The organism is Streptomyces sp. NBC_01142 (genome assembly GCF_026341125.1).
Taxonomy (GTDB): domain Bacteria; phylum Actinomycetota; class Actinomycetes; order Streptomycetales; family Streptomycetaceae; genus Streptomyces.
The window spans coordinates 2,575,278-2,688,727 of sequence record NZ_JAPEOR010000001.1; the positions used below are offsets into that span (position 1 = coordinate 2,575,278).

Annotated in this window: 101 protein-coding genes, 3 tRNA genes and 2 pseudogenes (2 of these 106 cut by a window edge); 56 read left to right on the forward strand and 50 right to left on the reverse strand. The window is 69.4% G+C overall.

Translation table 11 applies throughout. The features are described from left to right. The 3 genes from OG883_RS11750 to OG883_RS11760 form a co-directional block, all read right to left on the reverse strand. On the reverse strand, window positions 1-79 hold the 5' end (the start) of the coding sequence (locus OG883_RS11750; RefSeq protein ID WP_266538759.1) for a nucleotide disphospho-sugar-binding domain-containing protein. Its footprint begins 1,109 nt before the window's first position; the window shows 79 of its 1,188 coding nt (coding positions 1-79); the start codon lies at window positions 77-79; its stop codon lies off the left edge, out of view. A 152-nt stretch (window positions 80-231) separates the two neighbouring features. Then, window positions 232-1,842: a multicopper oxidase family protein gene (locus tag OG883_RS11755; RefSeq protein WP_266538762.1), complete on the reverse strand. Its 1,611-nt coding sequence runs from the start codon at window positions 1,840-1,842 to the stop codon at window positions 232-234. Continuing rightward, window positions 1,839-2,324 carry a hypothetical protein gene (locus tag OG883_RS11760; RefSeq protein ID WP_266538765.1) on the reverse strand — a complete coding sequence of 162 codons (486 nt, stop codon included), beginning with the start codon at window positions 2,322-2,324 and terminating at the stop codon, window positions 1,839-1,841. Before OG883_RS11760 ends, OG883_RS11755 begins: the two co-directional genes overlap by 4 nt. Window positions 2,325-2,480: 156 nt before the next feature. Here OG883_RS11760 and OG883_RS11765 point away from each other — a divergent pair, with 156 nt between their 5' ends. The 7 genes from OG883_RS11765 (at window position 2,481) to ahcY (ending at window position 12,656) form a co-directional block, all read left to right on the forward strand. Beyond that, complete coding sequence (locus OG883_RS11765) at window positions 2,481-3,953, forward strand: NAD(P)-binding domain-containing protein (RefSeq protein WP_266538768.1); 1,473 nt, start codon at window positions 2,481-2,483, stop codon at window positions 3,951-3,953. Further along, a complete protein-coding gene (locus OG883_RS11770) occupies window positions 3,950-4,393 on the forward strand; it encodes an SCP2 sterol-binding domain-containing protein (protein ID WP_266538771.1) in 444 nt (147 codons plus the stop codon). The genes OG883_RS11765 and OG883_RS11770 overlap by 4 nt, the downstream gene beginning before the upstream one ends. A 203-nt stretch (window positions 4,394-4,596) precedes the next feature. Further along, on the forward strand, window positions 4,597-5,823 hold the full coding sequence (gene metK, locus OG883_RS11775; protein WP_266538774.1) for a methionine adenosyltransferase: 1,227 nt from the start codon (window positions 4,597-4,599) through the stop codon (window positions 5,821-5,823). A gap of 48 nt (window positions 5,824-5,871) precedes the next feature. Next, the gene (locus OG883_RS11780) at window positions 5,872-6,855 is read left to right on the forward strand and encodes a carbohydrate kinase family protein (RefSeq protein ID WP_266538777.1); all 984 of its coding nucleotides are present in this window, start codon (window positions 5,872-5,874) and stop codon (window positions 6,853-6,855) included. Beyond that, window positions 6,852-10,364 (forward strand): methionine synthase, encoded by a 3,513-nt coding sequence (gene metH / locus OG883_RS11785; protein WP_266538780.1) that lies wholly within the window; start codon window positions 6,852-6,854, stop codon window positions 10,362-10,364. The genes OG883_RS11780 and metH overlap by 4 nt, the downstream gene beginning before the upstream one ends. Continuing rightward, window positions 10,361-11,263: a methylenetetrahydrofolate reductase [NAD(P)H] gene (gene metF / locus OG883_RS11790; protein WP_266538783.1), complete on the forward strand. Its 903-nt coding sequence runs from the start codon at window positions 10,361-10,363 to the stop codon at window positions 11,261-11,263. Before metH ends, metF begins: the two co-directional genes overlap by 4 nt. Then, complete coding sequence (gene ahcY, locus OG883_RS11795; protein WP_266538786.1) at window positions 11,241-12,656, forward strand: adenosylhomocysteinase; 1,416 nt, start codon at window positions 11,241-11,243, stop codon at window positions 12,654-12,656. Before metF ends, ahcY begins: the two co-directional genes overlap by 23 nt. A gap of 100 nt (window positions 12,657-12,756) precedes the next feature. Here the strand turns inward: ahcY and OG883_RS11800 are convergent, their stop codons facing one another. From OG883_RS11800 to OG883_RS11810, 3 genes are read right to left on the reverse strand one after another with little or no spacing between them, the layout of a single operon-like run. After that, entirely contained in the window at window positions 12,757-13,050 is a 294-nt protein-coding gene (locus OG883_RS11800) for a hypothetical protein (RefSeq protein ID WP_266538789.1), read from the reverse strand. Between the two features lie 58 nt (window positions 13,051-13,108). Beyond that, entirely contained in the window at window positions 13,109-13,474 is a 366-nt protein-coding gene (locus OG883_RS11805; protein ID WP_266541443.1) for a hypothetical protein, read from the reverse strand. A 47-nt stretch (window positions 13,475-13,521) separates the two neighbouring features. Continuing rightward, window positions 13,522-13,977, reverse strand: coding sequence for an ATP-binding protein (locus OG883_RS11810; protein WP_266538792.1), 456 nt, complete (start codon window positions 13,975-13,977; stop codon window positions 13,522-13,524). A gap of 124 nt (window positions 13,978-14,101) precedes the next feature. Here OG883_RS11810 and OG883_RS11815 point away from each other — a divergent pair, with 124 nt between their 5' ends. Further along, a complete protein-coding gene (locus OG883_RS11815) occupies window positions 14,102-14,962 on the forward strand; it encodes a helix-turn-helix transcriptional regulator (protein WP_266538795.1) in 861 nt (286 codons plus the stop codon). Then, on the forward strand, window positions 14,963-15,214 hold the full coding sequence (locus tag OG883_RS11820; RefSeq protein WP_266538798.1) for a DUF397 domain-containing protein: 252 nt from the start codon (window positions 14,963-14,965) through the stop codon (window positions 15,212-15,214). A 219-nt stretch (window positions 15,215-15,433) separates the two neighbouring features. Here OG883_RS11820 and OG883_RS11825 read toward each other — a convergent pair whose 3' ends face one another. From OG883_RS11825 to OG883_RS11845, 5 genes are all read right to left on the reverse strand, one after another. Next, a complete protein-coding gene (locus tag OG883_RS11825; RefSeq protein ID WP_266538800.1) occupies window positions 15,434-17,350 on the reverse strand; it encodes a M64 family metallopeptidase in 1,917 nt (638 codons plus the stop codon). Beyond that, window positions 17,347-18,543 carry an anhydro-N-acetylmuramic acid kinase gene (locus OG883_RS11830; protein ID WP_266541446.1) on the reverse strand — a complete coding sequence of 399 codons (1,197 nt, stop codon included), beginning with the start codon at window positions 18,541-18,543 and terminating at the stop codon, window positions 17,347-17,349. Before OG883_RS11830 ends, OG883_RS11825 begins: the two co-directional genes overlap by 4 nt. Before the next feature lie 83 nt (window positions 18,544-18,626). Next, window positions 18,627-19,919 (reverse strand): MFS transporter, encoded by a 1,293-nt coding sequence (locus OG883_RS11835; RefSeq protein ID WP_266538803.1) that lies wholly within the window; start codon window positions 19,917-19,919, stop codon window positions 18,627-18,629. Window positions 19,920-20,177: 258 nt separating this feature from the next. Beyond that, complete coding sequence (locus tag OG883_RS11840) at window positions 20,178-21,524, reverse strand: 6-phospho-beta-glucosidase (protein ID WP_266538807.1); 1,347 nt, start codon at window positions 21,522-21,524, stop codon at window positions 20,178-20,180. 172 nt (window positions 21,525-21,696) lie between these two features. Beyond that, window positions 21,697-23,481, reverse strand: a complete 1,785-nt coding sequence (locus tag OG883_RS11845) for an FAD-dependent oxidoreductase (protein ID WP_266538810.1) — start codon at window positions 23,479-23,481, stop codon at window positions 21,697-21,699. Between the two features lie 115 nt (window positions 23,482-23,596). Between OG883_RS11845 and OG883_RS11850 the strand changes: the two genes are divergently transcribed. After that, a complete protein-coding gene (locus OG883_RS11850; RefSeq protein WP_266538813.1) occupies window positions 23,597-24,031 on the forward strand; it encodes a YchJ family protein in 435 nt (144 codons plus the stop codon). Between the two features lie 202 nt (window positions 24,032-24,233). Here OG883_RS11850 and OG883_RS11855 read toward each other — a convergent pair whose 3' ends face one another. From OG883_RS11855 to OG883_RS11870, 4 genes are all read right to left on the reverse strand, one after another. Beyond that, entirely contained in the window at window positions 24,234-25,202 is a 969-nt protein-coding gene (locus tag OG883_RS11855) for a hypothetical protein (protein ID WP_266538815.1), read from the reverse strand. Between the two features lie 163 nt (window positions 25,203-25,365). After that, on the reverse strand, window positions 25,366-25,626 hold the full coding sequence (locus OG883_RS11860; protein WP_266538818.1) for a hypothetical protein: 261 nt from the start codon (window positions 25,624-25,626) through the stop codon (window positions 25,366-25,368). 532 nt (window positions 25,627-26,158) lie between these two features. Then, complete coding sequence (locus OG883_RS11865; protein ID WP_266538820.1) at window positions 26,159-26,926, reverse strand: MBL fold metallo-hydrolase; 768 nt, start codon at window positions 26,924-26,926, stop codon at window positions 26,159-26,161. 121 nt (window positions 26,927-27,047) lie between these two features. Beyond that, window positions 27,048-28,262: a helix-turn-helix domain-containing protein gene (locus tag OG883_RS11870; protein ID WP_266538824.1), complete on the reverse strand. Its 1,215-nt coding sequence runs from the start codon at window positions 28,260-28,262 to the stop codon at window positions 27,048-27,050. A 499-nt stretch (window positions 28,263-28,761) separates the two neighbouring features. Between OG883_RS11870 and OG883_RS11875 the strand changes: the two genes are divergently transcribed. The 16 genes from OG883_RS11875 to OG883_RS11950 all read left to right on the forward strand — a co-directional run bounded on the left by OG883_RS11875 (window position 28,762) and on the right by OG883_RS11950 (window position 44,525). Continuing rightward, complete coding sequence (locus OG883_RS11875; RefSeq protein WP_266538827.1) at window positions 28,762-29,334, forward strand: hypothetical protein; 573 nt, start codon at window positions 28,762-28,764, stop codon at window positions 29,332-29,334. Between the two features lie 139 nt (window positions 29,335-29,473). Next, a complete protein-coding gene (locus tag OG883_RS11880) occupies window positions 29,474-30,973 on the forward strand; it encodes a DUF6801 domain-containing protein (RefSeq protein ID WP_266538830.1) in 1,500 nt (499 codons plus the stop codon). 248 nt (window positions 30,974-31,221) lie between these two features. Next, a complete protein-coding gene (locus OG883_RS11885; RefSeq protein ID WP_266538833.1) occupies window positions 31,222-32,214 on the forward strand; it encodes an ABC transporter ATP-binding protein in 993 nt (330 codons plus the stop codon). After that, window positions 32,211-33,047 (forward strand): ABC transporter permease, encoded by an 837-nt coding sequence (locus tag OG883_RS11890; RefSeq protein ID WP_266538837.1) that lies wholly within the window; start codon window positions 32,211-32,213, stop codon window positions 33,045-33,047. Before OG883_RS11885 ends, OG883_RS11890 begins: the two co-directional genes overlap by 4 nt. A gap of 3 nt (window positions 33,048-33,050) precedes the next feature. Further along, window positions 33,051-33,854, forward strand: a complete 804-nt coding sequence (locus tag OG883_RS11895) for an ABC transporter permease (RefSeq protein ID WP_266538841.1) — start codon at window positions 33,051-33,053, stop codon at window positions 33,852-33,854. Next, the gene (locus OG883_RS11900) at window positions 33,851-35,089 is read left to right on the forward strand and encodes an MCE family protein (protein ID WP_266538844.1); all 1,239 of its coding nucleotides are present in this window, start codon (window positions 33,851-33,853) and stop codon (window positions 35,087-35,089) included. Before OG883_RS11895 ends, OG883_RS11900 begins: the two co-directional genes overlap by 4 nt. Then, on the forward strand, window positions 35,086-36,117 hold the full coding sequence (locus OG883_RS11905) for an MCE family protein (RefSeq protein ID WP_266538847.1): 1,032 nt from the start codon (window positions 35,086-35,088) through the stop codon (window positions 36,115-36,117). The genes OG883_RS11900 and OG883_RS11905 overlap by 4 nt, the downstream gene beginning before the upstream one ends. Further along, on the forward strand, window positions 36,114-37,184 hold the full coding sequence (locus OG883_RS11910) for an MCE family protein (protein WP_266538850.1): 1,071 nt from the start codon (window positions 36,114-36,116) through the stop codon (window positions 37,182-37,184). The genes OG883_RS11905 and OG883_RS11910 overlap by 4 nt, the downstream gene beginning before the upstream one ends. Continuing rightward, window positions 37,181-38,290 (forward strand): MCE family protein, encoded by a 1,110-nt coding sequence (locus OG883_RS11915; protein ID WP_266538853.1) that lies wholly within the window; start codon window positions 37,181-37,183, stop codon window positions 38,288-38,290. Before OG883_RS11910 ends, OG883_RS11915 begins: the two co-directional genes overlap by 4 nt. Window positions 38,291-38,370: 80 nt before the next feature. Beyond that, the gene (locus tag OG883_RS11920) at window positions 38,371-39,498 is read left to right on the forward strand and encodes an MCE family protein (protein ID WP_266538856.1); all 1,128 of its coding nucleotides are present in this window, start codon (window positions 38,371-38,373) and stop codon (window positions 39,496-39,498) included. Then, entirely contained in the window at window positions 39,498-40,754 is a 1,257-nt protein-coding gene (locus OG883_RS11925; RefSeq protein ID WP_266538859.1) for an MCE family protein, read from the forward strand. Before OG883_RS11920 ends, OG883_RS11925 begins: the two co-directional genes overlap by 1 nt. Then, a complete protein-coding gene (locus OG883_RS11930; RefSeq protein ID WP_266538862.1) occupies window positions 40,747-41,262 on the forward strand; it encodes a hypothetical protein in 516 nt (171 codons plus the stop codon). Before OG883_RS11925 ends, OG883_RS11930 begins: the two co-directional genes overlap by 8 nt. A gap of 22 nt (window positions 41,263-41,284) precedes the next feature. After that, a complete protein-coding gene (locus tag OG883_RS11935; RefSeq protein ID WP_266538865.1) occupies window positions 41,285-41,884 on the forward strand; it encodes a hypothetical protein in 600 nt (199 codons plus the stop codon). A gap of 17 nt (window positions 41,885-41,901) precedes the next feature. Next, entirely contained in the window at window positions 41,902-42,447 is a 546-nt protein-coding gene (locus tag OG883_RS11940; RefSeq protein WP_266538868.1) for a hypothetical protein, read from the forward strand. Window positions 42,448-42,468: 21 nt separating this feature from the next. Beyond that, window positions 42,469-43,314, forward strand: a complete 846-nt coding sequence (locus OG883_RS11945; protein ID WP_266538871.1) for a hypothetical protein — start codon at window positions 42,469-42,471, stop codon at window positions 43,312-43,314. Then, a complete protein-coding gene (locus OG883_RS11950) occupies window positions 43,311-44,525 on the forward strand; it encodes a lytic transglycosylase domain-containing protein (RefSeq protein ID WP_266538874.1) in 1,215 nt (404 codons plus the stop codon). Before OG883_RS11945 ends, OG883_RS11950 begins: the two co-directional genes overlap by 4 nt. On the opposite strand, the gene OG883_RS11955 is transcribed toward OG883_RS11950, so the two are convergent. Continuing rightward, entirely contained in the window at window positions 44,508-45,578 is a 1,071-nt protein-coding gene (locus OG883_RS11955) for an ATP-dependent DNA ligase (protein WP_266538878.1), read from the reverse strand. The two genes, OG883_RS11950 and OG883_RS11955, sit on opposite strands and share 18 nt — an antisense overlap. Window positions 45,579-45,632: 54 nt before the next feature. Here OG883_RS11955 and ligD point away from each other — a divergent pair, with 54 nt between their 5' ends. Then, window positions 45,633-46,661 carry a non-homologous end-joining DNA ligase gene (ligD, locus tag OG883_RS11960; protein WP_266538881.1) on the forward strand — a complete coding sequence of 343 codons (1,029 nt, stop codon included), beginning with the start codon at window positions 45,633-45,635 and terminating at the stop codon, window positions 46,659-46,661. 93 nt (window positions 46,662-46,754) lie between these two features. Here the strand turns inward: ligD and OG883_RS11965 are convergent, their stop codons facing one another. After that, window positions 46,755-48,899: a family 16 glycoside hydrolase gene (locus tag OG883_RS11965; protein ID WP_266541449.1), complete on the reverse strand. Its 2,145-nt coding sequence runs from the start codon at window positions 48,897-48,899 to the stop codon at window positions 46,755-46,757. Between the two features lie 65 nt (window positions 48,900-48,964). Next, a complete protein-coding gene (locus OG883_RS11970; protein WP_266538884.1) occupies window positions 48,965-51,448 on the reverse strand; it encodes a ThuA domain-containing protein in 2,484 nt (827 codons plus the stop codon). A 196-nt stretch (window positions 51,449-51,644) separates the two neighbouring features. Here OG883_RS11970 and OG883_RS11975 point away from each other — a divergent pair, with 196 nt between their 5' ends. After that, window positions 51,645-52,715 (forward strand): multicopper oxidase domain-containing protein, encoded by a 1,071-nt coding sequence (locus OG883_RS11975; protein WP_266538887.1) that lies wholly within the window; start codon window positions 51,645-51,647, stop codon window positions 52,713-52,715. A 289-nt stretch (window positions 52,716-53,004) separates the two neighbouring features. Here the strand turns inward: OG883_RS11975 and OG883_RS11980 are convergent, their stop codons facing one another. Further along, entirely contained in the window at window positions 53,005-53,706 is a 702-nt protein-coding gene (locus OG883_RS11980; RefSeq protein ID WP_266538890.1) for a TetR/AcrR family transcriptional regulator, read from the reverse strand. 101 nt (window positions 53,707-53,807) lie between these two features. Between OG883_RS11980 and OG883_RS11985 the strand changes: the two genes are divergently transcribed. Further along, a complete protein-coding gene (locus OG883_RS11985) occupies window positions 53,808-54,323 on the forward strand; it encodes a hypothetical protein (protein ID WP_266538893.1) in 516 nt (171 codons plus the stop codon). A gap of 383 nt (window positions 54,324-54,706) precedes the next feature. On the opposite strand, the gene OG883_RS11990 is transcribed toward OG883_RS11985, so the two are convergent. Next, a complete protein-coding gene (locus OG883_RS11990) occupies window positions 54,707-55,291 on the reverse strand; it encodes an Imm21 family immunity protein (protein WP_266538895.1) in 585 nt (194 codons plus the stop codon). A 319-nt stretch (window positions 55,292-55,610) separates the two neighbouring features. Between OG883_RS11990 and OG883_RS11995 the strand changes: the two genes are divergently transcribed. Both OG883_RS11995 and OG883_RS12000 read left to right on the forward strand, forming a co-directional pair. Beyond that, on the forward strand, window positions 55,611-56,408 hold the full coding sequence (locus OG883_RS11995; RefSeq protein ID WP_266538898.1) for a VOC family protein: 798 nt from the start codon (window positions 55,611-55,613) through the stop codon (window positions 56,406-56,408). Window positions 56,409-56,522: 114 nt separating this feature from the next. Beyond that, window positions 56,523-56,768: a WhiB family transcriptional regulator gene (locus tag OG883_RS12000; protein WP_266538901.1), complete on the forward strand. Its 246-nt coding sequence runs from the start codon at window positions 56,523-56,525 to the stop codon at window positions 56,766-56,768. A 32-nt stretch (window positions 56,769-56,800) separates the two neighbouring features. On the opposite strand, the pseudogene OG883_RS12005 reads toward OG883_RS12000, so the two are convergent. Then, window positions 56,801-56,902 (reverse strand): annotated as a pseudogene (locus OG883_RS12005) (serine hydrolase); the annotation flags it as partial. 130 nt (window positions 56,903-57,032) lie between these two features. Between OG883_RS12005 and OG883_RS12010 the strand changes: the two are divergent. Further along, entirely contained in the window at window positions 57,033-58,622 is a 1,590-nt protein-coding gene (locus OG883_RS12010; RefSeq protein ID WP_266538904.1) for a GMC family oxidoreductase, read from the forward strand. 12 nt (window positions 58,623-58,634) lie between these two features. Here OG883_RS12010 and OG883_RS12015 read toward each other — a convergent pair whose 3' ends face one another. Genes OG883_RS12015 through OG883_RS12030 form a run of 4 tightly spaced genes read right to left on the reverse strand, consistent with a single transcriptional unit; the run spans window position 58,635 to window position 61,473 of the window. Next, window positions 58,635-59,237 carry a hypothetical protein gene (locus tag OG883_RS12015; RefSeq protein WP_266538907.1) on the reverse strand — a complete coding sequence of 201 codons (603 nt, stop codon included), beginning with the start codon at window positions 59,235-59,237 and terminating at the stop codon, window positions 58,635-58,637. Then, window positions 59,234-59,920, reverse strand: a complete 687-nt coding sequence (locus tag OG883_RS12020) for a hypothetical protein (protein ID WP_266538910.1) — start codon at window positions 59,918-59,920, stop codon at window positions 59,234-59,236. The genes OG883_RS12015 and OG883_RS12020 overlap by 4 nt, the downstream gene beginning before the upstream one ends. A 22-nt stretch (window positions 59,921-59,942) precedes the next feature. Further along, the gene (locus OG883_RS12025; protein ID WP_266538914.1) at window positions 59,943-61,178 is read right to left on the reverse strand and encodes a putative T7SS-secreted protein; all 1,236 of its coding nucleotides are present in this window, start codon (window positions 61,176-61,178) and stop codon (window positions 59,943-59,945) included. Further along, window positions 61,171-61,473 carry a hypothetical protein gene (locus OG883_RS12030; RefSeq protein WP_266538917.1) on the reverse strand — a complete coding sequence of 101 codons (303 nt, stop codon included), beginning with the start codon at window positions 61,471-61,473 and terminating at the stop codon, window positions 61,171-61,173. The genes OG883_RS12025 and OG883_RS12030 overlap by 8 nt, the downstream gene beginning before the upstream one ends. Window positions 61,474-61,593: 120 nt before the next feature. Between OG883_RS12030 and OG883_RS12035 the strand changes: the two genes are divergently transcribed. From OG883_RS12035 to OG883_RS12050, 4 genes are all read left to right on the forward strand, one after another. Beyond that, window positions 61,594-61,665 (forward strand) — tRNA-Gly (locus OG883_RS12035). A gap of 13 nt (window positions 61,666-61,678) precedes the next feature. Further along, a tRNA-OTHER gene (locus tag OG883_RS12040) sits at window positions 61,679-61,751 on the forward strand. A gap of 29 nt (window positions 61,752-61,780) precedes the next feature. Continuing rightward, a complete protein-coding gene (locus OG883_RS12045) occupies window positions 61,781-63,148 on the forward strand; it encodes an SDR family NAD(P)-dependent oxidoreductase (protein ID WP_266538922.1) in 1,368 nt (455 codons plus the stop codon). Continuing rightward, window positions 63,148-64,341 carry a ribonuclease inhibitor gene (locus tag OG883_RS12050; protein WP_266538925.1) on the forward strand — a complete coding sequence of 398 codons (1,194 nt, stop codon included), beginning with the start codon at window positions 63,148-63,150 and terminating at the stop codon, window positions 64,339-64,341. The genes OG883_RS12045 and OG883_RS12050 overlap by 1 nt, the downstream gene beginning before the upstream one ends. Window positions 64,342-64,350: 9 nt before the next feature. Here the strand turns inward: OG883_RS12050 and OG883_RS12055 are convergent, their stop codons facing one another. After that, window positions 64,351-66,090, reverse strand: coding sequence for an AAA family ATPase (locus OG883_RS12055; RefSeq protein ID WP_266541451.1), 1,740 nt, complete (start codon window positions 66,088-66,090; stop codon window positions 64,351-64,353). A 176-nt stretch (window positions 66,091-66,266) separates the two neighbouring features. Then, window positions 66,267-67,670 (reverse strand): hypothetical protein, encoded by a 1,404-nt coding sequence (locus OG883_RS12060; RefSeq protein ID WP_266538928.1) that lies wholly within the window; start codon window positions 67,668-67,670, stop codon window positions 66,267-66,269. A gap of 160 nt (window positions 67,671-67,830) precedes the next feature. On the opposite strand from OG883_RS12060, the gene OG883_RS12065 reads away from it, so the two are divergent. Continuing rightward, window positions 67,831-67,906 (forward strand) — tRNA-Trp (locus OG883_RS12065). Between the two features lie 21 nt (window positions 67,907-67,927). On the opposite strand, the gene OG883_RS12070 is transcribed toward OG883_RS12065, so the two are convergent. From OG883_RS12070 to OG883_RS12090, 5 genes are all read right to left on the reverse strand, one after another. After that, window positions 67,928-68,764 carry a hypothetical protein gene (locus OG883_RS12070; RefSeq protein ID WP_266538931.1) on the reverse strand — a complete coding sequence of 279 codons (837 nt, stop codon included), beginning with the start codon at window positions 68,762-68,764 and terminating at the stop codon, window positions 67,928-67,930. Window positions 68,765-69,107: 343 nt separating this feature from the next. Continuing rightward, window positions 69,108-70,082, reverse strand: coding sequence for an acyl-ACP desaturase (locus tag OG883_RS12075; protein WP_266538934.1), 975 nt, complete (start codon window positions 70,080-70,082; stop codon window positions 69,108-69,110). Window positions 70,083-70,197: 115 nt separating this feature from the next. Then, window positions 70,198-70,974 carry a dimethylargininase gene (gene ddaH / locus OG883_RS12080; protein ID WP_266538937.1) on the reverse strand — a complete coding sequence of 259 codons (777 nt, stop codon included), beginning with the start codon at window positions 70,972-70,974 and terminating at the stop codon, window positions 70,198-70,200. 161 nt (window positions 70,975-71,135) lie between these two features. Further along, window positions 71,136-73,397 carry an excinuclease ABC subunit UvrA gene (locus tag OG883_RS12085; RefSeq protein WP_266538939.1) on the reverse strand — a complete coding sequence of 754 codons (2,262 nt, stop codon included), beginning with the start codon at window positions 73,395-73,397 and terminating at the stop codon, window positions 71,136-71,138. A gap of 72 nt (window positions 73,398-73,469) precedes the next feature. Next, a complete protein-coding gene (locus OG883_RS12090) occupies window positions 73,470-75,113 on the reverse strand; it encodes an ABC-F family ATP-binding cassette domain-containing protein (protein ID WP_266538941.1) in 1,644 nt (547 codons plus the stop codon). Between the two features lie 341 nt (window positions 75,114-75,454). Between OG883_RS12090 and OG883_RS12095 the strand changes: the two genes are divergently transcribed. Beyond that, entirely contained in the window at window positions 75,455-76,273 is an 819-nt protein-coding gene (locus OG883_RS12095; RefSeq protein ID WP_266538944.1) for an isocitrate lyase/phosphoenolpyruvate mutase family protein, read from the forward strand. Here the strand turns inward: OG883_RS12095 and OG883_RS12100 are convergent. Both OG883_RS12100 and OG883_RS12105 read right to left on the reverse strand, forming a co-directional pair. Continuing rightward, complete coding sequence (locus tag OG883_RS12100; RefSeq protein WP_266538947.1) at window positions 76,267-76,683, reverse strand: SsgA family sporulation/cell division regulator; 417 nt, start codon at window positions 76,681-76,683, stop codon at window positions 76,267-76,269. The two genes, OG883_RS12095 and OG883_RS12100, sit on opposite strands and share 7 nt — an antisense overlap. Before the next feature lie 168 nt (window positions 76,684-76,851). Continuing rightward, a complete protein-coding gene (locus OG883_RS12105; RefSeq protein ID WP_266538950.1) occupies window positions 76,852-77,256 on the reverse strand; it encodes a (4Fe-4S)-binding protein in 405 nt (134 codons plus the stop codon). Between the two features lie 74 nt (window positions 77,257-77,330). Here OG883_RS12105 and OG883_RS12110 point away from each other — a divergent pair, with 74 nt between their 5' ends. Beyond that, window positions 77,331-78,428, forward strand: a complete 1,098-nt coding sequence (locus OG883_RS12110) for an oxidoreductase (protein WP_266538953.1) — start codon at window positions 77,331-77,333, stop codon at window positions 78,426-78,428. A 70-nt stretch (window positions 78,429-78,498) separates the two neighbouring features. Here OG883_RS12110 and OG883_RS12115 read toward each other — a convergent pair whose 3' ends face one another. Continuing rightward, window positions 78,499-78,798 (reverse strand): YciI family protein, encoded by a 300-nt coding sequence (locus tag OG883_RS12115; protein WP_266538956.1) that lies wholly within the window; start codon window positions 78,796-78,798, stop codon window positions 78,499-78,501. A gap of 226 nt (window positions 78,799-79,024) precedes the next feature. On the opposite strand from OG883_RS12115, the gene OG883_RS12120 reads away from it, so the two are divergent. The 3 genes from OG883_RS12120 (at window position 79,025) to OG883_RS12130 (ending at window position 81,410) form a co-directional block, all read left to right on the forward strand. Further along, window positions 79,025-79,738: an endonuclease V gene (locus OG883_RS12120; RefSeq protein ID WP_266538959.1), complete on the forward strand. Its 714-nt coding sequence runs from the start codon at window positions 79,025-79,027 to the stop codon at window positions 79,736-79,738. Between the two features lie 342 nt (window positions 79,739-80,080). Then, complete coding sequence (locus tag OG883_RS12125) at window positions 80,081-80,548, forward strand: tyrosinase cofactor (RefSeq protein ID WP_266538968.1); 468 nt, start codon at window positions 80,081-80,083, stop codon at window positions 80,546-80,548. Between the two features lie 34 nt (window positions 80,549-80,582). Beyond that, window positions 80,583-81,410 carry a tyrosinase family protein gene (locus OG883_RS12130; RefSeq protein WP_266538971.1) on the forward strand — a complete coding sequence of 276 codons (828 nt, stop codon included), beginning with the start codon at window positions 80,583-80,585 and terminating at the stop codon, window positions 81,408-81,410. 102 nt (window positions 81,411-81,512) lie between these two features. Here the strand turns inward: OG883_RS12130 and OG883_RS12135 are convergent, their stop codons facing one another. Continuing rightward, window positions 81,513-82,703, reverse strand: a complete 1,191-nt coding sequence (locus OG883_RS12135) for a trans-acting enoyl reductase family protein (RefSeq protein ID WP_266538974.1) — start codon at window positions 82,701-82,703, stop codon at window positions 81,513-81,515. A gap of 87 nt (window positions 82,704-82,790) precedes the next feature. Between OG883_RS12135 and OG883_RS12140 the strand changes: the two genes are divergently transcribed. From OG883_RS12140 to OG883_RS12165, 6 genes and pseudogenes are all read left to right on the forward strand, one after another. Continuing rightward, window positions 82,791-83,174 carry an MmcQ/YjbR family DNA-binding protein gene (locus tag OG883_RS12140; protein WP_266538977.1) on the forward strand — a complete coding sequence of 128 codons (384 nt, stop codon included), beginning with the start codon at window positions 82,791-82,793 and terminating at the stop codon, window positions 83,172-83,174. A gap of 156 nt (window positions 83,175-83,330) precedes the next feature. Next, the gene (locus OG883_RS12145; protein WP_266538980.1) at window positions 83,331-84,488 is read left to right on the forward strand and encodes a CaiB/BaiF CoA-transferase family protein; all 1,158 of its coding nucleotides are present in this window, start codon (window positions 83,331-83,333) and stop codon (window positions 84,486-84,488) included. A 51-nt stretch (window positions 84,489-84,539) separates the two neighbouring features. Beyond that, a pseudogene (locus tag OG883_RS12150) lies at window positions 84,540-84,653 on the forward strand (LLM class F420-dependent oxidoreductase); the annotation flags it as partial. Window positions 84,654-84,681: 28 nt separating this feature from the next. Further along, entirely contained in the window at window positions 84,682-85,824 is a 1,143-nt protein-coding gene (locus OG883_RS12155) for an acyl-CoA dehydrogenase family protein (protein ID WP_266538983.1), read from the forward strand. Window positions 85,825-85,898: 74 nt separating this feature from the next. After that, entirely contained in the window at window positions 85,899-87,113 is a 1,215-nt protein-coding gene (locus OG883_RS12160; RefSeq protein ID WP_266538986.1) for an acetyl-CoA C-acetyltransferase, read from the forward strand. Between the two features lie 197 nt (window positions 87,114-87,310). Further along, window positions 87,311-89,488 carry a 3-hydroxyacyl-CoA dehydrogenase NAD-binding domain-containing protein gene (locus OG883_RS12165; protein ID WP_266538989.1) on the forward strand — a complete coding sequence of 726 codons (2,178 nt, stop codon included), beginning with the start codon at window positions 87,311-87,313 and terminating at the stop codon, window positions 89,486-89,488. A gap of 36 nt (window positions 89,489-89,524) precedes the next feature. Here the strand turns inward: OG883_RS12165 and OG883_RS12170 are convergent, their stop codons facing one another. Genes OG883_RS12170 through OG883_RS12185 form a run of 4 tightly spaced genes read right to left on the reverse strand, consistent with a single transcriptional unit; the run spans window position 89,525 to window position 91,923 of the window. After that, window positions 89,525-90,250: a MerR family transcriptional regulator gene (locus tag OG883_RS12170; protein ID WP_266538998.1), complete on the reverse strand. Its 726-nt coding sequence runs from the start codon at window positions 90,248-90,250 to the stop codon at window positions 89,525-89,527. Window positions 90,251-90,283: 33 nt separating this feature from the next. Further along, complete coding sequence (locus OG883_RS12175) at window positions 90,284-90,490, reverse strand: hypothetical protein (protein WP_266539001.1); 207 nt, start codon at window positions 90,488-90,490, stop codon at window positions 90,284-90,286. A gap of 40 nt (window positions 90,491-90,530) precedes the next feature. Continuing rightward, window positions 90,531-91,160 (reverse strand): HAD family phosphatase, encoded by a 630-nt coding sequence (locus OG883_RS12180; RefSeq protein ID WP_266539003.1) that lies wholly within the window; start codon window positions 91,158-91,160, stop codon window positions 90,531-90,533. A 4-nt stretch (window positions 91,161-91,164) separates the two neighbouring features. Next, window positions 91,165-91,923, reverse strand: coding sequence for a DeoR/GlpR family DNA-binding transcription regulator (locus OG883_RS12185; protein WP_266539006.1), 759 nt, complete (start codon window positions 91,921-91,923; stop codon window positions 91,165-91,167). Between the two features lie 72 nt (window positions 91,924-91,995). On the opposite strand from OG883_RS12185, the gene OG883_RS12190 reads away from it, so the two are divergent. The 3 genes from OG883_RS12190 to OG883_RS12200 all read left to right on the forward strand — a co-directional run bounded on the left by OG883_RS12190 (window position 91,996) and on the right by OG883_RS12200 (window position 95,610). Further along, window positions 91,996-93,183 (forward strand): MFS transporter, encoded by a 1,188-nt coding sequence (locus OG883_RS12190; RefSeq protein WP_266539009.1) that lies wholly within the window; start codon window positions 91,996-91,998, stop codon window positions 93,181-93,183. A 95-nt stretch (window positions 93,184-93,278) separates the two neighbouring features. Continuing rightward, window positions 93,279-93,974: an alpha/beta hydrolase gene (locus OG883_RS12195; RefSeq protein ID WP_266539012.1), complete on the forward strand. Its 696-nt coding sequence runs from the start codon at window positions 93,279-93,281 to the stop codon at window positions 93,972-93,974. Window positions 93,975-94,413: 439 nt separating this feature from the next. Continuing rightward, window positions 94,414-95,610, forward strand: coding sequence for an IS110 family transposase (locus OG883_RS12200; protein ID WP_266539015.1), 1,197 nt, complete (start codon window positions 94,414-94,416; stop codon window positions 95,608-95,610). Between the two features lie 8 nt (window positions 95,611-95,618). Here OG883_RS12200 and OG883_RS12205 read toward each other — a convergent pair whose 3' ends face one another. Beyond that, on the reverse strand, window positions 95,619-96,863 hold the full coding sequence (locus OG883_RS12205; protein ID WP_266539018.1) for an IS110 family transposase: 1,245 nt from the start codon (window positions 96,861-96,863) through the stop codon (window positions 95,619-95,621). Window positions 96,864-97,267: 404 nt separating this feature from the next. Further along, window positions 97,268-98,086: a TioE family transcriptional regulator gene (locus tag OG883_RS12210; RefSeq protein ID WP_266539021.1), complete on the reverse strand. Its 819-nt coding sequence runs from the start codon at window positions 98,084-98,086 to the stop codon at window positions 97,268-97,270. 58 nt (window positions 98,087-98,144) lie between these two features. On the opposite strand from OG883_RS12210, the gene OG883_RS12215 reads away from it, so the two are divergent. Then, a complete protein-coding gene (locus OG883_RS12215; RefSeq protein ID WP_266539024.1) occupies window positions 98,145-99,347 on the forward strand; it encodes an erythromycin esterase family protein in 1,203 nt (400 codons plus the stop codon). Between the two features lie 120 nt (window positions 99,348-99,467). Further along, entirely contained in the window at window positions 99,468-99,947 is a 480-nt protein-coding gene (locus OG883_RS12220; protein WP_266539027.1) for a macro domain-containing protein, read from the forward strand. A gap of 218 nt (window positions 99,948-100,165) precedes the next feature. On the opposite strand, the gene OG883_RS12225 is transcribed toward OG883_RS12220, so the two are convergent. The 3 genes from OG883_RS12225 to sph form a co-directional block, all read right to left on the reverse strand. Continuing rightward, complete coding sequence (locus OG883_RS12225; protein WP_266539030.1) at window positions 100,166-101,251, reverse strand: S1 family peptidase; 1,086 nt, start codon at window positions 101,249-101,251, stop codon at window positions 100,166-100,168. Window positions 101,252-101,444: 193 nt separating this feature from the next. Continuing rightward, entirely contained in the window at window positions 101,445-102,365 is a 921-nt protein-coding gene (locus OG883_RS12230; protein WP_266539033.1) for a cation diffusion facilitator family transporter, read from the reverse strand. Between the two features lie 78 nt (window positions 102,366-102,443). Then, complete coding sequence (gene sph, locus OG883_RS12235; RefSeq protein ID WP_266539042.1) at window positions 102,444-103,460, reverse strand: sphingomyelin phosphodiesterase; 1,017 nt, start codon at window positions 103,458-103,460, stop codon at window positions 102,444-102,446. 171 nt (window positions 103,461-103,631) lie between these two features. Between sph and OG883_RS12240 the strand changes: the two genes are divergently transcribed. Continuing rightward, entirely contained in the window at window positions 103,632-104,126 is a 495-nt protein-coding gene (locus OG883_RS12240) for a hypothetical protein (RefSeq protein ID WP_266539044.1), read from the forward strand. A 250-nt stretch (window positions 104,127-104,376) separates the two neighbouring features. Next, the gene (locus tag OG883_RS12245; RefSeq protein ID WP_266539047.1) at window positions 104,377-105,252 is read left to right on the forward strand and encodes an oxygenase MpaB family protein; all 876 of its coding nucleotides are present in this window, start codon (window positions 104,377-104,379) and stop codon (window positions 105,250-105,252) included. Here OG883_RS12245 and OG883_RS12250 read toward each other — a convergent pair. From OG883_RS12250 to OG883_RS12265, 4 genes are all read right to left on the reverse strand, one after another. Beyond that, window positions 105,224-106,624: a GH1 family beta-glucosidase gene (locus OG883_RS12250; RefSeq protein ID WP_266539050.1), complete on the reverse strand. Its 1,401-nt coding sequence runs from the start codon at window positions 106,622-106,624 to the stop codon at window positions 105,224-105,226. The two genes, OG883_RS12245 and OG883_RS12250, sit on opposite strands and share 29 nt — an antisense overlap. Window positions 106,625-106,670: 46 nt before the next feature. Beyond that, on the reverse strand, window positions 106,671-107,576 hold the full coding sequence (locus OG883_RS12255) for a carbohydrate ABC transporter permease (protein WP_266539053.1): 906 nt from the start codon (window positions 107,574-107,576) through the stop codon (window positions 106,671-106,673). After that, window positions 107,573-108,517 carry a carbohydrate ABC transporter permease gene (locus OG883_RS12260; RefSeq protein WP_266539056.1) on the reverse strand — a complete coding sequence of 315 codons (945 nt, stop codon included), beginning with the start codon at window positions 108,515-108,517 and terminating at the stop codon, window positions 107,573-107,575. Before OG883_RS12260 ends, OG883_RS12255 begins: the two co-directional genes overlap by 4 nt. A 231-nt stretch (window positions 108,518-108,748) precedes the next feature. Further along, complete coding sequence (locus tag OG883_RS12265) at window positions 108,749-110,053, reverse strand: extracellular solute-binding protein (RefSeq protein ID WP_266539059.1); 1,305 nt, start codon at window positions 110,051-110,053, stop codon at window positions 108,749-108,751. A gap of 241 nt (window positions 110,054-110,294) precedes the next feature. Here OG883_RS12265 and OG883_RS12270 point away from each other — a divergent pair, with 241 nt between their 5' ends. After that, entirely contained in the window at window positions 110,295-113,078 is a 2,784-nt protein-coding gene (locus tag OG883_RS12270; protein WP_266539062.1) for a glycosyl hydrolase, read from the forward strand. 39 nt (window positions 113,079-113,117) lie between these two features. Here the strand turns inward: OG883_RS12270 and OG883_RS12275 are convergent, their stop codons facing one another. After that, window positions 113,118-113,450: the final stretch of a LacI family DNA-binding transcriptional regulator gene (locus tag OG883_RS12275; protein WP_266539065.1), read on the reverse strand. The gene runs 708 nt beyond the window's last position; the window shows 333 of its 1,041 coding nt (coding positions 709-1,041); the start codon falls outside the window, past its right edge — the gene reads right to left on this strand; the stop codon is at window positions 113,118-113,120.

Consider the following 113,450-nt stretch of genomic DNA (forward strand, 5'->3'; position numbering starts at 1 on the left):
CGGCCCGGAAAGCCCATGCCAACGGCACCATCGCATACAGATGCGAAGGCCAGGCCCAGGTCGTGAACAGTACGCGCATGGCTCGCCCCAACCCCTCTCAGTGCCGGCTGCGGCTCCGCCCCTGGCTGACTCGTGGGGCGAGGTCCGCGATGCGCAGACGGTGACGCAGCGTGCTATCGGTCCGGTCGCAGCCCGCTCGAAGCGAGCCGGACCGAGAGACCCCCGAATTCCTCACACCACCTGGAAGTTGGCCATCATCGCCATGTCCTCGTGCTCGAGGTTGTGGCAGTGGAACATGTACCGGCCGCGGTGGCCCGAGAAGCGGGCCAGCACATCGACCACCTCGTAGGGCCGCACATCGACGGTGTCCTTCCAGCCGGCGTCCGTCTCCAGCGGCGCCTTGCCACTGCGGGCCACCACCTGGAAGTGCGCCAGGTGCAGATGCACCGGGTGGTGGAAGTCGCTGGTGAAGCGCCACCGTTCCACCGTGCCGAGCCGCGGCCGGGCAGCGAACTCCGCGGAACGGAAAGGCTTTCCGTTGACCGTCCATATCGTTGTGCCGTCCGAGGCACTCGTCTGGCGGAAGTCGAACTGCCGCTCGGCCACGGCCGCGGCCGCGCGCAGCGGCTCGACATCGGCGAGCCCGGCAGGAACCCTGCTGTCGTCCTTCGCACGCCGGGCGACCTTGAACCGCATCACCCGCCGGGTGCCACCCTCGCCGAGCGTGTTGACCAGAGTGACCGTGGATCCCACCGGATACTGCGAGAAGTCGACCACCACGTCGAACCGTTCGGCGGGCGCGATCGGCAGCTTCTTGTGCGAGCGCGGAGCGGCCAGCAGCCCGGCGTCGCTGCCGATCTGTGTGAAGGTGCCTCCGGGCTCCAGTTCCAGCCGGTAGCGGCGGGCGTTGGAGGCGTTGAGCAGACGGAAACGGTAGCGCGCGGCTTCCACCTCGAGCTCGGGCCACGGCGCGCCGTTGACCAGCACCACATCGCCCATGACGCCCTCCATATAGGCGTCCTTGACGCCGGGGACACCGGTCAGCGAGGAGTCGAGGGACGGATAGCGCAGCGCGCCGTCCTCCTCGAACGCACGGTCGCAGATCATCAGAGGGATGTCCCGCTCGCCCGCGGGGAGGTTCAGCGCCTCTTCCTCGTCGTCGCGGACGAGGAACATCCCGGCGAGCCCCCGCCAGACCTGCGGGGCGCTGAAGTCCATCCGGTGGTCGTGGTACCAGAGCGTCGCGGCGGGCTGATCCAGCGGATACGTATAGTCCTTGACCCCCTGCGACAGCTTCCAGTCGGCCGGGGCGACGTGCATCGCCCCGCCGTGGCCGGCCCCATGACCGCCCTTGCCCTGTGCCGCGGGGTCGTGCCGGTAGCCCTTCGGCACCACGAGATCCGTCGGATAGCCGTCCGACTCGGGAGCCTGGATCCCGCCGTGCAGATGCGTCGAGGTCGGCACGGGCAGCTCATTGCGCACCCGCACGACGATCTGACGCCCCGACCGGCCCACCAGGGTGGTGCCGGGGAAGCTCCCGTCGTACCCCCACACCTGAGTCCTGAGACCGGGCAGGATCTCCACATCGGCGACGCGCTGCACCAGTTCGTAGTGGTCGACACCGCGCGTCGTACGCACCGGCACGGCCGTCCTCGGCACCGGCAGCGGCACCCGGTACGGCTCCGGCGGCCGGCCGGCGCTGGAGAGCAGCTCGCCGGAGACCTCCCGGGTCAGGCTGCCGCAGCCGGCGACTCCGGCCGCGGCGGCCACGCCCGCGGCACCGGCCACCCCGAGCAGTCTTCGGCGGGACAGCGGTACGGACCGGCTGCGCCCCGCGCTCATCGGCGGCCGCCGCGGTACGCGAAGGCCCAGTAGGTGAGGGCGGTCGCACCGGCGACCAGCGCGACCCCGAGCGGGATGTGCAGGCCCAGTGACCTGCTGAATCCGGACCCGCTCTGTATCTGTACGAGGAAGGAGACCAGCACGGCGAGGGCGATCGGCCACGCCGGTCCGCGGCCCGGCCGCCACAGCAGCACGGTGTTGAGGACCAGCAGCCAGCTCAGGAAGCTGATGGTGTGCGCGTTGATCTCGTGCAGGTCCAGCAGATCCACATCGCCCGTGATGAACATCCCGGCCAGCACCGGCTGTACCAGGGTCAGCAGCAGAAACGCGGTGATCACGCAGCGCAGCAGAATCAGCGGCCACCGCCGGACCTTGCGCACCGCGGGCGGCCCGCCCGTCCGCCGCCGCCGCGGGGACGAACGCGCCGCCGCGTCGGCAGGCTCCAGGGCGTCCGTCCGGTGGACGTCCGGTGTCTGGCTCATGGGGAACCCCTCCAGGTCGTCGACACCCTCGACGGTGACAGGGACGACTCGAGTGGGACTTGAGCGGGACGAGGGCCGGACCGGTCCTCGATTCGCCATCGAGCGGTGGCGGAGAACGTAATGCAGCGTCCCTACGCCTGCCTTGGAGGATGACCGATGGCCGAGACTCCCCGCTTCCGCGTGATTCTGCGGATGGAAATCCAGTCCGGAACACAGGACGAGTTCGAAAGGACGTGGTGGGAGGTGGGATCGGCGATCGCCCGGCAGCCCGCCAACCTCGGCCAGACGCTGACGCGGGCGACCGAGGGCGATTCCCCTGTGTACTACGTGATCACCGACTGGACCGACGAGAGAGCGTTCCGCGCCTTCGAGGTCAGTGAGGCACATGCCGGGCACCGGCGCCGACTGGGGAAGTACCGCACGAGCGGCGAGATGATCACGACACAGACCGTGTACGACATCCCCCCGGCGCACCGGCCCGACGCCGTTGCGCGACGCGAGGCCGCTACCCGGTCCGAGGCTCCTCCCCGGCCGGGGGCCGCCCCCGGGCCGAAGTCTGTTCCCGGGCCCGGGCCCGGGCCCGCGTCTCGGTCCGGGAACGGTGCGTCGCCCGAGGCCGCTTCCCGGTCTGTGTCGGCTCCCGGGGCCAACGCCGCTCCCCGGCCCGAGGCTGCCGGCAGGTCCGGGGCCGTTCCTCGGCCCAGGGCCGTACCCGGGGCGCCGTCCGTCGCCGCCCCTGGCCGGACTCCGCTGGCCTTCATCGGGCTCGGCAACATGGGCGGCGGCATGGCCCACGCCCTCCTCGACTCCGGCCGCACCCTGACCGTGTACAACCGCACGGCCGCCAAGGCCCGTTCCCTGGTGGACGCCGGCGCCGCCACGGCCGGCAGCCCCGCGGACGCCGCCGCCGGACACTCCGTCGTCGTGCTCAGCCTGAGCGACGAAGCCGTCGTGGACGATGTGCTCTTCACCCAGATCGTGCCGGTGCTCGCACCGGGCAGCATCGTCATCGACACCTCCACCGTCTCCCCGGCGTACGCACGCAAGGCCGCGGCACGCCTTGCCGACGCCGGACTGCGCCGGGTCGAGGCCTGTGTGGTGGGCAATCCCTTCCAGGCACGCGAGGGCAAGCTGCGCGTCTACACCAGCGGCGCGGAGCAGGACGTCGCCGAGGTCGCCGACGTCCTCGACACGATCGGATCCGAGGTCCTCCACCTCGGCGCCCCCGGTACGGCCGCCACCCTCAAGCTCATCTTCAATCTGCTCCTCGGCGCCCAGGTCGCCTCGCTCTCCGAGGCGGTGGCGTACGGCGTACGGACCGGGCTCGACCGCGACCGGCTGCTCTCCGCCATCGCCGAGAGCGGATTCAGCTCCCTCGTCATGCGCTTCCGCGCCGAGCTGATGCGCAAGGGGAGTTACGAGCCGGCCTTCTTCCGCTCGGCACTCATGGAGAAGGACCTGCGCCTCGCCATCGAGGATGCCACCGGCGCCGGAGTCGAACTCGCCGTTCTGGACACGGTCAGGGCCGGCTTCGCCGCCGTGGTCGCCGCGGGCGACGGCGACAAGGACGCCTCCGTGCTGATCGAGCACACGGGTGCGGCCGCCTCCTCCCGGGGAGCCGTGTCATGACGCCTCCGCCCGACGCGCGCCACCTCCGGCTCAAGCATCTCGTCGAGGCGGGTGCGGCGGCCCGCGGCAGCCTGTCGCCGGACGACGACATCGACCGTCTCCTCGAGCTGGTCTTCGAATGGTTCCGTTCGTGCTTCAGCCCCGCACGGGCACACGGCTACTCCGGCACCTTCCAGTACGCGGTCAACACGCCGCTGGGCGTACGCCACCACTACATCGTCGTCGAGAGCGGCAGCTGCACCGCCGCCACCACAGTCGACCGCCCGGCGGACGCCACCATCGGCGTGGACATCGACGATCTCGTCGCCCTCGCCGTGGGCGAACTCAAAGGCACGGACGCCTTCGTCAACGGCCGTCTGAAGATCTCCGGCGATGTCTTCTTCGCCATGAACTGGATCGAGTGGTTCGGCTCCCGCAGCACACCGCCCACCCGCGACTGAAGGTGCTGAGGGGGTGTCGTGGTGATCTTGCCGGGCTCGCGTGCCGTGGCACGGCACCTCGCTGCGTTGTCGTCGGTCGCCGACGCTCCGCGTGGACTCCCAAGGACACCCCCCTAGCTGCCTTTGAGCCCTCCTGCAGCCGCGGCGCGCAGTCTGCCGGGAACGACCGTCCCGCAGCTGCGCGCCGCACTCTTGGAGGTTCCGTGTCCCTTCGTCTGTTCACCTCGGAGTCCGTGACCGAGGGCCATCCCGACAAGATCGCCGACCAGATCAGCGACGCGATCCTCGACGCGCTGCTGACCCAGGACCCGAGGTCGAGGGTCGCCGTCGAGACGCTGATCACCACCGGCCAGGTCCATGTGGCCGGCGAGGTCACCACCCAGGGCTACGCCGAGATCCAGAGCCTGGTCCGGGAGACCGTCCTCAAGATCGGCTACGACTCCTCGGCGAAGGGCTTCGACGGCGCTTCCTGCGGTGTCTCGGTGTCCATCGGCGCCCAGTCGCCCGACATCGCCCAGGGCGTGGACACCGCGTACGAGCAGCGCGTCGAGGGTGCCGCCACAGGTGAAGGGGAGGACGAGCTCGACCAACAGGGCGCGGGCGACCAGGGCCTGATGTTCGGTTACGCCTGCGACGAGACGCCCGAGCTGATGCCGCTCCCCATCACCCTCGCGCACCGGCTCGCCGCACGCCTCACCGAGGTTCGCAAGAACGGGACCGTTCCCTATCTGCGCCCGGACGGCAAGACCCAGGTCACCATCGCGTACGACGGCGACCAGGCCGTACGTCTCGACACCGTCGTCGTCTCCTCGCAGCACGCCCCCGGCATCGACCTGGACGCGCTGCTCATCCCCGACATCCGCGACTGCGTCGTTCAGCCGGTGCTGCACCAGCTTGCGGAGGACGGCGTACAACTGCGCACCGAGGGCTACCGGCTGCTGGTCAACCCGACCGGGCGGTTCGAGATCGGCGGCCCGATGGGTGACGCCGGCCTGACCGGCCGGAAGATCATTATTGACACGTACGGGGGCATGGCCCGCCACGGTGGCGGCGCGTTCTCCGGCAAGGACCCCTCCAAGGTGGACCGCAGCGCGGCATACGCGATGCGCTGGGTCGCCAAGAACGTCGTCGCGGCGGGACTCGCGGCGCGTTGCGAGGTCCAGGTCGCGTACGCCATCGGCAAGGCCGAGCCGGTCGGACTCTTCGTCGAGACCTTCGGCACCGAGACCGTCCCCGTGCCGCGCATCCAGGCCGCCATCGACCAGGTCTTCGACCTGCGCCCGGCCGCGATCATCCGCGACCTCGACCTGCTGCGGCCCATCTACGCACAGACCGCCGCGTACGGGCACTTCGGCCGGGACCTCCCCGACTTCACCTGGGAGTCCACCGACCGTGCCGAGAAGCTGCGCCAGGCAGCCATCGCCGACTGACCGGCCCCGGCAGCCGAAGGTACATCCACCGCAGAAGGAGCAGTGACCGTGCGCATAGCCGTAACTGGTTCGATCGCAACGGACCACCTCATGGTCTTCCCCGGCCGGTTCACCGAGCAGCTCATCGCCGGCAGCCTCGACAAGGTCTCACTCTCCTTCCTCGTCGAGGAACTCGAGATCCGGCGCGGCGGCGTCGCGGCGAACATCGCCTTCGGCCTCGGCCGGCTGGGTCTCGGCCCCTACCTCGTCGGAGCGGTGGGCACGGATTTCGCCGACTACCAGGTCTGGCTCAAGGAGAACGGCGTCGACACCGACTCGGTGCACGTCAGTGAATCGCTGCACACCGCGCGCTTCGTGTGCACCACCGACGCCGACCACAACCAGATCGGCTCCTTCTACGCCGGAGCCATGAGAGAAGCACGCACCATCGACCTGCTTCCGGTGCACAAACGGTCCGGGGGACTGGATCTCGTGGTGATCTCGCCCAACGACCCCGAGGCCATGATCCGCCACACCCGTGAATGCACGGCCCTCGGCCTGCGGTTCGCCGCCGACCCCTCGCAGCAGCTCGCGGTCATGGGACGCGAGGAGGTCCGGGCACTGCTCGACCGCCCCGCCTATCTGTTCACCAATGAGTACGAGAGTGTGCTCATCCAGGAGCGGACGGGCTGGACCGAGCAGCAGATCCTCGGGCGGGTCGGCACCTGGGTGACCACCCGGGGCGCGGACGGGGTCCATCTGGAACGAGCCGGACTGCGCCCCCTCGACATCCCGTCCGTCCCGCCGGCCGGCCGAATCGAACCGACCGGCGCGGGGGACGCCTTCCGGGCGGGCTTTCTGGCCGCGACCGCGTGGGGCCTCGGCCTGCAACGCGCGGCGCAGTTGGGCAGCACGCTGGCGACCACCGTCCTGGAGACCACCGGCACCCAGCCGGAGGAACTGAAGGGCGCCGAGCTGACGGCACGCGCAGGCGGTACGTACGGAGCCGAGGCGGCGGCCGGACTCGCGCCCTATCTGGCGGCAGCGGGATGAGCGCGGCCCGTATCGACGCTCTTCGTGAGGCGCTTGCCACTCGTGTGGTGGTGGCTGATGGTGCGATGGGCACGATGCTTCAGGCGCAGGATCCGTCGTTGGAGGATTTCGAGAATCTTGAGGGTTGTAACGAGATTCTGAATGTGACGCGTCCGGACATTGTGCGGTCGGTGCATGCGGCGTATTTCGCTGTGGGTGTGGACTGTGTGGAGACGAACACGTTCGGTACGAACTTTGCGGCGTTGGCGGAGTACGACATTCCTGAGCGGGTGTTCGAGCTGTCGGAGTCGGGGGCGCGGATTGCGCGTGAGGTGGCGGATGAGTTCACCCTTTCGTCGGGGCGGCAGCGGTGGGTGCTGGGTTCGATGGGGCCGGGGACGAAGCTGCCGACGTTGGGGCATGCGCCGTATGTGACGTTGCGGGATGCGTATCAGCAGAATGCTGAGGGCATGATCGTTGGTGGTGCGGATGCGTTGCTGGTGGAGACGACGCAGGATCTGTTGCAGACGAAGGCGGCGGTGCTGGGTGCCCGCCGGGCGTTGGATGTGATGGGTGTGAGTCTGCCGTTGATCTGTTCGGTGACGGTGGAGACGACGGGGACGATGCTGCTTGGTTCGGAGATCGGTGCGGCGTTGACGGCGTTGGAGCCGTTGGGGATCGACATGATCGGTCTGAACTGTGCGACGGGTCCGGCGGAGATGAGTGAGCATCTGCGGTATCTGGCGCGGCATTCGCGTGTGCCGTTGTCGTGTATGCCCAATGCGGGGCTGCCGGTGCTGGGTCGTGATGGTGCGCATTATCCGTTGTCGGCGGGTGAGCTGGCGGATGCGCAGGAGACGTTTGTGCGGGAGTACGGGCTGTCGTTGGTGGGGGGGTGCTGCGGTACGACGCCGGAGCATTTGCGGCAGGTGGTGGAGCGGGTGCGTGGTGTGGTGCCCACGGTGCGGGATCCGCGTCCGGAGCCGGGTGCTGCGTCGTTGTATCAGAGTGTGCCGTTCCGTCAGGACACGGCGTATATGGCGATCGGTGAGCGGACCAACGCCAATGGCAGCAGGAAGTTCCGGGAGGCGATGCTTGAGGGCCGCTGGGACGATTGTGTGGAGATGGCGCGGGATCAGATCCGTGAGGGTGCGCACATGCTGGATCTGTGTGTGGACTATGTCGGCCGTGATGGTGTGGCGGACATGGAGGAGCTGGCGGGCCGGTTCGCGACTGCTTCGACGTTGCCGGTTGTGCTGGATTCGACGGAACTGCCGGTGTTGCGGGCGGGGTTGGAGAAGCTGGGTGGGCGTGCGGTCATCAACTCGGTCAATTATGAGGACGGGGACGGGCCGGAGTCGCGGTTTGCGAGGGTGACGGCTCTGGCGCGGGAGCATGGTGCGGCGCTGATCGCGCTGACCATTGATGAGGAGGGCCAGGCCCGCACGGTCGAGCACAAGGTTGCTGTCGCGGAGCGGCTGATTGAGGATCTGACGGGTAACTGGGGTGTGCATGAGTCGGACATTCTGATCGACTGTCTGACGTTCACGATCTGCACGGGTCAGGAGGAGTCCCGTAAGGACGGTATCGCCACGATCGAGGCGATCGGTGAGCTGAAGCGGCGTCATCCTGATGTGCAGACCACGCTGGGTCTGTCGAATATTTCCTTCGGTCTCAATCCGGCTGCGCGTGTGGTGCTGAACTCGGTGTTCCTGGATGAGTGTGTGAAGGCCGGTCTGGATTCCGCGATCGTGCATGCGTCCAAGATTTTGCCGATTGCGCGGCTGGAGGAGGAGCAGGTCAAGGTCGCCTCCGATCTGATCTACGACCGCCGTGCGGAGGGTTATGACCCCTTGCAGAAGCTCATGGAGCTTTTCGAGGGCGTCAACATGAAGTCGATGAAGGCGGGCAAGGCCGAGGAGCTGATGGCGCTGCCGCTGGAGGAGCGTCTCAAGCGGCGGATCATCGATGGTGAGAAGAACGGTCTGGAGGCGGATCTGGAGGAGGCCCTGCAGTCGAGGCCGGCGCTGGCCATCGTGAACGACACCCTGCTGGAGGGGATGAAGGTTGTCGGTGAGCTGTTCGGCTCCGGTCAGATGCAGCTGCCGTTCGTCCTTCAGTCGGCGGAGGTGATGAAGAACGCGGTGGCTTTCCTGGAGCCGCACATGGAGAAGTCCGACGCGGAGGGCAAGGGCACGATCGTGCTGGCCACGGTCCGCGGGGATGTCCATGACATCGGGAAGAACCTCGTCGACATCATTCTGTCCAACAACGGCTACAACGTCGTCAACCTCGGTATCAAGCAGCCGGTCTCCGCGATCTTGGAGGCGGCCGAGGAACACCGTGCGGATGTGATCGGCATGTCCGGTCTGCTGGTGAAGTCCACCGTCATCATGAAGGAGAACCTTCAGGAGCTGAACCAGCGCAAGATGGCCGCCGACTACCCCGTCATCCTGGGCGGCGCGGCACTGACCCGCGCCTATGTCGAACAGGACCTCCACGAAATCTACGAGGGCGAAGTCCGCTACGCCCGTGACGCGTTCGAGGGTCTGCGGCTGATGGATGCCCTGATCGCGGTCAAACGCGGTGTCCCGGGGGCTGTGCTGCCCGAACTGAAGCAGCGCCGGGTGGCCAGGCGTGATGCGCCGCTGCTTCAGGTCAGTGAGCCCGACGGTGGTGGCCGCTCGGATGTGGCGGTCGACAATCCGGTGCCCCTCCCGCCGTTCTGGGGAACGCGGGTGATCAAGGGTATCCAGCTGAAGGAGTATGCGTCCTGGCTGGATGAGGGCGCACTGTTCAAGGGCCAGTGGGGTCTCAAGCAGGCCCGTGCGGGCGGGCCGAGCTATGAAGACCTCGTCGAGAGCGAGGGCCGGCCGCGGCTGCGTGGCTTGCTGGACCAGCTCCACACCGGCAACATGCTGGAAGCAGCGGTCGTCTACGGCTACTTCCCCTGTGTGTCCAAGGGTGAGGATCTGATCCTGCTCAACGACGACGGCTCCGAGCGGACCCGTTTCTCCTTCCCGCGTCAGCGGCGCGGGCGCCGGCTCTGCCTGGCGGACTACTTCCGTCCCGAGGAATCAGGCGAGAGGGACGTGGTGGGCCTGCAGGTCGCCACCGTCGGCTCGAAGATCGGAGAAGCCACCGCCGAGCTCTTCGAGGCCGACGCCTACCGCGACTACCTCGAACTGCACGGCCTGTCCGTGCAGCTTGCCGAAGCCCTGGCCGAGTACTGGCACGCCCGGGTCCGCTCCGAGCTCGGCTTCGCCGGCGAGGACCCCGCCGACGTGGAGGCTGTGACTTTTTTGAACGATGTGTTCGCCCTGAAGTACCGGGGCGCCCGTTTCTCCCTCGGATACGGAGCGTGTCCGGACCTGGAGGACCGCGCGAAGATCGCCGACCTGCTCCAGCCCGAACGGATCGGGGTCCAGCTCTCCGAGGAATTCCAGCTCCACCCCGAACAGTCCACCGACGCCATCGTCATCCACCACCCCGAAGCCACGTACTTCAACACGGGAAGGGCACGAGCGTGAGGACAGTGCGCGATGTTCTGGCGGCGGGGGAGCGGTCGTACTCCTTCGAGTTCTTCCCGCCCAGGACCGACGTCGGCGAGGAGCGACTCTGGGACGCCATCCGCAGGATCGAGGCCCTCTCGCCGGCCTTCGTCTCGGTGACGTACGGCGCGGGCGGGTCGTCCCGGGACCGTACCGTCGCCGTAACGAAGAAGATCGCCTCGCAGACCACGCTGCGCCCGGTGGCCCATCTCACCGCCGTGGGCCACTCGGTGGCCGAACTGCGGCACATCATCGGCCAGTACGCCGACGCAGGCATCCGGGACGTCCTTGCCCTGCGCGGCGACCCGCCCGGCGACCCGAAGGGCGCCTGGACCCCCCATCCGCAGGGATTGGCATACGCGGCCGAACTGGTCGAGCTGGTAAAAGAGTTGGGGGACTTCAGTGTCGGTGTCGCGGCCTTCCCCGAGTGTCATCCGCGCTCCCCGGACTGGGACAGCGACATCCGGCACTTCGCGGCCAAGTGCCGCGCGGGCGCGGACTACGCCATCACCCAGATGTTCTTCGACGTCGAGTACTACCTGAGGCTGCGCGACCGGGCCGCGGCGGCGGGCTGCGACACCCCCATCATCCCCGAGATCATGCCGGCGACCGACTACCGGCAGATCCGCCGCTTCGCCGAACTCAGCGACGCGGCCTTCCCCGACGACCTGGCCGGGCGACTTCACACGGCCAGGGACAACCCGGACGCATCTCATCGGATCGGTGTCGACCATGCGATCGCGATGGCGGAGCGGCTTCTCGACGAGGGCGCTCCGGGCCTGCACTACATCACCCTGAACCGATCGCCTGCGACGGTGGAGATACACCGGGGCGTCAGGAAGACGAGGAGTACCCATGCCCTCTCAGTCCGCCACTGACTTCAAGGTGGCCGACCTTTCCCTCGCCGCCTTCGGCCGCAAGGAGATCACTCTCGCCGAGCACGAGATGCCCGGTCTGATGTCGATCCGTAAGGAGTACGCGGCTTCGCAGCCGCTGGCCGGTGCCCGGATCACCGGTTCACTGCACATGACGGTGCAGACTGCCGTCCTGATCGAGACCCTGGTCGCACTGGGCGCCGAGGTCCGCTGGGCGTCCTGCAACATCTTCTCCACCCAGGACCACGCGGCCGCCGCCATCGCCGCGGCGGGTATTCCTGTCTTCGCCTGGAAGGGCGAGACGCTGGAGGAGTACTGGTGGTGCACGGAGCAGGCGCTGACCTGGCCGAACACCCCCACCGGTGGCCCGAACATGATCCTGGACGACGGTGGTGACGCCACCCTCCTGGTCCACAAGGGTGTGGAGTTCGAGAAGGCCGGCGCGGCCCCGGACCCCTCGACGGCGGACAACGACGAGTTCCGCTGCGTACTCGAGTTGTTGAACCGCTCCACCCTCGACTGGACCGGACTCGCCTCCGAGATCCGTGGTGTCACGGAGGAGACGACGACGGGTGTGCATCGTCTGTACGAGATGCACCGGGACGGGAGTCTGCTGTTCCCGGCGATCAATGTGAACGACGCGGTGACGAAGTCGAAGTTCGACAACAAGTACGGCTGCCGGCATTCGCTGATCGACGGGATCAACCGTGCTACCGATGTGCTGATCGGTGGCAAGGTCGCGGTCGTGTTCGGTTACGGCGATGTGGGCAAGGGCTGTGCGGAGTCGCTGCGTGGTCAGGGTGCCCGGGTGATCATCACTGAGATCGACCCGATCTGTGCGCTGCAGGCGGCGATGGACGGCTACCAGGTGGCCACGCTGGACGACGTGGTGGGTGTCGCGGACATTTTCGTGACCACGACGGGCAACAAGGACATCATCATGGCCGCGGACATGGCCAGGATGAAGCACCAGGCGATCGTCGGGAACATCGGTCACTTCGACAACGAGATCGACATGGCCGGTCTGGCTCGGACTCCGGGGATCGTCAAGGACGAGGTCAAGCCGCAGGTGCACACCTGGACGTTCCCGGACGGCAAGGTGCTGATCGTGCTGTCCGAGGGCCGTCTGCTGAACCTGGGCAATGCGACCGGTCACCCCTCCTTCGTGATGTCGAACAGCTTCGCGGACCAGACGCTGGCCCAGATCGAGCTGTTCACCAAGCCGCAGGAGTACCCGACCGACGTGTATGTGCTGCCCAAGCACCTGGACGAGAAGGTCGCCCGTCTGCACCTGGACGCGCTCGGCGTGAAGCTGACCACGCTCCGTCCCGAGCAGGCCGCCTACATCGGCGTCGAGGTCGACGGCCCGTACAAGCCCGACCACTACCGCTACTGATCAGTCACGGACCGGCCCCCAGGAGCGGGCCGCCCAAGAACCAGGCCCCCGCCCATCCCCCGGCGGGGGCCTGCCCCGTCGCCCCCTCACCGGCCCTCGGTCAGCGCATCGACGCGACGGCCCACTCCGCGACCACGGCCACGGCGACGCCGACTCCGAGTACCGCCGTGGCCACCCGGGTGCGCCCCACCCGGCTGAGGACGAGTGCGCTGCCCGAGAGGATCAGCGCGATGCCGTAGAAGCCCATGGTGAGTACCGAGTGGGTGCTGCCGAGCCGCAGTACCAGAGTGACGGCCACGGCGATCATGATGACCGCCGAGAGGGCTGTCCGTACACGGCGTGCCTGGCGTGGTGTGAGCCCCTGCCGTTCCGGGCTCGAATTGGCTTCTGACATGCACGGAAGACTATCCGTCACCTCCCGGCCCAACCTGACTGGGCCGGGAGGTGCCCGCTCATGCCCCCCTGGCGCTGCCGACTCCGGCCGCCCATAGTGGAGCGGTTCCGGTGAGCTGGCAGGCCATCAAATAGAGCGGGATAGGAGGGGTATATGGGCTGTTGTCGTCGGGTGGCCGGATCAGACGGAGGCTCGTCGCCGGTACGTACGCCCCGCGGGCGTAGTGCGAGGGCAGCGGCCAGGTCAGCTCCGCGTCCGAGCCGGCCGGGACGATCCACCACCACCAGTCGGTGTCGGCGAAGACGCAGCCGCTGCGCGGCATTCGGCTCAGGAGCCGGAATCCGTACCGCACGGGAACGCCCACGGCATCGCAGCCGAGCGAGGGCTCCAGCGGGGGCGGCAGGACGAGACGGGTCATCCGCATCTCTGCGTCACGGCGGCCGCTCCGGACGAGGAGGGTCGCCCGGTTCTTCAGCACGGCATCTCCGCGACGTAGGGCAGTTCAGCCCATACGACGCGTCCCGGGCCGGACTTCGACGCATGCGTGCCCCAGGCGCTGCTCACTGTCTCCACCAGCAGCAGCCCTCGTCCGCGTTCTTCCTCGGCGACACGGCACACTCGCGGGCCGGTGGGTGCGGACCCCTGGTCCTGCACGGTTATGCGCAAGCGCTGGGCGCCGTTGAGGAGTTCGCAGGCGACCAGATGGCCGTCGGTGTGTACGACCGCATTGGTGACCAGCTCGGAGACGACCAGCATCGCCGTGTCGTGAACATCGCCGCCAACGCCCCAGCGGTTGAGCACCGCTTGGGCCATTTTTCTGGCTCTGGCAACGAATTCGACGCGCGCCGGCAGCTCGAAGCCGTACCGGTTGTGGTCGGCCCCCGAGCACGGGTCCAAAAGCTGGGTAGTGAGCGCGTCACGGTTCACGTGACCACTGTCCCGCCGCAACACACACCTTGGCAAGGCCCACTCTGAAATTTTCAGAGTGGGCATATTCATCGTTGCGGGGTCGTGGCACACTGCTCGCAACAGCACGTGGGGAGGTCTCGAAGTGAGTGAACCGCGATCCGCCCCCACTGTGGGCCAGGTCGTCCTCGGCAGGCGGCTGCAGGACCTGCGGGAACGTGCCGGTCTCAAGCGCGAGGAAGCGGCCAAGGTGCTTCGCGTTGCCCCGGGCACGATCCGCAGGATGGAGACGGCCGAAGTAGCACTGAAAATCCCCTATGTGCAGTTGCTGCTCGGTGCGTACGGGATCCCCGACGATGAGGCCCGCGGCTTCGTCGAGCTGGCCGAGGAGGCCAACAAACCGGGCTGGTGGCAGCGCTTCCACGACGTACTGCCCCACTGGTTCAGCATGTACGTCAGCCTGGAGGGCGCGGCCAGCCTCATCCGTGCGTATGAACCGCACTTCGTGCCCGGTCTGTTGCAGACGCAGGATTACGCCCGCGCCATCATGCTCGGCGGCGCCGTCGGCCAGACCGACCCGGCCGACATCGAGCGGCATGTGGCTCTGCGGATGGAACGTCAGTCCCTGCTCGCCCGGCCGGACGCCCCCAAGCTGTGGGTGATCATGGACGAGACGGTGCTCCGCCGGCCCGTCGGAGGTCCCGGGGTGATGAGAGCGCAGATCGACCGGCTGCTGGAGGGCGCCCAGCTGCCCCATGTGACCCTGCAGATCGCGGAGTTCGCGACCGGACACCATCCCGGCACCTATGGGCCCTTCGTCCTCTTCCGGTTCGCCGTCCCGGAGCTCCCGGACATGGTCTACAGCGAGTACCTGACCGGCGCGGTCTATCTGGACGCGCGCCCCGAGGTTGCCTCGCACCTCGAGGTCATGGACCGCATGGCGGCCCAGGCCGCGACTGCACAACGCACGAAGGAGATCCTCATGGATCTCCGCAAGGAGCTGTGAATGGACCGCATATACAACGGCATGCCCGCCGCCGACCTGCCGGCCGAAGGCTGGCACAAGCCGTGGAGCGGCGGCAACGGCGGCAACTGCATCGAGGCCATGAAGCTGGCCGACGGCAGAGTCGCTGTGCGCCAGTCCGCCGACCCCGACGGCCCCGCCCTGATCTACACCTCCGGCGAGATCGCCGCGTTCATCCAGGGAGCGAAGTCCGGCAAGGCCGACTTCCTGCTCACCGACGCCTGCACTTCGTAGGCGACGAGCGCGGCCCGTACGACCGGTGAACCGCCTGGACCAGGTCGCAACGTGGCAGCCCGCGAGCGCGGAGCACCCTCTCGCTCACCCCGGCACCAGCCTGGGGAGTTCGCCGCGGCATGGGTCGGCACCGAGCTGCTGACGTCCTGTGTGGCCCTGACGGAGCGACACCTGCCCACGGAAGCGGCGACGAGAGCACCGCAGACGTGAGCGGCCTGCTCACCCGCCGACAGGGGCGGCCGGGGCAAGCAGCGTCGTGAGGAACCTCTGCGGCGCGGAGACGTTCCCGGCCGAGTCGACGGTCCGGTACTCGATCGTGTGGGTGCCGTAGTCGGGCGTCGCGTCGTCCCACGGAACGGCGCGCGTCCTGCCGAGCTTGCCGTGGACGAGATCGTCGATGACCGTGCCGCTCGGGGTGAAACGGTAGGGCGCGTCGGCATCCGTCGGCCAGCCGTAGTACGTCTGCCAGCCGTCGCCGTCGACCCTGAACTGCGTGACCACATACCCGTCCTGGGCGTCGCGCGACGTCAGCTTCATCGTGAACGGGCCGTCATAGACGTACTCCACCGGCCTGCCGGGCCGGTGCACCGTGCGCAGCGGCTTCGAGAGTGCGTACGTGGCCTGCGCCGGGGCCGCGTCGACCGTCCAGCTGAGCGTGGAGTGCGTGCCGCCGATCCTGGCCGTGAGGGTGTGGGTACCCGGCCGCAGCCGCAGCGCGCCCAGATCGAGGTCGCGGTCGTTGCCCGGGTTGGTGACCGGGCGGCCGTCGAGCGTCCAGCGGACCGCCAGGGTCCGGTCGGCGGGGTGCGTGGTGTCGGCGTGCACGACCGTCGCGGAGCCCACCGGGACCTTGGTGTCGGTGTGGCCGGTGAAGGCGGCGGGCACAGGCTCCGGCCGGGTGGTGAGTGCCGTGTCCACGGTCCAGGAGACAGTGCGTGTCAGCGCGGAGGAGGACCGGATCGCCGGGTCACGGACGTACGGCGTCGGATCGGTGACCGTGGCCGTCAGCGTATGTGTGCCGCGGGGGAGTTGCAGCCGGCGCAGATCGAGGGTGCGCGCATCGCCGGCGGAGTGCAGCGGACGTCCGTCGAGCCGCCATGCGACATCCAGTTCCCCGCCGGCCGGATGCAGGGTGTCCACCCACACCGTCCGGTCGTCGCCGATCGCCGCGGTGTTCGGGGTGTGGCCCTGTACGAGATTCACCTTGGCGGAGATCTTCTGCACCATCACCTCGCGCTCGACCTGGTCGAAGGCGTACCCGAGGGTCTTCATGATCGAGTGCTTGCTGGGCCGCCAGACGCCCTTGGTGCTGTACAGACCGCCCTCGTACCGGCCGATCACGCCGCCGGACTCGCTCTTCTCACCCAGCCAGCGCCACCACTTGGCACGCTGCTGCTTCATCTGCTCCTCGGTGAGCAGCGTGTGGTGGGCGGAGGAGGGCTCGCCCTCGCTGTACGTACCGCCCGCGACTCCGCGCGCGTAGTAGTCGTACTCGTCCTGGAGCTTGCCCAGCGAATGGCCGATCTCGTGCGGGGTGATCAGCGAGGAGAGCGCATTGCCGCCGGAGGCCGTGGCGTAGGTCCCGCCCGCGCCGCCGTAGGTGTCGCTGTTGGCGAGGGCCACGATCTGCCGGTTCGCGCTCACGGAGCCGGGGACGAGGTCGGCGAGCGCCGTCGCCGGCCCGCTGTCGACGGTGAGCAGGCGCTGCACGCTGCTCGCGTTGCAGCCGCCCCAGAAACCCATGTTCAGAGGCGTGTCGCGGCGCGGTGAGTCCAGAGCCGGGTCGCAGTCGACACCGGACTCGGCCGAGGGGACCTCCACCGCCCAGACGTTGATGTACGGGCGGTACGAGGCGAAGGGCTCGGTGGACCAGAGCACATTGAGGTGCTTGTCGACATCGGCGCGGAAGGCCGGCAGTTCGGCGGCCGTATAGCCGTCGCCGAGCAGGACGAGATTGAAACGCTTGTCCGCGGGCCCTGTGGTCTGCACGGGGACGACGGTGGCGGCTTCGGTCACCGGCGCGGGCGACTCCTGGGCGGTGGCCGAGGGAGAGGCGCCCAGCAGGCAGGCGGCGAGGAGCGCGCCCGCGGTGGCGAGCAGCGGCATTCTTCGGGGTCGTATGCCGGGTGAGGTCATGAGGCCGGAGCGTACGACTCCGTCCAAGGGGGCGTAAAGACAAGGGAGTTGACCAAGTGGCCGGGGAGATGCGGCAGCCGCAGGGTGCGGCGCCCAGGAGTGATCGAGCCGAGGACGCGGGGTGCGCGGGCGCCGGTGCAGGCGGGCTCGTTGCCCGGCAGCCCGTGGAGGGTCAGAAAGCCCAGGACGGCGAAGGCGTACGCCTCCTTGGCGGCGGATGGCAGCCCCAGCTCGTCCGAGGTGCGCAGTGGTGTCCCGCCGAGCTCGTGGCCGAGCATCTCCATCAGGACCGGATTGCGGGTGCCGCCGCCGGACGCGATCACCTCGGTCGCCCGCAACGGCCGCACCGCATCCGCGACCGTCCGCGCGGTCAGCCGGGTGAGCGTGGCGATGACGTCCACCGCCGGAAGTCGGCCGAAATTCTCCAACGCGGCGCGCAGATAGGACAGATGGAAGAGTTCCTTCCCCGTCGTCTTGGGGGCGGGCAGCCGGTAGTACGGCTCCTCGAGCAGCCGCCGGAGCAGCGGCTCATGGACCGTGCCGGCGGCGGCGAGTGCCCCGTCGGTGTCGTACGCTGGCCCGCCGCCGGTCAGCTCCTGCACCGCCGCGTCGAGCAGCGCATTGGCCGGGCCGGTGTCGAAGGCGACCGGGTCGCCCGTCGTGGGCAGGGCGGTGAGGTTGGCGATACCGCCGAGGTTCAGGGCGACCGGCGCACCGGGCCGGCCACGCAGCCACAGCACGTCGACCAGGCTCACCAGCGGAGCGCCCTGACCGCCGACGGCGATGTCGCGGGGCCGGAAGTCGGAGACGACGGGGCAGCCGGAGGCTTCGGCGATCCAGGCGGGCTGCCCGAGCTGGAGGGTGCCGTGCGCCTGGCCGTCCGCCACCCAGTGGTAGACGGTCTGACCGTGCGAGGCGACGAGGTCGGCCCGGCCCTCGCACAGTTCACGGTCGGCGCGCACGGCGAGCGCAAAGGCCTGCCCGATGAGGGTGTCCAGATGGCAGACCTCCGCCATGGTGGTCGTGGCGGGCGGCAGCGCGCCGGCCAGCGCCGTCCGCAGCTCCTCGTCGTATTCCTCGCTGATCATCCCGAGCGGGGTCACCGTCAGGGTGTCCTTGCCGAGGGCGATATCGGCGGCCGCGGCGTCGATCGCGTCGTACGACGTCCCCGACATCAGCCCGACGACTCTCATCGCACGACCCCGCTCAGCGCACCGACGCCACTCACGCATGAACCCGCTCAGCGCACCGACGCCACTCATCGGACCGGTCTCCTTCATCGCAGCGGCTTGCGATGGTCGTCGCCGCGCAGGGTCAGCAGGGCGAGCACGCTGACCGCGCAGGCTCCGGCCGCGTAGTAGGCAGGGATGTCGACATCACCCGTCCTCTTGATCAGCTCGGTGATGATGAGCCCGGCGCAGCCCGAGAAGACGGCGTTGGCCAGGGCGTAGGCGAGGCCGAGCCCGGTGCAGCGGACGGTCGTCGGGAACATCTCGGCGAGCATCGCGGGGCCCGGGCCCGCCATCAGTCCGACGACCGCACCGGCGGCGAAGACCGCGAGTCCTTTGGCGATGGTCGAAGTGCTCTGATGCTGCAGCAGATTGATGAGCGGGAGAGCCAGCGCGGTGACCAGGACCGCGCCGGTCAGCATCACCGTGCGCCGGCCGATCCGGTCACTGAGCCGCCCCGCCGGGATGATCGACGCGGCGAAGCCGAGGTTGGCGAGGACGGTGGCGATCAGTGCCTCCTGGAAGGACGCGTTCAGCGTGGACTGCAGATAGGAGGGCAGGACGACCAGGAAGGTGTAGCCCGCCGCGGCCCACCCCATGATCCGCCCGGCGCCCAGCACAATCGCCTTCACCACGTCGGCGGTGCGCGGCGGAGGCACCGGTTCGGCCTCCACCCGCCGGAAACTGGGCGTCTCCTCCAGACGGAGCCGCAGCCAGAGGGCGACCAGGCCGAGCGGCAGTGTCAGCAGGAACGGCACGCGCCAGCCCCAGCCGTTCAGCGCTTCCTCGGACAGCACGGTGGCGAGCAGCGCCGCGACGCCCGCGCCGCCGAGCAGGCCGAGAGCGACCGTGAAGGACTGCCACGATCCGTACAGACCGCGTCGGCCGGGAGGCGCGAACTCGGTCATGAGCGATACGGCGCCGCCGAACTCGCCGCCCGCGGAGAGGCCCTGGAGGATACGGAGGAAGGTGAGCAGCCACGGGGCGGCCGCACCGATCGAGGCATAGGTGGGCAGCACCCCGATCAGTGTGGTGGCGACCGTCATCAGTCCGATGACCAGGATCAGGGTGGGGCGCCGGCCGATACGGTCGCCCACCCGGCCGAAGAGCGCGGCCCCGATCGGCCGGAAGAAGAACGCCAGTGCGAAGGACGCGTAGGTCTTGACGAGGCCTTCGGCATCGCTTGCGCCCTCGGGCGTGAAGAAGTTCGCGGCGATGATCGTCGCGAAGTAGCCGTAGACGCCGAACTCGTACCACTCGACGAAATTGCCGACCGAACCCGCCAGCAGCGCGCGGCGCGAGCGGGTGGGCGGGGTGGTCGTCCCGGCGGAGGTCGTCATTCCTGCTACTTGCCCTCAGGACCACGGCGGGATGCTCACCGCTGCGCAGTCGGCCCGCCTCACTGAAATCGCCTCACCTTGCTTGTTCGGCGCCCCCGTCGCGTGCAGCCCGCCTTTGTGGCTCGGCGCGGGTGCCCGCAGGGAAGCCGGTCACCGGCTCGTCCGGCGACGGTCCGCCGGAGCCGGAGCCGGAGCCGGATGCCGCCTCGCCGACCGACCCGCGCCGGTGACCAGCAGCGACCCGTAAGGACTCCGCCGCTACGTACGCGTCAGATAGGCGAGTCCCGGATGTTCGGCCCGGTAGCCGTCGACGAGCCGCCGGGCGACCGTCACCGAGTCGACGAGCGGGTGCAGTGCGAACGCCTTCACCGCATGTGCGCGCGAGCCGCCCTCCGCCGCCTCCAGAACCTCGCGCTCCACGGCCTTTACCGAGGTCACGAGACCGACGGCGTGGTACGGGAGCGGGGCGACCGCGACCGGATGGGCGCCGTTCGCATCCACGAAGCAGGGCACCTCGATGACCGCCTCCGCATCGAGCACGGAGAGGGTGCCGCGATTGCGGACATTGAGGATCAGCGTGGTGCGCTCGTCGCGGGCAACGGCACGCATCAGGGCGAGGGCGACCTTCTCGTACCCGCCGGACTCCAGGTCGTCCTCATCGCGCTCGCCGACGCCCGCCGCCTCGCGGTTGGCCGCCATATAGGTCGCCTCGCGCTCGGCGAGCGTGCGGTGCCAGGCCGCCAGGGCAGGGGCGCCGGGCTTCTTCATCGCCTCGTAGAAACCGGCCTGTTGCTCCTTGAGGAACGCACCCCTGGTCTGCTTCGCCTCCTGGTAGGCGCGCACGGTCTCGCGGTTGAAGTAGTAGTAGTGCAGATATTCGTTGGGGATCGCGCCGAGCGACCGGAGCCAGTCGGGGCCGAAGAGCCTGCCCTCCTCGAAGGAGCCCAGTGCCTCGGTGTCGGCGAGCAGCCGCGGCAGCTCGTCGCGCCCGGCGACCCGCAGCCCGCGCAGCCAGCCGAGGTGGTTGAGGCCGACGTAGTCGATCCACGCGGTGCCGGGGTCGGCGCCGAGCACGCGGGCGACCCGGCGGCCGAGCCCCACCGGTGAGTCGCAGATGCCGATGACCCGGTCGCCGAGGATCCGGGACATGGCCTCGGTGACGAGGCCCGCCGGGTTGGTGAAGTTGATGACCCAGGCGTCGGGGGCGAGCGCCGCCACCCGGCGGGCGATATGGACGGCCACCGGAACCGTGCGCAGTCCGTACGCGATACCGCCCGCGCCGACCGTCTCCTGGCCGAGCACTCCCTCGGCCAGCGCGATCCGCTCGTCGGCCGCCCGGCCCGCGAGGCCGCCGACGCGGATCGCGGAGAAGACGAAGTCGGCGTCCCGGACGGCCTCGTCCAGGTCGGTGGTCACCGTGACCAGGGGCGCGTCCGGCTGCGCCGCGGCCTGCTCGGCAAGGACCCTGGCCACGGCCCCGAGGCGGTCCGCGTCCACATCGTGCAGCGTGACCCGGGTGACGCGGCCCTCGGCGTGATCGCCGAGCAGCGCCCCGTACACCAGAGGCACCCGGAATCCACCGCCGCCGAGAATCGTGAGCTTCATGCCCGTACGCTACTCGGCAGCTCCCGGTGGTTTCTCAGCCATGCGTCCCCGCCGCTCGTGCCGTCCGCCGCAGGTCGTGCGCCGCCCGCCGCCCGCGTCGTTTCTGTCGTGCGTGCCGAGGGAGAGCGTCCTGATGGTTGCCTCGAAGCGTGCAGAGAGGGTGAAGCCCGGCTCACCCCAGATCGAACGCGTTGCGCAGCCCCAGCCGGTAGCGGGTGCGGTCGTGGCGCTTGAGCAGTTCGATCTCGGGCGCGCGGAAGAGTGCCTTCACCGTGCAGCGCGCCGCCGTCGAACCGGTCCTGTCCAGCAGGGCGTTGACGGCAGCGCGGGCCGAGGCATTGGCGCCCTCCATCGTCGCCAGGTCGATGTCGACGGCGACGTAGTCGCCCGCCAGGAAGAAGTTGGGGATCCTGGTGGCGGCCTGCGGACGGTTGTGGAAGGTGCCGACCGGGTGGACCAGGAGCTCGTCCTGGTTGGTCGGGTTGGGGGTGCCGAGGCCGTCCACGCCCGGGTCGAGGAACCAGGAGTGCAGCGCACTGTCCTTGAGGACCGTGCGGCCCGTGTCGTTGACGGCGGCCTTCAGCTGCGCCCACACCTCCCTGGCCACCTCCGTACGGGTGCACTGCTTGGCGGTCTTCCCGTACAGGATGCCGGGCTTGTCCCACTCGGAGATGTCCACGGACAGGCAGTCCACCGCGACGCCGTCGCCGTAGTCGGCGGGGAAGTCCCGGGACGGCCAGTGCCCGGCCTGCTGAATCGCCGTCAGGGACCACGGCGAGTCGATGCAGTTGAGGTGTCCGTCCAGCAGCGGCGCCCGCTCGGTCAGATAGAACTGGATGCCTGTCATCCAGTCCGTCTCCAGCTTGTCGCACCGCGGCAGCTGCGGGTCGGCCGCGCGTAACTCGGCCCCCCAGGTCCGGCGCGCATGCTCCACCGGCATCGCGGAGAGATAGTGGTCGGCGGTCACCGACCGGCGTACGCCCTGCGGGTCCTCGATCACCGCCGACGTGACTCGCTCGCCACCGTACTTCACCTCCCGTACCGTCCAGCCGATACGGAACTCCACGCCCAACCCTTCCAGATGGGTCACCCAGGGGTCGATCCAGGCCTCGTTGGTGGGGGCGTTGAGGATCCGGTCGAGCGGCCCGTCCGCGCCCCGGCCCAGCGCATTGAAGACGAAGGCCTCCAGGAGGGTGGCGACCGTGCGGGTGCTGGCCTCCTCGGCTTTGGTCGCCACGATGTTCCGCGTCAGTCCGACGGCCAGAATGCGCTGGTAGTCGTAACTCATCCGCTCGGCCCGGATGAACTCCCACCAGGGCGTGCGCTCCCACCTCTCGTCGCGCCGCTCCGCGCAGCTGGTGAGAAAGACCAGGCCACGGTTCACGAAGTAGGCCGCCTCATGCACCGGGATGCCTTTGAGGGTGTCCAGCGCGGCGGTGAGCGCGCGGCGGATCTCGTCGAGTGTGAGCTCGGGCGGCTTGTGTCCGGGCCAGGGCAGGGGGATCCGCAGATCCTCGCGCCCGGTGCGAGCGAACGACATCTCGGACGGCGCGACCAGATTGTCCCAGACACCGTTGGCGTTTCCGGGGAACGGGATGCGCCGCATCGTGTCCGGCAGATTGTGGTAGATGCCGGGGATGAAGCGGAAGCCGTGCTCGGCGGGCAGCGGGCGGCGGCCGCCCCTCGCACTGTCCGGGACGTCCATGCTGCGCGCCTTGCCGCCCAGGGCCCTGCGCTCGTAGACCGTGACCCGGAAGCCGCGTTCTGCCAGCTCGTGCGCGGCGGTGAGTCCGGCGACGCCGCCGCCGAGCACGGCGACCGACTGCGCGGCCCGTGTGCCGTCCGGGGACCTCTGTTCGGCCGCTGCGGCTGTACGTGCCGTGGCCAGCGCTGCTGTGCCGCCGGCCGCGGCAGCCCCCGCCATGAAGGTGCGTCGTGTGCTGCCCACCCGATCCATCCCCATCCCCCTTACCGACGGTAACTGTCGCGTCCGGCGCAGGAGCTTACGGAGATCCCTCATGACCCGGAAGCCACGTGCGGGCCCATTCGCGCATTGGCTGGAAAATAGAGGCATGTCCCGACGCAGCTCACGCTCCAAGCACACCCCGGCACCGGCCCTCACCGGCGCCTCCCCCTGCCCCTGCGGGCTGCCCGCGTCCTACGGCGAGTGCTGCGGCCGGTTCCACAGCGGAGCGGAAGCCGCCCCCACCGCCGAGCTGCTGATGCGCTCCCGCTACAGCGCCTTCGTGGCCCAGGACGTGGCGTATCTGGTGCGTACATGGCACCCCGCGACCAGACCGCGGCACCTGGAGCTCGACCCCGGGACGCAGTGGACGAGTCTGGAGATCATGCAGACGACGGGCGGCAGCGCGTTCCACACCACGGGGACCGTCACCTTCCGGGCCCGCTACCGGCACCATGGGCAGCGGGGCGCCCTCCACGAGCGCAGCACCTTCGAACGGCGAAACGGCGCGTGGGTGTACGTGGAAGGCACCTTCGTGGAGTGACTCTTTCGTGGAGTGACTCCTCAGGCCGAGGACCCCCGCGGCCCTCCCGCGACCTTCGCCCGCATCGCGGCCATGCCCCGTCCAGCCCCGTGTGGTGGGTAGTGGCTCGGCGGCCCTGGATGAGCCATCGCGAGAAGCGCTGAAGGCCTACAGGTCTGAAGGCTCACAGGTGAGAAGGTCTACGAGTCTGAAAGCCCACGGCTCAGGAGGCCGGCGGGCCGTCGGCCAGCCGCACCGTGCTGAGGATCTTCCGCACCGTCGCGTCCGGCACTTCCTCCTGCACGCCCTTCGCGCCGAGGAAGGTCCACGACACGAAGTCGCCCTTGGGGTCCTTGAACGCGAACGCGGTGGCCTTGCCGTCAGTGTCGCACTTGCCCTTCTTCTCGACGCCGACGGACACTGCCGTGACCACGCTGCCCTTGATGCCCGATGTGGTGGTGTACGGCTCCGCCGCACCGGTCCTGACCTTCTTCTTGTCCGGCTGGGCGTACGCGCCGTAGATCCACAGGGACACGTTGGTGCGGGCCGCGTCCTCGGCGCTCCTGGCGCCGTTCTCACGCCGGGAGCCGGCGGAGGCGAGCGCCGAGTCCTCTTTGGTGCCGTCCATGTTGTCGTCCGACTGGCACCACTTCTCCTTGAGCATCGCCGGGGCCGCGAAGCCGACGAGGGGCTTCTCCTCCGGATCCCGGTCGTCGGAGACGTAGGTGGCCCAGTCCTGCGACTTGCGATCCCATTCCGCGGGCACGTCGAAGGCGATACCGCGCTTGGCGTTCACCACGACCTTCCAGCCTGGAACGACCGGTTCCGGTTGGTTGCCGCCACGGGCCGCGTCGTCGCCGCCCGAACGGGTCGGCCCCGTCCCCGGGGACGACGAGGACTCGGACCGCTTCGGGTCGGCGGAGTCGTCCTTGTCACCGCCCAGGACCAGGAAGCCGGTTGCGGCGGCCGTGATGACCACGGCGGCGGCCGCGGCGACGGCGATGACCGTGGTCTTTCTGCCGCCGCCCCGCGGAGGCGGAGGCGGGGGCGTACCCACCGGGACCGTGGGGGCGGCCCACGGCACCTGTCCCGGCTGCTGGGGCTGCTGGTACGGGTTGGGCTGCTGGTACGGATTCACGTGCCGGTCCTGCGAGTTCTGCTCGCCCCCCGACGGCTGCTGTCCTGGCCACATGGGAAGCAACCATAGAGGGGGCGCCGGGGCGAGGGCCGGGCGGGCCACACCCGGCCCCCGCGACCTCAGCGGACCGCCGGCCCGGGATCGCCCGGGCGATGGCGCCTGCGAGGCCGGAGGGTGGTCGCTGCAAGGGTGGACATGACGAGGCCGGGCGCCGGTGTCAGTGTGCGGCGCGGCCGGGCTTGATGATCAGCCTGGGGTTGTACGCGGCCAGCACCTTGTTGGCCCGGGCCAGAGTGGACAGCGCGTGCTCCCGGTCCGCCCGGTCCTCGGCGCACAGTGGGCCGTGGAACCGGTACACCTCACGTACGGCGCACTCGGCGTCGATCTCCGCCTGCAGTATGTGGAGCGGCATGCAGGACCCGATCAACGCGGCCACGCCATCGGGGATCGGCACGGGGATGAGGGGTGACGCGGTCACGTGTTGTCCTTCTCTGCTTCTTCTGTCGGGCGGCCGCCGGCGGTCGGCGGCCTGCTCCCTCCATACGTACCGGACGTGCTTCCGGGTTTGTCGGCGGGGATGTCTCGGGGTGGCAACCGTTTACGCAGGGATCTGGAAGAGCCGAAGTACGCAGTGATCCCGTCGGCCGCGCCCCGGTCGAACTGGTCGGGAAGGACAGGGTCGTACGAGAAATGCGCGCCTGCGGGACTCGCCCGGCGGCCCGCCTCCGGCTGCACCGCCGACATACCCTACGCGAACGCCGACCGTCCCCCGAATCGGTGGTCCCGCGACACACGGACCAGGACGGACAGTGGCGGCCCCGTCACCGCCCACGCCCGCGCGCGTGAAGTGACCGCCATGGCAAAGAGGTTGATCGATGCCGGTCGCGGACCCGCCGGTCGCGGACTCCGAGGGCACACCACCTCCGGACTCGGACCCCGAGGGCACGCCACCTCCGGCGCCGGCCAGATCGAGGGACCCTGCGCGACTCCGGCGCCCGCCAGCTCCTCGCCTAGATCGAGAAGCTGCTGCCGGGGGCCGCGTAGTCGATCCGGCCCTCGAACCGCGTGCCGGCGCGCACCAGCGCTTTCTCCGGGGTGAGGAAACGGCCGACGTGCGTGACGATCAACCGGCCCGCCCTCGCCGAGCGGGCCGTCTCTCCGGCGTCCTCAGGCGTGTGGTGAACAGGTTCGCCGCGCGTCGGGGCGCTCGCACTCTCGGCCTCGCACAGCAGGGCGTCGCAGCCGTCGGCCAAGCTGGTCAGGTTCGCGCAGGGCGCGGTGTCCCCGGAGTAGACCAGCGCCCGGCCCCCGGCCTCGACGCGGAGAGCGAAGGCCGGCATGCCGTGCGCGACTGCCCGGCTGGTCAAGGTGAGTGGGCCGACCTCGGCCCGGTGACCGTCGTACAACTCGTGCACCGCGAAAGCGGACTCGACCGGACTGCGGACGGAGGTGTTGGTGAGGAAATGGGCGAGCCGATCGGCGATTCCTGGCGGGCCGAACAGAGGAATCGGTGCCGTGAGCCGTACGTCGGCGAAAAGAGCGCCGTAGTAGGCCGTGAGCAGGTCCGCGCTGTGGTCGGCGTGGAGGTGCGAGATCCAGATCGCGTCCAGCTCGTCCAGCCGGACGTGTCGTTGGAGCTGGGCCAGCGTCCCGGTGCCTGCGTCCATCCACAACCGCACGTCACCGCCGGTCACCAGGTAGCCGGAGCACGGATTGTCCACGCTCGGATACGGCGTCGCGCTGCCGAGAACGGTCAGATGGAGAGAATCACTGATCATTTGCGGAGTCTAGAGAGCCTGCCATCCACAGATCCTGACGGGAGGAGGTCTTTCCGCAGTCGCCGCCTCGTCGGGGCCGCCCCGAGTGCGCGCCTGACGGGAAAGTGACCCGGCACGGTCGTCACGGCCCGGAGCCGTCGGTGCGCTCGCGCAGATGCAGCGCGCGCAGTACACCCTCCGTCGCGAACCTGCCCTCGGGGTCGGTGAGCTGAGTCCCGAAGATGGACTCGAGATTGCGTAGCCGGTAGCGGACGGTCTGCGGATGCACATCGAGGAGCTCGCCCATCTGGGCGGCCGTTCCACGGGTGTCGAGCCAGATCCGGAGCGTCTCGACGAGCCGGTCGCGGCGGGTGGGGGTGAGGCCGGCCAGTGGCGCGAGCTCCCGTTCGGTGAGCTGGTCCAGCAGCGCCGGGTCGGCCAGCAGCCAGAGGGTGAGCATATGGTCCGCGCAGCAGACCAGAGGGGAGTCGTCGATGGCGCCTGCGTCGATGAAGTCGAAGAGGCGGCGCGCCCAGCGGATCGAGTCCGCGGCGGTCGCGGTCGGCACGGTCAGTCCCACGGAAGCCCGGGTGCCGCTCAGCGCCTGTTCCAGCATGTGTCTTCGCTGGGCGTCGAACGGTCCCGGGATCAGTAAGTGCGGTTGGGGGTTGCCCAAGTCGACCAGGACACCGTTGTCGAGATCCGATCCGGACAACTCTGCCGGAGAGCGCAGGGCGACGAGGGTGACCCGTTCGGGCAGCGGCCAGCCGGTCTGTTCGCAGAGCTCGGCGATGGCCGTGCGGGGCACGGGCGGCCCGGCGAGGACCAGGTGGAGCAGTCGGCGGCGCAGCGTCTCCGCCCGCGCGACGGAGGGTGACAGGACCTCCAAGTAGCCCTCCCGGGTGAGGGCTTCGAGCTCGTCGACGTACGCGAAGAGGGCGTCGGCGAAGCTGAGCATCAGGGTGGGGGAGAGGTTGTAGCGCCGTCCCACCCGTTTCGCGCGCCGCAGGGCCACCCTGGCACCCAGCCGGTACGCGCCCTGCAGGGTCTCCAGGCTGCGTCCCTCGTACGCCTCGAACCTGCCGAAGCGGCGGCACATCTCGTCGCGGAGGGGGGAGGGGGCGGAGGGCGAGGCGACCTGATCGACGAAGACGGAGATGTTCTGCTCGACGCCGACCTGGATGGCCTGGCCGTAGGGGCCGTTGAGGAGCCGCCCGTACTCGGGGTACGCGCGGATGACCTCAATGCCGATCTCCTTGATCAGGCTGGGCAGTTCGGGCCGGAATATCGCGGCGAACTCCTGGGGGAGGGGGCCCAGAGGCTCTCCCGCGTCGGACGGCTGCGTACTTCTCGACATGTTTCTCCCCTCGATCTCCGGGCGTCCGGTGGGGGATGGAACTGCGGGGGAAGCGCTCCCACGGACCGACGGGCGTGACGACTTCGTGGAGTGCTGAACATAGACCAGACCAGGGCGCCTGCACAGCAGTTGGGACAGGGCGGGATGGCGCGGACGGTGGCCGGGGGCGGGCCGCGCGCGGCGGACGGGGGGGCGGACGGATGGGGCGGGGGTGCTCACTTCCGGATAAGAATTCATGGCGATCTGTTGGCGGGGCGATAAGAAAATACCCGCTGGTAGGCAGGTTGCAGGAAACTCTGGAACCAGTATTGCGTGGCCGGTTACCCGCTCGTAACGTCACTTCCGCAAGGTGCTCGACCGGGTGGCCGAAATAATTCGACCGCGTTCCATGAAGTGAGCCGCTATCGCTTTTCAGCCTGTTCGGGTGGAGAGCGGTCAATCAGGTACGCCAACTCCCCCCTGAAAGGAACTACCCGTGCGAAGAATTGCCAGAAGTGCCATGATCGCCACTGCCGCGTTCGCCGCGGCGGTCGGACTCACTGTGACCTCGGCCTCGGCCACGACACTGGCCACCTGGACGGTATCGCCCGGCGGGAACTTCGCGGCCGTCGCGGCCAATCCCACCCTGAGCGTTCCCAGCGCCACGCTCGAGTGCGCGTCGTCGGACGCAGCCGGCACGCTCAAGAGCGGAAGCGGTCTGGACGGCAACGGTATTGGCGACATCAACAACCTCGGCTTCACCGACTGTTCCGTGGCCGGTATTTCCTTCGAGGTCACCACTTCGAGCACGCCGTGGAAGCTGAATGTCTCCGATGTGAATCCCGGCAATCCGGACTGGGTCGACGGATCGATCAGCGGTGTCCGGGCGCACATCAGTGGCTTCGGATGTGACGCGGACTTCAGCGGCGACGTGACCGGCCACTGGGAGAACAGCACGGACAAGCTGGTCATCGACGGCGGTTCCCTGGTTGCCTCGAACGCGAGTTGCCTCGGCATCATCAATGACGGCGACGAGGCCCTGTTCGAGGCCTCCTACGACGTCTCGCCGGGCCAGACCATCACCAAGGACTGAGGCGGACCGGCGGGCAGAGCCGTCGTCGACCCCGTGACCTCCTCCGGAGTGGGGCACGGGGTCCCTCGGACCAGAGGCAGCGGAAAAGGAGCCGGAACGTGCAGACCCTCGGAGAAGAGCTCATCAGGGACGATGTGCGATGAGGGAGTCGAGGGGGCCTCGACGCGCCGCCCGCGTGGCTGTGCTGGGTGTGGGCGGGCTGCTCGCCGGGGTACTCGCCGGACCCGGCTCCACCACGGCGCAGGCGCGCGACGCCGGCGTCACGGTGACGTACCAGTGCCGGTTCCCCTCCGGGGTCCAGGACGTCCGTGTCGGCTTCGCCGGGGTCTTTCCGGACGCCGGCGCCGTCGGCCGGCCCATCCAGCCCGGTGAGACCACGCTGCGGGCGGCCATTCCCCTCTCCGTACTCGACGGCGCGCTGCCGGCCGGTACGACGGCGATCGCCGGCACGGCAGACCTGACCACCCGGGTGGCACAGAACGGCAATACGGTGGAAGCCGGCTGGCCGGACCTGGTCGCACCGCTGACCCCCTTACCGGAATCCGGCGATCTGGAACTGCTCCACAAGGGGCCTGTGCCCTCGGTCACGGTGACCGCCCCGGGCGAAGTGACCTTCACAGCAAGCGACTTCACGCTCGCACTGCGCCCGCAGACAGGCCAGGAGGAGGGGCAGGGGCAGCCCGACGGCCTGCCGCTCCCGGCCATCTCCTGCCAGCCCGCCGCCGGACAGGACGCCCGGCTGGCGAGCGTTGCGGTGCCGGCGGAATCCGGTCCGCCCTCGTCGCCGTCCCCCACGCCGGGTGGTCAGGGTGGACCGGAAGAGCCGGGGAAGGGGCAGAGCGGCCCCATCGCGGTCGAGCCGTCACCGCCGCCGGTGAACGACGTCTGTCCCGCGGAGCGGCCGACGGGAGAGCTGGACGACTCCCTCGTGTACCCGCCCCCGCCCGGCGCGCCGCCGAAAGTCACCAACTCGCCCGGTGTGCACGGCTGTGCCTACGCCGTCGGACTCGCCAATGTCCACAAGTTGCACGGCGCGATGATCATCAATGATCCGGGGAAGAACCCGGAACTGATCAATGTGCTGGCGAACAAGCGTGTGCTGAGCCGGAAGAAGACGGAGGAAGGCGGCGCGTTCGTACGAATCGACTCCCTCGGGGAGCTGGACCTTCCCGATGCCGAATCCACCTTCCTGACCTTCGGGTTTCAACCGGTCACGGCGAAAGTGGAGTTCACGAACGGTCCGCTGGTCATCTCCACGGGAAGTTACGGAAGCCCCCCGAACAAGGTCGACTTCGCTGTCGCCGGCTTCTATCAGTCACTGCGTCTGTACGACGTGAGCGTCAATGGCACCCCCCTGGACGTCGGAGCCGACTGCCGGACGGCACGGCCCTTCAAGGTGAAACTCAACGGCCGTTTCCCCGCGTACCCCAACGTGTTCCTGGGAGGACCGCTCAGTGGCCCTGTCACCATTCCAGAGTTCTCCGGATGCGGCACCGGGGGTGAGGACCTCGACCAGCTGTTCAGCGCCTCGATCTCTGGTCCGGGAAATCACATCGAGATGAACCAGGGCACCGTCTGCGTGCCGAGCCAGACCAACACCCCCTGCCCGCCGACCATGCCCGAACTTCCTGGCAGCTGACCCCCGAACCGGACCGGCCCACGGATGCACACGCACACGCGCAAGCACGCACGCGCACGCCGCTTACGCATTCGCGGACAAGGTTTCCCGGCCTAATTGTCATGGAGTGACAAGCGGTTCAGTTCGTCCTGAATCCGCTGTTCACATGCTTGCCCCGGCGGTGTGCGCGAACGTAGCGTGCGTGCGGCCCCCGGTGCACTTCTGCCACTTTCTGAACACGTGTGTAGTCATCTGGACTGGGAGGTGAGATGGGAATCGAGGTAGTGGTCGACGGGCTCACGAAATCCTTCGGCAAGCAGAACATCTGGCAGGACGTCACGCTCACCCTCCCGGCCGGAGAAGTCAGCGTCATGCTCGGCCCCTCGGGCACGGGAAAGACCGTGTTCCTCAAGTCGATCATCGGGCTCCTCAAACCCGAGAACGGCCGCGTCCTCATCAATGGCGTCGACATGGTGAACAGCTCCGAGCGCGACATCTACGAAACGCGCAAGCTCTTCGGCCTGATGTTCCAGGACGGCGCGCTCTTCGGGTCGATGACGCTCTTCGACAACATCGCCTTCCCGCTGCGCGAGCACACCCGCAAGAAGGAGTCCGAGATCCGCCGCACCGTCATGGAGCGGATGGACATGGTCGGACTCCTCGGCGCCGAAGGGAAACTGCCCGGCGAGATATCCGGCGGAATGCGCAAACGCGCGGGCCTCGCCCGCGCCCTCGTCCTGGACCCGCAGATCATCCTCTGCGACGAGCCGGACTCCGGACTCGACCCGGTCCGCACCGCGTATCTCTCCCAGCTCCTCATCGACCTGAACGCACAGATCGACGCGACGATGCTGATCGTCACCCACAATCTCGACATCGCCGCCACCGTCCCCGACAACATGGGGATGCTCTTCCGCCGCAACCTCGTCACCTTCGGGCCGCGTGAAGTGCTGCTCACCAGCGAGGAACCGGTGGTCGCGCAGTTCCTCAGCGGACGCCGCGAAGGCCCCATCGGGATGTCGGAGGAGAAGGACGCCGCGACGCTCGCACTGGAGCAGCGCAGTGCCGGCGGCTCACGGGCGAGCGGCCCCGACCTCAAACGCTTGGCCCCACAGCTCGAACCCTCCCCGGGCATGCCGGTGCGCCAGGCCGTACAGCGCCGGCGGCAGAGGGTGCTCGGCATGATGGCTCAGCTTCCGGAGGCCGCCCGTACAGCGATCATGCAGAGCTATGCCCCGGCCGGGGGCGGTGTGGCGACATGACCGCGCAGCTGCCGGTGCGACCCACCGCGCCGCCCGACCGTCCCCCGCCCGTGCCCCGGCCTCCCCTCAAAGCTCTCGCGCCGCTGCGCGAGACCGGGAAGCTCTTCGCGCTGGCTGCCGCCGTGACCCGGGCGGTCTTCCGCAGGCCCTTCCAAGTGCGGGAGTTCATCGAGCAGTTCTGGTTCATCGCCAGCGTCACCATCCTGCCCGCCGCCCTTGTCTCGATCCCGTTCGGTGCGGTGATCGCCCTCCAGGTCGGCTCACTCACCCAGCAGCTCGGCGCCCAGTCCTTCACCGGCGGCGCCAGCGTCCTCGCGGTCATCCAGCAGGCCAGCCCGCTCATCGTCGCCCTGCTGATCGCCGGCGCCGGCGGCTCCGCGATCTGCGCCGACCTCGGCTCCCGCACGATCCGCGAGGAGCTCGACGCCATGGAGGTCATGGGTGTCTCGCCCATTCAACGCCTGGTCGTCCCAAGGGTGCTGGCCACCATGTTCGTCGCCGTACTCCTCAACGGCATGGTCTCCGTCGTCGGCACTCTCGGCGGCTACTTCTTCAATGTGATCATGCAGGGCGGCACCCCCGGCGCGTACCTCGCGAGCTTCTCCGCCCTCGCGCAGCTGCCCGACCTCTACATCAGCGAACTCAAAGCGCTGATCTTCGGCTTCATCGCGGGCATCGTGGCCGCCTACCGCGGCCTCAACCCGCGCGGTGGCCCCAAGGGCGTGGGCGATGCGGTCAACCAGTCCGTCGTCATCACCTTCATGCTGCTGTTCTTCGTGAACATGGTCCTCACGGCGATCTATCTGCAGATCGTCCCCGCGAAGGGGGGCTGAGAGATGCCGATGCTCGGCTGGCTCGATCGCTCCGGCGACCAGCTCACCTTCTACGTACGGGCCCTGATCTGGATCCCGAAGACCCTGCGCCGCTATCTCAAAGAGGTGCAGCGGCTGCTCGCGGAGGTCGCCTTCGGCAGCGGCGGCCTCGGCGTCATCGGCGGCACGATCGGCGTGATGATCGCCATGACCCTGTTCACCGGCACGGTCGTCGGACTCCAGGGATACGCGGCCCTCAACCAGATCGGCACCTCCGCCTTCACCGGCTTCATCTCGGCGTACTTCAACACCCGCGAGATCGCCCCGCTGGTGGCCGGACTCGCCCTCTCCGCCACCGTCGGCGCAGGCTTCACCGCCCAGCTCGGCGCGATGCGCATCAACGAGGAGGTCGACGCCCTCGAAGCGATGGGCGTGCGCTCCATGCCGTATCTCGTCACCACCCGCATCATCGCCGGAGTCGTCGCCATCATCCCGCTGTACGCGATCGGCCTGCTCAGCTCCTATCTCGCCTCCCGCTGGATCACCGTGCTGTTCAACGGCCAGTCCGCGGGCACCTACGACCACTACTTCAATCTCTTCCTCTCCCCGGACGACGTCCTGCTCTCCATCCTCAAGGTGCTGATCTTCAGCGTGCTGGTGATCCTTGCGCACTGCTACTACGGCTTCCGCGCCACCGGCGGCCCGGCGGGCGTGGGCGTCGCCGTCGGCCGCTCCGTACGCAACGCCATCGTGCTGATCAGCGTCACCGACTTCTTCCTCTCCCTCGCCATCTGGGGCGCGACCACGACGGTGAAGGTGGCCGGATGAGCGCGCAGACGGTACGCCGACGGCTCGCGGGTGTGGTCTTCCTGCTGGTGCCCGTCCTTCTGGTGTGGCTCTCGGTCGCCGTGTACGACAAGGAGTTCACCGACGACGCCACCGTCACCGTCCTCGCGGGGACCGTCGGCAACGAAATGCACACCAACGCCGAGGTGAAGCTGCGCGGCGTCGTCGTCGGCGAGGTCCGCGACATCCACGCCGACGGCGAAGGCGCCCGCCTCACCCTTGCCATCCGGCCGGACAAGCTCAGCAGGGTGCCGGCCGATGTCACCGCGCAGATGCTGCCGACCACCCTGTTCGGCGAACGTTTCGTGGCGCTCGTACCGCCCGCCCGCAACCCCTCGCCGCACACCCTCAAGGCGGGGGACACCATTCCCCAGGACCGCTCCAGCAACGCCATCGAGCTGGAGCAGGTGCTCGACAACGTGCTGCCGCTGCTCACCGCCGTCAAGCCGGAGAAACTCTCCGCCACCCTGACAGCCGTCTCCCAGGCCCTCGAAGGGCGCGGCGACCAGCTCGGCGAGACCCTCATCACCCTCGACGCGCACCTGAAGCGACTCAACCCGCAACTCCCCGTCCTCAACCGGGACATCGCCCAGCTGGTCAAGGTCAGTCACCTCTACGCGGACGCGGCCCCGGACGTTCTCCAGGCGCTCACCGACTTCACCACCACCAGCGGCACCATCGCCGACCAGCACGCCGAACTCGCCGGCCTCTACGGCTCGACGACCAGGTCCGCCCAGGACCTGACCACTTTCCTCCAGCGGAACAAGGGCAACCTCATCCGACTCGCCTCGGTGAGCCGGCCCACCCTGGAGCTGCTCGCGCGGTACTCGCCCTCCTTCCCCTGCACCCTGCGCACCCTCGCCGGGTTCGTGCCCGCCATGGACAAGGCGCTCGGCAAGGGCACCCATGAGCCGGGACTCCATGTGAACGTGACCTCCGTGCCCTCCCTGGGCGCCTACGCGCCCGGCAAGGACACCCCGGTCTACAGAGCCGGGGGCGGACCGCACTGCTACACCGTGCCGTACACCGGCAGGCCCGCCCCCGCGGCGGCCGCCGCCGCGGCCGAGAACCTCGGACTGCCCAACTCGCCGCAGGAGAACCGGCTCGTCAACGAACTGCTGGCGCCCGTGCTGAAGAAAGCCCCCCAGGACCTGCCCGACTGGAGCGCCGTGCTCACCGGGCCGGTCTTCCGAGGTGCGGAGGTGAAGCTCAAGTGAAGCGCCGCAGCATCGCGGGACCGCTGGTCAAGTCGATCGCCTTCATCGTGATGACCGTACTGGCCACCACCGTCCTGGCGTTCAGCATCGGCCATACGGGAGTGGGCGACACCGCCCCGTACACGGCGCGGTTCTCCGACGCCACAGGGCTGATCGAAGGCGACAGTGTACGGATCGCCGGGGTCAAGGTCGGCCAGGTCGAGTCCATCAGGGTTGCTGACCGCCGTGTTGCCGAGGTCGGCTTCAGTGTCCGGAAGGGACGGAAGCTGCCCGCCTCGGTGACCGCGTCCATCAAGTACCTCAACATGGTCGGCCAGCGCTACATCGACCTTGACCAGGGCGCCGGACCGGTCGGCCGAAGCTTCGCCGCAGGCGACACCATCCCACTGGAGCGCACCACCCCCGCACTCGACCTCACCCAGCTCTTCAACGGCTTCCAGCCGCTGTTCGAAGGACTCTCGCCGAACGAGATCAACGACCTGGCCGGCTCCATCGTCCAGGTCCTCCAGGGCGAGGGCGGCACGGTCGACAGCCTGATCGGACATGTGGGCTCGCTGACCACCACCGTCGCAGGCAAGGACAAAGTCATCGGCCAGGTCATCAAGAACCTCAACACCGTGCTCAAGACGGTCAACGACCGCGAAGCCGGATTCAACGACCTCGTGACCACCCTCCAGAAGCTGGTCACGGGATTCTCCGGTGACCGCAAACCGCTCGGGCAGGCCGTCGTCGCCATGGGCGACCTGACCACCGTCACCGCCGACCTCCTTCAGGACGGCCGGAAGCCGCTCAAGCAAAACATCGCCGAACTCGGGCGGCTGTCCAGGCAACTGGGCGACAACAGTCCCGCGATCGAGAACTTCCTGCGGAAGACGCCCGCCAAGATGCAGGCCATCTCCCGTCTCGCCTCCTACGGATCCTGGCTCAACCTCTATCTCTGCGAGGCGAAGGTCACCGGAGTCGCCACCTCGGACGGCAGCAAGCCGCTCACCGGCATCGGCATCACCGAGTCGAGGTGCCTGGGATGAAGACGATCAGGATTCCCCGTTTCACGCTCGGCCCGTTGCGGACCGGCCGCATCAAGCCCGTACGGGAACGGAACCCCGTCGCGGTCAGCCTGGTCGGTCTGCTGGTCCTGGCGCTGCTCGGCATCGCCGCCTACCGGGCGGAATCCCTTCCCTTCATCGGCGGCGGCACCACCTACACCGCCGACTTCACCGAGGCCGCGGGCCTCGACGACGGGGACGAGGTGCGGATCGCCGGAGTGAAGGTCGGCGAGGTCACCGCCGTAGGCCTCGACGGCGACAAGGTCAAGGTCAGCTTCACGGTGAAGGACGCCTGGATCGGCAACTCCAGCACCGCGGCCATCGCCATCAAGACGCTGCTGGGCGAGAAGTACCTGGCACTCGACCCGCTCGGCACCCGCAGGCAGGACCCCGCCGAGCGCATCCCGGCCGGCCGCACCACCTCCCCGTACGACGTCACCCAGGCCTTCAACGGACTCGGCGAAACCATCGGGAAGATCGACACCGAGCAGCTCGCCAAGAGCTTCGACACGATCTCCGCCACCTTCAAGAACTCCCCGCCCAACGTCCGCAGCGCCGCGACCGGGCTCTCCGCGCTCTCCCGGTCCGTCTCCGACCGGGACGCCCAGCTCGCCCAACTGCTCCGAGGCAGCAAACAGCTCACCAAGACCCTGGCCGGGAAGAAGAGCAGCTTCGAGACGCTCCTGGAGGACGGCAGCCTGCTGCTCGGCGAGATCCAGGCACGGCGGGACGCCATCCATCTGCTGCTCACCGGCACCAGGGACCTCGGCATCCAGCTCACCGGTGTCGTCCAGGACAACAAGCAGCAGCTGAAGCCCACTCTGGACGCCCTCGGCAAGGTCACCGGGGTACTGCTGAAGAACCGCAAGAGCCTCGACCGAACTCTCGCCCTCGCCGGGCCGTACTACCGCCTCGTCGGCAACACCCTCGGCAACGGCCGCTGGTTCGACAGCTATGTCTGCGGCCTCGTCCCCAAGAACTATCTGCCCGCCGGTACGCCTCCGACGACCGGATGCATGCCGCCCAAGCCCCGAGGCGGCGCGTCGTGAACCTCAAGCGCATCGTCGGGATCGGCGCGGGCCTCGCGGTCGTCGCCGTCGCGGGCACCTCGGGAGTACTGGCCCTCGAGGACTCCCGATCCACCCGTATCACCGCCTACTTCAGCCGGGCGACCGGTGTGTACGAGGGCTCCGAGCTGCGGGTCCTCGGCGTCAAGGTCGGCACCGTCGACACCGTACGGCCACAGGGCGACCAGGTCAGGGTGACCCTGCTGCTCGACGAGGACGTCAAGGTCCCCAAGGACGCGCACGCCGTCGTCGTCGCGCCCAGCGTCGTCGCCGACCGCTACATCCAGCTCGCCCCCGCCTACACCGGCGGGGAACGGATCGAGGACGGCGCGGTGCTGCCCGCCGCGCGCAACGCCATGCCACTCGAAGTCGACCAGCTGTACGAGTCGATCACCGAGCTCAGCACCGCGCTCGGCCCCAAGGGCGCCAACGCGCAGGGCGCGCTCGCCGGTCTCTTCGAGACCGGAGCCGCGAACCTCGACGGCAACGGCAAGGCGATCGGCGACTCCATCGAGCAGTTCGGCAAGGCGGCCAAGACCCTGGACGGCAGCAGCGGCGACCTCTTCGCCACCCTCGCCCACCTCCAGTCCTTCACCGCGATGCTCAAGAAGAACGACGGCAACGTGGCCAGGGCCGAACAGCAACTGGCCACCGTCACCGGGTTCCTGGCCGAGGACAAGGAGAACCTGGGCGCCGCGCTGAAGGAACTCGGCACCGCACTGGGCAAGGTCAAGGGCTTCATCAAGGAGAACCGCGGCAGCCTGAAGAAGAACGTCGACGCGCTGGTTCCGCTCACCCGGACCCTGGTCGACCAGCGCGCCTCGCTCGCCGAGGCCATGGACACCGTGCCGCTTGCGGCGGGCAATGTGCTGAACGCGTACGACCCAGTGCACCGCACCCTCAACGGCCGCGCCGACATCAACGAGCTGAGCTTCGGCCCGGAGATCGTCATCCCGGCCGGGACGGGTTCCCTCGACGGCCTGGTGCCGGTGACGGCCTCCCGGCAGAAGGCACTGCCCAGCCTGCCGCTGCCGCCCGTCGGCAAGGTCTACGGCACCCCTCAGCAGCGGAAGGGGGCCTCCCGTTGAGAGGCACGCGTAGGAGGGGCACGCGTACGACAGGGGCGCAGGCAAGCAGCACGCGTACGGCAGGGGCGCGTACGAGAGGCATGCGTACCGGCCCCGGTCTCGCCCCGGTCCTCGCCCTGACCGTCTGCCTCGCGGTGACCGTCTCCGGCTGTTCGATGCCCGAGGTGTCCGGCATCGAACAGCTGCCGCTGCCCGGCGGGGCGGACCTCGGGGACGACCCGTACGAGATCACCGCGGAGTTCGCCGATGTGCTGAGCCTGGTCCCGCAGTCCGCGGTCAAGGTGAACGATGTCTCCGTCGGCCGGGTCACCAAGATCACCCTCAGCCCCGACGACTGGTCGGCAATGGTCACCATGCGCATCAACGGTCAGGTGAAACTGCCCGCCAACGCCTTCGCCCACCTCGAACAGTCCAGCCTGCTCGGCGAGAAGTACATCCAGCTCTCCCCGCCCGCCACGACACAGACGGCCACGGGCAGGCTCGCCGACGGAGCGGCCATCCCGATGACGCGTACCAACCGCAACCCGGAGGTCGAAGAGGTCTTCGGTGCGCTGTCCCTGCTGCTCAACGGCGGTGGCATCAACCAGATCAAGACCATTGCCACCGAACTCAACAAGGCCGTCGGGGGCAGAGAACCCAAGGTCCGCTCCATGCTGAAGCGGGTCGACACGCTGGTGACCAGCCTCGACAGGAACAAGGGGAACATCACCGCAGCCCTCGACGGTGTCAACCGGCTCGCCGCCACACTCGCCACCCGCAAGCAAGAGGTCGGCCAGGTCCTCACCGGGCTCAGCCCGGGCCTGAAGGTGCTGGAGCAGCAGCGCGGCTCGTTGCTGACGATGCTCCGCGCGCTCGGCACGCTCTCCACGGTCGCCGTCGACACCGTCAAGAGGAGCAAGGACGACACGATCGCCGACCTCAAGGCGCTCGCGCCCACCCTGAAGGCGCTCGCCGACTCGGGGCAGGCACTGCCCGACTCGCTCCAGGTGCTGCTCACCTACCCCTTCACCGACGAGGTGCTGCGCGGGGTGAAGGGCGACTACCTCAACGTCTATCTGGATGTCACGGCCGTGCCGGGGACGACGATCATCCCCGAGTACAAGCCGGACGAGGACAAACCGTCCGCGCGGGCGGGGACGGGCGGTGCGCCGCCGGCCCCGCTGCCGCTGCCTTCGGTGACCGTGCCCGAAGGGGAAGGGAGCAACTGATGGTCACCCTCGCCACCCGCCTCAAGAACATCGCCTTCCTGATCATCGGTGTTCTGGTGCTGGGCTTCATCGGCATCCGCTACGCGGACCTCGGCCACTACGTCGGTATGCGGGACTACTACACGGTCAAGGTCCAACTCCCGCAGACCGGCGGCCTGTTCACCCACTCCAACGTCACCTATCGAGGCGTGTCGGTGGGCCGCGTCGGACCCATCGGGCTGACCGACGAGGGGGTCGAGGCCGAACTGCGGATCAAGGACTCCGCGCCGCGGATCCCCGCAGACCTCGAAGCCGTCGTCGCCAGCCTCTCCGCGGTGGGCGAGCAGTACATCGACCTGCGGCCGGCCGGCGACGACGGGCCCTATCTGCGGGACGGCGCGGTGATCGCCCAGTCCGACACTCGTGTCCCCGCGCCCGTGACCGAAGTCCTCACCAGCGTCGACGAGCTGGCCTCCTCCGTAGACCTGGAGTCCCTGCGGACCGTCGTCGACGAATTCGGCGCCGCCCTCACCGGGCGCGGCGACGACCTCCAGGTGCTGCTGGACAACGGCAACGAGTTCGTCCTTGCCGCCGACGAGGCACTGCCCGTCAACACCCGGCTGATGACCGACGGTGAGACGGTGCTGCGCACCCAGGCCGAGCAGGGCCAGGCGCTGAAGTCCTTCGCCTCCGGCGCCAGAGAACTCGCCGGACAGCTCAAGGGTTCCGACGCCGACCTGCGCAAGCTCATCGCCGCCGCGCCGGACGCGGCCGGCCAGATCAGCGGCCTGCTGCGCGACCTCGACCCGAGCTTCGCCGTGGTGGTCGCCAATCTGCTGACCACCTCCGAGGTGGCCGTGACCCGGCAGCGCGGCATGGAGGAACTGCTGGTCAAGCTCCCCGCTGTCGCCGCCGCGGGCTCGACCGCCGTTACGGCCAAGGGAGCGAGTTTCGGTATGTCGGTGACCTTCTTCGAGCCGCTGCCCTGCACCGCCGGATACGGCGGCACCACCTACCGCAACGGTCTCGACACCTCGCCCGCGCCCGCACTCAACACCAGGGCCCGCTGCGCCTCCTCGCCGGGCAGCGGCATCAACGTCCGCGGCAGCGCGAACGCGCCCCGCGGCGGGCCCGTGCCGGATCCCGCGCGGCCCGGCGCGATGCTCCTGGGAGCCGCCGCGGGAGGCCGGCTCCCAGGAGCCCTGGGGCTGCCCGCGGTCCCGGACTCCTCGTCCGGCCTGGGCGGCTTGCTGGGGCTGGGGGCAGCGCATGACTAGCGCGGGCAGGCGTGGCGGCGGAGCAGGTGGCCGGGCCGCCCTTGCCGCCTGGTCCGCGGTGGTCCTGGCCGTGCTGTTCTGCGCCTTCGCCGGATGGTCGTACGGGCAGGCGAGGGGCGGCGACTCGCTGACGTACGCGACCAACCGTGACGAGGCACTGGAAGACGGACGGGAGCACATCGCCCGGCTCACCAGCTTCGATGCCAAGGACCCCGATGCCGGGCGCCGCCAGTGGCTCGACGCCTCGACCGGGCCGCTGCGCGACGAGCTGAAGCGGTCCAGGGCCACGACGGACACGACGGCGCGCGCCACCGTCACGGACGCGGCCCTCACGGCGCTCGACACCCGGGCCGGTACGGCCGAACTGATCGCCACGGTACGGGTCGAGATCAGCCCGGGCAGCGGTGCGGCCGGCACCGACCGCAAGCGGCTGGAAGCCACGCTTGCCCGCACCGCGGACGGCTGGAAGGTCACGGCACTCAGCGCGATTCCGGTCGGCGGGGCGTGAGGGGCATGGGAGGAGGCCGAGGATGAGTACGGGCGAAGAGGTCAAGGCCGTCCACCTACCGGCGCCGCGTTCGTCGCCCGAGAACGATGAGCCCGAGCCGGAGCCACGTCGTGGTGCCCGGACTCCGCGATGGCTCGTCCCGGCGGTCGTCGCCGCCGTCCTCGCGCTTGCGCTGGGCGGAGCCGGACTCCTGTTCCGGGTCGGGGAGTTGACCAATTCTCCGGCCGCCGGAAACCGCGCGCTCACCGACACCGAGGCCACCACCCGGGTGATCGGCGATGTCAGCAGTGCGCTCGGCAAGGTCTTCTCGTACGCGCCCACCAACACGGGAGCGACCCGCCAGTCGGCACGGGAACTGCTCGCCGGAAAGGCCGCCCGCCAGTACGGCGAGCTGTTCGGGCAGGTCGAGAAGCGGGCTGCGGAGCAGAAGCTGACGCTCACCACCCACGTCGTACGGGCCGGAGTGACCCGGCTGACCGACCGCGGTGCCCACCTCCTGGTCTTCCTCGACCAGGTTGCCGAACGCCGGGGCAAACCGCCCGTCACCACCGCCGCCCAGCTGTCGGTCACCGCGGAACTGAGCGACGGGCGCTGGCAGATCGTCGACATCACATCCCGGTAGGGGAGGGGGAGAGATCCATGGGGTCCAGAGGGTCCATGGCACGGACGACGCGGAATCCGCTGACGGCGGTGGCTCTCGCACTGGCAGTCGTGGCGGGGTGTTTCGCGGGATGGGGCGGCTGGTCGTGGTACGGGGCGGCGCACGACGACTCCCTCGCGTACGCGCAGGAGCGGGACGAGGTGCTGGCCGCGGGCGAGCAGGCGGTGCAGAACATGAACACCCTCGACCACCGCGATCTCGGACGCGGGCTCGACACCTGGGAGGACTCGGCCACCGGGGATCTTCGCAAGCAACTGACCCAAGGGCGCGGTGAGTTCGAGAAGCAGATCCAGCAGTCCAGGACGGTCACCAGCGCCAAGGTGCTGTCGGGCGCGGTGAGGGAACTGGACGACCGGGCCGGCAGGGCGAGCGTGCTGGTCGCCCTGCGGATCACGGTGACCGCGCCGAAGGGCAAGCCGGCGCAGAAGGAGAGCCGGATGCTCGGCGAGCTCACCCGTACGTCCGAGGGCTGGAAGCTCAGCGCACTCGGCCAGGCGCCGGTCGGCAACACCGCGGCCGAGTGAACAGCGAGAGGACCCCCGGACATGTCGACGACCCGTCATCTCCTCAACCGCCAACGGCGACTGGCGACCGCGGCACGCACAACGCCCGCGGCACCTGAGGCCCCCGCGGCACCTGAGGCCCCTGCGACACCTGAGACCCCCGCGTCCACGCCCGCGCCGCCGCGGAGACCGCTGCGGGACCGGAAGCCGGAGCAGCCCGACCGGACAGAGAAGCCGCACAGGGCCGGGAAGCCGGGCGGCACGGAGAAGCCGGGCGGGACAGCGAGGCCGGACAGGGTCGGAATACCGGTCAGTGCCGGGTTACCGGTCAGTGCCGAGCATCCGTCGGCCTCCGGCGAGAAGCCCCGCGGCAGGATTCGGCTGACCGCGGTTCTGTGCGTGCTCACCGTCCTGCTCGGCGGCTTCGCCGCCTTCGCCGGCGCTCAGGCGTCCGGCCTGCGTGACGAGCCGGCCACGCGCAACACGGCCCTCACCGACATCGCCCGCACCAGCGAGGTCAAGGGGCAGGTCACCCAGGCCGTCGAGGCGGTCTTCTCGTACAACTTCGCCAACCCCGGCGCCCTGGAGCAGGCCGTGAAGGCGCATCTGAGGGGCAAGGCGGTGGCGCAGCACGGCGAGATGCTCGCCGCCGTACGCAAGGAGGGCCCGAAGCAGAAGTTGGTCCTCACCACCACCGTGACGGAGAGCGGGGTGGAGCTGATCGACGGCGACCGGGCGCGCATGCTTGTCTTCGCCGACCAGAGCAACACCCGGACCGCGTCGAAGGACGAGACGACATACGCCGCCGCCATGCTCGCCGTGGACGTGGTGCGGGGCGACGGGACCTGGCGCATCGCCGCCATCGACACCTTCGGGGCGGGCTCATGAGGCCGGGCGGGGAGCGGATGCGCAGGGGCCTGGCCGGCACCGTGGCGGCGGTGGCGGCGATGGCCGCGCTCACGGCGTCGCAGGCGCCCGGTCTCGTGCGTGCCCAGCCGGTGCGGCAGCACAACACACCTTCAGAAAACGGGAGTTGGGCCGAACCGCGCAACGACGATTCGTACCACACTGAACTTCCGCCGCTCCGCCCCTCCGTAGGGACCGGTCCCAGCCCCTCCGGCGTTGTCCAACTGGGCCGGATCCGGGCGGAGTCGGGTATCCCCGCCACGGTCCTCGCCGCCTACCGCGGAGCGGAGACCCGCATCGGACGCATCGACCCCGGCTGCCGGCTGCCGTGGCACCTGCTCGCGGCGATCGGCAAGGTCGAGTCGGGGCAGGCGCGTGGCGGCCGCGTCGACGCCAACGGCACCACGCTCTCGCCGATCCTGGGACCCGTCCTCAACGGCGTCGGTTTCGCGAACATCCCGGACACCGACAAGGGTGCCTACGACGGTGATACGCGCTACGACCGCGCGGTGGGGCCGATGCAGTTCATCCCGTCGACCTGGGCCCGGTGGGGCCAGGACGCCAACGGCGACGGACGCAAGGACCCCCACAACATCCACGACGCCGCGCTCGCCGCCGGCCTCTATCTCTGCGCCGACGGCCGGAATCTGGCGGTCAAGGCCGATCTGGACCGGGCGATCCTCTCCTACAACCACTCGCGGGAGTATCTGCGTACGGTCCTGGCGTGGCTGGAGTTCTACCGGAAGGGCACCCATCCGGTGCCGGACGGCCAGGGTGTCCTGCCCACCAGCCCGGGTGCGGGCGGCAAGACCCCGGCCACGCTGCCGGTCGGTGGCGGAACGGGCGGCGGACCGGGCGGCGGGGGCGACATCATCATCGGGCCGCGTCCTTCCGGCTCGCCGAGCGTGCCGCCGACGGGCGGCCCGAGCCCCTCGCCGGGCGGATCGCCGTCCCCGGACCCGGGCGGTTCGCCGGGACCGAGCCCCGGGCCCGGCCCGAGCGGGAGCCCGGGCCCCGGGCCCGGTCCGAGCCCGGATCCCAGCCCCGACCCGAGCCCCTCGGACTCGGCCTGCCCCTCACCGTCTCCGGACCCGTCTCCTTCGGACGCGCCGTCCGCGCCGGGCACGCAATCTCCGTCACCCGCGCCGAGCGGCAGTCCGAGTGACGGTCCCTGCTCACCTTCCGGGAGCTGAGAGCACCTCGGCCAGGTCGTACCGCACCGGCTCCTCCAGCTGCGTATAGGTGCAGCCGGAGGGGTCCCGGTCCGGCCGCCACCGGCGGAACTGCGCGGTGTGCCGGAAACGGTCGCCCTCCATGTGGTCGTACGCGACCTCGATCACCCGCTCGGGCCGCAGCGCAACCCACGAGAGGTCCTTCTTGCCCGACCAGCGGCTCGGCGCGCCGGGCAGCCGTGCGCCCTCATGGGCACTCTCGTCGGCCCACGCCGCCCATGGGTGGCCCTCTGCCGGCCCCATGCGCAGCGGCTCCAGTTCCGCCACCAGCTCCTCGCGCCGCTTCATGGAGAACGCGGCGCACACGCCGACGTGCTGCAGACGGCCCGAGTCGTCGTAGAGGCCGAGGAGCAGCGAACCGACCACCGGACCGCTCTTGTGGAAGCGGTAGCCGGCCACGACGGCATCGGCCGTCCGCTCGTGCTTGATCTTGTACATCAGGCGGGCGTCCGGCCGGTACGGCATGTCCAGCGGCTTGGCGATGATTCCGTCGAGCCCGGCGCCCTCGTACTGCTCGAACCACTCCTGCGCCAGCTCCGCGTCCGTGGTCGCGGGCGCAAGATGCACGGGCGGCTCGGCGTCGGCCAGCGCGGCTGCCAGCGTGGTGCGCCGCACCGAGAGCGGGGCGTCCAGCAGGGCCTCGTCACCGAGGGCCAGCAGATCGAAGGCGACAAAACTCGCTGGGGTCTGCTCGGCGAGCATCCTCACCCGGGACTCGGCCGGGTGAATACGCTCGGTGAGCCGGTCGAAGTCCAGCCGGCCCTCGTGGGCGATCACGATCTCGCCGTCGACGACACACCGGTCGGGGAGGTTGGCCGACAGAACGGTGACCAGCTCGGGAAAGTAGCGGGTGAGCGGCTTGCCGGTCCTGGAGCCGATCACCAGCTCGTCGCCGTCCCGGTGCACGATGGCGCGGAAGCCGTCCCATTTGGCCTCGTACTGCATACCCGGCGGGATTTTCTTCACGGGCTTGGACAGCATGGGCTTCACGGGTGGCATCACGGGCAGATCCATGCATCGATTCTGCCCGATATGCGACATATCTACGCTCGGCCTACGGTGGCGCACATGGGTGCAGCGGTGGAACTGGAGGTCGGCGGGCGGACCGTACGGCTGTCCAACCCGGACAAGATCTACTTTCCCGAGCGGGGCTTCACCAAGCTGGACGTGGCCCAGTACTACCTGGCCGTGGGCGAGGGGATCATCCGCGCCCTGCGCGATCGCCCGACCACCCTCGAGCGCTTCCCGGACGGTGTCGAGGGCGAGTCCTTCTTCCAGAAGCGCGCCCCCAAGAACCTCCCCGACTGGATTCCCACCGCCCATATCTCCTTTCCCAGCGGACGCTCGGCCGACGAGATCTGCCCCACCGAGGTCGCCGCCGTGATCTGGGCGGCCAACCTCGGAACCCTGCCCTTCCACCCCTGGCCGGTACGCAGAGGAGCCGTCGACCACCCCGACGAGCTGCGCATCGACCTGGACCCGCAGCCCGGCACCGACTTCCACGATGCCGTCCGGGCCGCTCACGAACTGCGGGCCCTCCTTGACGAGTACGGCCTGCGTGGCTGGCCCAAGACCTCGGGCGGCCGCGGCCTCCATGTCTTCGTACCGATCGAACCGCGCTGGGACTTCACCCGTGTACGCCGCTCGGCCATCGCGGTGGGCCGCGAACTGGAGCGGCGCATGCCGGGCAGGGTGACCACGGCCTGGTGGAAGGAGGAGCGCGGAGAGCGGATCTTCGTCGACTACAACCAGACCGCCCGCGACCGCACGATCGCCTCCGCCTACTCCGTACGCCCCCGCCCGCACGCCCCCGTCTCGGCGCCCCTGCGCTGGGACGAGGTCGACGACGTATCCCCCCTGGACTTCGACCTGGTCACGATGCCCGCGCGTTTCGCCGAACTGGGTGATGTGCACGCGGACATGGACGACCACGCCTTCTCGCTGGACACCCTGCTGGAGCTCGCCCGCAAGGACGAACGCGACCACGGCCTCGGCGACCTGCCGTACCCGCCGGACTACCCGAAGATGCCGGGGGAGCCGAAGCGGGTCCAGCCCAGCCGTGCCAAGAAGCAGACCGAGGAGCCCGGCCAGGTGTGATGCCAGTGATCACCACTCTGCGCACCCACTGGCAATGGCCCCCTCCCCCGATGCGGGAAGGGGGCCACTGCCCAGCGGGAGCAGGGCCGAGGGCTACAGCTCCTTGACCCGGATGTTGCGGTACGAGATCACATCCGTCGTGCCGTGGACCTGGAGCCCGATGTAGCCGGAGGAGAACCGCCGGCCGTCCGTGCCGGGGTCGTCGCCGCGCGGCGGGACGAACGCCTGGCCGCCGGTGTTGTCGAACTCGTTGATCAGCACGCCGTTGCGGTAGACCGAGTAGTGCTGGCCGACCACCCGGATCTCGTAGTCGTTCCAGGTGCCCTTCGGCGTCACACCCGCACCGCCGAGCCCCACCCGGTCGAACCCGTAGACCGAGCCCGACTTGTACATGTCGCCGTCAGGACGGTCCAGGACCTGCACCTCATGGCCGTACTTGATGGCGACCCACTCCGGACGCGACTCCTCCGGGTTGTTGTGGACGTACGGGAAGCGCACGAACACACCGCCGTTGGCGTTGCCCGCGCCCGGTGCGTCGTCCCGCCACTGGAGCTTCAGGGAGAAGTCTCCGTACTGCCGCTGCGGGAACCACAGCATGCCCATGCCCGGCACGGTGGTGCTGCTGGTCATGGCACCGTCGCCGCTGAGCCCGAAGGACCCGCCGCCCACGTGCTGCCACGTGTTGAACGACGCCTGCGTGCCGTCGAACAGATCGCGGTAGCCGGTGTTCTGGCCGGGCTTGCCGATGCCGGACTGCTTGGCCGCCTTGTAGATCTTCTTGTGCTCGCGCTGGTCGATGACGCCGTCCGCGAGCAGCTTGTCGATCACCTTGTCCACATGCTTGAGGAACAGCGCGTGGGACGCCCAGTCCTTCTCGTCCTCGATCAGCTCGTTGATCGTGCAGCGGCTGCGGGTGATGCGGTTGGGCACTCCCGTGTCGACCGCGCCGACGATCACCGTCAACCGCTCGTCGAACTCCGGGCAGTTGGGCGCCGGGACTCCGCCGCCCTCCGCGATGGTGAACGACACCTTCTTCGCCTCGGAGGTGTTGCCCGCCTTGTCGCTCGCCCGGTGCAGGACGGTGTGGAAGCCCACCCGGTCGACGATGACGGGAGTGGTGTACGCGAGGTACGGCCCGCCGTCGAGGGAGTACTCGACCTTGTCGACCCCCGAGCCGGCGTCGGTGGCGGTGAGCGTCACCTTGGCACTGGTGATGTAGGCGCCGTCGGAGTTCTTCTCACCCGTCACTCCGGCCGAGGTCTCCGGCGGGGTCTTGTCCTCGGCGGGCGGTGTGACGACCGTGAAGTCCACGGCCTTCTCGGCGGCCGCGTTGCCGGCCTTGTCGGTCGCCTTGAAACGCACCTTGTGCGTGCCCGTCTCGTGCACCATCACCGGGGCCGTGTACGGCTGCCAGGCGCCGCCCGCCCCGATGGCGTACTCGATGGTGTTGACGCCCGAGCCGGTGTCGGAGGCGGTCACCGTGACCGTGGCCATCCCCAGATACCTGCCCTGCTCGTCCTTCTCGCCGCTGACCGTCGCCGAGGTCTCCGGCGGGGTCTTGTCGTCGGTCGGCGGAGCGACGACGGCGAAGTCCACCGCCTTCTGGGCCGCGACGTTCCCGGCCTTGTCATGGGCCCGGTAGCGGATCCTGTGCGTACCCACCTGGTCGACCACGACGGGTGCGGTGTACGCCTGCCAGGGGCCGTCCGCCCCGACCGCGTACTCGATCTTGTCGACACCCGATCCCGTGTCGGTCGCCGACACGGTCACGGTGGCCTGGCCGACGTACGCGCCGTCGGCGTTCCTGTCGCCCTCGACCTTCGCCGATGTGTCGGGCGCGGTGGTGTCCTCGCCGCCGCCCTCGGTGACGGTCAGGATCCCCTGCATGGAGCCGTGTCCCGGGATGGTGCAGTGGAAGCGGTACCGGCCGGGGGCGAGCGTTACCTCGGCGGTGTGCTTGCCGCCCTGGTCGTCGTTGGGATTGGCCAGGATGTTCAGCGGTACGTCGTTGTTGTACTCGGGATCGGAGACGTCGAAGGTCAGCGTGTGGGGCATACCGGTGGTGTTGCCGGTCGCCTTGCTGTTCTCGAAGACGATGGTCGTCCTTCCCGCAACCGCCGTGGCGGGGAAGGAGAGATAGCGGTCGATGGGGTCGCCGGCCGTCCAGGTGAGTACCTGGTCCGCCGCCCGTTCGTCGGTCCTGCCGTACGCCACCGCGGAGGTCAGCCCGAGGATCATCACCACGGCGGACAGCAGGGCCGTCCAGTAGCTTGCCGTTCTGTGTCGCACGTGGCTCGTTGTTCTCACTGCGCCGCCTTCCGTGCCAGGTTCTCGGCGGACGGTGTCGGCTCGCCGCCCTTGTACGTGACGCGCCACAGCGCGGACTTGGAGTCGGAGGTGAAGAATCCGCGTCCGTAGTCCAGGACGTACAGCGATCCGTCCGGCGCGAACTTCCAGTCCATGAGGTTGCGGATACCGTCCGCCCCGACCGGGATGATCTTCTTCAGGGACTCGGCGTGCACCGGAATGCCGCCCCTGCCCACCGTCTTGGGGTCGGTCAGTACCGCGTGGCGCGGCTGGTCGCCGTCGTAGAAGTCACCGACGAACCACTTCCCGTCCCAGTACGACGGCCACTTCGCGGTGCTGGTGCTCGCCTCGTCGTAGCGGTACACCGGGCCGTTCATGGTCGCCTGGCCGCCGCCCCTGAGCCACGGCATCAGCAGCTTCTGCTCCTCCACCTTGTAGCTCGGGATGCCGTTGGCGTCCCGCGGATAGTCCGGGCCGCCGCCCTGTGGCGAGTACCAGATGGTGTTCGAGGTGACCGGCGGCAGATTCACCAGGCCGTCGTTGTTCGGCGACTCGTTCTTCGGCGCGTCGCAGTTGTACCAGCCCAGCGGCTTGCTCGGGTCCGGCAGATTACGGTCGCGGTAGGGCTGCTTGTTGCCCATGCAGTACGGCCAGCCGTGGTTGCCCGGCTTGGTGATGGCGGCGAACGTGTCGTACTTGGCAGGGCCCCAGGTGGTGCTCGGCGCACCGGCGTCGGGGCCGACCCAGCCCGCGTACAGAATGTCGGTCGTCCTGTCGACGAAGATACGCGCCGGGTTGCGTACGCCCATCACATAGATCTCACCGCGCGTCCTGCCGCCGCCCTCGTCCGGCTCCTGGCCCGTGAAGAGGTTCCCTTCGGGCAGCGTGTACGTCCCGTCGTCCTCGGGGTGGATCCGCAGGATCTTGCCGTTGAGGTTGTTGGTGTTGCCGGCGGTGCGGCGTGCGTCGGCGAAGGAGACGCCCTTGAAGTTGGGCTGCGGGTTGTTGCCGGAGTAACCGCTGCTGAACCCCGAGGAGTTGTTGTCACCGGTGGCGATGTAGAGATTGCCTCGGGAGTCCCAGGACATCCCGCCGCCCGAGTGGCAGCAACTGTGCACCTGCACCGGCCACTTGAGCAGCACCTTCTCCGAGGCGAGAGCCAGCTTGTTCGCCGCGAGATCGAAGGTGAAGCGGGAGACGCGCCGTTCGGCCATGTGCGTATCGCGGTTGAGCTGCGAGTGGGGTGTGTAGTGCAGATACACCCAGCCGTTGGACATGAAACCGGGGTCGAGCTCGATGCCGAGGAGGCCTTCCTCGACTTTGATCAGCTCGTCGCCGCCGCCCTTGTTGCCGAAGACGGCGAGCGCGCCCGCGAACGTCACCTTCCTGGTCTTCGGGTCGTAGACATGGACCTCGCCCGCACCCTTGCCCATGTCGGGGTGGTTCCAGTCGGTGATGACGGGCCTGCTCGAGTCGGCGCCGCCGCGCCCGATGTAGAGCACCCGCCCGTCCGGGGCGGTGACCAGGCCGTGCGGCTCGCCGATCTGGTCGTTCTGCCCCGGCTGGTTGGGCTGGGTGACCCGCTCGGCGGTGTAGTTGCCGTTGATGGTGGCCTTGCAGTCGGCGCGCGAGATCCGCGAGGTCCAGGCGAGGGCGCCGCGCAGATGGTCGCGGAAGTCCGTCTCCGCGAAGCTGTCGACCGTACCGCCCATACCGGTGTAGAAGGACCGGCCGCCGTCGTAGTCACGGCACCAGGAGACCGGGTGGTCCCAGCCGTTGGCGCCCGCGCCCGGCGCGTAGGAACTCTCCTTGACGCGCGCCACGGTGTGCACGCTGCCGGAGGGGTTCACCGCCCAGTTGAACCACTTGTCGGGCCGCTTCCAGTTCAGCGGAAGGGACGTGGTGGCCGGATGCCGACGGTCGCCGACCTCGACGACCGCGCGCTGCACTGCCCCGGCGGCACCGGTGGGCCGGGCGCCGATCAGCCCGGTGAACCAGTCGGAGTACGGCTCGGTGCGCGCCGCCTCATGGATGCCGAGGAACCCTCCGCCGGCCTCCAGATACGACTCGAGCCCGGCCTCCTGCTCGGGATCGAGCACATCGCCGCCGCCCGTGAGGAAGACGACCGCGTTGTATCTGCCGAGCTTGGTGGCATTGGTGAAGACGGCGGCGTCGTCCGTGGCTTCCGTTTTGAAGCGGCCGGCGGCGGGCCCGGTCAGCCCGATGTTCTCGATCGCCGCGATGCCCGCGTCGACGGTCGGCGACTCCTCGGTCGCCGATCCGTGGAAGACGAGTACCCGTACGTTCTTGCCGCCGGGAGGCGATGGCAGGGACAACGTTGTCGACGGTGGCTCGGGATATGGTTCGGCGGTGGCGATGGTCCCCCCGCCGAGCAGGGACGCGGTCAGTGCGCCGACCCCAAGGGCCGCCGCCAGACCGCTTCTTCGGGATCTCGACCGGTGATGTGGTGCGCGCTGCATGGGTCACCCACCCCTCTGTGGTCACAACAACAGCCTTGGAAACTAGACCTCTTTTCGTGGTTCGCCAATAGGTATGACTCAGATGGCACAAACTTTGTCCTGGGTGTGGATAAACGAAGATCACCCGGCTACCGTGTGGCCGTCCCCGGGGTCACCTGAGCCCCGTCAATCTCCGTACCAGACTGGAGAGTTCGGCATGGACAGACGGAGTTTCAACCGGAGGCTGCTGGCGGGGAGCGCGGTTGCCGCCACGGGTGTGACATCGTTGTCGCTCGCTTCCGCCTCGACCGCGACCTCGGCGACCTCCGCGACCTCTGGGAGTTCGGCTGCGGGCGCACCCCGGACTGCCCCGGCCGGCGGTCAGGTACGCCATCTCAGGCTGTACGCCGAGAAGCTGCCGGACGGTCAGATGGGCTACGGCCTGGAGAAGGGCAAGGCGTCGATCCCGGGCCCGATGATCGAGCTGGTCGAGGGCGACACGCTGCACATCGAGTTCGAGAACACGATGGACGTACCGGTCAGCCTTCATGCCCATGGGGTGGACTACGACATCGCCAACGACGGCACCAGGTTCAGCAAGAGCCATGTCGAACCCGGCGCCACCCGCACCTACACGTGGCGCACCCACACCCCGGGCAAACGCGCGGACGGCACCTGGCGGCCGGGCAGCGCGGGTTACTGGCACTACCACGACCATGTGGTGGGCACGGACCACGGAACTGGCGGTATCCGCAAGGGCCTCTACGGTCCTGTGGTGGTGCGCAGGAAGGGCGACATCCTCCCGGACAAGCAGTTCACCATCGTCTTCAACGACATGACGATCAACAACAGGCCGGGCACCGCCAGTCCCGACTTCCGGGCCACGGTGGGGGATCGCGTCGAGATCGTCATGATCACGCACGGCGAGTACTACCACACCTTCCATATGCACGGTCACCGATGGGCCGACAACAGAACGGGCCTGCTCGAGGGCCCAGGCGACGTCAGTCGCGTGATCGACAACAAGATCACGGGCCCGGCGGACTCCTTCGGCTTCCAGATCATCGCGGGCGAACACGTGGGCGCGGGGGCGTGGATGTATCACTGCCACGTCCAGAGCCACTCGGACATGGGTATGGCCGGTCTCTTCCTGGTGGCGAAGCCGGACGGCACGATCCCGGGGTACGAGCCGCACCACCCCACGGGCGGGAAGGCGGCCGAGAAGGCGGCGGCGAAGGCAGCCGCGAAGTCGGAGTCCGGCGCGAAGCCGGGCGGTCACAGCCACTAGGAGGCGTCAGTTCCGCCGGTGGCGGCTGCTTGCCGGCGCCGGCAGCCGCCGCGCAGGACTGAACGCACGGTCGTGCGGATATCCGCACGACGCTGCACAAGCTCGAACACCGTCCGGCCCTCGCTTCTCCTCACCGGTCGTCTCGTTGAGCTGAACGAGTGATTTCGGTGGGGCAAGGGGCGTGCGTGAGGCAGGACTGGGGGAGCCGGAAAACCTGATTGAGGTCTGGACGCTGCTCGAAGACGACATGAAGAAGGTGAGGAACAAGCCAGGGGCGACCGGGCTCGGGTCACATCATGGCTTCCACCCCCGCGATGAGCATGGCCAGGACCGATTCGAACAGGACGTCCGGGGGCTCTGAGGCGGATTCGGCTGTGACGCGTCGCAGGTGCGGGAGTTCTCCGGCCGCCGGGTTCGGTGGCACGCCGGTCCACCCGGCCGGGTCCGAACCGGGCGGTGGCCGGTCGTGCCAAGCGTCCCAGATCTCTGCGAACCCGGAGACCTGGAGGACGGTGATGGACCAGGCCCGGCGGGCGTTCTGCGGGGACAGTCCGAGGTCGAGGAAGAACCCCACGAGGATGTCGTCGGGCCGCAGCAGGTCAGCGGACGCGAACGGGGTCAGGTCCTCCGCGCGGGCGAGCGCCAGCATTCCCGGGTGCGCCCGGTACCAGGCACGCAGGTCCCGGCAGTAGGTCCGCAGGCTTTCCTGCCAGCGGTCGGTGTCCAGCCGGGGCTCTGGCCGGTCCCTCTGGCAGACACCCACGATCTCCCCGAGCAGATCACGCCGATCGGCCACGTAGTTGTAGAGGGCCCGCGGCGACACGTGGAGGCGCGCACCGACGGCGCGCATCGTCAGCTCCGCCGGGCCCGCCTCACCCAGGATCTCCAAGGCCGCCCGGGCGATCCTCTCCCTGGTCAGAGTAGGCCGGCCCTTGCGGAACTCCGGGCGCCTCCGGCCCCCGGCCGGCTCGGCGCCGTCTGCTGTTGCCACGACAGCATCGTAACCCCTTGAACTTCACAGCACGTTGACTTTAGGAGAGATGGAAGGTTAGGTAAGCCTTACCGGGATTCGGGATGCTTCGGGAGGTTGGCATGCAGTGGTCGGCGGTCCTCGGGTACGGCCTGGGCTACGGGCTGGCGCTCAGCGTGCTGTTCACCGCGGCGGTGTTCGCCGGAGCGGCCATGAGCAGGGACTTCCTGCTGAACGACTATCCACCCGCGATCCAGCGCCGGTACGGCAGGCCCAAGAGCGCCCGCGGCCGCCGGGTGGCGGTGCTCTTCGGCGTGATCATCTGGGCCGTCTGCGGCCTCCCCCTGCTGATCGCGGCGATGATCGGCCTCGACGGCGCACTGGACGACGGCCTGGAATTCCTGCCCGCGGCCGTCTGTGCGGCCCTCATCTTCACCACGCTGACCGTCTGGGACCTGGTCGTCATCGACTGGATCATCTTCGCCGGGCTGCGCCCCCGCCTGCTGATCCTTCCCGGCACCGAGGACATGGCGGAGTACCGCGACCTGCGATTCCACCTCAGCGTCGCGCTCAAGGGCAGCCCACTGATCATCGTCGTGGGTCTGCTCACCGGAGGCATCGCCGCTCTGATCGCCTAAAACGAGAGCCGTGGATGACGGTGCCGTGGTCCAGCCGTCCAGCGCCTCGATGTCCTCGGGCGAGGCCAACGGGTCGGCCGGCAGCCGGGTGTTCTCCTCGAAGATCTCCCGGCTCGCTGGTACGAGAGCCCGTTCCGGCCTGCCGCCGGGCACACATCGAGCGTCGACGTCCCGGCCGGCGCCTTGCGGCCGGTCAGGAACAGCGGACCGTGGGTGCGGCGGCCGATCAGGCGGGCAGCAACTGGGCGGTGCCCGGCGGCTCCGTGACCAGGGCAGAGCAGATTCGCTGCGACTGGTCTGATGCGGCGAGTGTCATCTGACCTGCTCCGTTCTGCGAGATCTGCGGCCTTGAGGCGGCTTGCGTGAGACGACCCGGAGGTGCGCTAGCAGTCCGCGGCAAGCAGCTGGACCAGTCCCGTCCAAGTCTGGTCGTTGGCCCAGGTCTGGACTGCACGAACGACCCATTGGCCTGGCGGTATGGGGACCGGAGCCTGCTCCGGTAGCCCTCCGCCGTCGGGGTACTCGACGTTCAGATCGGCTCCGGCCTCGGCAGAGTCCATGAGTACCGCCGGGCCATCCGTTCTCCATGTGCCGCACTCCTCCCACTCGGTAGCGGGATCGACGAGGACGGCCTCTGCCTCGGCAAGCAGTTCGGACTCGGAGTCGGCGGCCGGCCAGCGTACGAACGTCTGGAATTCCGGGAGGTAGCAGCTGCGAGCGGGCTCGTCTGCCAGGACCAGTGCCTGCGTCTCGCCCACGGTAATCACGCCGGCCAGGTCATCCACGTCGCAGGCGCGGTCGTAATCATCGGGGATGACCCCATCGCTGTTGATCATCCCTCCTGGAGTGCAGCCGCCCCACCGTGCCAGCGCAGAAACGGGCACGACCACGAGCGGACCGCCCATCGATCCGACCCAGGCAAGCGGGGGACTGTCCGAACCGGACGCGTGAGGTGACCTGATGCTCATGGCGGCAGTGTGCCCTCTGCCTCTGACAGCGAGACGGGCGGGAGGCGGGGAGTAGTTTCGGTGGCATCGAGGCTTTTCGGCAAGCGCTGGACGGGGATCCGGGCGGGCCTCGTGTCGGAGTCCGGCGGCGCGTTGGCCGAGGACCGGAGCGACGGGCGCCTACGCGGCGTGGGCCTTTCTGAACGGCATGGCCGGAAATCCTGCATGAGCCCGGGGGCCGGTGCAAATGGAGTCCGAGGACTGCTTCTGGGTGCGGCCGTAAGGGATCGGTAGCAGACTCGGGAAGTCAGGACAGCGGGATCCCACGAAGGAGCGCACGATGCTCACCACCCGTTTTGTCACAGGCTCTCCGAACTGGCTCGACCTCGGCACGCCCGACATCGAGGCAGCGAACACCTTCTACGGGGGCCTCTTCGGCTGGACCTTCCAGTCGGCCGGGCCCGAGGCCGGCGGCTACGGGATGTTCCAGCTCGACGGGAAGACCGTCGCGGGCGGCATGGCCGTCGCCCCGGAGCAGGGCGAACCCGGCTGGAACGTCTACTTCCAGATACCCGACGCCGATGCCACGGCCAAGGCCGTCGAGGAGACTGGCGGCTCCATCGTGTTCGAGCCGATGGACGTATTCGAACTGGGGCGTATGGCGATCTTCGCCGACCCTGCGGGCGTCGGCTTCGCGACCTGGCAGCCCGGCCGGATCAAAGGCCTGGACGCCGTCAACGACCCTGGCACGCTGGTCTGGGAGGAGCTCTACACCCCCGACCCGAATGCTGCCATCCGCTTCTACAGCGGTGTCTTCGGCTGGGAGACCGGCACCATGCCGCTGCCCGACGGCAGCGGGTCGTACACGATGGTCAGCCCCGCCGGAGCGGGCCCGGACGGCATGTTCGGCGGCATCGTGCCGCTCAGCGCCGACCCGGCAGAGGCGGCGGAAGGGCCGTACTGGCTGCCGTACTTCGAGGTCGCCGACTGCGACGCCGCGGTCGCCAGGGCGACAGAGCTCGGAGGCAAGGTCAGGATGGCCCCGGTCGATCTGGAGGGCGTGGGGCGTTTCGCCAAGCTCGCCGATTCCGCGGGCGCGCGGTTCGCGGTGATGCAGAGCGCGCAGCCGGAGAGTTGACGCCCGGATCTTCGCCATCGGGGTTGGCTTGCCCGCCGGTAGCCCGCCGGTACCGGTGGGGCCGTTGATGCTTCATTGACCCGGCGTTTATCGGCGTTCGGCACCGTGTTCAGCATGCCGATCAACGCCACTACTGACAAAGAACTCTCCTGGCAGGAGACCGCACTGTGCGCCCAGGCCGGGCCCGAATTCTTCTTCCCGGCCCCTGGCACGTCCACCCGTGAGGCCAAGCAGCTGTGCGGGGCGTGCGAGGGCCGGGTGGAGTGCCTGGCGTACGCGCTGGACAACGACGAGAGATTCGGGGTGTGGGGCGGGCTTTCCGAGAAGGAGCGGCACCTCCTCAAGCGCGGTCAGGGCTGAACGCGTCGCCCGCCACGGCCCGCAGGCCGCCCCGGCACGCCGGCCGAGTGGGTAAGCAGGTGCCCTACGGTGACGGCGCCACTTCCCCGCGCGGCGAACTCGGGCCACAGCTCGGCCACCGGAGTGTCGTACCCGAAGGCCTCCCGCTCGGCGACAGCAACTTGGAGGGGACGGAAGTCGAAAGCCCGTCGGTCACCCTTTTCCGCCCGGTACCGTCTCACGTGCAGTCAGGCTGACCGGGACGGCTGAACGAGGGGAACCGAGTTGAGCGCGAGCAGGTACGACTACATCGTGGTCGGGGCGGGGTCCGCGGGCTGTGTACTCGCGGCGCGTCTCTCCGAGGACCCGGCGGTGCGGGTGGCGCTCGTCGAGTCGGGTGGCCGTGACCGCAAGCAGGAATTCCGGGTACCCGCCGCGTTCCCGAAACTCTTCAAGACGTCGTACGACTGGAACTTCACCACCACGGCGCAGCCCGAACTCGGCGGCCGTGAACTGTACTGGCCGCGCGGTCACACGCTTGGGGGCTGCTCCTCGCTGAACGCGATGATGTGGGTCCGTGGGCATCGCGACGACTACGACGCGTGGGGCGAGGTGGCGGGGGCGGAGTGGTCGTACGACGCGCTCGAACCGTACTTCCGCCGCGCGGAACGCTGGACCGGCCCGGTGGCGGCCGGATCCTCCGTGTACGGCGCCGACGGTCCGTTGCACATCTCCCCACCGCGGGATCCGAACCCCCTCACGGAGGCGTTCCTTCGGGCCTGCCGGGAGGATGGTCTGCCGGATCTGCCCGAGCTGAACGGGCCCGACCACAGCGGTTGCGCGCTCACCCCGCTGAACCAGCGGGGCGGCCGTCGCTGGAGCGCGGCCGACGGCTATCTGCGACCGGCCGCGCGCCGCGCCAACCTCGACGTACTGACCAACACCCGAGTGTGCAGGCTGGAGTTCGAGGGCAGCCGGGTGGTGGGCGTCGTCGCCGACGGCGTGCCCGGAGTGCTGCGCGCCGACCGCGAGGTGATCCTCAGCGCGGGCGCGATCGGATCCCCACACCTGCTGATGCTGTCGGGCATCGGCGACCCGGACCACCTGAAGGAGGTCGGCATCCCGCTGCGCGCCGCGTCTCCCGAGGTGGGCTGCGGCCTCAAGGACCACCTGTCCTTCGCGGTGACGAGCCACTGCCCGACCCCGGTCACCCTGACCGGCGCGGACACGCTGGCAAACGTGGGGCGCTTCCTGCTGACGCGGCGGGGGCCGCTGACCTCGAATCTCGCGGAGGCGGTGGCGTTCGTACGGAGCAGTCCGGAACTGGCGGCTCCCGACCTGGAGTTGATCTTCGCCCCGGCCCCGTTCATCGACCACGGCCTGACCGCCCCTACGGAGCACGGCATCACCATCGGTGTGGTGCTGCTCCAGCCCGAGAGCACGGGCCACATCACGCTCACGTCCCCCGACCCGCTGGTCGCGCCCCGCATCGCCCCGCGCTACTTGACGGCACCCCCGGACCTCACCCGCCTGCTGGCGGGCATCCGCCGCGCGGAGTCCCTGCTGGGATCCGCGGCACTGACCCCGTACGCCTCGAAGCCGATGCCCCCGTATCCGGGCCGGGTGGACGACGAGACCCTGACCGAGTCGATCAGGTCCTCGGCACAGACCCTCTACCACCCGGTCGGTACATGCCGAATGGGAAGCGACGAGGGATCGGTGACGGATCCGCGGCTGCGGGTGCGGGGGGTGCAGGGGCTGCGGGTGGTGGATGCGTCGGTGATGCCGGGGATCACGCGGGGGCATACGCATGCGCCGGTGGTGGCTATTGCGGAGAGGGCGGTGGAGATGGTGGGGGAGGACGCGCCGGGGTGAGGGCGGACAGCCCTATGTGGTGTGGACTCTGCCGTCCTTGACGAGGTCGGCGAGCTCCGCACGCGCGTCGTCGGCGGGGGTGCCGTCAGGAACGGCTTCACCCATGGCCTCGGGCACGACGCGAACCGGAAAGTGCCCACCGACGGGGGACACGACGCCGCCGTAACGGGGGTCGCCGGCGAACCAGATCATGTCCGGCTGCGGATTCTGCTTCTGTGCGAGGTGCACTGAGAACGGGGTGAACCGCAGGACAGGGGTGTGTTCCTCAGTGAACTTGATCATGATGACCTTCGGGCTGTCCAGCGAGCGGCGCGGATACTCGCACGAGTACGCCTGCCACGGATAGGCCTTGAGAATTCGAGCGACTCTTCGTGTGCGGCGAAGGGCAAGGAAAGCGACGGTTAGGGCCAAGGGATAGAAGAGAAGACTGAAGAGGACAGAGCCGATGATGTCAGAAGGAGGATACGTCACCCCCAAGTAGACAAGCGCAGCGCCGAGAAACAGCACTCCGATCAGCCAGATTCGGCGCTTGATCACGAGTCGCCTATGGCCAGTCATTGTGGGTGGGTGATCGAATGCTGCCTTAACGAGAGGCAGTGCAGTCGGTGGCGTCACGAGAGCAAGTCCAGAATGCGGGAGGGCGGTTGGGGAAGCGAGATTGGCGAGGCAGGCGAAGTGAACACCAGCGTCTGAGCGATGCATTCGAGGATGTCGGTGTACGACTCGGCATGACGGGTGGCGGCGCTGGCGAGATCTGCCACGGCGACGTGTGAACCGGTAGGGAACGGCACGGTGAGGCGGGCCTGGAAGATTTCACATGGCGCCGCGTCGACGCCGGCGCGCTCGAGCAGGCTGAGTGGTGGGGGTGATAGGCGTCCGGCCACCAGCGCGGCGGGCAGACCCATGGGAAGTTCGAGGAGCTTGCAGGTGTTGGCACTCCAGAGGGGGGAGCTGGCGAGGGCGAGAGCGCTCTGTGCGACCGCCAGCCCTGCTGTCCGTGACGCGCTGTGTGTCACGGACAGGGAAAACAACGAAATGGAAGCGCCGTCCTTCCCGTCGGGATGGACCCCGATCGAGGTATGGACGCTCCCGCCTTCGCGGATGGCACTGAGTAACCCCAGCAAGGTGCGCATGTCGTCAAGAGATGAGTCAACTGCTGGGTCGCTTTCCAGGATCGGCGGCAGGACGGCCGAGACCGCCTGATTCAGATCGTCCGAACTGATCGCATCGAGGTCGTGGTAGCCCGGCGGTAACCGAAACCACATTGGGGGTGCAGGAGAGACTGATTTACTGAGCATGGGAACCGCCTTATGGTCGTGACTACCTTGAGAGGGATGCCCACGCGTGGGCGGCCTTGGCGGCAGCGCTGGGGCCATCATCGAGGACCGCGCGTGTACCATCGACTGCCGTTGCTGTGTGAGAGACAGCTTCATTGTCGTCGTGCGAGGTGTAGTGGCTGCCGGCAGTCGCCGCTCCGGCCCCCGAAAAGGTGTACTTCACGCCTTCCTTTACCAAATGCGGTGTGCCCCGCAGCGCCCATTCGGTAAGTGGGTTCTCCACCTGACGCATCCCATCCATTGTTGTTTTCGCCCCGCGCGCAAACCCTTCTGAACCGACACGCATTGCGGCGAGACCTCCAGAATCCACGACGGCTGTAGCCGCATGAGTGGCTGCCGAAGCAGACTTCGCCCCGTGGGCGATTGCCGCCACGCCGGGCACGGACCCAAGTGTGTCACCCGTAACCGTTACGGCGCTGTCCCAGAAGTCGGCATCGAACTCACCTTTTGTGAAACCGTCTTTCAGCGACTTCTGAACTTTTGAATCCGTCAGATGGTGAGCGAGAGCACCCATGCTGGCGCCGGCTGCTACGAACAACAGCACCAAGCCGACAGCCGGGAAGAACGGTCCGAGGATCAGGGCTGCGAATCCGACAGCGGCGGACACGTCGGACAAGAAGTCACCCAGGTCCTCGTCCAGCCATTTCAGCGCCTTGTCCAAGGCCCCCGGTTCCTGCGGCGCAAGTTTGTCCGTTGCCTCGTTCAGGGCCCTCGCGATTCGCCCCGCCTCCATCCGGTGCGTCTCCTCCAGCTCCCGGGCCAGTTTCCGTACCGACTCCAGCGCCTCCCTCGCCTTCGTCACCGCGTCCGCCGCTGCCGTCAGTTCCGACTCCGTCAGCTCCGGTGCGGTGCGGGTCTTCTCGTGGTGGGCTTCAGCCCTTGTGACGGCTGCCTGGTCGAGTTCGGCTCGCGCGTCGTACCTCTTTGCCGTCGCCTGGTAGCCCACCAGATCGTCGTGCCACGTCTGCAGTTGCGACGCCGCCTTCGACACCGACCGGTGCGCGTTCTTCAAGTACCGCGGCAGGTCACCGTCCAGCGCCCCGCGAAACGCATCCGCCGCCTCGCCCTGCCAGTACGCGCTCTCGCCCAGCAGCTGATTGACCAGTCGGTGCGCGGTGCCCAGTGCCGTCGCCGACGTGCTGAGCTTCCTCTGGAGTGCGGAGATCGCCGACGGGCTCCCCGGTACCGGGTTCCAGCCCAGATACGGGTACTCAGGCACGCGCCTCCACCGCCTTGAACGCCGACTCGATCGCCTTGTTGACCTGGACGTAGCCCTCGTGGCTCAGCTTCACTCCGTCGTGCACCGTCTTGATCCGGGTGCCGAGCTGTTCCGCCCCGTACCTCCACCGTTCCTGGAAGCCGTCGCACGCTTCGTCGAGTTCCTTTGTGCCCAGCTGGCCGGCCCGTACATGCTCCAGCGCCCGTCTCGCCTCGTGGAGCGAAGTCAGCGAGCTTCCCAGCGCACGGGAGAAACGGCCCAACTGGTGGGCGTCCACCTGGAGATCACGATCCATGGCCGACCACCTTGGCAGATCATCGACCGAACTGGATAAATGCCGTACCTCGGACGGGTGGCAGGGGTGCGGGGTGCTGACGTCGCGGACCGGGTGGGCGGCTAAGATCCCCGGCAATGCCCGGATGTAGCGCAGAGGCAGGCGCACCGCCTTGCCAGGGCGGCCACGCCGGTTCGAATCCGGCCGTCCGGGCAGGCATCGGCATGGTCCCGTAGCGCAGAGGCAGGCGCACCGTCCCGACACGGACGAATACGCCGGTTCGAATCCGGCCGGGACCACTGCACGGGACGACGGGGGCGGGACAGGGATGGAGCGTGTCAGCGACGAGGAGCTCGCGGCATTCGACCGTACGGTGAAGAAGCTGCGCGCGATGCCCGTCGACGATCCGATACGTCTGCGCGCCGAGCAGGTCGCTTCCTCATTCGCCCGGGACGGGCGGATGGCGAGGCGGAAGGTGCGCAAAGGCGCGCAGGCCGAGGCCGACGCGGCGGTCATGGCCGCCACGGCCACCGGGGCGATCACCCGGCGCGAGGACGCCCCACTGGGGCCCGCGGTGCCCGCGGACGCCGCTGAGGTCTCCGATACCGCCGGGACCGCCGGGGTCTTCTCCCGCCCGCGGCGCTGCTACGTCTGCAAGTCGTTCTATCGACAGGCCGATTCCTTCTACCACCTGCTCTGTCCCGAGTGCGCCGCCGACAACACCGCACGGCGCACGATGAGCACCGACCTCTCCGGCCGCCGCGCGCTGCTCACCGGCGGCCGGGTGAAGATCGGCTTCCAGTTGGCGCTGATGATGCTCCGCGACGGCGCGGAGCTCCTGGTCACCAGCCGCTTCCCGCACGACACCCTGAACCGGTTCCGAGCGGCACCCGGCAGTGCGAAATGGCTCGACCGGCTCACCGTCATCGCCATTGATCTGCGCGACCCCCGGCAGGTACTGGGGCTGTGCGAGCGGCTGCGCGAGGAAGGCGAGCCGTTGGACATCCTCGTCAACAACGCCGCCCAGACGGTCCGCCGCCCGCCGGAGTCGTACGCGCTGCTGGCCGCCGGAGAGCGGGCAACGCTCCCTGGCGGAGTGCTGCGCGCGCCCGGCTACGAGCCGATGCGGGCCCTGGAGCGATCCGCAGCCGGCGGCGCCCTCGCGCTCGTACTGCCCGAGGCCGATGAAGCAGGGCTGCTGCCCGACACCGCGCCAACCAACTCCTGGTCGGCCCGAATCGGCGAGCTGGATCCGGCCGAGCTGCTGGAGACCCAGCTCGTCAACGCACTGGCCCCCACCCTCCTGGTCGACCGGCTGCTGCCGCTGCTGCTCGCCTCGCCCCGCCCGAGCCGCTACATCGTGAACGTGACGGCGGTGGAGGGCAGGTTCGCGGTACGGCACAAGATGGCAGGGCACCCGCACACCAATATGGCAAAGGCCGCACTCAATATGCTCACCCGCACCAGCGGGCCCGAACTCGTGGCGCAGGGCGTGCACATGTGCAGCGTCGACACCGGCTGGATCACCGACGAGAATCCCGTGCCGAAGAAGTCACGGATCGCCGCCGCGGGCTTCCGCACCCCGCTGGACATCGTGGACGGCGCGGCGCGGGTGTACGACCCGATCGTGCGGGGAGAGGCGGGCGCGCCCGTGGCCGGCGTCTTCCTCAAGGACTACCGGGAAGCGGAGTGGTGATGGGGCAGGACGAGCCGTTCGCGGGAGTGCCCGAAGTGCTGCCGCGCTCGGTCGCCGAACTCGGCCCGCTCATCGACTGGTTGAGGGGCGGGCTCACCACGGACCGGCGGCTGGACTTCCCTGCGGGCACCGCGTTGCCCGACGGGCGGCTCGATCTGTGCAAGCAGGCACTCGGCCCTGAAGGCGCCGCGCTCATAGCCGAGGCGCTGCGCAGCAGCGCCGGGGAGAGCCCCTCGCCCGTGCGGCAACTGCTGCTCGGTACCGACGGCCTGGGTGACGAAGGTGCCGCCACCGTGGCGGAGAAGACCGTGGGCGCCGGCGTCGAAACCCTCTACCTCGGATGCAACGGCATCACCGCGGGGGGCGCCTGCCGGATCGCCGACAGTCTGCGGGCCTCGGAGCACCTTGTCGGCGGTGTCTGGCTCAAGCGCAACCCGCTGGGCACGGGCGGCGGGCAGGCCGCGGCCGAACTCATCGCGGCCGCCTCGGCCCTGCGCACCCTCGATCTCGTCCAGACAGGACTCGACCCGGCCGGTCTCGCGGTCCTGGCCGAGGCGCTGCTGACCGCGGCCGCGGCGGGACGGCACATCGAGCGCATCTTCATCGGAGGCAATCCGCTCGGGCCTGCAGGGGCAGCGCCGCTCGCCGCACTGATCGCCGGCGGTGCGGTCGGTGAACTGTACGTATCCGCAGCCCAGTTGGGTGACCGTGGAGCGCTGCTGCTCGTCGACGCGTTGCGCCGCGCCCCGTACGGACGGCTGGCCCGCCTCTCCGTCGCCAGTAACGGCATCGGTCCGCAGGCCGGCGCCCGGCTGGTCGCCGCGGCGGCAGATGCCGGTGTCGAGCTGCTGGACCTCGGCCGGGTCCGGGCAGCCCGTACGCTCGGCGCCGACGACAACCACATCGACACCCACGCGGCCACAGCGATCGGCGAGGCCCTCGCCGCCCACGAACACCGGCTGACCCACCTCGTCCTCGCCCACACCGGGATGCGCAGTCGAGAGGCCCATCGGATCCTCGACGCCGCACCCCGTGCCGCGACCGCCACTCGCTTTGTGCTGGGCAAGGGCATCGCGACCACGGTGCGGCGCAGGCTGGACGCCCTCAGCGCGCATCTGCCGATGCCCGCGGTGGCCGCCGACGTCGCCGCCGTACGCAGTGTTCACCGCACGGCCCCACCGGACCCCGAGTAACCGTCCGGATCAGCGCGGCATGGCCGCGAATATCTCGATCCAGAACCGCTGATGCTTCTCCGAAGCCCCGACCAGATACGTCGACCGCAGCTTCGGCGGCAGCAGAGCCACCAGCCGTGCCACCGCCTTCCGGTGCTTCTTCAGCTGTGACAGCTCGGCGTTGGCGATGATCTGGTGCACCACATCGCTGTCATTTCCGCCCTCGCTCGTCTGCTCCGCCGCTCCGCGCAGCCGTGCCTCCCAGGCGTCCACCTGCTGGGCCAGCTCGCGCAGCCCGGTCACCGGACGGTTGTCGAGACGGTCCATCAGGGCGGCCAGCGGCACCGGCGCGTACTCGCCGTCCCCCAGATAGACCGTGCCCATCTCGAGCGGCAGCCCGCGCTGATGCAGTTTCACGAGCCGCTCGATCGTCCGCTTGGTGATCCAGGCCCGCCCGTCCTCGTCGATGTCGTGCTTCCACCAGTCGAGCACCGTCTCGGCGACCGGCCCGTACTTCTCGATCAGCCATTCATTGGCCGGGATGTCCTCGGGCTCAACCGTCAGTGACGCGGTGAACCGGGTCGCCTGCGCGATGTTGTTGCGTGACACCAGCAGCTTGCGGCCGAGGTGGTACGGAGGGTTCTGTATGGCGATCTGGGCCCGCAGCCCGTCGATCCGCCGCCCCGCGAGAGACCACTCCTGTGTGATCTCCATCAGTTTGGCGAACGCCGCCTTGTCCTTGGGCCGGTTGTACTCGTCCCAGACGATCGCCTTCGGCTCGGGACCGGTGAAACCGGCGGCCAGCAGATTGTCCAGGGACCCGTCGGACGTCGGGATCGGTGCGCACAGGTCCTCGACGTTGGTCACCGGCAGCGAGAAGTACAGCGGCTCGAGCCCGCCGAGCCCCTCGCGCACCGTCTGCCGTACGAGTTCCGTCTTGCCGCAGCCGGGCGGACCTTGCAGCAGCACGCTCCAGCGGTTGCGCAGCGCGGCCCGCACCACCTGCCGCACCGGGTCGGGAACCGTGAGTGGATTGGGTACGCCGAGGGAGGCCGCTATCCGGTCGAGCACCTCCGCGGTCCGGTTCTGGCCGGGGCTGCCGTCACCGCGCGGCTCGACCAGCCGCAGCCGCTCGCCGTTGATCAGCGGCAGCCCCCACCGCAGCGGGAAGCCCTCCTGGGCGTTGGCCAGGATGTGGTCCAGGGTGCGCGGCGAGAGCAGCTCGCGCACAGCGGGGCTCAGCGAGGCCCACACCGTGAACACCCCGCTCAGGTCCCATTTCCGGTACTTCGAGGCCAGCTTGAAGCGCCACGCGGTGTCGTTCGCGGTGATCCGGATCGTGACCATCCGGTCGAGGATCGCCAGGTCGCTGCGGCGCGCGGAAGTCTCGGCCAGCGACTCGTTGTCGCTGAGGAACACTCCGATGCAGCCCAGCGCCCGCAGGTCGTACTCACCGAGCGTCCAGTTGCAGGCGATCTGCATCAGCTGCGACTGAATGGTCTCGCCGGCCTGCAGGGAGTCGTCGATCAGCAGCACAAAGGGCCTGCCGGGCTTGAGCTGGCTCATCACCAGCTGCCGCAGCACCAGTTGGCCGGTGTCGGGATCGCGTACGGGTGCGTTGGCCAGCAGATCGTCCGGCGTGAGATTCGCGGCCGGTACGAAGACCAGCTCGGCCTCCGGGTAGGCCTCGGCCACATGGGAGAAGAACGTCGACGTCTTACCGATGCCGTGCTCGCCGAAGACCTGGCCCGTCTGCCCCATGTCGATCATGGCGTCGATGAAGGCCTCCAGCCTGGAGACCCCGGTCCAGCTTTCCGGCGGCTTCGGATAGGTGGCGTTGCCGCGCCACAGCTGCCGGCGGCCCGTCGCGTTGGCCGTCGCGTTGGCCGTCGCGTTGGCCGTGGCGTTGGTCGTGGCGTTGGTGGTGGTGCCGGTTGTGGCGCTGGTCATCTTGATCCTGTCGTGACGCGATGGCAGGCCATCGGGGGAGTGTGGGCATCGGGCCAGTCGTCGCCGCCCTCGGTGATCAGCCAGATCCACTTGTCGGGCTCTGCCGGGGTGATGGCCGGGGCGTATCCATCGGTGAGCATCACCACGGCATCGGGCGTCACCTCGAGGAGGCGGCCGTCGACGGCGGTGCGCCCCTCGACATAGTCCGCGACGGCTTCGAAACTCGTGCCTCCTCCGCCGCGCACCCGCTCACCCGGCACGAACGGCATCACCACACCGTCGAACGACAGCCAGTGGGCCTCCACCCCGTCGATCCCGCCGACGAGTTCGGTCAGCCACGTGACCACATGCTGCGGCATCGACCCCGAAGTGTCGTACGCGATGACGAGCACCTTGTCGCGCACGGGACCGCGCCGCGACAGCATCGGGTCGTGGCCCAGCGCGGCGAGCAGCGCGCCGCGCTTCTTGGGATAGACCAGCCGCTCGCCCTCCCGCAGCTTGGACGCCATCACGTCCACCAGCCACCGCTGCCACCAGTCGACCTTGCCCGTGCGCGCCGTCTGCCCGCGCAGGGTGCCCGCTCCCAACCGCCCCCACAGCCGCGTTGTCCGCTCCGAGGCGCCGTCCGTACGGTCCATCAGATCGCACAGTTCACTCTCGGCACCCGCATGCCCCCGGCGGGCGGCCAGCAGCGAGTTGAGCAGTACGGAGGAGACGGTGGTGTCGACGGTCTCCTGGTCGGCCGGTATCCCGGCGTCCGTGAGATGGACGCACACCGGCCGCGGCACCGGCGGATGCTTCATCCGTTTCAACTCGCTGTAGACGGACATGTCGGTGGCGACGAAAGCGGCGTAGTCCACGGGCTCGAGACCGTGCGCCCGCAGGTCGGCGGTGTACTCGGCGTGCACCTCGCCCGGATGGATGCCGGTCGGAGCGCCGTCCCGCAGCGGCAGGGCGTCCCGGCCGAGCCGCACCATCGCCACATGGTTGATGGAGACTTCTGCCGCGAGCGTGAACACCGGGTCGTCGCGCAGTTCGGGCTCGGTGAACAGATGCCGGTGGATCAGATGCCGCGCCTCGTGGAAGAGGACGAACTTGACGCCGTCGAGGCCGAGTTCCGCAAAGAACCCGGGGTTGTAGAGGAGCAGGCAGGAACCGTCGCCGCTCGCCACCACGGCCGCGGTGTCTATCGCCGTGGTCGGGATCTGGTGAGCGCACTTGGCGTACAGCCAGGAAGCCACCGCCGACTCGGTCAGCCCGAAGTCGAGCAGTGCGGCCTCCTTGAGCCGCCGCGCCTCCTCGACGACCGCCGCATCGGCCGGCCGCCACCGCTCCAGCGCTCGCCGGTCCGCCAGATCGACCACATGGCGCGCACGCCCACGCCCGTCCCCGTACGCCATTCCCCCGCACCCCCTCGTACTGCCTCATTGGTACCAGGGGGCACTGACAACGGGCGAAACGATTTCCGTCCCGCCCCGCGTTCCCCCGCCCCGCGTTCCCCCGCCCCGCGTTTCCCGCCCGGCGTTCCACGGTGGACAGGGCTTAGGATCTCCGGCAAGGGCGGGGCCGTAGCGCAGAGGCAGACGCACCGGTCTCCAGAACCGGAGGACGCTGGTTCAACTCCAGCCGCCCCGCCCCCCTGCGCCCCTCACCGAGGTCAGGCAATGGCCCCCGCGGTGACGATCAGCTCGGGAGCGGTCCCGGAGAAAGTCGGCAACAGCTGCGCCAGTACCGCCCAGGTCTCGGGGTTTCCCGCCAACGAGCCCCGGACCAGCGGTCGCAGGACAGCCTCGGCCTCCGGCATTCGCGCCGGAAACGCCCAGTGCCCCGCAGCCAGTACGGACAGCACATCGAGGGCCGGACGCCAGCTCTCCACGTAGGTCCGCGGGCCGTCGACGACTTTGGCCTGCCGCATCCGGTGGGCGAAGCTCGGGTGGTCACTCCACCGTTCGCGCAGTGACACGGGGCAGTCGACGCGGATGGCCAGCGCCCACCGCGCGAATCCCGGCAGCGGCTGCTCGAGATCGGCCGCGGCGACCTCCGCCCAGTCGTCCCGCGTGACCGCCGCAGCCGCGCTGCGTCCCCGCCGCATGCTGGTGACCAGCCGCAGTCCGCCGATCACACCATGCGGGCCGGGGGCCGCCAGGCCCTCCGGATCGGCCAGTCCGCGCAGTGACAGCGGGACCGGGATCGGCCCCTCGGCGCCGGCCCCGAACGGCACACCGCGCAGGATGTCGCGCTGGACCGAAGCGCTCACCCCGGCTCTGTACACAATTTCATTGATCTCAGGACGGTCGGCCTGCAGCATCCACAGCAGCACCGAAGCCGGCACCGCGGCGCCCGTCACCAGCCGGACGGCCGTCCAGAGCTGGGGTATGCCGACCGACGTCTCCTGCTGGAGGCCCAGCCGCTCCCGCGCCCGCTGCGCGTCGTCCGGTTCGGCCAGCGCGAGCAGGAGATTCAGTCCGTCGCCCGTGCTCCGGTCACGCTTCATCGCTGTCCCACCCCTGTTGGTCAGTGTGCCGGTCGATCATGCCAGGCGACCTGGGGCGTTCCGGTGTTCGGTACGGCGAACCGCTTGTCAGCAGGAAGAATCCCCGTACGGCGACGGGGAGGGGAGGGGTGCGGGACCGTGATCCACGTGGTCGGAAGACGGAAGACGGAAGACGGAAGACGGAAGACGGAAGACGGAAGACGGAAGGCGGAAGACGCCCGGGCGGCCCCCGCACCGCGTGGACCCGCCCTGGCGGCGGCAGCTGCGGGAGCTGCGCCGCCAGAGCGACGCCGACGTGTGCGGTGCGGCCGTGGGTACGGCGACGGCCTGCGAACGGGGGCGGTCAGCCCGCCGCGCGCGCCGCCATCCGCGCCTTGCGCGCCGCGAGCTTCTCGTCGAACTTGCTCGCCTCGCTGTCCAGCCCGCCCATGTACAGGCCGAGCTCCTCCTGCGCCTTGAGACCCTCCGGGCCGAGCCCGTCGATCTCCAGGACCTTCAGGAAGCGCAGCACCGGCTGCAGCACGTCGTCGTGGTGGATCCGCATGTTGTAGATCTCGCCGATCGCCATCTGCGCGGCGGCCCGCTCGAAGCCGGGCATGCCGTGTCCGGGCATCCGGAAGTTGACGACGACGTCGCGCACGGACTGCATGGTCAGGTCCGGGGCGATCTCGAAGGCCGCACCCAGGAGATTCCGGTAGAAGACCATGTGCAGGTTCTCGTCGGTGGCGATCCGTGCCAGCATCCGGTCGCAGACGGGGTCACCGGACTGGTGTCCGGTGTTGCGGTGCGAGACGCGGGTGGCGAGCTCCTGGAAGGCGACGTATGCCACCGAGTGCAGCATCGAGTGGCGGTTGTCGGACTCGAAGCCCTCCGCCATGTGCGTCATCCGGAACTCTTCCAGCTTGTCCGGGTCGACGGCCCGCGAGGTGAGCAGGTAGTCGCGCATCACGATGCCGTGCCGGCCCTCCTCCGCGGTCCAGCGGTGCACCCAGGTGCCCCAGGCGCCGTCGCGGCCGAAGAGAGAGGCGATCTCGTGGTGGTAACTGGGGAGATTGTCCTCGGTGAGGAGGTTGACGACCAGGGCGATCTTGCCGATGTCGGTGACCTTGGACTGTTCTGCTTCCCAGGCCTGGCCGTCTTCGAAGAAGCCGGGGAAGTTGCGGCCGTCGGTGAATGGCACGTACTCGTGCGGCATCCAGTCCTTGGCGACCTTGAGATGGCGGTTGAGTTCCTTCTCCACCACCTCTTCCAGCGCGTACAGCAGTCGGGCGTCTGTCCACGCGTCCGAACTGCCGAGTTGGGGAGAGGTGATTGTCACGGGTGCTCCTGGGGACGGGAGAGTTACCTACGGATTCGTAGGTTACGTGACCGTAGGTTAAGGCGGCAGTAAGCCTCAGGCCAAGCCCGGTTCCGTTATGTCCAGTTACATTCAGTTATGCGTACAGGTCGCGGAGTCGTACGGAGAGACAGGTCACGCAGCCTTCGAGCTTCTCGAATTCGCTGATGTCCACCGTCACCGGCTCATAGCCGAGATCCGTGAACAGCTCCGCCGTCTTCGGCGCGCTCGCCGCCATCAGCAGCTTTCCGCCGCCGAGCAGCACCACATGCGCGCCCGACTCCTCCGGCACCGCGAGATGGCGGGGGAAGGCCGACGGGGTGTCCATCAGCGGCGGGTATCCGATGACGGTGGAGTCCGGCAGCGCGGTCACGGCGCTCTTGAGATGCAGCACCTTGCTCACCGGTACGGCCACGATCCGCGCGCCCAGCGGCTCGAAGGCTGCGCGCAGCTGCTGCACCCCCGCCGCGTTCGTACGGCCGCCCCGCCCCACGTAGATCGTGTCGCCGACCTTGAGGACGTCGCCGCCGTCGAGCGTGCCCGGCTCCCACACCCAGTTCACCGAGCAGCCGAGCCCGGCCAGGGTCTCCTCGACCGCCGCCGTCTCCGGCCTGCGGGATTCGGCTCCCGGGCGGGCGATCAGCGCGACATTGCGGAACATCACCACCGTGTCCTCGATGAAGACGCCGTCCGGGCAGTCGTCGGCCGGTTCCGTCTCGACCGTCTCCCAGCCGTGCTCGCGCAGCGTCTCGGCGTACGTCTCCCACTGGGCAAGCGCCAGCCCGGCGTCGACGGGGGTGCGCTCGATGTGGGTGACCAGACCCTCGGCGAGGCGTGGGCTCGGGCGGCGGATCAGGGCTTTCCTGCTGGGCACGGGCGCATCTCCAGAGGTGTCGGGAGTACAGGTGATGCCCATCATGGCCCGCCGTCCTGGGGCGACGGAATCCCGACGGGCCGAGTGCCTGCCCCCTCTGGGGCGGGGCAGCGCCTCAGCCCCGGACCGGGTCTCTCCGCCCTGATCCCCGGCTCTGGTCTTCAGTCCTGGCCCAGGTCTCTGCGGAGGTACTCCGCTGTGAACGACTTCCGGTGCCGGAGCAGCTGCTCCGGCGTGCCCTCGAAGACGAGCTCGCCGCCGTTCTTGCCGCCGTCCGGGCCGAGGTCGATGATCCAGTCCGCCCGCTTGACGACATCCATGTTGTGCTCGACGCAGATCACCGAGTTCCCCGCGTCGACCAGCCGGTCGAGCAGCGTGACCAGGGTGTCCACATCGGCCATGTGCAGTCCGGTGGTCGGCTCGTCGAGTACGTACACACTGCCCGTACGGTGCAGTCGGGTCGCCAGCTTGATGCGCTGGCGCTCACCGCCGGAGAGTGAACTGAGTGGCTGCCCCAGCGTCAGATACGTCAGCCCGACGTCCTTGAGCGTCCGCAGCTTGCGCAGCAGCGGCTTGTCCTCGAAGAACTTCATGGCCTGAGCAGCCGTCATGTCCAGTACGTCGACGATGGACTGCCCCTTGACCCGGTGCTCCAGTACATCGTCGTGGAAGCGGCGGCCCTCGCACACATGGCAGGTCGTGGTCACCGGGTCCATGAAGGCCAGATCGGTGTAGATGAGTCCTCGCCCCGAGCACTCCTCGCACGCGCCCGCGGAGTTGAAGCTGAACAGTCCGGGCTGTACGCCGTTCTCCTTGGCGAACACCTTGCGGACGGTGTCCATCACCCCGAGATACGAGGCCGGGGTGGAGCGCGACGAGGCGGTGATCGCCCCCTGGTCGATGACGATCGCATCCGGGTACGCCGTCGTGAACACCTGCGACACCAGCGTGGACTTGCCGGATCCGGCGACTCCCGTCACCGCCGTGAGCACCCCGGCCGGGAACCGTACGTCGATACTTTTGAGGTTGTGCAGTTCGGCCCCGGCCACCGGGAACCAGTCGACGGGGGAGCGGAAGGTCTCCTTCATCGGGGCGCGACGGCGCAGACACCGCCCGGTGAGAGTGTCCGCCCTGCGCAGCTCCTCGACCGGCCCCTCGTACACCACCTGCCCGCCGTCCGTGCCGGCCCTCGGCCCCATGTCGACGACATGGTCCGCGATCGCCATCACGTCCGGGTCGTGCTCCACCACCAGGACCGTATTGCCCCGGTCGCGCAGCCGGGTCAGCAGATCGTTCAGCCGGCCCACGTCTCGCGGGTGCAGGCCCACGCTCGGTTCGTCGAAGACGAAGGTGAGCCCGGTCAGTGAACTGCCCAGGTGACGCACCATCTTGAGCCGCTGGCCCTCGCCGCCCGAGAGGGTGGTGGTCTCCCGGTCCAGGGAGAGATAGCCGAGCCCGATCCCCACCAGCCGCTCCAGGCGCTCGCGGGCGGCGGCGGCGATCGGCGTGGCGACCGGATCGTCGATCCTGCCCAGCACCTCCACCAGGTCGGCGACCTCCATGCGCGTGTAGTCCGCGATGTTCAGCCCGTCGATACGGGTGGCGAGCGCGGCCTCGTTCAGCCGTGTCCCGCCGCACGCCTTGCAGACCCGCTGAACGGTGAAGCGGCCCGCGGCCTCCCTGCGCTTCTCGGAGAGACCGGCGGTGTCGCGCTTGAGGAAGAGCCGGGTGAAGCGGCCGACGATCCCCTCGAACTGCACATCGACGGAGGCCGTCCTCATCTCCAGCCGCACCGTGAACCCGTTGCCGTTCAGCAGTAGTTCGCGCTCCTCGGCGGTGTACTGCCCCAGCGGCTTGTCGGCGTCGAAGTGACCCGATTCGGCGTACAGCTTCCACTCCCAGCTGCCGACCGAGAGCCCCGGCAGCTGCAGTGCGCCTTCGTTCAGCGACTTGGACGAGTCGATCGCGCGGTCGACGTCGAGACGGACCACCCGCCCCACGCCGTCGCACTCCGTGCACATCCCGGACGGGTCGTTGAAGGAGTACGCGGTCGCTGCGCCCGCGCTCGGCGTGCCGTGCCGGGAGAACAGCACCCGGATCACCGAGTAGATGTCGGTCATGGTCCCCACGGTGGAGCGGACATTGCCGCCGACCGGTTTCTGGTCGACGACGATCGCCACCGACAGATCGTCGATCGCGTCGACGTGCGGCCGTTCGTACTTCGGCAGCCGGTTCCGGATGAACCAGGTGAAGGTCTCGTTCAGCTGCCGCTGCGACTCGACCGCGATGGTGTCGAAGACGATGGACGACTTGCCCGATCCGGACACCCCGGTGAAGACGGTGATCCGGTTCTTGGGGATGGTGAGGGAGACGTCCCGGAGGTTGTTCTCGCGTGCACCGGTGATGACGATGTTCTGAGGCATGCCAACGACGCTAGCCAGGAATCCGGACATCTTCTGTCCGGAATCCCGGCCGCTGTCGGCCAACCGTCAGGCCTATGCCGGAAGCCCTCCGTCCCTGACCTCGTCCGCGCTGATGTCACGGAGCCCGCCGTCCAGCAGCAACCAGCGGGTGATGCCGATCGACTCCAGGAACGGCACATCGTGGCTCGCCACAATCAGCGCTCCCTCGTACGACTCCAATGCTGCTGTCAGTCTCCCTACGCTCGCCATGTCCAGGTTGTTCGTCGGCTCGTCGAGCATCAGCAGCTGCGGCGCGGGCTCGGCGAGCAGCAGCGCGGCGAGCGCCGCACGGAAGCGCTCCCCACCCGACAGGGTCCCGGCCGGCTGGTCGGCCCGTGCGCCCCGGAAGAGGAAGCGCGCGAGCCGCGCCCTGATCCGGTTGTTGGTCGCATCGGGCGCGAACCGCGCCACGTTCTCCACCACGCTCAGCGCGTCGTCCAGGACGTCGAGCCGCTGCGGCAGAAAGCGCAGCGGGACCTCGGCCACGGCCTCGCCCGTGACCGGCTCCAGCTCGCCCGCGATCGTACGCAGCAGCGTGGTCTTGCCCGCGCCGTTGCGTCCGACCAGTGCGATCCGTTCGGGCCCGCGCACCTCGAACTCACCTTTCACCTCGGCTCCGTAACGGAGCGTCAGTTCATTCAGCCGCAGTACGCCCCGGCCCGGATGGACCTTGGTGAACGGCAGCTCGATACGGATCTCGTCGTCGTCCCGTACCGCCTCCACCGCCTCGTCGAGCCGCTCCTTCGCCCCGGCGAGCTTCTCCTCGTGCATGACGCGGTGCTTGCCCGCCGACTCCTGGGCGGTGCGCTTGCGCATCCTCATGACGGCGCGCGGCTCCCGTTTGGTGTCGTACATCTTCTGGCCGTAGCGCACGCGCTTGGCCAGCTTCACCTGGGCCTCGGTCAGTTCACGCTTCTGCCTGCGCAGATCGGACTCGGCGACGCGCACCATGCGCTCGGCGGCCTCCTGTTCGACGGCGAGCGCCTCCTCGTACGCGGAGAAGTTTCCGCCGTACCACGTGACCTCCCCGTCTCGCAGGTCGGCGATCTGGTCGACCAGTTCGAGCAGTTCGCGGTCGTGGCTCACCACGACCATCACGCCGGACCAGGCGGCCACCGCGTCGTACAGCCGTCGGCGCGCGTACAGATCGAGGTTGTTGGTGGGCTCGTCGAGCAGCAGCACGCCGGGCCTGGCGAGCAGCAGGGCGGCCAGCCGCAGCAGCACGCCCTCGCCGCCCGACACCTCGCCGATGGTGCGGTCGAGGCCGATGTGCCCGAGCCCGAGTTCGTCGAGGGCGGCGCGTGCCCGCTCCTCGACGTCCCAGTCGTCGCCGACGGCCGTGAAGTGCTCCTCGCTCGGATCGCCCGCCTCGATGGCGTGCAGTGCGGCGCGCGTGGCGGCGATGCCCAGTACCTCGTCCACCCGCAGGCCGGTGTCGAGCACCAGGTTCTGTGGCAGGTAGCCGACCTCGCCGGTGGTGCGGACCGCTCCGTCGGACGGGGTGAGGTCACCGGCGATCAGCCGCAACAGCGTGGACTTTCCTGATCCGTTGAGGCCGATCAGCCCGGTCCTGCCAGGACCGACGGCGAGCTGGAAGTCGTCGAACACCCCCGTGCCGTCCGGCCAGGAGAAGGCGAGGGAGGAGCAGGTGATGTGGTGGGTGGGGAAGGCAGACATACGGGTCTCCGGTTGCGTGGAAGAGGCAAGGGCAACGGGTGGAGACACCGGATACGGGCGACGGCCGAAGGGGAACACGCAGAAGGGTCCCGGTCGGGAGGACGGCTCGAGCGCCGAGGTCGCACGCGCTGCGCACACAGGAAAGAAAGCTGTGCCGCACGGTGTCTCAAGACCTCAGACGAGCAACGTCCTACTCCGATCGACGACTACAGAACCGCTATACACTGTACGAGGGTGGTTCCGGGCCTGTCAACGCAATAACGTGACCGCCCCGGCGCTGCACACGTTGATGTCGGATTCCTGCCAGCAACCGCCCGCCGCCCGGTGATTGAGTTCGGGCCATGACGAATCTTCGCGATCTTGCCCTGCACTTCCGCTCCCTCCACACCTCCGACCGCCCGCTGGTCCTCGCCAACGTCTGGGACACCGCGAGCGCTCGCATCGTCGCCGAGGCGGGCGCGCACGCGATCGCCACCACCAGCGCCGGTGTCGCCTGGGATCTGGGTGCCGCGGACGGCGACCGGGTGGACCGCGCCACCGCCCTCGACAGTCTCGCCCGCATCACCGCCGCCGTGGGCCTGCCCGTCACCGCGGACATCGAGGGCGGATTCGCCGAAACGGCGGACGGCGTCGCCGGGACAGTCCGCGACGTACTGGCCGCGGGAGCCGTCGGAGTGAACATCGAGGACGGGGCACGGTCGAACGAGGAGCACACGCGGCGCATCGCGGCGGCCCGCGCGGCCGCCGACGCCGCGGACGTGCCGCTGTACGTCAATGCCCGGATCGACGTCTATCTGGCCGGAATCGGCGCGGAGCACAGAAGGCTGGAGGAGACACTCGAGCGGGCCGCCGCCTGCCTCGCCGCCGGAGCGGACGGGATCTTCGTGCCCGGCGTCGGCGACCCGCGGACGGTTCAGGCCCTGGCCCGGGGGATCGACGCGCCGCTCAATGTGCTGGCAGGACCCGGCGCGCCCGATGTGGCGGAGCTGGCCGGGCTCGGCGCGGCGCGCATCAGCGTGGGCTCCGGGATCGCACAGGCCGTCCACGGCCTGGTCCGGGACGCGGCCCGCGAGCTGCTCACCGCCGGCACATACACGTCACTGACCCGCGGTTACGACTACGGGGAGCTCAACGCGCTGCTCGGCGACGGGCGTCAGTAGGCGTCGCGCAGCAGCTCGGCCAGATTGTGGTCGAGGTCCAGATAGAGATGCTCCTGGCCGTGGGGGACCATGCCCTGGGCGCGTTTGAGGAAGCGGCGCAGCTCGCTGGTGCGGATGTGCACCATGGCGACGCCCTCGGGGGCATGGAACTCCAGCACCGTGCGGTCGTAGCCGAACGGCCTGACGCGTACGTCGCCGACGCCGGCCGGGGCGTCGATGCCTGCCGCCAGCAGCTCACGGGAGAACGCCCAGGACACCTCGTTGCCCTCCAGCGTCGCGGGGGGCGGGAAGGCCATGCGTACGGCGAAGGGATCCTCGCGGTCGTAACGCAGTGTGGCCGGAACCGACTCCATCTGCGGCGCCGCGGCGACCAGGCGGGCCTGCACGGCCTGCTCAATGACGGTGGACAAGGCCTGCTCCCTCGTGCGCGGCTCGCTGACGTCTCCCTGACACCGGGAGAGACGGTGGAACCACCGAATCCGTGCATCGGCAGGGAGAGTGACCTGTGTCACCGCCCCGCCCTCTTCCCCCTCGCCCTCTTCCCCCGGACCTCTCCGCCCGGCCGTCTCCGCCGCCCGTCAGTGAGCGGCGCAGGGCCCGGAGTGGTCGCAGTACGGCTGGTGGCCGCTCGCGCCGCAGCCGCACAGCGCCACCCGCGTCTCACGACGGCCGTCGTACGCCGTACGGATGTCGAGATCGCCGCGCATCACCAGCTGCCCGGTGGCGGTGCGGGTGACGGTGGTGGGCCGGTCCGGCGTCTCGGCCGGGCCGTCGGGCAGCCGGTACTGCAGCGCGCCGGACGGACAGCGGCGTACGACTTCGGCGACCCGCTCGGCGGCGGCGCCGTCGGGCCGCACCCAGGGCCGCTCGTCCAGGTCGAAGACCTGGGGCAGCCCGCGGAGGCACTCGGCGGCGTGCAGACAGCGCACCGGCTGGAAGCTGACGGTGACCCGCCGGCCCTCGTACTCCTTGGGCTGGGACATGGGCCCAGCCTAGGAACGCGCACCTCGGGTCGCACCCTGGACGGGGTCCGGCCGGTGGGCTAGCTTCCAGCGCCATGACGTCCATGGGGAAGACGAGACGAACGGTGTCGGTGGGGCTGTGCGCGGCGGCGGTGGCCGCGGCTTTGGCCGCCCCGGCGCAGGCAGCACAGGAGACCGGTGGTCCTGCGGCAGCGGGCACGGCGCCTGGCTGGAACCTGAAGGACACCGGCACCGACGTACGGTTCCGCGGGCTCGCGGCCGTCAGCCGGAAGACCGCGTGGCTCGCGGGCTCGAAGGGCACGGTGCTGCGGACCGCGGACGGCGGCCGCAGCTGGCGGAACATCTCCCCACCGGGGGCGGGCGAGTTGGAGTTCCGTGACATCGAGGCCTTCGACGGTCGGCGGGCTGTGGTGCTGGCCATCGGCGAGGGGGAGGCCTCCCGGGTCTTCCGTACCGCCGACGGCGGAGCGAGCTGGACCGAATCCTTCCGCAACACCGACCCGAAGGCCTTCTACGACTGCATCACCTTCTTCGACAGCCGCAACGGCCTCGCCATGAGCGATCCGGTGGACGGCAAGTACCGCATTCTGTCCACCGGCGACGGCGGGAAGTCCTGGAAGGTCCTGCCGAGCGACGGCATGCCGGCCGCGCTGCCCGGCGAGGCGGGCTTCGCGGCCAGTGGCCAGTGCCTGGTCAGCTCGGGGCGGCGGGACGTGTGGCTGGCGACCGGCGGCGGCGCCACGGCGCGGGTGCTGCACTCCGCCGACCGCGGCCGGAACTGGACCGCCGCCGAGTCGACCATCCCGGCCGGGGACCCGGCGCGCGGAGTCTTCGCGCTGGCCTTCCGGGACGGTGCGCACGGCATCGCGGTCGGCGGCGACTACCGCGGCGACCAGGCCTCCCCGCGCGCCGGGGCGGTCAGTGGGGACGGCGGACGCAGCTGGCAGCAGTCGAAGACGCCGCCGCCGGCGTACCGCTCGGGCGTGGCCTGGCTGCCGCACAGCAGGTCGGCGGCGCTCGCCGTCGGCCCGACGGGGACCGATCTGACGCTGGACAGCGGACGCAGCTGGCGCACCGTCGACACCGGTTCGTACGACACCGTGGACTGCACGGCCGATTTCGGCTGCTGGGCTTCGGGGGAGAAGGGCCGGGTCGCGCGGCTGGAGTTCTAGGGCGTGTGGTGGAAGCGGCGTCGTCCGCCCGCAGGACGGGCGGGACTTCCACCACATGCCCGAGGGCCCTCTAGGAGGGCAGCTGCTGCCGGTACGGGGCGAGTTCGGGCGCGGTCTTGGTCGCGATGAACTCCGTGATCCGGTACGCGCAGACCTCGCCGATGACGAAGGGGTCGGCCGCCGCGATCGTCTCGATGTGCGCGCGGTCGTCCCCGACGGCCAGGATGATCCCGCCGTCGCGCGGATTCTTCCGGCCCGAGGCGATGAAGACGCCCTCTTCGTACAGGGCGTCCAGCCACTCCACATGCGCGTCGAGGAGCTCCTCGACGCGCTCGACGGGCGCGGTGTAGGTCAATTCGAGTACGAACATGATCGTCAGGCTACGGCACACGGGAACTCCTCGAACTCCCCGACCGGAACCGGGACCCGGCCGGCAAGCGAGACCGGTTCGGGGACCCGGAACCGGGACGGGAGACGGGCAGCGAGCCCTGAGGCGGGACACGCAAACCTGACGTGTCCGGGGCAGGGGACAGAGGGACGCGACCCTGCCCGCACCCCGGGCGGAGGGCCGGTCGGGCCGTAAAGTGGGCGTCACCATGAAGATCATCGAGACGCCCGCAGACTGGCCCACCGACGAGGCCGCCGCCCGGGCCGTCCAGGACGAACTGCGCAGTCGTGTCGTCCTGGACGAGCCAGGACCGCCGCCCGGCACCGGTCTGGTGACCGGGGTCGATGTGGCGTACGACGACGAGCGCGACCTCGTCGCGGCGGCGGCCGTCGTCCTGGACGCGGCGACGCTCACGGTCGTCGAGGAGGCCACCGCGGTCGGCCACGTCGCCTTCCCCTATGTCCCCGGGCTGCTCGCCTTCCGGGAGATCCCCACCGTGCTGGCCGCACTGGAATCCCTCACGGTGGACCCCGGTCTTGTCGTCTGCGACGGCTACGGCCGGGCGCACCCGCGGCGCTTCGGACTGGCCGGCCATCTCGGCGTGCTGACCGGGCTGCCGGTCATCGGGGTCGCCAAGAACCCCTTCGTCTACACCTACGGCGAACTCGGCCCGCGACGCGGTGACTTCGCTCCGCTGCTCGCGGACGACGGCGAGGAGGTCGGCCGGGCCCTGCGTACCCAGGACGAAGTCAAGCCGGTCTTCGTCTCCGTCGGACACCGGGTGAGCCTCGACGGCGCGTGCGCGCACACACTGCACCTCGCCCCCGACTACCGCATCCCCGAGAGCACCCGCGCCGCCGACGCGCTGTGCCGACGGGTGCTGCGCGAAGCAGTCCGGAATTCGGACAGCTTTCCGACGTGAGGACAGCCACATTCCTCTGCCAGGGGCGGGAGAATCTTCACGAGACCGTCACATTGACCGCAAGACTTTCAGATCTGTCCACTATTCGGCGCGCGGACAGCAAGATCAATTTCGTTCAACTCTGCACTGTGTGTCTCGACATGTCCGTATAGCGGCCAACCGCTCCCCGTCGACTTCGTGCTGTCCCGGGTAGACCTGTAGGCATTCCCCAGGACGGCCCCACCGGGCCCCCGGCCGTGACCAGGCCGCAAGAGGATTCCGGTGACGGGCTGTCAGTACAGCGCGCTCCGCGGCCGACTGCCGCCGAGCGCACCGAACCACTGTCATTCCTGGGGGTTTTTCATGTCTCAACTCACCCGCCGCCGCGCCCTGGGCGCCGGCGCGAGCGCTCTCGTCGGCCTCGCGCTCACCGGTGCCGCGCAGGCTGCCGGAAAGGCCGCCGGGCCGTCCGTCCCGAAGCGTCCGGCACACGAAGGCCCGCAGCCCTTCGACGAGACCTTCAAGGGCCGCCGCATACAGGGGGCGCCCACGGACGGCGGCGGCCATGGCGGCGGTCACGGAGGCGGTCACGGGGGTGGCCACGGAGGCGGTCACGGGGGTGGTCACGGGGGTGGCCACGGAGGCGGCAGCCAACACGGGGGCGCCGGCTACTCCGTACACATCGACGGCAAGGAACTGCACGTGATGCAGAACGCCGACGGCACCTGGATCAGCGTCGTGAACCACTACGAGACGTTTGCCACCCCGCGCGCCGTGGCCCGCGCGGCCGTGGTCGAGCTCCAGGGCGCCGCCCTCGTCCCCCTCGTCTGATTCCGCCGTCCCACCCCGAACCGGGAGCACCCTCATGACCGTACGCAAGAACCAGGCGAGCCTCACCGCCACCGAGAAGCGGAGCTTCGTCAACGCGCTGCTGGAACTCAAGCGCAATGGGCAGTACGACACCTTCGTCACCACGCACAACGCCTTCATCATGAGCGACACCGACACCTCGGACCGCGTCGGCCACCGGTCGCCGTCGTTCCTGCCGTGGCACCGCAGATTCCTCATACAGTTCGAACAGCAGCTCCAGGCCGTGGATCCGTCCGTCGCGCTTCCCTACTGGGACTGGACGGTGGACCGCACCGCGGCCTCCTCGCTGTGGGCGGCCGACTTCCTCGGTGGGACCGGCCGCAGCAGGGACGGGCAGGTGATGGACGGCCCGTTCGCCGTGGGCTCCGGCAGCTGGCCGGTCGGCGTACGGGTGGACGGGCGCGGCTATCTGCGCCGCGCCCTCGGCGCCGGCGGCCGGCAGTTGCCGACCCGTGCCGAGGTCGACTCCGTCCTGGCGATGAGCACCTACGACACCGCGCCCTGGAACAGCGCGTCGGACGGTTTCCGCAACCACCTGGAGGGCTGGCGCGGCGTCAACCTGCACAACCGGGTGCATGTCTGGGTCGGCGGCCAGATGGCGACCGGGGTCTCCCCGAACGACCCGGTGTTCTGGATGCACCACGCGTTCATCGACCGGCTCTGGGCACAGTGGCAGCAGCGTCACCCCGGCTCGTCGTATCTGCCTGCCGCCGGGACGCCGAACGTCGTGGACCTCAATGACGTCATGCGCCCGTGGAACGATGTGACGCCCGCCGACATGCTGGACCACACCAGGCACTACACCTACGACACGGCGGCGTAGGACGCCGGGGGCGGCCCCGGCCCCGACGGCCCCGTCAGGGTGATGGCTCCCGCCCCCCGGCGATGGCGCTCCGCTCCCGGCGGCGGTCCCGCGGCCCCCGCGTCAGCGGGAGTCCGCGACCCGGAAGGTGATCCCGGCCGCCCGCAGCCGCTCCAGCAGCGCATCGCCCATCGCGACGGCCGTGGTCACCTGGCCCGATGTCTTCGGCAGTGCGTCGAAGGCGAGACAGAGCGCCGACTCGGCGAGCATCTTCGCCGTCTCGTCGTACCCCGGGTCGCCTCCCGCCACCTCGGTGAAGACCCGGCGGCCGCCGCCCTCGCCCACAAAGCGCACGGTGAACCAGCTCTGGGCCCGGCGCTCGGGGCTCGGCCCGTCGCCCGGCTCGTAGCGGTTCATCAGCCACTGCCGGGCGGCGGGGAGTTGGGCGAGCGCATAGCCCGCGCCCAGGGCCGCGACGCCGCCGAGGGCCATCGGCAGCCGCTTGACGGCCGCGTAGTGGCGGTAGCGGAAGTCGGGGCCGTACCGTGCGAGCGCGGCCGCCGACCGCGCCACGATCCGTGGGTCGAGCGTGGGCAGCGGCAGGGCCCATGCCCCGGTCTCCCGGCTGAACCGGGGCCCGCCCAGCGGGGCCCCGGCCCGTCGTCCCACCAGACGCGGCTCGTGCAGCCGGCGGTCGTGGGCCGCACGCAGCATCTGCCGACCGCGGCTCATCGCGGTGAGCGCGGAGGCGAACGTCCCGCCGGAGAAGGCGGCGTTGGAGCGTACGAACCCGTCGACGCGCAGCGGCACGTTCCGGGGAAGCTGCTGGACGGTGAAGTACACGCCCAGGTCGTGCGGGATCGAGTCGAAGCCGCAGGCGTGGACGATCCGCGCACCGGTCTCGCGGGCCCGCGCGTCATGGCGTACGTACATCAGGTCGGTGAACTCCGGCTCGCCCGTCAGATCGGCGTAGTCGGTCCCGGCCTCCGCGCAGGCGGCGACCAGTGCCTCCCCGTACCAGATGTACGGGCCGACGGTCGTGGCCACCACATGGGTGGACTCGGCGAGTTCGCGCAGCGTGCCGGGATCGTTGGCGTCCGCCTGGATCAGCGGGAGCGCGGCACAGCCGGGGTGCACGGCGGCCAGACGTTCGCGCAGCCGCTCCAGCTTCTCGCGGCTGCGGCCGGCGACGGCCCAGCGGCAGTCGGCGGGTGCGTGCGCCGCGAGGTACTCCGCGGTGAGCTCGCCGACGAATCCCGTCGCTCCGAAGAGCACGATGTCGTATGGGCGCTCCGCCCCGTTTTCTCTGCTCATCGAGCCTCTCCGCCGTTCGTCCCGCGCCGTTGTCGGTGGCCGAGGCTAGCGTGGGACATGCGAGAGCGTGCGACCAGGGAGGCCGGGATGGTTGCGGTACCGAAGGGCGTCCTGAAAAAGAGGGAAAAGGTGAGGGAGTTCGCCCTCACCCTGCCGGACGCGGTGGAGGAATTCCCCTGGGGCGAGACCGTGATCAAGGTCAACAAGAAGATCTTCGTCTTCCTCGGAGTCGACGACGGCAGCTATCCGCCGGGCGTGGGCGTCAAGCTCAAGGACGAGGCGATCCATGCCCATGCCATGTTGTCGCCCGGTGCGGAGCCCTCGGGGTACGGGCTCGGCAGAGCCGGGTGGGTGCAGGTGCCCCTGGCGGAGAAGGGAGCGCCGTCCGCCGAGCTGCTGTGCGACTGGGTGGAGGAGAGCTACCGCGTCATCGCCACGAAGAAGCTGATCGCTGAGCTCGATGCGCGCTGAGCTCGCGGGGGAGCTCCCGCACGGCAGCTCTCCGCTTCCGCCACCCCTGATGCCGAGGAATCTAAGCGCTTGCTCGGCTCAGGGTCTTGTGCGGAGTGGAACGCGTTCTTACCATCGCTGGTGTTACATCAGTTGTGTCACAGTGCTGGGGGCTTGATGGCAGCGACAGGAAACGGCCCGCTGGCCGGGGTACGCGTGGTCGAGCTGGCGGGTATCGGGCCGGGCCCGTTCGCCGCCATGGTCCTCGCCGACCTCGGCGCCGATGTCGTACGGGTCGACCGGCCCGGCGGCGCGGGGCTGAGCATCGATCCGGCGTACGACCTCACCAACCGCAACAAGCGCTCGGTGCTGGTCGACCTCAAGGCACAGGGCGGCCCCGAGGCGGTCCTCGACCTGGTCGAGCGCGCCGACATCCTCATCGAGGGCTACCGGCCCGGCGTCGCGGAGCGGCTCGGCGTCGGCCCCCAGGAGTGTCTCGCGCGCAATCCACGCCTGGTCTACGGCCGGATGACCGGCTGGGGCCAGGAGGGTCCGCTGGCCCAGAGCGCCGGGCACGACATCGCGTACATCGCCATCACCGGCACCCTGGGCATGATCGGCAAGCCCGACGAGCCGCCCATCGTCCCCGCCAATCTCGTCGGTGACTACGCGGGCGGCTCGCTCTACCTCGTCATCGGGGTGCTCGCGGCACTGCAGCACGCCCGCTCCGAGGGTGGGGCGGGCCAGGTAGTGGACGCGGCCATCGTGGACGGAGCCGCCCATCTGGCCACGATGATCCACGGGATGATGGCGGCCGGCGGCTGGCAGGACCGGCGCGGCTCGAATCTGCTCGACGGCGGCTGCCCCTTCTACGGCAACTACGAGACCGCCGACGGCCAGTACATGGCGGTCGGGGCGCTGGAGCAGCAGTTCTACAACGAGTTCATCGACCTGCTCGGCATCAAGGACGAGGCCCCTGCCCGTAAGGACTTCGCCCGCTGGGGTGAGCTGCGCGACGCCGTCGCCGCCCGCTTCAGGACGAAGACGCGTGAGGAGTGGACGGCAGTCTTCGAGGGCTCGGACGCCTGTGTGGCACCGGTCCTCTCGCTCGGCCAGGCGCCCTCGCACCCGCATCTCGTGGCCCGTGGGACGTTCATCGACCATGACGGGATCACCCAGCCCGCCCCCGCGCCCCGCTTCTCCGCCACGCCGGGATCCGTACGCCGCCCGCCTGCCCGGCCCGGAGCGGACACCGCCGAGGTCGCCGTCGACTGGGACGTACCGAGCGTCCACAAAGACGTATCGAGCGTCCACAAAGAGGACGGGTCCGCCTGATGGGGCTCTTCGGCCGTCCCGGACGAGTACGGCGAGCTCATGTCGCCGTGCGGGCCCGAGAGCTGTGTCCGCGGGCGTGTCGAGGCCTTCCGCGAGGCGGGCGTCACCATGCTCGATGTCATCCCCGTCGGCCCCCGGCCGGCCACGTTGATCGAAACCGTCAAGGGCCGGCCCCAGGACCCCAGGAGGACCGTTGAAGCGTCAGATTTTCACCGCGGACCACGACGCGTTCCGCGAGACCGTCCGCACCTTCCTCGCCAAGGAGGTCCTGCCCCACTACGAACAGTGGGAGAAGGACGGCATCGTCTCGCGGGACGCCTGGCTGGCGGCCGGAAAGCAGGGGCTGCTCGGCCTCGCCGTCCCCGAGGAGTACGGAGGCGGCGGGAACGCCGACTTCCGCTACAGCGCCGTCCTCGCCGAGGAGTTCACCCGGGCGGGCGCCGCCGGACTCGCACTCGGACTGCACAACGACATCATCGGCCCGTACCTCACCGGTCTGGCGACCGACGAGCAGAAGCGGCGCTGGCTGCCCGGCTTCTGCAGCGGTGAGATCATCACCGCCATCGCGATGACCGAACCGGGCGCCGGCTCCGACCTCCAGGGCATCCGCACCACCGCCCAGGACCGCGGGGACCACTGGGTGCTCAACGGCTCCAAGACCTTCATCTCCAACGGCATCCTCGCCGACCTGGTGATCGTCGTCGCCAAGACCACCCCCGAGGGCGGTGCCAAAGGCCTGTCGCTGCTGGTCGTCGAACGCGGTACGGAGGGTTTCGAACGCGGCCGCAACCTCGACAAGATCGGCCAGAAGTCCCAGGACACGGCAGAGCTGTTCTTCAACGACGTACGCGTCCCGAAGGAGAATCTGCTCGGCGAGCTCGACGGCGCCTTCATCCACCTGATGACCAATCTCGCGCAGGAGCGGATGGGTATCGCGGTCGCCGGAATCGCCGCCGCCGAGTATCTGCTGGAGATCACCACGCAGTACGTCAAGGAGCGCGAGGCGTTCGGGCGGCCGCTCGCGCGGTTGCAGCACATCCGCTTCGAGATAGCCGAGATGGCCACCGAGTGCGCGGTCACCCGTACGTTCCTCGACCGTTGCATCGTGGATCACTCGAACGGGGAACTCGACGCCGTCCATGCCTCGATGGCCAAGTGGTGGGCCACCGAACTGCAAAAGCGTGTCGCCGACCGCTGTCTGCAACTGCACGGCGGCTACGGCTATATGACCGAATACCGCGTCGCCAGGGCGTTCACGGACGGCCGTATCCAGACGATCTACGGCGGTACGACCGAGATCATGAAGGAAATCATCGGCCGCTCGATCCTCTCCTGACCTCCTCCCGCCCGACCCTCATTGCGCACCCCCTCGTCGCGTACCCCCTCACACACCCTCGAAAGGCTGTTGTCTTGAGTACCGAAGCGTTTGTGTACGACGCGATCCGCACCCCGCGCGGGCGCGGCAAGGCCAATGGCGCCCTGCACGGCACCAAGCCGATCGACCTCGTCGTGGGTCTGATCCACGAGATCCGCAGCCGTTTTCCCGGTCTCGACCCTGCCGCGATCGACGACATCGTGCTCGGTGTCGTCGGCCCGGTCGGCGACCAGGGCTCCGACATCGCCCGGATCGCGGCCATCGCCGCCGGGCTGCCCGACACCGTCGCCGGCGTCCAGGAGAACCGCTTCTGTGCCTCGGGCCTCGAGGCCGTCAACATGGCGGCGATGAAGGTCCGTTCGGGCTGGGAGGATCTGGTGCTGGCCGGCGGCGTCGAGTCGATGTCGCGGGTGCCGATGGCCTCCGACGGCGGCGCCTGGTTCGCCGACCCGATGACGAACTACGAGACCGGTTTCGTACCGCAGGGCATCGGCGCCGACCTCATCGCCACCATTGAGGGCTTCTCCCGCCGCGATGTCGACGAGTACGCCGCACTCTCCCAGGAGCGCGCCGCCGCGGCCTGGAAGGACAGCCGCTTCGAGCGCTCCGTCGTCCCCGTCCGCGACCGCAACGGCCTGCTCGTCCTGGACCATGACGAGCACATGCGCCCCGGTACCACCGCGGACTCCCTCGCCGCGCTCAAGCCCTCCTTCGCCGGTATCGGTGAGATGGGCGGCTTCGATGCCGTGGCCCTGCAGAAGTACCACTGGGTGGAGAAGATCGACCACGTCCACCACGCGGGCAACTCCTCCGGCATCGTCGACGGCGCGGCTCTCGTCGCGATCGGCTCGAAGGAGGTCGGCGAGCGGTACGGCCTCACCCCGCGCGCCCGGATCGTGTCGGCCGCGGTTTCCGGATCCGAGCCGACCATCATGCTCACCGGCCCCGCGCCCGCCACCCGCAAGGCGCTCGCCAAGGCCGGCCTGACGATGGACGACATCGACCTGGTCGAGATCAACGAGGCGTTCGCCGGTGTCGTACTGCGCTTCGCCCGTGACATGGACCTCTCCCTGGACAAGATCAACGTCAACGGCGGTGCCATCGCCCTGGGCCACCCGCTCGGCGCGACCGGCGCGATGATCCTCGGCACCCTCATCGACGAACTGGAGCGCCAGGACAAGCGGTACGGCCTCGCCACCCTGTGCGTCGGCGGCGGCATGGGCATCGCCACGGTGATCGAGCGCCTCTAGGGAGTGACTTCTGGATCTTGCCGGGCTCGCGTGCCCAACCTGATCCGCACGACACCCCCTGGTACGCCCCCGATGCCCGGGCCGCCCTGTGCGGCGGGGCATCGTCCGCCCGCGGCGGACCGGCGCGAGCGTGCGCGGCACAGTCGCCGCACGCCCCGGCCGGCCGCGACTCAACAGAGACTTCACGGAGATTCACCATGACCGAGAGCACCACCATCCGCTGGGAACAGGACGACACCGGTGTCGTCACCCTCGTCCTCGACGACCCCAACCAGTCCGCCAACACCATGAACCAGGCGTTCAGGGAATCGATCGCGGCGATCGCCGACCGGGCCGAGGCCGAGAAGGACTCCATCCGGGGCATCATCTTCACCTCCGCCAAGAAGACCTTCTTCGCGGGCGGCGACCTCAAGGACATGATCAAGGTCGGTCCGGAGAACGCCCAGCAGGCATTCGACACCGGTACAGCCATCAAGAACGCCCTGCGCCGTATCGAGGTCCTCGGCAAGCCCGTCGTCGCCGCCATCAACGGCGCGGCCCTCGGCGGCGGTTACGAGATCGCACTCGCCTCCCACCACCGCATCGCCCTCGACGCGCCGGGCTCCAAGATCGGCCTGCCCGAGGTCACGCTCGGTCTGCTGCCCGCGGGCGGCGGCGTCACTCGTACCGTACGGCTGATGGGCATCGCCGACGCGCTGCTGAAGGTGCTTCTCCAGGGCACCCAGTACAGCCCGCAGCGCGCCCTGGAGAACGGCCTCGTCCACGAAGTGGCCGCCACCCACGACGAGATGCTCGCCAAGGCCCACGCCTTCATCGACGCCAACCCCGAGTCCCACCAGCCGTGGGACGTCAAGGGCTACAAGATCCCCGGCGGCACCCCGTCCAGCCCGCGGTTCGCCGCCAACCTCCCCGCCTTCCCCGCGAATCTGAAGAAGCAGACCGCGGGCGCCCCCTACCCGGCCCCCCGCAACATCCTCGCGGCGGCCGTCGAGGGCTCCCAGGTCGACTTCGAGACCGCGCTGACCATCGAGGCCCGGTACTTCACCGAGCTGGTCACGGGGCAGATCGCCAAGAACATGATCCAGGCGTTCTTCTTCGATCTCCAGGCCGTCAACTCCGGTGCGAACCGTCCCCAGGGGATCGAGCCGCGCCCCGTCCGCAAGGTCGCCGTCCTCGGCGCCGGGATGATGGGGGCAGGCATTGCGTACTCCTGCGCCCGGGCCGGCATCGAGGTCGTTCTCAAGGACGTCTCCGCCGAGGCGGCCGCGAAGGGCAAGGCGTACTCCGAGACGCTGCTCGCCAAGGCGCTCTCCCGGGGCCGTACGACCGAGGCCAAGCGGGACGCGCTGCTCGCGCTCATCACGCCGACCGCCGACCCGGCCGACCTCGCGGGCTGCGACGCCGTGATCGAGGCGGTCTTCGAGGACACCTCCCTCAAGCACCAGGTGTTCCAGGAGATCCAGGACGTCATCGAGGCGGACGCGCTGCTCTGCTCCAACACCTCGACGCTGCCCATCACCCAGCTTGCCGAGGGCGTCGGCCGCCCGGACGACTTCATCGGCCTGCACTTCTTCTCGCCCGTCGACAAGATGCCGCTCGTCGAGATCATCAAGGGCGGGCGCACCGGCGACAAGGCGCTGGCCCGTGCCTTCGACCTGGTCCGTCAGATCAACAAGACGCCGATCGTCGTCAACGACTCGCGCGGCTTCTTCACCTCGCGTGTCATCGGGCAGTTCATCAACGAGGGCGTGGCGATGGTCGGTGAGGGTGTCGACCCCTCCTCGGTCGAGCAGGCCGCCGCGCAGGCCGGCTACCCCGCCAAGGTGCTCTCCCTGATGGACGAGCTGACCCTCACCCTGCCGCGCAAGATCCGCAACGAGACGAAGCGCGCGGTCGAGGAGGCCGGCGGCAGCTGGGCCGGGCACCCGTCGGACGTGGTGATCGACCGGATGGTCGACGAGTTCGGGCGCACGGGCCGCAGCGGCGGCGCGGGCTTCTACGAGTACGGCGAGGACGGCAAGCGGACCGGCCTGTGGCCGGGGCTGCGCGAGCACTTCGCCAAGCCCGATGTGGACGTGCCCTTCGAGGACATGAAGGAGCGGATGCTCTTCTCCGAGGCGCTGGACACCGTCCGCTGCCTGGAGGAGAACGTGCTGACCTCGGTCGCCGACGCCAACATCGGCTCGATCATGGGCATCGGATTCCCGGCCTGGACGGGCGGCGTACTCCAGTACATCAACGGCTACGAGGGCGGTCTGCCCGGCTTCGTGGAGCGCGCCCGCGAACTCGCCGCGCGCTATGGCGAGCGGTTCAACCCGCCCGCGCTGCTGATCGAGAAGGCGGAGAGGGACGAGAGGTTCAGCGACGAGGCCTGACCGTCGTGGCGCCGGGCCGCGTTCACCGCGTACGTACTACTCCGCAGTGAACGCGGCCCGCAGCTCCTCCTTCAGCGACCGCTGGAACGCGGTCACCAGCGCCTGCACCACCATCGGCTGCATATGGGCCGACAGGGACTTCATCGCCGCCACATGCTCGGGGTCCGACTCCCGCTCCCGGTAGGGATTCCACACCTCGTCGCGGAAGAGCCGGGTGAGTTCGTGGGCCGCCGAGCGGGTGTGCTCCAGCAGAACCGTGCGGGCGGCGAGGATCGTCTCGTGCGCGATCGGTACGTCCAGCAGCTGCACACCCAGCCGCAGCAGCCCCGGGTCCAGCCGGTACACCTGCCCGGCCGCACGCTCCAGGGCACCCATCGCGGCCAGCCGGTCGATGTCCTCCTCGCTCAGGGTGCGGCCCGCACGGCGCTCCAGCTCGGTGCGGGTCGCCTCCTCGGCGGAGTCGGGCGCCCAGGAGGCAACCAGCGCACGATGGATCGCGAGGTCGTGCGCGCTCAGATCGGCCGGCAGCTGCTCCAGATAGCGTTCGATCGCGGAGAGCGTCATGCCCTGGTGCTGGAGCTCCTCGATGAGGGCCAGCCGGGAGAGATGGCCCAGCCCGTAGTGGCCGACGCGGCGGGGGCCGATCACGGGGGGCGGCAGCAGCCCGCGTGTGCTGTAGAAGCGGATGGTGCGTACGGTGACACCGGCGCGCGCGGCCAGCTCGTCGACGGTGAGCGTCGGCTCCTCGGTGTCCGTCGTCATGGTGGCGCCTCGCTTCCGGCAGGGTGTCCCACTTCAGTGCAACAGTATTGCTGTCTCACCACTGTTGTGAAAGCGCCCCGGCCGGCTGATCCGTCGGCTGCCGCACTTGCATGCGATCACCCGAGCCAGCGCTTTGCGGTCCATCGGCTTGGCCGAGCTCGACAGCTGCAGCGCCAACCGCCCAACGGCGGCCGCCACTTCGTCGGTCGCCTCGTTGACGATCTCAACGGCAATGCTCATGTTGGCCCCATCGCTATCGGTCCTGTGGGCAACGGCGGTGTCATATCCACGTGGATTGCCGAGTGGGCGGCCAGGTGTCGATGACGGCTGCCAGCTCGTCGCGATCGGTGAAGACGTGTCCGTTCATACCGGTGGCCTGCGCGGCGCGTACGTTCTCTTCGCGGTCGTCGACGAAAAGGACGCGATCCGGTGGCACACGCAGGGCACGTTGGCACCACCGGTAGGCGTCCGGGTCGGGTTTGGCCCGGCCGATGCGGCAGGACAAGGCGCATACCTCAAAGCGCTTGAGCCATGCGTGGTGTGTTTCGTAGTGGTCGGCCAGCTCTTCGGGGATGTTGGACAGGAGCGCGATCCGCCGGTCCTGCGCGGCGAGTTCCTCGATGAGGTCGACCATGGTGCCGTCGACGCCACTCCAGCTGGCGATGTCGGCCGCGACCAGGCGCTCGATCCGGTGGTCGTCGAAGTGGTTTCCCAGTGTCTTGGCCACTCTGCGCCAGTAGCCGGGGCCATTCACCTCACCGCGGTCGTATGGCGGACGCAGCGTCCAGTAGGCGTCCCAGAGATCGGGCGCGGGTATGCCCGCCGTCCGGACGATCCGGTTCTTGCCCTCGGCGGACTGGTGGCGCGCGATGACGCCGAAGAGATCGAAGAGAAGCGCGGTGCCGGTCATGAGGTCACACCTTCCGTACGGTCACGCCCGCCGTGCTCAGCCGGTCGGTCTGATCGTCGGGAGCGGACTCGTCCGTGACGACGGCGTGCAAGGCAGAGGCGGGGGCGACGAAGCCGAGGGCGGTACGCGAGAACTTGGCGGCTTCTGCGACAGCGATGACTCGGCGGGAGGAGGCGATCGCCGCACGCTTGACGGCGGCGTCGTCCAGGTCATAGGCGGTCAGGCCGTTGTCCGCGTCCAGTCCGCAGCAGCCGATGATCGCGGTGTCGAAACGCAGGGTGGCGAGCGACGCCGCGGTGAGGGGGCCGGTCAGAGCCAGCTCACCGGGCCGCAGTCGGCCGCCGGGGACCAGCAGAGTCAGCTGGGGGGCTCCAGCCAGCGCGTTCACAGCGTGCAGGGACAGCGGTAGCACGGTCAGCCGTCGGTGCTCCAGGGCGCGGGCCACCTCCAAGCACGTGGTGCCGCTGTCGAGGACGACGGACTCGCCGTCGGCGATCAGCCGGGCAGCCTCGGCGGCGATGCGCCGCTTGGCCTCCAGCCCATCCTGGGCCCGCAGCGCGAAGGGCGGCTCCTCGCCGCGCAGTAGCAGGCTCCTGGCTCCCCCTCGATAGCGCTCGAGCACCCCCTGCGCGGCCAGGACTTCGAGGTCGCGACGGACGGTCATCTCCGAGGCGCCGGTGAGCCCGGCCAGTTCCGCGACGCCGATGCTGCCGGCTTCGCGTACGGCGTCGGTGATTTGCCTGAGTCGTTCTGTACCAGCCATGCCCAGATTGAACATCAGAACTGTTCGAAAGGCAATCTTTCGAAAAGTGATTGTGTTCGATATGTTCGGAGCATGGAACAAGATCTGCGGGCCGGCCGGCTGGCCACCTTCGCCTACTTCTCTCTGAACGGCTTCCTTATGGGGATGTGGGTCGTCCACATCCCCGGCATCGAGCACCGCGTGGGAATCAGCCATGCTGTGCTCGGCTGGCTCCTGCTGCTCCTGGGCGCGGGAGCCTTCGCCGGCATGCAGGCCGTCGGCCCGCTCACCGACCGCTTCGGGGCCCGCACCGTCGTCCCGCTCAGCGCGGCACTGTGCAGCGCGGCCGTAGTCCTGCCCGGCGTGGCGACGAACGTCTGGACGCTGGGGGCCGCGCTCCTGGCGCTCGGCGTCGGCAACGGCTGTCTGGATGTCAGCATGAACGCCCATGCCGTCCAGGTAGAGCGCGGTTACCGGCGGCCCGTCATGTCCGCCTTCCACGCTGCCTTCTCCATCGGCGGTGTTCTCGCGGCGCTGACGGGATCCCGCACGCTCAGTCTGGACTGGAGTCCCGCGGTAACTCTCGGCGCGGTGGCGCTCGGCGGCCTGGCCGTCGCCGCGCTCGCGGCCCCCGCACTGCTGCGCCACGACGCCATCCGCCCCCTGGATGACGCCACCCCAGCCACGAAGACCCGCCGAAGGACACCCCGGCACATCTGGATGCTGGCCGCGCTGGCATTGATGATCATGCTGTGCGAAGGCGTGGCGAACGACTGGAGCACCCTCCATCTGCGCCAGGTCCTCGACGCGACCGCTGCCACCGCCGCCCTCGCCTACGGAGCCTTCGCCACCGCCATGACCGTCGGCCGACTGCTCGCCGACCGGGCCACCGCGCGCCTCGGCCCCGTAGCTGTCCTCCGCTACGGCGCATCCGTCGCTGCACTCGGCCTGACCGCGGCGGCCCTCTCGCCTTGGATTCCCCTGGCTCTGGCCGGCTGGGCCGTGTTCGGGGCGGGACTGTCCGGTTGCGTTCCCCAACTCCTCAGCGCCGCCGGCCATTCCGACCAGGACGCTGCCGGCGTCAATGTCTCCCGCGTCGCCGGACTCGGTTACCTCGGCATGCTCGCCGGGCCCGCCGTCATCGGCCCGCTGACCCACGTCCTGCCGCTCAACCTCACGTTCCTCCTCCCCGTGGCGTGCTGTGTCATTGCCGCCTGCGTCGCCGGCATCCTGCGGCCACCGCACCCGGCCCCCGCTCGTCTGGAGGCCGAGGCGGTATGACCAACACCCACGACGTGAGCTCGCACCCTGGCCGGCTCCGTACGTTCACAGTGGACTGTGACGGTGCATCCCTCAGCTGTGCAAGGGTCGATGCCGTGAGGACGGCCGCGGGCCCGCGCACCTTCCCTGCGGTCGTCCTGCTGCACGGCGCAGGTACCAGCGACAAGGCACGCCTCACCGGCCTGATGACGGACTTCGCCGCCCGCGGACACCACGCCCTGGCCTGCGACTTCGCCGGGCACGGTGACAGTTCCGGCACCCTCGCAGACCTCAGCCTGCAGCGTCGGTTCCGCCAGGCCCGCGCCGTGATCGACCACTGCGTTCCCGCTGAGGCCGACCTCGTGCTGATCGGATTCAGCATGAGCGGACAGACGGTCGCCGACCTGGTCGCGCACTACGGCTCACGGGTGGCCGCCATCGGGCTGTGCGCACCGGCGGTCTACGCCGCCCGTGCATGGACCGTGCCCTTCCGTGCGGGCTTCACCGAGATCATCCGCGCTCCCGAGAGCTGGCGAACGTCGCCGGCTCTCGAGGTCTTCCGCTCCCTGTCCACCCGCGCGGTGCTGGCCACGCCGGCCAACGATGCGGTGATCCCTCCAGCCGTCACCGAAGCCGTCGCCGCCGCCCTGGGCGCATCCCGATCGAGCTTCACCCGGCTCACCTACCCAGAAGCCGACCACCGGCTCGGGCTGTGGTTCGCCGACAACGCCGCCCCCCGCGGACGCTTCGTCGATGCCGTACTTCGAGGTGCAGGCGGCGCACACGCGCCCCGCTCGCCCCAGCCAGGATGAGGTACACGGTCCGCCGGCGGCACCCGAGGCATCAGCCGAGGGGTTCTGGCGGCCGTCCCTGGGTTCACGTGTGGCTCTGGGGCCGAAGCGCTGGACGACACCTTCGGACATCTGACGCGTAAATAGCAGCAGGTCAGGGTGGGTGTGGGCAGGACTGGGTGCCCGGTGGCCGTGGAGGGCTGCCGGGTGTTCGGGGCTGTCGGTCAGGCTGCTCTACCTTCTTGATCGGGTTGGTCCTCCCATTCGTAGGGTGAGGACACCCAGGGGTGTCGGGTGTGGCTATCAGGCTGCTGCCGACGGTGGCTTCCCTCGCTTCGCCGCCCGGCGCCCCACGACGACTCGGCCGCCGATTAGGAAGTGCGAACAAGTCGCTGAGTAGAGCAATGCCGGCGAGGTCGTCCGTGGTACGAACCGTACGAATACGCATGGCAGGAGCGCGATGAGCCGGATATGGGTGGGCATCGACAGCGGCAAGGGCCATCATCACGGCCTTGCGATGGACGCCGACAGCAAGACATTGCTCTCGCGGCGGGTCGCCAACGACGAGCCCGAGCTGCTGAAGCTGATCGGTGACGTCCTCGACCTGGCCGACGGCCGTCAGGTCACCTGGGCCATCGACATGACCGGGGGCGAGCCCGCGCTGCTGCTGGCCCTGCTGGTCAGCCACGGCCAGGAGGTCCTCTACATCCCCGGCCGCCTGGTCAACCGGGCCTCCGACGGCTACCGCGGTGAGGGCAAGACCGATGCCCGCGACGCCTACGTGATCGCCGACCAGGCCAGGATGCGCCGCGACCTGCGGCCCATCCGCCCCGGCGACGAAGCCGCCATCGAGCTCAAGCTGCTGACTGGACGCCGTGCCGACCTTGTCGAGGACCGCACCCGCGTGGTCAACCGCCTTCGCGGCACCCTGATGAGCATGTTCCCGGCCCTGGAACGGGCCCTGGACGTGACCAACGCCGGACCGCTCAAGCTGCTGACGGGCTACCAGACCCCGGCCGCGATCCGCCGCACCGGCACCTCGCGGCTGACCAAGTGGCTGGCCAACCGCAAGGTCCGTAACGCGAGGGCCCTGGCCGAGGCGGCGGTCGGGGCCGCCGAGCGCCAGCACACCTCGATCCCAGGGGAGAAGACCATCGCCAGGCTGGTCCACACCCTGGCCGAGGAGGTGATGACCCTCAACGAGCAGATCTCCGAGATGGACAAGCTCATCGAGGGCCGGTTTCGCGAGCACGAACTCGCCGACATAGTCCAAAGTGTTCCGGGCATCGGCACCGTGCTCGGTGCGGAGTTCCTCGCCGCCATCGGCGGCAGCCTCGACGAGTTCGACTCCCCGGACGCCCTGGCGGCCTTCGCCGGTGTCGCTCCCGCGCCGCGTGACTCGGGCAAGGTCAGCGGCAATCTCCACCGGCCCATGGCATACCACCGGCGATTGCAGCGGGTGTTCTACACCTCCGCGCTGGTCAGCATCCGATGCGATCCCAACTCCCGGAAGTTCTACGACCGCAAACGCGCCGAGGGGAAGAAACACGTCCAGGCCGTGCTCGCCCTCGCCCGCCGACGCGTCAACGTCCTATGGGCCCTGATCCGCGACCGACGGTGCTACCAGGTCGCACCCCCAGTGACACCGGCTGCTTGACAACAACATTAGGAAGCGTTCTCCCTCGGGTTGAGGGTGACGGTGTAGCCGAGCTGGTTGAGCTGGGTGATGGCTCGGCGGGTGGCGCGTTCGGGGTCGCGTTGGGTGAAGTAGGTGCCGCCGAGTTCCTGGTAGGCGACGTTGTCGGTGAGCATGTGCCAGATCGCGGTGATGATCGAGTGCTCGACGGCGACCAGTGCCCGGAGCGGGCCGCGGCGGGCGGTCAGCCGCTTGTAACGGGCCTGCAGGTAGGTGTCCTTGGTTCTCACAGCGCCGAATGCCGCGAGGCCGAGGGCGCCTTTGAGATAGGGGTTGCCGGGCCGGACCTTCGTGTTCTTGGTACGGCCGGCGGACTCGTGGTGGCCGGGGCAGACCCCGGCCCAGGACGCGAGGTGTTTGGCGGAGGCGAACCGGGTCATGTCCCCGCCGGTCTCCGCGATGATCACTTCGGCGGTGGCCTGGTTGATGCCGGGGATGGTGTCGAGGAGGTCGAGGGCGCCACGAAAGGGGGCCATCGCCTCCTCGATGCGTCCGGTGAGCTGGTCGATCATCGTGGTGAGCTGGTCGTACTGATCCAGATACAGTCGGGCCAGGAACGCGTGGTGCTCGCGGAACCGTCCGGTCAGGGCCTCGGTGAGTTCGGGGATCTTGTTGCGGAGCTTGCGTTTGGCCAGGTCCGCGAGGACCCGCGGGTCGGCTTCGCCGCGGATGAGGGCTTCGAGCATGGCCCGGCCGGAGACGCCCATGATGTCGGAGGCGACCGCGGAGAGTTTGATGCCGGTGTCCTCCAGGAGTTTCTCCAGCCGCTGGACCACACGGCCGCGTTCACGGGTGGCGGTGGTCCGGGCCCGGGTCAGGTCGCGCAGTTCGCGGACCGGCTCGGGCGGCACGAAGGAGGGCCTGACCAGGCCGTGGGCGCCGAGCTGGGCCAGCCAGGCCGCGTCCGAGACGTCCGTCTTGCGGCCGGGTAGGTTCTTGACCTGCCGCGCGTTGACCAGGACCACGTCCAGGCCCTCGGTCAGCACGTAGTAGAAGGGCTTCCAGTAGTCACTGGTCGCCTCGATCACTACCAGCGTCACCTGTGCGGCGAGCAGATGGTCCCGCAGATCCAGGACCGCGTTCGTCGTTGATCCCCACGTCGTGGTCTCGGTCGTGAAGGACCCCCGCCGCTTCGTACTCGGGGTGCGGACGCAGACCTTGGCGTCCTTCTTGCTGATGTCGAGGCCGGCGCAGCGTTCGTGCAGTACGTCCACGGCCTTGCTCCCTCCCTGGCGGACGGACCCGTCGTACGCCGTTCCGGGAGGACCAGGGTGGATCAGGAATTCTGACGCACGTGCTTCGCAGCAACACTCCACGGTTCCCGTGGACGGTCCCCAGCACCACGCTGACCTGCGAGCTCACCGGCATCACAGAGGCATCGGTTTCGGCCGGAACGAACCGCTCCAGCATCCCGGACCGGCATCAGCCCACGTCAGGGCAGACAGAAGCACCTCCGGCGCACGCCACGGCATTTACCACGCCCCCGGCGCGCACCGAAGGTGCGCTGGATCGCTGACCTGCACAGGGAGCCCGAGGAGCCGCCGACAACGCGCTGACCGGGCGTCACGGCCTGCTGGGCCGGTCACAAATGGCAATGGCGGCGCGAACCTACAATTCGTCAGAAGGTGCACGGTGGTTGGCGGATGTTCACGAGTGGGACGTCGGCCGCGGTCTTTGCGACCAGGTGCGGCTCGACGTCGACGTCCTGTCCGCGTTCGCGGAGGTAGGCCTCCAGCTCGGCGGCCCCGGTCAACATCGCGCGCCCGCGGGCGGACAGCCGGCCGTGCCAGTCGCGCAGGGCGGCCTCCAGCGGCTCCAGCCCGCCTGCCGCCCGCACCTGGGCGATCAGCGGGGCGATCTGCTCCAGCAGGTAGCCGCCCCGCCTGAGCTGGTGGGCCAGCCGGGCGTCCCGCACGTCGGCCTCGTCGTAGATGCGGTATCCGGTCCGCTGGTCGCGGCGCGGGCGCACCAGCCCGGCGCGCTCCCATTTGCGCAGCGTGGCGGGCCGGATCCCGAGCTTCCCTGCCAGCGGCCCGATGAACGTGCCGTCGGGCCCGGGCGCCGAGGTGGGCTCGGACGCCGAGGTGGGCTCCAGGTCGCGGAGGGCGCTCTCCACGGCCTCGAGTGTCCGCCGGTCCTCGAGGAGCTGTGCGTGGCTCTCGTCGATGAGGCGGAACGCCTCATCGACGACACCCTCGTTCACGGCCCGCATGATCGACGCCGACCTCTGGTGGCCGTGGCCGGGCATCAGGGCGAGGAACGCGCCCAGCGCCCGTGCGTGCAGCGGGGTGTAGGTGCGGTAGCCGTGGGGTGTGCGCCCGGCGGCCGGAAGGATGCCGGCCTCCTCGTAGTTCCTGACGGCCTGTGTGGACAGACCGTGGCCGCGCGCCAGGTCAATCGGTCTGAGCCGCTCGCCATTTTGAAGGTTTTGCCCCATGAGCCTGCCGATATCGCGGGAAAGTTTCAACCGAAGGTTCAACGATACCGTTGAAGGCATGGCTACTGACATCAAGGACACCGCCCATGCCGTCGAGGCCGCCGCCGTCATGAGGCTGCTTCCGGCCCGGCCGCGGCTGCTTGCCCTGGGCGAGCCCACCCACGGCGAGGACACTCTGCTCGACGTGCGCAACGAACTCGTCCGGCAGCTCGTCGAGCAGGAGGGCTACCTGACGATCGCGATCGAGAGCGACTGCATGATGGGCCTGGTCGTGGACGACTACGTCACCTCGGGCACGGGCACCCTCGACGAGGTCATGGAGCGCGGATTCAGCCACGGGTTCGGCGCATCCGTGGCCAACCGCGAACTCGTGCGCTGGATGCGCGTGTACAACGACGGCCGGCCCGCGTCCGAGCGGCTCCGCTTCGCCGGTTTCGACGGCCCGCTGGAGATCACCGGCGCCGCGAGCCCCCGGCAGGCCCTCACCGCACTCCACGACTACCTCGCGGTCCGGGTGGACGCGGACCTGCTCCCCTGCACCGCGGAATCGCTCGACCGCCTGCTCGGCGCCGACGACCGGTGGACCGATCCCGCCGCGATGACGGACCCGGCCCGGTCCGTGGGGCAGTCGGCCGAGGCCAAGGAACTGCGGCTGCTCGCCGACGATCTGATGGCGCTGCTCGACCAGCAGACGCCACACCTGATCACGGCGTCCTCGCGGGACGACTGGGACCGGGCGCGCCTGTACGGGCGCACCGCCGCAGGCCTGCTGCGCTACCACTACTGGATGGCCGACACCTCACCGGCCCGCATGACGCGGCTGGTGGGCCTGCGGGATGTGATGATGGCCGACAACCTCCTCGCCCTCGCCGAACGGGGCCCGGCACTCATCCATGCCCACAACTCCCATCTCCAGCGGGAGAAGAGCACGATGCAGATGTGGGAGGGGCCGGTGGAGTGGTGGAGCGCCGGCGCGATCGTGAGCGCCCAGCTCGGCGAGGGGTACGCCTTCCTGGCCACGGCCCTCGGCACGATCCGGCACCAGGGCGTGGACACCCCGCCACCGGACACCGTCGAAGGACTCCTGTACGCGCTCCCGGAGGACCGCTGCGTCATCGACGCCCCGCGGCTGGCCACCGCCCTCGGCGACACGCGGCCCGCGCGCCGCGTAACCCCCTGGTTCGGCTACGCCCCGCTTGACCCGGCCCACCTGGCGCACAGCGACGGGATCGTGTTCGTCAAGGACCTCCCGCAGAACTAGGCTCCCCAGCCCTCGCGTGCCGTCTCCCTCGTCTTCCGCAAGGAAGCGCCGGTGGCCGGGAGTCATCCAGCAGCGGTATCGCGAGGACCGACTGTCAGTGGTGCCCCGTACGGTAGTTCTATGTCCGGGATCGAGTATGTACGGGGGGACGCCACGGCGCCGCAGGGCAAGGGCGTCAAGCTGATCGCGCATGTCTGCAACGACCTGGGCGGCTGGGGGAAGGGCTTCGTGCTGGCGATATCCCGTCGCTGGCCGGAGCCCGAGGCGGCCTATCGGCGGTGGCACCGGGAGCGGGCGCGCAATGACTTCGGCCTCGGAGCCGCGCAGTTCGTCCGGGCCGGCCGATATGTCTGGGTGGCGAACATGGTCGGGCAGCGCGGGATGCGGACCGGCAGCAAGGGGGTTCCTGTGCGGTACGAGGCGATCGACGCCGCGCTCGCTTCGGTGGGCGACAAGGCTGTGGAGTTGGGGGCGTCCGTTCATATGCCGCGCATCGGCTGCGGGCTGGCGGGCGGACAGTGGTCACGGATCGAGCCGCTGATATCCGAGCGGCTGACGGCGCGTGGGATATCCGTGACGGTGTACGACTACGCGGACTGACGGGACCGGCCGGACGACCCTGGTGTATCGAGGCAGGGCAACTACCGGGCGGTGGAGCGTGGTGGGCCCCGTCCGGTGGCGGCGCCGGTGGGCAGTCGCCGGACGTACACCTCCAACGCGGTCGGGGCGGTAGCGACTCGGCCGTTCGCTCCGGTCGGGGGACGAGGGCGCGCCCGCCCTGGGGGCACGCCCTCGCAGTGCGCTGCCCGCGTGGGGGGTCAGTACACGTTCACGCCGTACGCGCTCAGTGCTTCCCGCACCGGCTGGTGGATGGCCGAGCCGTTGGTGCCCGAGCAGCCGGAGCTGCCCGAGTGGATGCCGAGCGCCGTGGAACCGGCGAAGTGCGCGCCGCCGCTGTCGCCGCCGGCCGAGCAGGCGGTGGTGCGGACCATGTTGTAGACCGGCCCGTCGCCGTAGTTGACGGTGACGTTCACGGCGGTGACGGTGCCGTGGGTCACCTTCGTCGTGGAGCCGCTCTTCCTGATGGCCTGGCCGACGATGGCGTCCGCCGCGGACGTGATGTCCTGGTAGTTGCCGTTGTACAGGTTGACGTTCCCGGCGGGCGCCGTGGTGCCCGTGTAGCGGACGATGCCGTAGTCGTTGGTCGGGAAGCTGGTGCCCTCACGGGTCCCGATGGACGGTCCGCCGGAGACCGCCGACCAACTGGAGGACAAGGTGGTGCAGTGGCCCGCCGTCACGAAGTAACGCACCGTGCCCTTGGAGACGTTGAACGCCGTCGAGCAGCGGGAGCCCCCGCCGTATATGGCGTCGCCGCCGGCCACTTCCTTGGTGAAGACACCGGGCACGCGCTGGATCCGTACGGCCTCGCCGAGTCTCGCGGCCACCTTCTCGAGCCGCGCCATGGAGCGCGCGGAGACGGACTGGTCGGCCTCGACCGAGACCTGGTTGGCCGCGGGGTCGATGCCCCACGAGGTGCCGGCGATCTTCGCCTGGGTATCGAGGGTGGCTATGGCGGACTCGAGCTGAGCCGTGCTGCGCCCGACGATCTCCGCCCGGGCGCCGGCAGCCCGCACGTCGTCGGCGGCAGCCTCGTCCGTGACGGTGACGACCAGGGCGCCGCTCTCGGCGTCGAGATACGAACCCGCGGTCCGGTCGCCGAGTGCGCGGCCGAGGGCGGAGTGGAGCGAGTACTGCTGTGCGGTGGCCGAGACTCCCGGGTCGGGGTCCGGGGTGGCCGAGGCGTCGGGGTCGGCGGCGGCGCCGGCCGTGCCGGAGCCGAGAGCGGCGGCGGGGAGGGTGAAAAGGACACAAAGGCAGATGCGCGCGCGGAGCGTGCGTCTCATGGGGGGCTTCTCCTTCGTACGAGTCCGCGGTGGGGGGAGTGCCGAGGAGCTGTATGGACTGGACCAATCCGTACTGCGCTCCAATGTGGCATGCCCCCGTCAAGCGGGCAAGCGTGCTGCACCCCGCCGTACACGAGGAAAGGTCCCCGCCGGGCAGTGCCCGTGTGCGGGGACCCGAATGGCGGTCGGTCCGTCAGGGGCGGATCTGGACGGTGGCAACCGTCAGCCGCCGCACCCTGTGCAGCAGCGCGTGCTCGGCTGCGACCGCCACCGCATGCGCCTGGACCACCGTCAGCGCAGGGTCGACCGCGATCGAGGTCTCCATGCGCAGATCGTGCCCGAGCCACCGCATGCGTACGTCCCCCACGGACCGTACCCCCTCGACATGCGAGAGCGCGTGCTCGGCCTCGTCGACCAGCGCCGGGTCGACCGCGTCCATCAGCCGGTGCCAGATCTGGCGTGCCGCACCGCGCAGCACCAGCACGATCGCGCCGGTGATGGCGAGCCCGATCAGCGGATCGGCCCACCGCCATCCGAGTGAAGCCCCGCCCGCGCCCAGCAGTACGGCCAGCGAGGTGAATCCGTCGGTCCTGGCATGCAGCCCGTCGGCGACCAGCGCGGCCGACCCGATCCTCCTGCCCGTACGGATCCGGGCCCTGGCCACCCACTCATTGCCGGCGAAGCCCACCAGACCGGCCGCCGCGACCGCCGGCAGATGGGTGACCTCCTGCGGCTCCAGCAGCCGTCGCACCGCTTCGTACCCGGCGAAGGCCGCGGAGGCGGCGATCACCAGCACCACGAAGACGCCCGCCAGATCCTCCGCCCGCCCGAACCCGTAGGTGTAGCGGCGGGTGGCCGTCCGCCTGCCGAGGACGAAGGCGAGAGCGAGCGGCAGCGCGGTCAGTGCGTCGGTGACGTTGTGCACGGTGTCGCCGAGCAGTGCCACGGAGCCCGACGCGGCCGCGATCACCGCCTGGACGGCGCTGGTGACAGCGAGCACACCGAAGGAGAACCACAGCGTCCGGAGCCCCGCCGCCGACCCTTCGAGCGCGGCGTCGATCTTGTCGTGGCTGTGGTGATGGTGGTGACCATGGACGTGCCCCAGACCCGTCATGGTCACCACCGTGACACACCAACTCCCTTGCAGCCACTGCCGAAAAGCGGCCTCTGACCAGCTGCGAAGGGCTTGCGACTACTGTCCGGACGCGATGACGGGGTAGTGGTCGGAGAGATTGGTGTACGTGTACTTAGTGCCCCAGCTGGAGACCGTCCAGGGCGCGCTCTGTTCCTTGATCACCTCATTGGTCCAGCCGGCCGGCCTGGCGTGCCCGGCGCGGTGCAGGACGTAGTCGAGGTCCTCGCGCGCGTCGTCCGGGTAGCGCTCCGCGGCGATCGAATTCTGTTCCGTGTCGAAGGAGTACGGGTGCCCGGTGCGCGCGTCGGCGCCCGCGAGACCCGCGTCGGTGAGCATCGTGGCGTACTCCGGCGTCCGCGAGTCCACATTGAAGTCGCCCGCGACGACGACCTGCTCGGAGGCCGGGATGTTCTTCCCGTCGAGGAAGGCGTCCATCGCCTTGAACTGGCGGCTGCGCATCTGGGCCGCCTCGCCCGCGCCGCAGCCGGGGTCGGTCGACTGGGCATGCGTGCCGACCACGTGGACCCTCGCGCCGTTCACATTCAGCACGGCATAGACGAAGCCCTTGTTGGACCACCAGTCGGCCCCGCAGGCGTCCTTGTAGACGTACTGCTCCTTGCGGACGATCGGCCACTTGCTCAGCACCGTGACGCCGCCGTCCTCCGGCGTGGTGGCCGAGTAGGAACCTCCGGTCGCGTCCCAGCCGTCCTTGCTCCGCCCCATCACCGGGGTCTGGTACGGGTACTGGGCGGCGGCGTTCCCCTTGAGCGCGTCCGACGAGGAGTTGTCGAAGGCCTCCTGCACCACGACGACGTCATTGCCCTTGAAGAAGGAGGTCGCGGGGATCGCCGCGGCCCGGTGGTCCTGGCCCCAGTTGGGGTACAGCGACTTGCTGAAAAGGAAGGCGTTGTACGTCAGCACCTTCAGGCTCGGCGTGGCCTGCGCCTGCGCCGGAGCAGCGGAAGCGGCAGCGGGGATGGCGGTGGCGGAGGGGGCGGCCGCGGCGAGAAGCGCGGCGGCGAGCGCGGTGGACAGGGCTGCGCCGGGTATACGGCGGAGCGCGGAGTGGGGCACGGGATCTCCCGGATATGGGTGGGGGGTTGGACCGGCGCCGCACATCAAATCAGCCGGAGTTACCTCCTGGTAATGGCCAGGTGCCGACTTTCTGTACGCAGCCGCACGATCACACCAACTCCCGGGCGCGCGTGCGCCACTACGTACCCGCGGACAGCTACTTTGTCCACTATGGACGACTATCTCCTTCCTCTGGACCTGGGGCCGCTCAACCCGAGCAGATACGGACTCATCGTTGCGCTGGTGTCGTTCGGCATCACCTACGCCGTACTCTCCAAGCGGCTGCTGCCCCGTGGCGCCCGCACTCTGGAGGAGCGCGACGCGAGGATCCACGGGGTGTCCCTGCAGGCCGAGTCGCTGCGCGAAGAGGCCGCGGCGGTACGGGCGGAATACGAAGCCGAGCTCGCCGCGGCCCGGCACGAGGCCGCCCGCACCCGTCAGCACGCGCACGAACAAGGCGTAGGGCTGATCATGGAGGCGCGCGCCGAGGGGCTGCGCGAGCGCGAGCGGATCCTCGCCGCGGGGGCGGTGCAGATCGAGGCCGAACGGATCGCGGCGGAGGCGGAGTTGCGCTCCGATGTGGACACCTGGGCCCGTGAACTGGCCGAACGGATTCTCGGCGAGCCGATCGGCGTGTCCGCGGACCGGTCCCGTACCACCGACTGAAACCGGCATCGCCCCGCAGCAGCGCGAGTGCGCGGTATTCCTTTCGGGAATGCCGCGCATCTATGTGCGCCCCGTCCGCCGGGGAGGCCCGCGCGAGCGCTGATGCGGATTCAGCGACGAAAAGCGTGGGCCGCCGCAGCCCCGCCACCCCTCCTGACCGGCCGGAACCTCCGCGACGCATACTGGAACATGCCTGTACGGGCACCGGGCGCACGGGGTCGTACGCCCGCCGAGAGCCAGGAGCGCGCGCATGAGCAGGGCAGCAGCTGATCCCGTACCGCCCCCGCCCGGCGGAGTGCTGTGGTCCCTCGCCGGCGACATCCGCGCGCTGCTGATGCTGCCCGCCGCCCTCACCCTTCAGGTCGCTCATCCCGCAGTCGGCGCGGGCGTCGACGAGCACTCGATCTTCCGCACCGACCCCTGGGGACGCGGAGAGCGCTCTCTGCGATCGCTCCAGCTCTGGGTGTACGGCGGCGAGGCCGCGGCCGAGGAGGGCCGCAGGCTCCGGGAGCTGCACAAGACCATCCAGGGCACCGACGCCCGCGGCCGCCGCTACCACGCGCTCAGCCCGGCCAACTACGCCTGGGTCCACGCCACCGGCTTCCCCGTCTACCAGCACGCGACGCGCTATCTGGTGCGCCCGCTCACCGGGGCGCAGGAGCGGCAGCTGTACGCCGAGTGGCTCCAGGTCGGCCGTATCCTCGGTCTCCACGACCGGGACATGCCCCAGACCATCGAGGAGTTCTGGCCGTACTACCGCAAGATGCTCGCCGACGAGATCGAGGCGACCGTGGTCGTACGCGAACTGGTTGCCACCGATCAGCCGGTCCCGCCGCCCGACCGCGGGCCGCTGGCGGTCAGACTGCTGCTCAGAGCGCTGTGGCCGGTTCTGCTGCCCCCGCTCGCCCGCTTCCGCCGCTTCATGACCATCGGACTCATGCCGCCCGACGCCCGCGAGGCGATAGGCCTGGAGTGGAGCGACGAGCAGGAGCGGGCGCTGCGCAGATTCGCCCGGGTCGTACGGGTCGTGGTTCCCCTGCTCCCCGAGCGGATCCGCTATCTCCCGCTCGCGCGCGAGGCGCGGCGGGCCGCCGGGCTCAGCGGGTCAGACCGCCTCGCGCGATGACCCCCGCGTACCAGCGGGCACTGTCCTTGAACGTCCGGCGCTGGGTCGCGAAGTCGACATGGACGATGCCGAACCGCTTGCTGTAGCCGTACGCCCACTCGAAGTTGTCGAGCAGCGACCACAGGAAGTAGCCGCGCACATCCGCGCCGTCCTCGATCGCCCGGTGCACCGCCGTCAGATGAGAGCGCAGATACGCCACCCGCTCCGGGTCGTGGACCTCGCCGGACGGGTCGGCGTAGTCGTCGTACGCGGCCCCGTTCTCGGTGATCACGAGCGGTACGCCCGGCAGCTCGTCGCGCAGCCGGGTCAGCAGCTCGTACAGCCCGTCGGCGTCGACCGGCCAGTCCATCGCGGTGCGCATGCCCGGCGCCGGCAGGAACCGTACGTGCTCCTCCGCCCCGGCCCACGGCGACGGCGTGTCCGAGGACCCCGCCCCGACGACCGTGGGGGAGTAGTAGTTGATTCCCAGCGAGTCGATCGGCGCCGATACGGCGTTCAGATCGCCCTCCCGGACGAACGACCAGTCGGTGACCGGGGCCGTGTCACGGACCAGATCCTCCGGCAGCCGGCCGTGGAAGACCGGATCGAGGAAGATCCGGTTCCCGACGGCATCGATCCGGCGGGCCGCATCGAGGTCGGCGTCGGAGTCCGTGAGCGCGCGTACGGCATGGAGGTTGAGCGTCAGCGAGATCTCGGACGACTCGGGCAGGGCGGCGCGCAGTACCTGAGTGGCCCACCCGTGCGCCAGGTTGAAGTGGTGCGCGGCGCGCAGTGAGGCGGCCGCGCCGGTGCGCCCCGGCGCGTGGACGCCGGAGCCGTAGCCGAGAAAGGCCGCGCACCACGGCTCGTTGAGCGTGGTCCACGTCGCCACCCGGTCGCCGAGGGCGTCCGCCATGATCCCGGCGTACTGGCCGAAACGCCGGGCGGTCTCGCGCTGTGGCCAGCCTCCGGCGTCCTCCAGCTCCTGCGGTAGATCCCAGTGGTAGAGCGTGGCGACCGGCCGGATGCCCGCCCCGAGAAGCTCGTCGACCAGACGGCGGTAGAAGTCCAGGCCCTTCTGCACGGCGGGTCCGCGCCCGGTCGGCTGCACCCGGGGCCAGGAGACGGAGAACCGGTAGTCGGTGACGCCGAGTTGCTTCATCAGTCCGACGTCCGCGCGCATCCGGTGGTAGTGATCGGCGGCGATGTCGCCGGTGTCACCGTTGCGGACGTTGCCGGGAGTGCGGCTGAAGGTGTCCCAGATGGACGGCGTACGGCCGTCCTCGGCAGCCGCGCCCTCGATCTGGTACGCGGCGGTGGCGGTGCCCCAGCGGAAGCCGGCCGGGAACCGCAGCTCCGTCGTCGTCTCGGGGCGTGCGTCGACAGCGGTCATGAGGAAGGAACTCCCAGGAAGTGAGATGGGGCGGTGGGGGAGGTGGTCAGCCCTTGACGGCGCCCTGCATGATGCCGCCGACGATCTGCCGGCCGAGCAGACCGAAGACGAGCAGCACCGGGAGGGTGCCGAGCAGCGTGCCCGCCATGATCACGGACTGGTCGTGGACATAGCCGCCACCGAGCTGGCGCAGGGCCACCTGCACGGTCGGCTCCTGCGAGGAGAGCGCGACGATCGGCCAGAAGAAGTCGTTCCAGGCAGCCATGAAGGTCAGCATGCCGAGCACGGCCATCCCGGGCCGGGCGACGGGCACCACGATCGACCAGAAGATCCGGGCGGTGGAGGCGCCGTCGACCCGGGCCGCCTCGATCAGCTCGTCGGGCAGCGACTGCACCAGGTACTGGCGCATGAAGAAGACACCGAACGCCGAGACCAGACCGGGCAGGATCACCGCCTGCAGCTGGTTCACCCACTGCAACTCCGCGATCAGCATGAACAGCGGGATCACTCCGAGCTGCGGCGGAATCATCATCGTGCCGACCGTGACCGCCAGCAGCGCGCCCCGGCCGCGGAAGCGCAGCTTGGCGAAGGCGAAGCCGGCGAGAGTGCAGCACAGCACCGTGCCGACGGTGATCGAGCCCGAGACGATGAAGGAGTTGAGCAGGGCCTTGCCGATATCCGCCTCTTCCATCACCGCCCCGAAGTTGTGGAAGAGGTTCGAGCCGGGCAGCAGGGTCGGCGGCACCTTCGCCAGATCGGCATTGGAGCGGCTGGCGGCGACGATCGTCCAGTAGAACGGGAACGCCGAGATCAGGACGGCGACGATCAGGATCGCGTACGCGAGCCTGCCGCCCTGCATGGTGCGGCCCGCCCGGCTCCTCCTGCGGCGTACGGCCCCCGGTCGTGGGCTCGCGGCGGGCGGCTTGGCCGGCGGGGCGGCGAGCGCGGTCATCGGCCGGCCTCCTTACGGGAACGGCGGCGTGCGATCAGGGCGTTGACCCCGACCAGCACCAGGATCAGCAGGAACATCACCCAGGCGATGGCGGCGGACCGGCCCAGATGGAAGAAGCCCCAGCCCTGCTCGTACATATAGAGACCGAGCGTCTGGTACTGGTGCGAGATGCCGCCGGATATGGAGCCCTCGAAGAGCAGTGGCTCACCGAAGAGCTGGGTGGCGCCGATCGTCGAGACGACCGTGGTGAAGACGATCGTGGGACGCAGCCCCGGCAGGGTGACATGGATGAACTGCCGCCGGCGCGAGGCCCCGTCCATCTCGGCGGCCTCGTACAGTTCGCTCGGGATGGACTGCATGCCCGCGAGATAGATCAGCGCGTTGTAGCCGGTCCAGCGCCAGACGACGATGGTCGAGACGGCGATCTGCGAGGCCACCGTGCCGGTCTGCCAGTCCACCGGATCGAAACCGACCAGCCCGATGACGTAGTTGATCAGACCGAAGTCGCGGCCGAAGAGCTGCGCGAAGACCAGCGTCGCGGCGGCGACCGAGGTGGCGTACGGCAGCAGCATCGCCGTACGCAGAAAGGTCCGGCCGCGCAGCTTGTAGTTGAGCAGATGGGCCAGACCCAGCGCCATCACCAGCTGCGGGACCGTGGACAGGACCCCGATGGTGAAGGTGTTGCGCAGCGCGGTCCAGAAGAACTCGTCGCCGAGCAGCGCGGTGTAGTTGCCCAGGCCGCGCCACTCCATCTCGCCGGGTGTCTGCAGCTCGACCCGGTACAGCGAGACGAACGCCGTGTAGATCAGCGGGAAGAGTCCGAAGGCGGCGAACAGGGTGAAGAACGGTGCGATGTAGGCGTACGGCGAGAGGGTGCGCCAGGTGCGGTACGCGGCCGAGGGCCGGGGCGAGGCCGGCTTCGCGGATGCGGTGAGGGTCACGGTGCGGCCCTTCGGGAAGTGGAGTCGGTGTGCGGGGGCTGTGGAGTCCTTCAGGCCGGTCCGGTCGGGAATCAGGACCGGCCTGAAGGAGCCTGGCCGACAGCCGGAACTACAGCCGGAACTACTGCCGGAACTACAGCCGGAACTACAGCTGTACCTGCGGCTGTACCTACGGCGGCTGTACGTCCGGCTCGATCAGTGGCCGGGGCGGCAGCGGTGCGGGCAGCCAGGTCAGCCGATGGTGTTCTCCACACCCTTCTTCGCGTTCGACCACGCCTTGTCGGGCGAGGTGCCCTTGCGCTCGACCTCGCTCAGCGCGTTGGTGATCTGCTGGTTGACGTTCTGGTCGTGCAGACCGAGCACCTGGACCGGGGATGCCTTGGCCGCGTCACCGAAGATCTGACCGATCGGCGCCTCGGAGAAGTACGGGTCCTTGGCGGCCGCCACCTTCTCGATCGCGCCGGTGGAGGAGGGGAAGTTGCCCTGCTTCTGGAAGAGCCTGGCCTGCTGCTCGGGGGCGGTGAGCCACTGGATCAGCTCGTACGCCTCCTTCTTGTGCTTGGCCGCACGCGGGATCGAGAGGTAGGAGCCGCCCCAGTTGCCGGCCCCGCCGGGCAGCTTGGCGATGTCCCACTTGCCCGTGCCGGCGTCGCCGGCCTGGCCCTTGATGTAGCCGAGCATCCAGGCGGGGCAGGGGATGGTGGCGAAGGAACCGGCGGCGAAGGCCTGGTTCCACTGCGGGGACCACTGGTCGAGCTTGGCGCTCAGACCTGACTGCGCGGCCTCGACGGAGGTGTCCCAGGCCGTCTGCAGTGCCGGGTTGGTGTCGTAGATCAGCTTGCCGGAGGCGTCGTAGTACCGCTCCTTCTCCTGGCCGATCATGATGGAGAAGAGGCTGCCGACACTGTCCAGCCAGGCACTCTTGGCGGGGGCCTTCTCCTTGTACTGCTTGCCGAGCTCCAGGTAGCCGTCCCAGGTGGACCACCTGGCCGCGAGCTGGTTGCGGTCGGTGGGCAGGCCGGCCTTCTTGAACAGGTCGGTGCGGTAGCACATCGCCTCGGGGCCGACGTCCGTGCCGAGCCCGAGAATCTGCCCGTCCCTGCCGGTCGCCGCCGACCACTTGGCCTCGGCGAACTGGTCCTTGAGCCTGTCCGCGCCGAACTGCTTCAGGTCCTCGAACTTGTCGGCCTGCTGCTGGGTCACCGAGGCGATCCGCCCGACCTCGATGCCCTGGACATCGGCGAGACCGCCGCCGCCGGCGAGGCGGGTCTGGAGCGACTTCCAGTAGTCGGCCTCGTCCTCGGTGTCGGTCTGCTTGATCTTGACGTCCGGGTGGAGTTTCTCGTACTCCGCGTAGAGCCCGGCCTCCTTGTAGCCGAAGGATCCGAAGAGGTCGACGGTGAGCGTGACCTTGCCGCCCGCACTGTCGGAGGCGCCGTCGGACGATCCGGATCCGCAGGCGGCGAGCAGTGCCCCGGCGAGTGCGACCGCGCCCAGGCGGACCGCGGCTCTCTTGGCGGCTCGGGCGATGGGCATGAGAAGACTCCCTTGGCTTCGGTGGAGCGAGACCGCGTGAGAGCGCTCTCAACAGATGCGTCTGGAGCGTGCCCCGCAGGCCCGCATCCCGTCAAGAGTCGAAGGCGTAACGGCTTGGACTCAGCGTCAACTGCCGCTTGTGTCCTGTCTATTGACACCTGTGTTTCAGGAGTTTTACGTTCCATGACATCTGAGAGCGCTCTCGGCCACCCCATCCCGTGATGACTTCGAGGTGCCGCCCATGCCAGCCCTCCGTACCGGATCAGCTGCCGCGCTGATACTGGTCACCGCCCTGGCCGCCGTCGGCCTGGGCCCGGCCGCCACTCCGGCGGCGGCCGCCACCATCCCCATAGGCTCAGGCAGTTACTCCGACACCCGCCCCGCCGGGACCTCGGGCCCGACCACCAACACCGGAGCCCCGGTCACCCCCAAGGTCACCCCCGCCGCCAAGGACAAGCCGGTCCCCACCAACGACTGGTGGTCCTCCCTCGCCTTCCAGCGCTACGGCGACAACCCGTACTCCACGCCCATGTACGGCCACCCGCTCACCTACCAGGCCACCGCCGGGGGACTGGAGGTCGGCTACCCGACGACCCCGGCCGTCGTCGGCGAGGGACGCCAGTACGAGTACGCCCACAAGCGCGACCTCACCCTCGGCCTGACCGGGCTCCAATCGCCCGACACCAAGGCCGACGACTGGTCCGACTGGACCGTCACCCCCTACTGGTCCGACGGGGCCCGCACGTTGCGCACCACCATCGGCCACGGACTGCCCTTCGTATACGCCAAGGGCTCCGGCGCCAACGCACAGATCACCACCGCCGCCACCCCCACCGTCTTCGCCGACCGGGGCAATGTCCTCGGCATCACCGTCGCGGGCCATCACTACGCCCTGTTCGCGCCGACCGGCAGCGACTGGACCGTCTCAGGGTCCACCGTGACCGCCCCACTCGGCGCCAGGGACTACTTCTCGCTCGCCGTACTGCCCTCCACCGACGCACTGGCTGCGTACACGAAGTACGCGTACAGCTTTGTCACCGGCTCCAAGGTGAGCTGGAGCTATTCCGGCGGCACCGTACGGGCCACCTACACCCTGACCACCGAGGCCAGGGAGGGCACTGAGCGCGGCACGCTCCAGGCCCTCTACCGCCACCAGTGGCTGAACACCACCGACCCCCTCACTCCGTACACGTACGCCTCTCCGCGCGGCACCATGAAGGTGCGCGAGTCCGCCTCGTTCACCACCGGTCAGAAGGCGTCCGCGGTGCTGCCCGGGCTGCCGAGGACGAACGCCGTCGAGGCGGCCCGGCTCAAGGGCTATCTGGACCAGGTCGCCAACGATCCCGACCCCTTCAAGGGCTATACCGACACCTACTGGACCGGCAAGGTGCTGGGGCAGCTCGCCCAGCTGGTGCCCCTCGCCGAACAGATCGGCGAGACCGCGACCCGCGACAAGCTCCTCGGCCTGATCAAGGGACGACTCCAGGACTGGTTCACGGCCGGCGGCGCGAACGAGTTCTCGTACGACAAGGTCTGGAAGACACTCACCGGCTACCCGGCCTCGTACGGCAGTGACACCGAGCTCAACGACCACCACTTCCACTACAGCTACTACGTGTACGCGGCCGCGGTCGTCGCCCAGTACGACCAGGCCTGGGCCGCCGACTCCGCCTGGGGCGGCATGGTCAGGACTCTGGTGCGGGACGCGGCCAATCCCAGCCGTGCCGACACCGCCTTCCCCTTCCTGCGCGGCTTCGACGTGTACGCGGGCCACAGCTGGGCTTCGGGCCACCAGGGCTTCGCCGCCGGCAACAACCAGGAATCGTCGTCGGAGTCCACCAACCTCAGCGCGGGGCTGATCCTCTGGGGGTCGGCCACCGGAGACACCGCGCTGCGTGATCTCGGTACCTACCTCCTGACCACCGAGTCGGAGGCGATCGCCCAGTACTGGTTCGACGCCGACCAGCAGGTCTTCCCCTCCTCTTTCGGCCATGACACGGTCGGCATGGTGTGGGGCAGCGGCGGGGCGTACGCCACCTGGTGGACCGCCAACCCCGAGGAGATCCACGGCATCAACGCCCTGCCGGTGACCGGTGGTTCACTCCATCTGGGCGGGGAGAAGGCCGCGATCCGGCGCAATATCGCCGAGATGGAACGGGAGAACGGCGGCCCGGCCGTCGAATGGCGCGACATCCTCTGGGAGTTCCAGTCGCTCGCCGACCCGGCGGCGGCGAAGTCCAAGTGGGACGCGGGCCACGCGGGCTACACCCCGGAGCAGGGCGAGTCCAAGGCGCATACGTACCACTGGATCAGCACCCTCGACGCGATCGGCGCCCCCGACGGGACGGTGACCGGTGACATCCCGAGCTCCGCGGTCTTCACCAAGGGCACGGTACGGACCTACGCCGCGCACAACTACGGTGCCACCGCCCGCACAGTGACCTTCTCCGACGGCAAGACGCTCTCCGTACCGGCGCGCTCGACGGCGACCGGCACAGGGACCGGAGGAGGCGACCCCGATCCGGACCCCGATCCCGATCCGCCCACGGGCAACACCTTCCAGCTCCGTACGGGAGGGGTGCTCACCACCGCGACGGGCGGTACGGCGGCCAGTGACACGATCGCCTCGGCGGGCGGCGCCAACCACGACGGCACCCCGCACCAGCCGCTCGTCTACGAGATCAAGAAGGTCAACGGCACCCTGAACCCCGGGGCGTCGACGGCCTTCCGCCTCCCGTTGGACGCGGGCGCCACCGTCGGCCTCGGCCAGCAGGCCCGCATCAGCTACGACCTCACCGGCGACGGCACCTTCGACCGGACCGAGACCTACCACTACTTCGCCACCGACCCGGTGACCGGCTGGGAGGAGTACGCCCAGTCCCGCGGCCTGAAGTCGGCCACGGGGACCCTCGGCAGCCTCAGGGACGGCACCGTACGGCTGGAGGTGTGGAGCGCCATCGGCAACGGCACCGCCCGGCTCCAGACCGGCACGGACAAGTCCGTGCTGGTGATCCCCTTCGGCTAGGGCGGGTGCCGTTCCGTACGTGTGCGGCGGGCGCCGGCCTCAGGCCGAGGCCCGCCGCACCAGCGTGGTGGGGGTGATCACCGAGGCGGGGGCACCGGCTCCCGGCTCGTCCTCGTTCAGCACCCGCATCAGCAGCCGGACCATCAACCGGCCCATTCCCTCGATGTCCTGACGGACCGTCGTCAGCGGGGGATCGGTCGACTCGACGACCGATGCCATGTCGTCGAAGCCGACCAACGCCACATCCTCCGGCACCCGCCGGCCCCGCTCGCGCAGTGTCCGCAGCGCCCCCGAGGCCATCAGGTCGTTGGCGGCGAACACGGCGTCCAGATCCGGGCGGCGATCCAGCAGCTCGGCCATCGCCCGCGCACC

Bases quoted from the DNA above. Each gene is read 5' to 3' on its own strand.
- OG883_RS11950 (WP_266538874.1), top strand. From the start codon at position 43,311: ATGAGGCCGGGCGGGGAGCGGATGCGCAGGGGCCTGGCCGGCACCGTG.
- OG883_RS12030 (WP_266538917.1), bottom strand. From the start codon at position 61,473: ATGGATCGTGATCTCCAGGTGGACGCCCACCAGTTGGGCCGTTTCTCC.
- OG883_RS12225 (WP_266539030.1), bottom strand. From the start codon at position 101,251: ATGAGACGCACGCTCCGCGCGCGCATCTGCCTTTGTGTCCTTTTCACC.
- OG883_RS12120 (WP_266538959.1), top strand. From the start codon at position 79,025: ATGAAGATCATCGAGACGCCCGCAGACTGGCCCACCGACGAGGCCGCC.
- OG883_RS12185 (WP_266539006.1), bottom strand. From the start codon at position 91,923: ATGGCTGGTACAGAACGACTCAGGCAAATCACCGACGCCGTACGCGAA.
- OG883_RS12140 (WP_266538977.1), top strand. From the start codon at position 82,791: ATGGTTGCGGTACCGAAGGGCGTCCTGAAAAAGAGGGAAAAGGTGAGG.
- OG883_RS12125 (WP_266538968.1), top strand. From the start codon at position 80,081: ATGTCTCAACTCACCCGCCGCCGCGCCCTGGGCGCCGGCGCGAGCGCT.
- OG883_RS12085 (WP_266538939.1), bottom strand. From the start codon at position 73,397: ATGCCTCAGAACATCGTCATCACCGGTGCACGCGAGAACAACCTCCGG.
- OG883_RS11835 (WP_266538803.1), bottom strand. From the start codon at position 19,919: ATGACGACCTCCGCCGGGACGACCACCCCGCCCACCCGCTCGCGCCGC.
- OG883_RS12240 (WP_266539044.1), top strand. From the start codon at position 103,632: ATGGACGACTATCTCCTTCCTCTGGACCTGGGGCCGCTCAACCCGAGC.
- OG883_RS11975 (WP_266538887.1), top strand. From the start codon at position 51,645: ATGGACAGACGGAGTTTCAACCGGAGGCTGCTGGCGGGGAGCGCGGTT.
- OG883_RS11855 (WP_266538815.1), bottom strand. From the start codon at position 25,202: ATGTGGCCAGGACAGCAGCCGTCGGGGGGCGAGCAGAACTCGCAGGAC.
- OG883_RS11885 (WP_266538833.1), top strand. From the start codon at position 31,222: ATGGGAATCGAGGTAGTGGTCGACGGGCTCACGAAATCCTTCGGCAAG.
- OG883_RS11850 (WP_266538813.1), top strand. From the start codon at position 23,597: ATGTCCCGACGCAGCTCACGCTCCAAGCACACCCCGGCACCGGCCCTC.
- OG883_RS12175 (WP_266539001.1), bottom strand. From the start codon at position 90,490: ATGAGCATTGCCGTTGAGATCGTCAACGAGGCGACCGACGAAGTGGCG.
- OG883_RS11965 (WP_266541449.1), bottom strand. From the start codon at position 48,899: ATGATCCTCGGGCTGACCTCCGCGGTGGCGTACGGCAGGACCGACGAA.
- OG883_RS11990 (WP_266538895.1), bottom strand. From the start codon at position 55,291: ATGAGCATCAGGTCACCTCACGCGTCCGGTTCGGACAGTCCCCCGCTT.
- OG883_RS11880 (WP_266538830.1), top strand. From the start codon at position 29,474: ATGAGGGAGTCGAGGGGGCCTCGACGCGCCGCCCGCGTGGCTGTGCTG.
- OG883_RS11845 (WP_266538810.1), bottom strand. From the start codon at position 23,481: ATGGATCGGGTGGGCAGCACACGACGCACCTTCATGGCGGGGGCTGCC.
- OG883_RS12200 (WP_266539015.1), top strand. From the start codon at position 94,414: ATGAGCCGGATATGGGTGGGCATCGACAGCGGCAAGGGCCATCATCAC.
- OG883_RS12115 (WP_266538956.1), bottom strand. From the start codon at position 78,798: ATGTTCGTACTCGAATTGACCTACACCGCGCCCGTCGAGCGCGTCGAG.
- OG883_RS11935 (WP_266538865.1), top strand. From the start codon at position 41,285: ATGAGTACGGGCGAAGAGGTCAAGGCCGTCCACCTACCGGCGCCGCGT.
- OG883_RS12180 (WP_266539003.1), bottom strand. From the start codon at position 91,160: ATGACCGGCACCGCGCTTCTCTTCGATCTCTTCGGCGTCATCGCGCGC.
- OG883_RS12220 (WP_266539027.1), top strand. From the start codon at position 99,468: ATGTCCGGGATCGAGTATGTACGGGGGGACGCCACGGCGCCGCAGGGC.
- OG883_RS11955 (WP_266538878.1), bottom strand. From the start codon at position 45,578: ATGGATCTGCCCGTGATGCCACCCGTGAAGCCCATGCTGTCCAAGCCC.
- OG883_RS12190 (WP_266539009.1), top strand. From the start codon at position 91,996: ATGGAACAAGATCTGCGGGCCGGCCGGCTGGCCACCTTCGCCTACTTC.
- OG883_RS11840 (WP_266538807.1), bottom strand. From the start codon at position 21,524: ATGAAGCTCACGATTCTCGGCGGCGGTGGATTCCGGGTGCCTCTGGTG.
- OG883_RS11760 (WP_266538765.1), bottom strand. From the start codon at position 2,324: ATGAGCCAGACACCGGACGTCCACCGGACGGACGCCCTGGAGCCTGCC.
- OG883_RS11830 (WP_266541446.1), bottom strand. From the start codon at position 18,543: ATGAGAGTCGTCGGGCTGATGTCGGGGACGTCGTACGACGCGATCGAC.
- OG883_RS11870 (WP_266538824.1), bottom strand. From the start codon at position 28,262: ATGTCGAGAAGTACGCAGCCGTCCGACGCGGGAGAGCCTCTGGGCCCC.
- ligD (WP_266538881.1), top strand. From the start codon at position 45,633: ATGGGTGCAGCGGTGGAACTGGAGGTCGGCGGGCGGACCGTACGGCTG.
- OG883_RS11940 (WP_266538868.1), top strand. From the start codon at position 41,902: ATGGGGTCCAGAGGGTCCATGGCACGGACGACGCGGAATCCGCTGACG.
- OG883_RS12215 (WP_266539024.1), top strand. From the start codon at position 98,145: ATGGCTACTGACATCAAGGACACCGCCCATGCCGTCGAGGCCGCCGCC.
- OG883_RS12270 (WP_266539062.1), top strand. From the start codon at position 110,295: ATGCCAGCCCTCCGTACCGGATCAGCTGCCGCGCTGATACTGGTCACC.
- OG883_RS12110 (WP_266538953.1), top strand. From the start codon at position 77,331: ATGACGTCCATGGGGAAGACGAGACGAACGGTGTCGGTGGGGCTGTGC.
- OG883_RS12070 (WP_266538931.1), bottom strand. From the start codon at position 68,764: ATGAAGCGTGACCGGAGCACGGGCGACGGACTGAATCTCCTGCTCGCG.
- OG883_RS12045 (WP_266538922.1), top strand. From the start codon at position 61,781: ATGGAGCGTGTCAGCGACGAGGAGCTCGCGGCATTCGACCGTACGGTG.
- OG883_RS11765 (WP_266538768.1), top strand. From the start codon at position 2,481: ATGGCCGAGACTCCCCGCTTCCGCGTGATTCTGCGGATGGAAATCCAG.
- ahcY (WP_266538786.1), top strand. From the start codon at position 11,241: ATGCCCTCTCAGTCCGCCACTGACTTCAAGGTGGCCGACCTTTCCCTC.
- OG883_RS12090 (WP_266538941.1), bottom strand. From the start codon at position 75,113: ATGTCTGCCTTCCCCACCCACCACATCACCTGCTCCTCCCTCGCCTTC.
- OG883_RS12095 (WP_266538944.1), top strand. From the start codon at position 75,455: ATGACGAATCTTCGCGATCTTGCCCTGCACTTCCGCTCCCTCCACACC.
- OG883_RS12055 (WP_266541451.1), bottom strand. From the start codon at position 66,090: ATGATCGACATGGGGCAGACGGGCCAGGTCTTCGGCGAGCACGGCATC.
- OG883_RS12105 (WP_266538950.1), bottom strand. From the start codon at position 77,256: ATGTCCCAGCCCAAGGAGTACGAGGGCCGGCGGGTCACCGTCAGCTTC.
- OG883_RS11910 (WP_266538850.1), top strand. From the start codon at position 36,114: ATGAAGACGATCAGGATTCCCCGTTTCACGCTCGGCCCGTTGCGGACC.
- OG883_RS11930 (WP_266538862.1), top strand. From the start codon at position 40,747: ATGACTAGCGCGGGCAGGCGTGGCGGCGGAGCAGGTGGCCGGGCCGCC.
- OG883_RS12060 (WP_266538928.1), bottom strand. From the start codon at position 67,670: ATGGCGTACGGGGACGGGCGTGGGCGTGCGCGCCATGTGGTCGATCTG.
- OG883_RS11985 (WP_266538893.1), top strand. From the start codon at position 53,808: ATGCAGTGGTCGGCGGTCCTCGGGTACGGCCTGGGCTACGGGCTGGCG.
- OG883_RS12265 (WP_266539059.1), bottom strand. From the start codon at position 110,053: ATGCCCATCGCCCGAGCCGCCAAGAGAGCCGCGGTCCGCCTGGGCGCG.
- OG883_RS12000 (WP_266538901.1), top strand. From the start codon at position 56,523: ATGCCGATCAACGCCACTACTGACAAAGAACTCTCCTGGCAGGAGACC.
- OG883_RS11890 (WP_266538837.1), top strand. From the start codon at position 32,211: ATGACCGCGCAGCTGCCGGTGCGACCCACCGCGCCGCCCGACCGTCCC.
- OG883_RS12145 (WP_266538980.1), top strand. From the start codon at position 83,331: ATGGCAGCGACAGGAAACGGCCCGCTGGCCGGGGTACGCGTGGTCGAG.
- OG883_RS11995 (WP_266538898.1), top strand. From the start codon at position 55,611: ATGCTCACCACCCGTTTTGTCACAGGCTCTCCGAACTGGCTCGACCTC.
- OG883_RS11900 (WP_266538844.1), top strand. From the start codon at position 33,851: ATGAGCGCGCAGACGGTACGCCGACGGCTCGCGGGTGTGGTCTTCCTG.
- OG883_RS11800 (WP_266538789.1), bottom strand. From the start codon at position 13,050: ATGTCAGAAGCCAATTCGAGCCCGGAACGGCAGGGGCTCACACCACGC.
- OG883_RS12130 (WP_266538971.1), top strand. From the start codon at position 80,583: ATGACCGTACGCAAGAACCAGGCGAGCCTCACCGCCACCGAGAAGCGG.
- OG883_RS12020 (WP_266538910.1), bottom strand. From the start codon at position 59,920: ATGCTCAGTAAATCAGTCTCTCCTGCACCCCCAATGTGGTTTCGGTTA.
- OG883_RS11925 (WP_266538859.1), top strand. From the start codon at position 39,498: ATGGTCACCCTCGCCACCCGCCTCAAGAACATCGCCTTCCTGATCATC.
- OG883_RS11755 (WP_266538762.1), bottom strand. From the start codon at position 1,842: ATGAGCGCGGGGCGCAGCCGGTCCGTACCGCTGTCCCGCCGAAGACTG.
- OG883_RS11895 (WP_266538841.1), top strand. From the start codon at position 33,051: ATGCCGATGCTCGGCTGGCTCGATCGCTCCGGCGACCAGCTCACCTTC.
- OG883_RS12230 (WP_266539033.1), bottom strand. From the start codon at position 102,365: ATGACGGGTCTGGGGCACGTCCATGGTCACCACCATCACCACAGCCAC.
- OG883_RS11920 (WP_266538856.1), top strand. From the start codon at position 38,371: ATGCGTACCGGCCCCGGTCTCGCCCCGGTCCTCGCCCTGACCGTCTGC.
- OG883_RS11825 (WP_266538800.1), bottom strand. From the start codon at position 17,350: ATGACCTCACCCGGCATACGACCCCGAAGAATGCCGCTGCTCGCCACC.
- OG883_RS12210 (WP_266539021.1), bottom strand. From the start codon at position 98,086: ATGGGGCAAAACCTTCAAAATGGCGAGCGGCTCAGACCGATTGACCTG.
- OG883_RS11970 (WP_266538884.1), bottom strand. From the start codon at position 51,448: ATGCAGCGCGCACCACATCACCGGTCGAGATCCCGAAGAAGCGGTCTG.
- OG883_RS11875 (WP_266538827.1), top strand. From the start codon at position 28,762: ATGATCGCCACTGCCGCGTTCGCCGCGGCGGTCGGACTCACTGTGACC.
- OG883_RS11770 (WP_266538771.1), top strand. From the start codon at position 3,950: ATGACGCCTCCGCCCGACGCGCGCCACCTCCGGCTCAAGCATCTCGTC.
- OG883_RS12165 (WP_266538989.1), top strand. From the start codon at position 87,311: ATGACCGAGAGCACCACCATCCGCTGGGAACAGGACGACACCGGTGTC.
- OG883_RS12050 (WP_266538925.1), top strand. From the start codon at position 63,148: ATGGGGCAGGACGAGCCGTTCGCGGGAGTGCCCGAAGTGCTGCCGCGC.
- OG883_RS12170 (WP_266538998.1), bottom strand. From the start codon at position 90,250: ATGACGACGGACACCGAGGAGCCGACGCTCACCGTCGACGAGCTGGCC.
- OG883_RS11945 (WP_266538871.1), top strand. From the start codon at position 42,469: ATGTCGACGACCCGTCATCTCCTCAACCGCCAACGGCGACTGGCGACC.
- OG883_RS12135 (WP_266538974.1), bottom strand. From the start codon at position 82,703: ATGAGCAGAGAAAACGGGGCGGAGCGCCCATACGACATCGTGCTCTTC.
- OG883_RS12245 (WP_266539047.1), top strand. From the start codon at position 104,377: ATGAGCAGGGCAGCAGCTGATCCCGTACCGCCCCCGCCCGGCGGAGTG.
- OG883_RS11805 (WP_266541443.1), bottom strand. From the start codon at position 13,474: ATGCGGATGACCCGTCTCGTCCTGCCGCCCCCGCTGGAGCCCTCGCTC.
- metH (WP_266538780.1), top strand. From the start codon at position 6,852: ATGAGCGCGGCCCGTATCGACGCTCTTCGTGAGGCGCTTGCCACTCGT.
- OG883_RS11820 (WP_266538798.1), top strand. From the start codon at position 14,963: ATGGACCGCATATACAACGGCATGCCCGCCGCCGACCTGCCGGCCGAA.
- OG883_RS12250 (WP_266539050.1), bottom strand. From the start codon at position 106,624: ATGACCGCTGTCGACGCACGCCCCGAGACGACGACGGAGCTGCGGTTC.
- OG883_RS11865 (WP_266538820.1), bottom strand. From the start codon at position 26,926: ATGATCAGTGATTCTCTCCATCTGACCGTTCTCGGCAGCGCGACGCCG.
- OG883_RS12255 (WP_266539053.1), bottom strand. From the start codon at position 107,576: ATGACCGCGCTCGCCGCCCCGCCGGCCAAGCCGCCCGCCGCGAGCCCA.